This window comes from Aureimonas phyllosphaerae, from assembly GCF_900113065.1.
GTDB lineage: Bacteria > Pseudomonadota > Alphaproteobacteria > Rhizobiales > Rhizobiaceae > Aureimonas > Aureimonas phyllosphaerae.
This window is the reverse complement of the sequence record NZ_FOOA01000003.1, coordinates 166683-279722: the sequence shown is the minus strand read 5'-3', so window position 1 is coordinate 279722 and position 113040 is coordinate 166683. Positions and strand designations below refer to the sequence as shown.

The 113040-nt window shown below is 68.2% G+C and carries 105 protein-coding genes, 3 tRNA genes and 2 riboswitches (2 of these 110 running past the window's edge); of the genes, 62 read left to right on the top strand and 46 right to left on the bottom strand.

Annotated elements, in window-relative coordinates:
* The 5 genes from BM175_RS06470 to BM175_RS06450 form a co-directional block, all read left to right on the top strand.
* A protein-coding gene (locus tag BM175_RS06470; RefSeq protein WP_090960891.1) for an NAD(P)H-dependent oxidoreductase crosses the window boundary here: on the top strand, positions 1 to 410 show its final stretch. The gene continues 910 nt to the left of window position 1, outside the view; the window shows 410 of its 1320 coding nt (coding positions 911-1320); its start codon lies beyond the left edge, outside the window; it ends in the stop codon at positions 408 to 410.
* 30 nt (positions 411 to 440) lie between these two features.
* The gene (locus BM175_RS06465; protein WP_090961288.1) at positions 441 to 1484 is read left to right on the top strand and encodes a thiamine pyrophosphate-dependent dehydrogenase E1 component subunit alpha; all 1044 of its coding nucleotides are present in this window, start codon (positions 441 to 443) and stop codon (positions 1482 to 1484) included.
* Positions 1485 to 1520: 36 nt separating this feature from the next.
* Positions 1521 to 2534, top strand: coding sequence for an alpha-ketoacid dehydrogenase subunit beta (locus tag BM175_RS06460; RefSeq protein ID WP_090960888.1), 1014 nt, complete (start codon positions 1521 to 1523; stop codon positions 2532 to 2534).
* 4 nt (positions 2535 to 2538) lie between these two features.
* Complete coding sequence (locus tag BM175_RS06455; RefSeq protein ID WP_090960885.1) at positions 2539 to 3960, top strand: acetoin dehydrogenase dihydrolipoyllysine-residue acetyltransferase subunit; 1422 nt, start codon at positions 2539 to 2541, stop codon at positions 3958 to 3960.
* Positions 3961 to 4087: 127 nt separating this feature from the next.
* Positions 4088 to 4747: an HAD family hydrolase gene (locus BM175_RS06450; protein ID WP_090960882.1), complete on the top strand. Its 660-nt coding sequence runs from the start codon at positions 4088 to 4090 to the stop codon at positions 4745 to 4747.
* A 122-nt stretch (positions 4748 to 4869) separates the two neighbouring features.
* On the opposite strand, the gene BM175_RS06445 is transcribed toward BM175_RS06450, so the two are convergent.
* The 7 genes from BM175_RS06445 to BM175_RS06415 form a co-directional block, all read right to left on the bottom strand.
* Complete coding sequence (locus BM175_RS06445; RefSeq protein ID WP_139224574.1) at positions 4870 to 5319, bottom strand: hypothetical protein; 450 nt, start codon at positions 5317 to 5319, stop codon at positions 4870 to 4872.
* A gap of 29 nt (positions 5320 to 5348) precedes the next feature.
* Positions 5349 to 7286 (bottom strand): phosphoenolpyruvate--protein phosphotransferase, encoded by a 1938-nt coding sequence (gene ptsP, locus BM175_RS06440; RefSeq protein ID WP_210284017.1) that lies wholly within the window; start codon positions 7284 to 7286, stop codon positions 5349 to 5351.
* Positions 7287 to 7318: 32 nt separating this feature from the next.
* Positions 7319 to 7699, bottom strand: a complete 381-nt coding sequence (locus BM175_RS06435; protein ID WP_090960876.1) for a PTS glucitol/sorbitol transporter subunit IIA — start codon at positions 7697 to 7699, stop codon at positions 7319 to 7321.
* Between the two features lie 80 nt (positions 7700 to 7779).
* Positions 7780 to 8823: a PTS glucitol/sorbitol transporter subunit IIB gene (gene srlE / locus BM175_RS06430; RefSeq protein ID WP_090960874.1), complete on the bottom strand. Its 1044-nt coding sequence runs from the start codon at positions 8821 to 8823 to the stop codon at positions 7780 to 7782.
* Positions 8824 to 8845: 22 nt separating this feature from the next.
* Positions 8846 to 9697, bottom strand: coding sequence for a PTS glucitol/sorbitol transporter subunit IIC (gene srlA / locus BM175_RS06425; RefSeq protein WP_210185769.1), 852 nt, complete (start codon positions 9695 to 9697; stop codon positions 8846 to 8848).
* A 77-nt stretch (positions 9698 to 9774) separates the two neighbouring features.
* Positions 9775 to 10206: a transcriptional regulator GutM gene (locus BM175_RS06420; RefSeq protein ID WP_090960871.1), complete on the bottom strand. Its 432-nt coding sequence runs from the start codon at positions 10204 to 10206 to the stop codon at positions 9775 to 9777.
* Between the two features lie 97 nt (positions 10207 to 10303).
* Complete coding sequence (locus tag BM175_RS06415; RefSeq protein ID WP_244545898.1) at positions 10304 to 11290, bottom strand: sugar-binding transcriptional regulator; 987 nt, start codon at positions 11288 to 11290, stop codon at positions 10304 to 10306.
* 115 nt (positions 11291 to 11405) lie between these two features.
* On the opposite strand from BM175_RS06415, the gene BM175_RS06410 reads away from it, so the two are divergent.
* Complete coding sequence (locus tag BM175_RS06410; RefSeq protein WP_090960866.1) at positions 11406 to 12110, top strand: hypothetical protein; 705 nt, start codon at positions 11406 to 11408, stop codon at positions 12108 to 12110.
* A 28-nt stretch (positions 12111 to 12138) separates the two neighbouring features.
* Entirely contained in the window at positions 12139 to 12801 is a 663-nt protein-coding gene (locus BM175_RS06405; RefSeq protein WP_090960863.1) for a hypothetical protein, read from the top strand.
* A 5-nt stretch (positions 12802 to 12806) separates the two neighbouring features.
* Here the strand turns inward: BM175_RS06405 and BM175_RS06400 are convergent, their stop codons facing one another.
* Positions 12807 to 13493, bottom strand: coding sequence for a GntR family transcriptional regulator (locus BM175_RS06400; protein ID WP_090961280.1), 687 nt, complete (start codon positions 13491 to 13493; stop codon positions 12807 to 12809).
* 205 nt (positions 13494 to 13698) lie between these two features.
* Between BM175_RS06400 and BM175_RS06395 the strand changes: the two genes are divergently transcribed.
* The 6 genes from BM175_RS06395 (at position 13699) to BM175_RS06370 (ending at position 20653) form a co-directional block, all read left to right on the top strand.
* On the top strand, positions 13699 to 14736 hold the full coding sequence (locus BM175_RS06395) for a 4-hydroxythreonine-4-phosphate dehydrogenase PdxA (RefSeq protein WP_090960860.1): 1038 nt from the start codon (positions 13699 to 13701) through the stop codon (positions 14734 to 14736).
* Positions 14737 to 14844: 108 nt separating this feature from the next.
* Positions 14845 to 15741 (top strand): sugar phosphate isomerase/epimerase family protein, encoded by an 897-nt coding sequence (locus BM175_RS06390; RefSeq protein WP_244545916.1) that lies wholly within the window; start codon positions 14845 to 14847, stop codon positions 15739 to 15741.
* Entirely contained in the window at positions 15738 to 17450 is a 1713-nt protein-coding gene (locus tag BM175_RS06385; RefSeq protein WP_090960855.1) for a dihydroxyacetone kinase family protein, read from the top strand. Before BM175_RS06390 ends, BM175_RS06385 begins: the two co-directional genes overlap by 4 nt.
* Positions 17451 to 17528: 78 nt before the next feature.
* Positions 17529 to 18515: a Bug family tripartite tricarboxylate transporter substrate binding protein gene (locus BM175_RS06380; protein WP_090960852.1), complete on the top strand. Its 987-nt coding sequence runs from the start codon at positions 17529 to 17531 to the stop codon at positions 18513 to 18515.
* A 77-nt stretch (positions 18516 to 18592) separates the two neighbouring features.
* Positions 18593 to 19138 carry a tripartite tricarboxylate transporter TctB family protein gene (locus BM175_RS06375; protein ID WP_090960850.1) on the top strand — a complete coding sequence of 182 codons (546 nt, stop codon included), beginning with the start codon at positions 18593 to 18595 and terminating at the stop codon, positions 19136 to 19138.
* 12 nt (positions 19139 to 19150) lie between these two features.
* Positions 19151 to 20653: a tripartite tricarboxylate transporter permease gene (locus BM175_RS06370; protein WP_090960847.1), complete on the top strand. Its 1503-nt coding sequence runs from the start codon at positions 19151 to 19153 to the stop codon at positions 20651 to 20653.
* Between the two features lie 58 nt (positions 20654 to 20711).
* On the opposite strand, the gene BM175_RS06365 is transcribed toward BM175_RS06370, so the two are convergent.
* The 4 genes from BM175_RS06365 to BM175_RS06350 are packed head-to-tail and all read right to left on the bottom strand — an operon-like array spanning position 20712 to position 26071.
* A complete protein-coding gene (locus tag BM175_RS06365; protein WP_090960844.1) occupies positions 20712 to 22334 on the bottom strand; it encodes an ABC transporter ATP-binding protein in 1623 nt (540 codons plus the stop codon).
* Position 22335: 1 nt separating this feature from the next.
* Positions 22336 to 23502 carry an ABC transporter permease subunit gene (locus tag BM175_RS06360; protein ID WP_090960842.1) on the bottom strand — a complete coding sequence of 389 codons (1167 nt, stop codon included), beginning with the start codon at positions 23500 to 23502 and terminating at the stop codon, positions 22336 to 22338.
* On the bottom strand, positions 23495 to 24418 hold the full coding sequence (oppB, locus tag BM175_RS06355) for an oligopeptide ABC transporter permease OppB (protein WP_090960839.1): 924 nt from the start codon (positions 24416 to 24418) through the stop codon (positions 23495 to 23497). The genes BM175_RS06360 and oppB overlap by 8 nt, the downstream gene beginning before the upstream one ends.
* Positions 24419 to 24475: 57 nt before the next feature.
* Positions 24476 to 26071: a peptide ABC transporter substrate-binding protein gene (locus BM175_RS06350; RefSeq protein WP_090960837.1), complete on the bottom strand. Its 1596-nt coding sequence runs from the start codon at positions 26069 to 26071 to the stop codon at positions 24476 to 24478.
* A 415-nt stretch (positions 26072 to 26486) separates the two neighbouring features.
* Between BM175_RS06350 and BM175_RS06345 the strand changes: the two genes are divergently transcribed.
* Positions 26487 to 27455 (top strand): lysylphosphatidylglycerol synthase transmembrane domain-containing protein, encoded by a 969-nt coding sequence (locus tag BM175_RS06345; RefSeq protein WP_244545897.1) that lies wholly within the window; start codon positions 26487 to 26489, stop codon positions 27453 to 27455.
* 12 nt (positions 27456 to 27467) lie between these two features.
* On the opposite strand, the gene BM175_RS06340 is transcribed toward BM175_RS06345, so the two are convergent.
* Genes BM175_RS06340 through BM175_RS06325 form a run of 4 tightly spaced genes read right to left on the bottom strand, consistent with a single transcriptional unit; the run spans position 27468 to position 30765 of the window.
* Positions 27468 to 28250, bottom strand: a complete 783-nt coding sequence (locus tag BM175_RS06340; protein ID WP_090960831.1) for a class I SAM-dependent methyltransferase — start codon at positions 28248 to 28250, stop codon at positions 27468 to 27470.
* The gene (locus tag BM175_RS06335; protein WP_244545896.1) at positions 28247 to 29305 is read right to left on the bottom strand and encodes a glycosyltransferase family 4 protein; all 1059 of its coding nucleotides are present in this window, start codon (positions 29303 to 29305) and stop codon (positions 28247 to 28249) included. Before BM175_RS06335 ends, BM175_RS06340 begins: the two co-directional genes overlap by 4 nt.
* Positions 29302 to 29700 carry a 6-pyruvoyl trahydropterin synthase family protein gene (locus BM175_RS06330; RefSeq protein WP_090960829.1) on the bottom strand — a complete coding sequence of 133 codons (399 nt, stop codon included), beginning with the start codon at positions 29698 to 29700 and terminating at the stop codon, positions 29302 to 29304. The genes BM175_RS06335 and BM175_RS06330 overlap by 4 nt, the downstream gene beginning before the upstream one ends.
* 45 nt (positions 29701 to 29745) lie before the next feature.
* Positions 29746 to 30765, bottom strand: coding sequence for a zinc-dependent alcohol dehydrogenase (locus BM175_RS06325; protein ID WP_090960826.1), 1020 nt, complete (start codon positions 30763 to 30765; stop codon positions 29746 to 29748).
* A 176-nt stretch (positions 30766 to 30941) separates the two neighbouring features.
* Here BM175_RS06325 and ribA point away from each other — a divergent pair, with 176 nt between their 5' ends.
* The 8 genes from ribA to BM175_RS06285 all read left to right on the top strand — a co-directional run bounded on the left by ribA (position 30942) and on the right by BM175_RS06285 (position 38982).
* Positions 30942 to 32063: a GTP cyclohydrolase II RibA gene (ribA, locus tag BM175_RS06320; protein WP_090960823.1), complete on the top strand. Its 1122-nt coding sequence runs from the start codon at positions 30942 to 30944 to the stop codon at positions 32061 to 32063.
* A gap of 5 nt (positions 32064 to 32068) precedes the next feature.
* The gene (locus tag BM175_RS06315) at positions 32069 to 32854 is read left to right on the top strand and encodes a CDP-alcohol phosphatidyltransferase family protein (protein ID WP_090960821.1); all 786 of its coding nucleotides are present in this window, start codon (positions 32069 to 32071) and stop codon (positions 32852 to 32854) included.
* Positions 32851 to 33627 carry an FkbM family methyltransferase gene (locus BM175_RS06310; RefSeq protein WP_090960818.1) on the top strand — a complete coding sequence of 259 codons (777 nt, stop codon included), beginning with the start codon at positions 32851 to 32853 and terminating at the stop codon, positions 33625 to 33627. Before BM175_RS06315 ends, BM175_RS06310 begins: the two co-directional genes overlap by 4 nt.
* Before the next feature lie 62 nt (positions 33628 to 33689).
* Positions 33690 to 35264 (top strand): sulfatase-like hydrolase/transferase, encoded by a 1575-nt coding sequence (locus BM175_RS06305; RefSeq protein WP_090960815.1) that lies wholly within the window; start codon positions 33690 to 33692, stop codon positions 35262 to 35264.
* Positions 35261 to 36019: a RibD family protein gene (locus BM175_RS06300; protein WP_090960813.1), complete on the top strand. Its 759-nt coding sequence runs from the start codon at positions 35261 to 35263 to the stop codon at positions 36017 to 36019. The genes BM175_RS06305 and BM175_RS06300 overlap by 4 nt, the downstream gene beginning before the upstream one ends.
* A gap of 94 nt (positions 36020 to 36113) precedes the next feature.
* The gene (locus tag BM175_RS06295) at positions 36114 to 36686 is read left to right on the top strand and encodes a TadE/TadG family type IV pilus assembly protein (protein WP_090960811.1); all 573 of its coding nucleotides are present in this window, start codon (positions 36114 to 36116) and stop codon (positions 36684 to 36686) included.
* 8 nt (positions 36687 to 36694) lie between these two features.
* Positions 36695 to 37234 carry a TadE/TadG family type IV pilus assembly protein gene (locus tag BM175_RS06290; protein WP_090960808.1) on the top strand — a complete coding sequence of 180 codons (540 nt, stop codon included), beginning with the start codon at positions 36695 to 36697 and terminating at the stop codon, positions 37232 to 37234.
* Positions 37235 to 37272: 38 nt separating this feature from the next.
* Entirely contained in the window at positions 37273 to 38982 is a 1710-nt protein-coding gene (locus BM175_RS06285; RefSeq protein ID WP_175526776.1) for a pilus assembly protein TadG-related protein, read from the top strand.
* 6 nt (positions 38983 to 38988) lie between these two features.
* On the opposite strand, the gene BM175_RS06280 is transcribed toward BM175_RS06285, so the two are convergent.
* Positions 38989 to 39061 (bottom strand) — tRNA-Ile (locus BM175_RS06280).
* Positions 39062 to 39202: 141 nt separating this feature from the next.
* On the opposite strand from BM175_RS06280, the gene ade reads away from it, so the two are divergent.
* On the top strand, positions 39203 to 40909 hold the full coding sequence (gene ade, locus BM175_RS06275) for an adenine deaminase (RefSeq protein ID WP_090960803.1): 1707 nt from the start codon (positions 39203 to 39205) through the stop codon (positions 40907 to 40909).
* A gap of 16 nt (positions 40910 to 40925) precedes the next feature.
* Here ade and lhpI read toward each other — a convergent pair whose 3' ends face one another.
* Positions 40926 to 42617 (bottom strand): cis-3-hydroxy-L-proline dehydratase, encoded by a 1692-nt coding sequence (gene lhpI, locus BM175_RS06270; RefSeq protein WP_090960801.1) that lies wholly within the window; start codon positions 42615 to 42617, stop codon positions 40926 to 40928.
* A gap of 256 nt (positions 42618 to 42873) precedes the next feature.
* Positions 42874 to 42950 (bottom strand) — tRNA-Pro (locus BM175_RS06265).
* Between the two features lie 140 nt (positions 42951 to 43090).
* Here BM175_RS06265 and BM175_RS06260 point away from each other — a divergent pair.
* From BM175_RS06260 to BM175_RS06240, 5 genes are all read left to right on the top strand, one after another.
* A tRNA-Gln gene (locus BM175_RS06260) sits at positions 43091 to 43165 on the top strand.
* 248 nt (positions 43166 to 43413) lie between these two features.
* On the top strand, positions 43414 to 44409 hold the full coding sequence (gene iolG / locus BM175_RS06255) for an inositol 2-dehydrogenase (RefSeq protein ID WP_090960798.1): 996 nt from the start codon (positions 43414 to 43416) through the stop codon (positions 44407 to 44409).
* Positions 44410 to 44588: 179 nt separating this feature from the next.
* Entirely contained in the window at positions 44589 to 46157 is a 1569-nt protein-coding gene (locus BM175_RS06250) for a Re/Si-specific NAD(P)(+) transhydrogenase subunit alpha (RefSeq protein ID WP_090960795.1), read from the top strand.
* Between the two features lie 13 nt (positions 46158 to 46170).
* Complete coding sequence (locus BM175_RS06245; RefSeq protein WP_090960793.1) at positions 46171 to 47607, top strand: NAD(P)(+) transhydrogenase (Re/Si-specific) subunit beta; 1437 nt, start codon at positions 46171 to 46173, stop codon at positions 47605 to 47607.
* A 193-nt stretch (positions 47608 to 47800) separates the two neighbouring features.
* Complete coding sequence (locus BM175_RS06240) at positions 47801 to 49930, top strand: putative bifunctional diguanylate cyclase/phosphodiesterase (protein WP_090960791.1); 2130 nt, start codon at positions 47801 to 47803, stop codon at positions 49928 to 49930.
* Here BM175_RS06240 and BM175_RS06235 read toward each other — a convergent pair.
* Positions 49927 to 51315: an aminotransferase-like domain-containing protein gene (locus BM175_RS06235; protein WP_244545894.1), complete on the bottom strand. Its 1389-nt coding sequence runs from the start codon at positions 51313 to 51315 to the stop codon at positions 49927 to 49929. The genes BM175_RS06240 and BM175_RS06235 overlap by 4 nt on opposite strands.
* Positions 51316 to 51449: 134 nt before the next feature.
* Between BM175_RS06235 and BM175_RS06230 the strand changes: the two genes are divergently transcribed.
* Positions 51450 to 52307 carry a DMT family transporter gene (locus BM175_RS06230; RefSeq protein ID WP_090960789.1) on the top strand — a complete coding sequence of 286 codons (858 nt, stop codon included), beginning with the start codon at positions 51450 to 51452 and terminating at the stop codon, positions 52305 to 52307.
* 9 nt (positions 52308 to 52316) lie between these two features.
* On the opposite strand, the gene BM175_RS06225 is transcribed toward BM175_RS06230, so the two are convergent.
* Positions 52317 to 52604, bottom strand: coding sequence for a hypothetical protein (locus tag BM175_RS06225; protein ID WP_090960787.1), 288 nt, complete (start codon positions 52602 to 52604; stop codon positions 52317 to 52319).
* Between the two features lie 47 nt (positions 52605 to 52651).
* Positions 52652 to 52756: riboswitch (SAM-I-IV-variant riboswitch) on the bottom strand.
* Positions 52757 to 52985: 229 nt separating this feature from the next.
* Between BM175_RS06225 and BM175_RS06220 the strand changes: the two genes are divergently transcribed.
* Positions 52986 to 53390 carry a diacylglycerol kinase gene (locus BM175_RS06220; protein WP_090960784.1) on the top strand — a complete coding sequence of 135 codons (405 nt, stop codon included), beginning with the start codon at positions 52986 to 52988 and terminating at the stop codon, positions 53388 to 53390.
* Here the strand turns inward: BM175_RS06220 and BM175_RS06215 are convergent.
* Positions 53365 to 53550: a DUF2256 domain-containing protein gene (locus tag BM175_RS06215; protein ID WP_090960781.1), complete on the bottom strand. Its 186-nt coding sequence runs from the start codon at positions 53548 to 53550 to the stop codon at positions 53365 to 53367. The two genes, BM175_RS06220 and BM175_RS06215, sit on opposite strands and share 26 nt — an antisense overlap.
* 94 nt (positions 53551 to 53644) lie before the next feature.
* On the opposite strand from BM175_RS06215, the gene BM175_RS06210 reads away from it, so the two are divergent.
* Positions 53645 to 54337: an SDR family oxidoreductase gene (locus tag BM175_RS06210; RefSeq protein WP_090960778.1), complete on the top strand. Its 693-nt coding sequence runs from the start codon at positions 53645 to 53647 to the stop codon at positions 54335 to 54337.
* Positions 54338 to 54341: 4 nt separating this feature from the next.
* On the opposite strand, the gene BM175_RS06205 is transcribed toward BM175_RS06210, so the two are convergent.
* From BM175_RS06205 to BM175_RS06175, 7 genes are all read right to left on the bottom strand, one after another.
* Positions 54342 to 55724 (bottom strand): deoxyribodipyrimidine photo-lyase, encoded by a 1383-nt coding sequence (locus BM175_RS06205; protein WP_090960775.1) that lies wholly within the window; start codon positions 55722 to 55724, stop codon positions 54342 to 54344.
* Between the two features lie 30 nt (positions 55725 to 55754).
* The gene (locus BM175_RS06200; RefSeq protein WP_090960772.1) at positions 55755 to 56492 is read right to left on the bottom strand and encodes an ABC transporter permease; all 738 of its coding nucleotides are present in this window, start codon (positions 56490 to 56492) and stop codon (positions 55755 to 55757) included.
* Positions 56489 to 57427 (bottom strand): ABC transporter ATP-binding protein, encoded by a 939-nt coding sequence (locus BM175_RS06195; protein WP_090960770.1) that lies wholly within the window; start codon positions 57425 to 57427, stop codon positions 56489 to 56491. The genes BM175_RS06200 and BM175_RS06195 overlap by 4 nt, the downstream gene beginning before the upstream one ends.
* Complete coding sequence (locus tag BM175_RS06190) at positions 57424 to 58626, bottom strand: ABC transporter permease (protein WP_090961272.1); 1203 nt, start codon at positions 58624 to 58626, stop codon at positions 57424 to 57426. The genes BM175_RS06195 and BM175_RS06190 overlap by 4 nt, the downstream gene beginning before the upstream one ends.
* Before the next feature lie 220 nt (positions 58627 to 58846).
* Entirely contained in the window at positions 58847 to 59404 is a 558-nt protein-coding gene (locus BM175_RS06185) for a DUF4166 domain-containing protein (protein ID WP_090960767.1), read from the bottom strand.
* Positions 59401 to 59826, bottom strand: a complete 426-nt coding sequence (locus BM175_RS06180) for a thiol-disulfide oxidoreductase DCC family protein (protein WP_090960765.1) — start codon at positions 59824 to 59826, stop codon at positions 59401 to 59403. The genes BM175_RS06185 and BM175_RS06180 overlap by 4 nt, the downstream gene beginning before the upstream one ends.
* Positions 59827 to 59927: 101 nt before the next feature.
* Positions 59928 to 62084: a TonB-dependent siderophore receptor gene (locus BM175_RS06175; protein WP_090960763.1), complete on the bottom strand. Its 2157-nt coding sequence runs from the start codon at positions 62082 to 62084 to the stop codon at positions 59928 to 59930.
* Between the two features lie 184 nt (positions 62085 to 62268).
* Between BM175_RS06175 and BM175_RS06170 the strand changes: the two genes are divergently transcribed.
* The 11 genes from BM175_RS06170 (at position 62269) to BM175_RS06120 (ending at position 76965) form a co-directional block, all read left to right on the top strand.
* Positions 62269 to 63192, top strand: a complete 924-nt coding sequence (locus BM175_RS06170) for a class I SAM-dependent methyltransferase (protein ID WP_244545893.1) — start codon at positions 62269 to 62271, stop codon at positions 63190 to 63192.
* Positions 63189 to 63926, top strand: coding sequence for a pseudouridine synthase (locus BM175_RS06165; protein WP_090960757.1), 738 nt, complete (start codon positions 63189 to 63191; stop codon positions 63924 to 63926). Before BM175_RS06170 ends, BM175_RS06165 begins: the two co-directional genes overlap by 4 nt.
* 113 nt (positions 63927 to 64039) lie before the next feature.
* Positions 64040 to 65179 carry an efflux RND transporter periplasmic adaptor subunit gene (locus BM175_RS06160; RefSeq protein WP_090960754.1) on the top strand — a complete coding sequence of 380 codons (1140 nt, stop codon included), beginning with the start codon at positions 64040 to 64042 and terminating at the stop codon, positions 65177 to 65179.
* A complete protein-coding gene (locus BM175_RS06155) occupies positions 65176 to 68331 on the top strand; it encodes an efflux RND transporter permease subunit (RefSeq protein WP_090960751.1) in 3156 nt (1051 codons plus the stop codon). Before BM175_RS06160 ends, BM175_RS06155 begins: the two co-directional genes overlap by 4 nt.
* A 143-nt stretch (positions 68332 to 68474) precedes the next feature.
* Positions 68475 to 69416 carry a choline ABC transporter substrate-binding protein gene (gene choX / locus BM175_RS06150; RefSeq protein WP_090960749.1) on the top strand — a complete coding sequence of 314 codons (942 nt, stop codon included), beginning with the start codon at positions 68475 to 68477 and terminating at the stop codon, positions 69414 to 69416.
* A gap of 78 nt (positions 69417 to 69494) precedes the next feature.
* On the top strand, positions 69495 to 71015 hold the full coding sequence (betC, locus tag BM175_RS06145; RefSeq protein WP_090961269.1) for a choline-sulfatase: 1521 nt from the start codon (positions 69495 to 69497) through the stop codon (positions 71013 to 71015).
* Positions 71016 to 71174: 159 nt separating this feature from the next.
* On the top strand, positions 71175 to 72473 hold the full coding sequence (ugpB, locus tag BM175_RS06140) for a sn-glycerol-3-phosphate ABC transporter substrate-binding protein UgpB (RefSeq protein ID WP_090960747.1): 1299 nt from the start codon (positions 71175 to 71177) through the stop codon (positions 72471 to 72473).
* A gap of 82 nt (positions 72474 to 72555) precedes the next feature.
* Complete coding sequence (gene ugpA / locus BM175_RS06135) at positions 72556 to 73440, top strand: sn-glycerol-3-phosphate ABC transporter permease UgpA (RefSeq protein WP_090960744.1); 885 nt, start codon at positions 72556 to 72558, stop codon at positions 73438 to 73440.
* Between the two features lie 4 nt (positions 73441 to 73444).
* Entirely contained in the window at positions 73445 to 74293 is an 849-nt protein-coding gene (gene ugpE / locus BM175_RS06130; RefSeq protein ID WP_090960742.1) for a sn-glycerol-3-phosphate ABC transporter permease UgpE, read from the top strand.
* On the top strand, positions 74293 to 75351 hold the full coding sequence (locus tag BM175_RS06125; protein WP_090960739.1) for a sn-glycerol-3-phosphate import ATP-binding protein UgpC: 1059 nt from the start codon (positions 74293 to 74295) through the stop codon (positions 75349 to 75351). The genes ugpE and BM175_RS06125 overlap by 1 nt, the downstream gene beginning before the upstream one ends.
* A 67-nt stretch (positions 75352 to 75418) precedes the next feature.
* Positions 75419 to 75508: riboswitch (glycine riboswitch) on the top strand.
* Positions 75509 to 75651: 143 nt separating this feature from the next.
* A complete protein-coding gene (locus BM175_RS06120) occupies positions 75652 to 76965 on the top strand; it encodes a D-amino acid dehydrogenase (RefSeq protein WP_090960736.1) in 1314 nt (437 codons plus the stop codon).
* Between the two features lie 61 nt (positions 76966 to 77026).
* On the opposite strand, the gene BM175_RS06115 is transcribed toward BM175_RS06120, so the two are convergent.
* A complete protein-coding gene (locus tag BM175_RS06115) occupies positions 77027 to 77722 on the bottom strand; it encodes an NlpC/P60 family protein (protein ID WP_090960734.1) in 696 nt (231 codons plus the stop codon).
* Between the two features lie 179 nt (positions 77723 to 77901).
* Here BM175_RS06115 and otsB point away from each other — a divergent pair, with 179 nt between their 5' ends.
* The 5 genes from otsB (at position 77902) to BM175_RS06090 (ending at position 82465) form a co-directional block, all read left to right on the top strand.
* The gene (gene otsB / locus BM175_RS06110) at positions 77902 to 78660 is read left to right on the top strand and encodes a trehalose-phosphatase (RefSeq protein ID WP_210284016.1); all 759 of its coding nucleotides are present in this window, start codon (positions 77902 to 77904) and stop codon (positions 78658 to 78660) included.
* Between the two features lie 2 nt (positions 78661 to 78662).
* Positions 78663 to 80114: an alpha,alpha-trehalose-phosphate synthase (UDP-forming) gene (locus BM175_RS06105; RefSeq protein ID WP_090960731.1), complete on the top strand. Its 1452-nt coding sequence runs from the start codon at positions 78663 to 78665 to the stop codon at positions 80112 to 80114.
* 89 nt (positions 80115 to 80203) lie between these two features.
* Positions 80204 to 80845, top strand: coding sequence for a 2-dehydro-3-deoxy-phosphogluconate aldolase (locus BM175_RS06100; RefSeq protein WP_090960728.1), 642 nt, complete (start codon positions 80204 to 80206; stop codon positions 80843 to 80845).
* Positions 80846 to 80933: 88 nt separating this feature from the next.
* Positions 80934 to 81797: an alpha/beta hydrolase gene (locus BM175_RS06095; RefSeq protein ID WP_244545892.1), complete on the top strand. Its 864-nt coding sequence runs from the start codon at positions 80934 to 80936 to the stop codon at positions 81795 to 81797.
* Positions 81794 to 82465, top strand: a complete 672-nt coding sequence (locus BM175_RS06090) for a GNAT family N-acetyltransferase (RefSeq protein WP_090960720.1) — start codon at positions 81794 to 81796, stop codon at positions 82463 to 82465. Before BM175_RS06095 ends, BM175_RS06090 begins: the two co-directional genes overlap by 4 nt.
* A gap of 13 nt (positions 82466 to 82478) precedes the next feature.
* On the opposite strand, the gene BM175_RS06085 is transcribed toward BM175_RS06090, so the two are convergent.
* The 5 genes from BM175_RS06085 to BM175_RS06065 form a co-directional block, all read right to left on the bottom strand.
* Entirely contained in the window at positions 82479 to 82919 is a 441-nt protein-coding gene (locus BM175_RS06085; protein ID WP_090960718.1) for a hypothetical protein, read from the bottom strand.
* A gap of 159 nt (positions 82920 to 83078) precedes the next feature.
* Positions 83079 to 84164 (bottom strand): autotransporter outer membrane beta-barrel domain-containing protein, encoded by a 1086-nt coding sequence (locus tag BM175_RS06080; RefSeq protein ID WP_090960715.1) that lies wholly within the window; start codon positions 84162 to 84164, stop codon positions 83079 to 83081.
* A 96-nt stretch (positions 84165 to 84260) separates the two neighbouring features.
* Positions 84261 to 85247, bottom strand: coding sequence for a 2-hydroxyacid dehydrogenase (locus tag BM175_RS06075; protein WP_090960713.1), 987 nt, complete (start codon positions 85245 to 85247; stop codon positions 84261 to 84263).
* Positions 85248 to 85264: 17 nt separating this feature from the next.
* Positions 85265 to 86299, bottom strand: a complete 1035-nt coding sequence (locus tag BM175_RS06070; protein ID WP_090960710.1) for a LacI family DNA-binding transcriptional regulator — start codon at positions 86297 to 86299, stop codon at positions 85265 to 85267.
* 80 nt (positions 86300 to 86379) lie between these two features.
* Positions 86380 to 86856 carry a MarR family winged helix-turn-helix transcriptional regulator gene (locus BM175_RS06065; protein ID WP_090960707.1) on the bottom strand — a complete coding sequence of 159 codons (477 nt, stop codon included), beginning with the start codon at positions 86854 to 86856 and terminating at the stop codon, positions 86380 to 86382.
* Between the two features lie 120 nt (positions 86857 to 86976).
* On the opposite strand from BM175_RS06065, the gene BM175_RS06060 reads away from it, so the two are divergent.
* Genes BM175_RS06060 through BM175_RS06050 form a run of 3 tightly spaced genes read left to right on the top strand, consistent with a single transcriptional unit; the run spans position 86977 to position 89977 of the window.
* On the top strand, positions 86977 to 87789 hold the full coding sequence (locus BM175_RS06060; RefSeq protein WP_175526775.1) for a creatininase family protein: 813 nt from the start codon (positions 86977 to 86979) through the stop codon (positions 87787 to 87789).
* Positions 87790 to 87830: 41 nt separating this feature from the next.
* Positions 87831 to 89000: a CobW family GTP-binding protein gene (locus BM175_RS06055; protein WP_090960704.1), complete on the top strand. Its 1170-nt coding sequence runs from the start codon at positions 87831 to 87833 to the stop codon at positions 88998 to 89000.
* Positions 89000 to 89977: a WD40 repeat domain-containing protein gene (locus BM175_RS06050; RefSeq protein ID WP_090960701.1), complete on the top strand. Its 978-nt coding sequence runs from the start codon at positions 89000 to 89002 to the stop codon at positions 89975 to 89977. Before BM175_RS06055 ends, BM175_RS06050 begins: the two co-directional genes overlap by 1 nt.
* Before the next feature lie 6 nt (positions 89978 to 89983).
* On the opposite strand, the gene BM175_RS06045 is transcribed toward BM175_RS06050, so the two are convergent.
* The 3 genes from BM175_RS06045 to odc2 all read right to left on the bottom strand — a co-directional run bounded on the left by BM175_RS06045 (position 89984) and on the right by odc2 (position 94375).
* Complete coding sequence (locus BM175_RS06045; protein WP_090960698.1) at positions 89984 to 92380, bottom strand: PAS domain-containing sensor histidine kinase; 2397 nt, start codon at positions 92378 to 92380, stop codon at positions 89984 to 89986.
* Between the two features lie 155 nt (positions 92381 to 92535).
* Positions 92536 to 93117 carry a GNAT family N-acetyltransferase gene (locus BM175_RS06040; RefSeq protein WP_090960695.1) on the bottom strand — a complete coding sequence of 194 codons (582 nt, stop codon included), beginning with the start codon at positions 93115 to 93117 and terminating at the stop codon, positions 92536 to 92538.
* A gap of 124 nt (positions 93118 to 93241) precedes the next feature.
* Positions 93242 to 94375, bottom strand: coding sequence for an ornithine/lysine decarboxylase (odc2, locus tag BM175_RS06035; RefSeq protein WP_061931979.1), 1134 nt, complete (start codon positions 94373 to 94375; stop codon positions 93242 to 93244).
* 527 nt (positions 94376 to 94902) lie between these two features.
* On the opposite strand from odc2, the gene BM175_RS06030 reads away from it, so the two are divergent.
* The 4 genes from BM175_RS06030 (at position 94903) to BM175_RS06015 (ending at position 98176) form a co-directional block, all read left to right on the top strand.
* Positions 94903 to 95826, top strand: a complete 924-nt coding sequence (locus BM175_RS06030; RefSeq protein ID WP_175526774.1) for a LysR family transcriptional regulator — start codon at positions 94903 to 94905, stop codon at positions 95824 to 95826.
* Positions 95827 to 95867: 41 nt separating this feature from the next.
* Positions 95868 to 96374, top strand: a complete 507-nt coding sequence (locus BM175_RS06025; RefSeq protein ID WP_090960692.1) for a L,D-transpeptidase — start codon at positions 95868 to 95870, stop codon at positions 96372 to 96374.
* A 75-nt stretch (positions 96375 to 96449) separates the two neighbouring features.
* Positions 96450 to 97118: a DUF1007 family protein gene (locus BM175_RS06020; RefSeq protein ID WP_090960689.1), complete on the top strand. Its 669-nt coding sequence runs from the start codon at positions 96450 to 96452 to the stop codon at positions 97116 to 97118.
* Positions 97103 to 98176 carry a nickel/cobalt transporter gene (locus BM175_RS06015; protein WP_090960687.1) on the top strand — a complete coding sequence of 358 codons (1074 nt, stop codon included), beginning with the start codon at positions 97103 to 97105 and terminating at the stop codon, positions 98174 to 98176. The genes BM175_RS06020 and BM175_RS06015 overlap by 16 nt, the downstream gene beginning before the upstream one ends.
* Here the strand turns inward: BM175_RS06015 and BM175_RS06010 are convergent.
* Positions 98173 to 98928, bottom strand: a complete 756-nt coding sequence (locus tag BM175_RS06010; protein ID WP_090960685.1) for a gamma-glutamyl-gamma-aminobutyrate hydrolase family protein — start codon at positions 98926 to 98928, stop codon at positions 98173 to 98175. The genes BM175_RS06015 and BM175_RS06010 overlap by 4 nt on opposite strands.
* A 181-nt stretch (positions 98929 to 99109) precedes the next feature.
* On the opposite strand from BM175_RS06010, the gene BM175_RS06005 reads away from it, so the two are divergent.
* The 4 genes from BM175_RS06005 (at position 99110) to BM175_RS05990 (ending at position 101564) form a co-directional block, all read left to right on the top strand.
* The gene (locus tag BM175_RS06005) at positions 99110 to 99826 is read left to right on the top strand and encodes a chromosome partitioning protein ParA (protein ID WP_139224571.1); all 717 of its coding nucleotides are present in this window, start codon (positions 99110 to 99112) and stop codon (positions 99824 to 99826) included.
* Between the two features lie 104 nt (positions 99827 to 99930).
* Positions 99931 to 100470: a regulatory protein RecX gene (locus tag BM175_RS06000; RefSeq protein WP_090960682.1), complete on the top strand. Its 540-nt coding sequence runs from the start codon at positions 99931 to 99933 to the stop codon at positions 100468 to 100470.
* Between the two features lie 120 nt (positions 100471 to 100590).
* Complete coding sequence (locus BM175_RS05995) at positions 100591 to 101154, top strand: type 1 glutamine amidotransferase domain-containing protein (RefSeq protein ID WP_090960679.1); 564 nt, start codon at positions 100591 to 100593, stop codon at positions 101152 to 101154.
* A 140-nt stretch (positions 101155 to 101294) separates the two neighbouring features.
* Positions 101295 to 101564, top strand: a complete 270-nt coding sequence (locus BM175_RS05990) for an aa3-type cytochrome c oxidase subunit IV (RefSeq protein WP_090960676.1) — start codon at positions 101295 to 101297, stop codon at positions 101562 to 101564.
* Between the two features lie 64 nt (positions 101565 to 101628).
* Here the strand turns inward: BM175_RS05990 and BM175_RS05985 are convergent, their stop codons facing one another.
* From BM175_RS05985 to BM175_RS05975, 3 genes are all read right to left on the bottom strand, one after another.
* Positions 101629 to 102129, bottom strand: a complete 501-nt coding sequence (locus tag BM175_RS05985) for a DUF992 domain-containing protein (RefSeq protein ID WP_090960673.1) — start codon at positions 102127 to 102129, stop codon at positions 101629 to 101631.
* Between the two features lie 109 nt (positions 102130 to 102238).
* Entirely contained in the window at positions 102239 to 103087 is an 849-nt protein-coding gene (locus BM175_RS05980) for a tetratricopeptide repeat protein (RefSeq protein WP_244545891.1), read from the bottom strand.
* 168 nt (positions 103088 to 103255) lie between these two features.
* Positions 103256 to 105187: an FUSC family protein gene (locus BM175_RS05975; protein ID WP_090960668.1), complete on the bottom strand. Its 1932-nt coding sequence runs from the start codon at positions 105185 to 105187 to the stop codon at positions 103256 to 103258.
* Positions 105188 to 105389: 202 nt separating this feature from the next.
* Between BM175_RS05975 and BM175_RS05970 the strand changes: the two genes are divergently transcribed.
* The 3 genes from BM175_RS05970 to BM175_RS05960 all read left to right on the top strand — a co-directional run bounded on the left by BM175_RS05970 (position 105390) and on the right by BM175_RS05960 (position 108889).
* Positions 105390 to 106298, top strand: coding sequence for a hypothetical protein (locus BM175_RS05970; protein WP_090960665.1), 909 nt, complete (start codon positions 105390 to 105392; stop codon positions 106296 to 106298).
* 286 nt (positions 106299 to 106584) lie between these two features.
* Positions 106585 to 107496 (top strand): class I fructose-bisphosphate aldolase, encoded by a 912-nt coding sequence (locus BM175_RS05965; RefSeq protein ID WP_090960663.1) that lies wholly within the window; start codon positions 106585 to 106587, stop codon positions 107494 to 107496.
* A gap of 610 nt (positions 107497 to 108106) precedes the next feature.
* Positions 108107 to 108889, top strand: coding sequence for an outer membrane protein (locus BM175_RS05960; protein WP_090960661.1), 783 nt, complete (start codon positions 108107 to 108109; stop codon positions 108887 to 108889).
* 232 nt (positions 108890 to 109121) lie between these two features.
* Here BM175_RS05960 and BM175_RS05955 read toward each other — a convergent pair whose 3' ends face one another.
* The gene (locus tag BM175_RS05955; protein ID WP_090960658.1) at positions 109122 to 110078 is read right to left on the bottom strand and encodes a carbohydrate kinase family protein; all 957 of its coding nucleotides are present in this window, start codon (positions 110076 to 110078) and stop codon (positions 109122 to 109124) included.
* An 89-nt stretch (positions 110079 to 110167) separates the two neighbouring features.
* Entirely contained in the window at positions 110168 to 110911 is a 744-nt protein-coding gene (locus BM175_RS05950; protein WP_090960655.1) for a DUF3750 domain-containing protein, read from the bottom strand.
* An 80-nt stretch (positions 110912 to 110991) separates the two neighbouring features.
* Here BM175_RS05950 and BM175_RS05945 point away from each other — a divergent pair, with 80 nt between their 5' ends.
* Entirely contained in the window at positions 110992 to 111996 is a 1005-nt protein-coding gene (locus tag BM175_RS05945; RefSeq protein WP_090960652.1) for an asparaginase, read from the top strand.
* Here the strand turns inward: BM175_RS05945 and BM175_RS05940 are convergent.
* Together BM175_RS05940 and BM175_RS05935 are read right to left on the bottom strand one after the other, a co-directional pair.
* A complete protein-coding gene (locus BM175_RS05940; protein ID WP_090960650.1) occupies positions 111993 to 112766 on the bottom strand; it encodes an NYN domain-containing protein in 774 nt (257 codons plus the stop codon). The two genes, BM175_RS05945 and BM175_RS05940, sit on opposite strands and share 4 nt — an antisense overlap.
* Before the next feature lie 15 nt (positions 112767 to 112781).
* Positions 112782 to 113040: the final stretch of a magnesium transporter CorA family protein gene (locus BM175_RS05935; protein WP_090960648.1), read on the bottom strand. Its footprint extends 800 nt past the window's final position; the window shows 259 of its 1059 coding nt (coding positions 801-1059); its start codon lies off the right edge, out of view; the stop codon is at positions 112782 to 112784.

Here is a 113040-nt window from a genome sequence, read left to right as displayed (position 1 = left end):
AGATGGGCCCCGGCCCGAACTACACGATCTTCCGCCCCTATCACCTGACCTCGCTCGAAGTGCCGCTGTCGGCCGTGCGTGCGGTGGTGAAGGGCGCGCCGGACCTCATCCCGGCCGACCGTCCGGTCGCCGAGTGCGTGACGCTCGCCAAGCGCGATCTGAACCCCGGCGATACGCTCGGCAAGATCGGCGAGTACGACTACCGCGGCTTCGCCATGACCTGGGAAGGCGCGCGCAACGAGGGCGCCCTGCCGCTGGGCCTTGCCGAGCGGGCTCGCGTCATCAAGCCGATCAGGGCCGGCGAGAAGCTGACCTATGCCAACTGCGAGCCGGACGACAGCCTGGTGATCACCCAGATCCGCCGTCGTCTCGACCAGGCCGACGGGCGCTTCGCCACCGCGGCCGAGTAACCGGATCAGGAGAGACAGGCCATGTCCGCCATGCCCGAGGTTTCCGAGGTCGCCGACGCGGCGGCTCCGTCGCAGGGCCCGCGCGAGGGGGACAACCGTCCCTTCGCGTTCCGCCACTTCGAGCCGGCGGTCCTCCGGGACGCGCTGCGCCAGATGCATCTCATCCGCCGCTTCGAGGAAGGGGCGGAGGAGAGCTACATGCGCGGCCTGATCCACGGGACGATGCACCTGTCGATCGGTCAGGAGGCCTCGGCGGTCGGCATCTGTCTCCCGCTGACCGACACCGACCAGATCACCTCCACCCATCGCGGCCACGGCCACTGCATCGCCAAGGGCGCGGAAGTCGGCCGGATGTTCGCCGAGTTCTTCGGCAAGGAGACGGGCTACTGCCGTGGCCGCGGCGGCTCGATGCACATCGCCGATGTGACCAAGGGCAATCTCGGGGCCAACGGCATCGTCGGCGGCGGCCTGCCGATCGCGGTCGGCGCGGCGCTCTCCATGAAGATGCAGAAGCGGCCCGACGTCGTCGTCTCGTTCTTCGGCGACGGCGCCAACAACGAGGGCGCCTTCCACGAGGCACTGAACATGGCCTCGATCTGGAAGCTGCCGGTCGTGTTCGTGTGCGAGAACAACAAGTACGGCATGTCGGTCTCGACCGAACGCTCGACGGCGGTGAGGAACATCGCCGAGCGTGCGGTGGCCTATTCGATGCCGGGCGTGACGGTGGACGGCAACTCGCTGTCCGACGTCGCGGAGGCTTCCGTCGCCGCGATCGAGCGGGCGCGCCGGGGCGAGGGGCCGACCCTCATCGAGTGCAAGACCTACCGCCATCGCGGCCATTCCAAGAGCGACCGCAACCGCTACCGCACCAAGGAGGAGATCGACGACTGGATCTCCAAGGACCCGATCGGCCGCTTCGAGGCCGAGCTGATCCAGTACGGCATCGTCTCGGAAAGCGACGTGGAAGAGATCCGCGCCGGCGTCGAGCGCGAGATCGCCGAGGGCATCGAGTTCGCCAAGAACTCACCGTCGCCCGACCCGTCCGACGCGACGCGTTTCGTCTACACGGCTTGAACGGCTGAAGCAGCCGACCTCCCGAGGATTGTTCCGATGAGCGAACTTGCGAACGCGGCTGGCGGCCGCGAGCTTTCCTATGCCCAGGCGATCCAGGAAGCGATCGCCATCGCCATGGAGGAGGACCCCCGCGTCTTCATCATGGGCGAGGACATCGGCGTCTACGGCGGCGCCTTCCAGGTGACCGGCGACCTCGTCCACCGCTTCGGCGCCGACCGGGTCATCGACACCCCGATCGCCGAGCTCGGCGGCGCGGGCGTGGCGGTGGGCGCGGCGCTCACCGGCATGAAGCCGATCTATGAGTTCCAGTTCTCGGACTTCGCGACGCTTGCGATGGAGCAGATCGTCAACCAGGCGGCCAAGCTCCGCTTCATGCTCGGCGGCAACGTCTCGGTGCCGCTGGTCATGCGCTTTCCCGCGGGCTCCGGCACGGGCGCTGCGGCCCAGCACTCCCAGAGCCTCGAGGCTTGGCTCGGCCACGTGCCCGGCCTGAAGGTTCTGCAGCCCTCGACCCCGCACGACGCCAAAGGCATGCTGCTGGCCGCGATCGACGATCCCGATCCGGTGATGATCTTCGAGCACAAGATCCTCTACAAGTCGAAGGGCATCGTGCCGGAAGGCCGCTACACCGTGCCGATCGGCAAGGCGGCCGTGGTGCGCGAGGGCCGCGATCTCACGATCGTCGCCTCAGCCATCATGGTCCACAAGGCGCTGTCGGCGGCCGAGGAACTCGCCAACGACGGCATCGATGTCGAGGTCGTCGACCTTCGCACCGTGCGCCCGATGGATCGCGAGACCATCATGAAGAGCGTCATGAAGACCGGGCGCCTCGTCTGCGTCTACGAGGGCGTCAAGACGCTCGGCGTCGGCGCCGAGATCGCCGCGATGATCGCCGAGAGCGATGCGTTCGACTATCTCGATGCGCCGATCGTGCGCCTCGGCGGCGCGGAGTCGCCGATCCCCTACAATCCCGAGCTGGAAAAGGCGGTCGTGCCGCAGGTTCCCGACATCGTCTCGGCCGTGCGCGCACTCCACAAGAGGGAGCGTTGAGGCCATGCCGACCGAAGTGATCCTGCCCAAGGTCGACATGGACATGGCGACCGGCCAGATCTCGCGCTGGTTCTACAAGGAAGGCGACGCGATCAAGAAGGGCGAGCCGCTCTTCGAGATCGAGACCGACAAGGCGGCCATGGAAGTGGACGCGCCGGCGAGCGGGACGCTGCGAAACGTGACCGGCGCGGAAGGCGTCGACATCGCGGTCGGCGCGCCCGTCGCCTGGATCTACGCTGAGGGCGAGGCCTATGACGCCGCCGCGGCCGGCGGCTCGGTCGAGACGAAGGTCGAGCCCGATCCCGACGTCGAAACCGATTCCAAGCCCGCACCGGCCGAGGCGGTCCCCGCGGTCGCGCAGGCTGCACGGCCCGAGGACGCGAAACAGGGGGCCGAGGGCGAGCGCCGCGGCGTGCGTGCGACGCCGCTTGCCCGCCGGATCGCGCGCGAACGCGGGATCGATCTCGCCTCCGTGACCGGCAGCGGACCGCTCGGTCGCATCGGGCGCGACGACGTGGAAGCGGCGGCTGCCGCCAGGTCCGAGGTCAAGGCGCCGCAGCCTGCGGTCGCCGCGTCGAAGCCCGACAGCGTCGGAACGGCACAGCCGGCATTTTCCTGCACCCCGAAGACAGCCCCTGCCGCACGGGCCCCGGCGCCGGCCAACGATACGGCGACCCCGCTCGCCGTCACGCGTCTGCGCGAGGGTGAGGGCGTTCCCATCGTCCTCATCCACGGGTTCGGATCGGAGACGGCAAGCTGGCGTCCGCTGCTTGGCGAGATGACCGGGGGCAACCCCGTGCTCGGCATCGACCTGCCCGGTCACGGCGCGTCGCTCGACCAGGAGGCGGACGGGTTCGACGGACTGGTGTCGGGCGTCGAGGAGACGCTGATCGCGCTCGGGGTGACGGGCTGCCATCTCGTCGGCCATTCGCTCGGCGGCGCCGTGGCCACTTCGGTTGCCAGCGGCACGGCGACCGACGTGCGCTCGCTGATGCTCCTGTCGCCGGCCGGCTTCGGGCCCGACATCGACACCGGCTTCACCGAAGGCTTCGCCCGCGCGACCGCCGAGGCGCCGGTGCGCACCTGGCTGCGCCATCTCGTCGCCGACGCGGGCGCCATCTCCGACGGCTTCGTGCGGGCGACCGCGCGCGGACGGGCGGATGGCCGGCAGGCGGACGCGCAGACCCGGCTCGGCACGCACCTCTTCTCGAACGGCGCGCAGCACGTTTCGGTGCGCGACCTCCTTCCGCATCTCGCCATGCCGGTGAAGATCGTCGCCGGCACCGAGGACCGCGTGGTCCCGGTGCGCCATTTCGCCGGGTTGCCGGGGCGGATCGCCTTGCATGTTTTCCCGAGGACGGGACATATGCCGCAGATCGAGCAGAAGGGCGACGTTGCCCGCCTGCTTCACGAGCTGACACGCTAGTCCGTCGTCCGGCCGGCTTTCAATCGCCGCGCCGAGCCACAGGCGCGAAGGTGTCGCAAGGCCGCTCCGGTCCGCCGGGGCGGCCTTGCGCGTCCCGCGTTCGGGCGGCGACAAGGGGAGACCATCCATGGCCGAGTTCGACGGCATCATCTTCGACTGCGACGGCGTGCTGGTCGACAGCGAGGTCCTCGCCCGCCGCGCGATGCAGTCGGTCTATCGGCAGGCCGGCATCGAGGTCACGGCCGACATGGTCAATGCCGTGGTCGGGATGAAGATGGCCGACATCCTGAAGGGCATCGAGGAGAAGACCGGCCGCGCCCTGGATCAGGAATACCATCCGCGCTTCTGGACCGAGACCAAGGCGCTCTTCACGCAGGAACTCAGCCCGACGCCCGGCATCGTCGAATTCCTCGAGCGCTCGGACCTGCCGCGCTGCGTCGCCTCCTCCTCCGACCACGAGCGCATCCGCCACAGCTTGAAGGTCACCGGCCTCGATCGGTTCTTCTCGCCCGACGCGATCTTCTCCTCGCACGACGTGAAGCGCGGCAAGCCCGAGCCCGACCTCGTGCTTCACGCGGCAAGCCGCATGGGCTTCGACCCCGCCCGCTCGCTGGTGATCGAGGATTCGCGCTTCGGCATCATGGGCGCCAAGGCCGCCGGCATGGTCGCCTACGGCTTCCTCGGCGGCGCGCATCTCCTCGCCAACACCGGCGAGAGCCTGCGCGATGCCGGCGCCGACTTCGTCGCCCGCACTTATGACGAGATCGCAGCGGAGATGGCGCGCTGAAGGCTCGTCGGCGGTCTCACGACCTTCTAATCAGTCCGACGTTGCGGCCAACCATTCCTCGATCGCAGGCCGTCACAATGTCTTGGTGACGCGATTTCCCGGAAAGGGACGCGGGCCCCTCCTCAATCCTGCTGACATGGTCCTATTCTCTTGTCGCCGTAGCCGGTGACATAAGCTTCCGGATCAACCACAAACTCGATCCCATCGCCGTGAAACCCATCGCCCGCGAGGCCTCCCCGTTGCAACGTTGTGACCGCGTCGCGATCCGGGAAGTGTATTACGGCCTGCCTTCCGTTTTTCGAGAAGCTGATCGAAAGGGTGGGGTACCGCAACTCCCGTTCCAAATAGCAGTTGAACGTCTGCTTGCCGGTCAAACCGAAGGCGGGTTTATCACTGAACCAACCCGCCTGGATCAGGACGATGGCGGTACCTGCAAGCGCAATTCCGATGACGGCCAGAATGCCGATAACGACCTGTCGTAGGACGTGCGCCAATTTCTGGATCCCTCGAAGCCAATCAGACCGTTCTGATTGACCGACGTCTAAATCGAAGGCGCACAGATAGGTAGTCACTCCAGCCAGCCTAGGACCTCATTCGGCGATCAGATCTCCGTCACGCACTTCTTGGCGCGGGGGATGGAAGCGGCGCTCATGGAGAGCTCGGTCACGCCGTTCTGGACGAAGAAGGGGATGAGGTCGGGGCGGGCGGCGGCTTCGCCACAGACGCCGATCCAGATGCCGGCGTCGCGCGCGGCCCGTGCGGCCATGCCGATCGCGGCCAGCACCGCCGGGTGCTCGGTGCGGTTGAGCTTGGCGACGCGCGGGTTCAGCCGGTCTGCGGCCATCACGTATTGCGTGAGATCGTTGGTGCCGACGGAGAAGAAGTCGACCTCGGCCGCGATCTCGGCGGCGACGAAGACGGCGGCCGGCGTCTCGATCATGACGCCGAGCTCGAACGCGCCATGGGCGTGGCCGGCCGCATCGAGCTCGGCGCGGCATTCGTCGAGAAGGGCGCGCACGGCACGCACCTCGCCGACGTCGGCGATCATCGGGAGCAGGATCTTGACGTTGCCGACGACGCTTGCGCGCAGGAGCGCGCGCAGCTGCGGCTTGAAGACGTCCGGCCGCTCCAAGCACATGCGCACGCCGCGCCAACCCAGGAACGGATTGTCCTCGTGCTCGAAATCGATGCCGGCCACCGGCTTGTCGCCGCCGATGTCGAGCGTGCGGATCACGACCGGGTGGGGCGCGAAGGCTTGCGCGAGCGTCGTGTAGGTTTCGGCCTGCTCGTCCTCGTCCGGCAGCGTGCGCCGCTCCATGAACAGGAATTCGGTGCGGAAGAGCCCGACGCCCATCGCCCCGGCTTGTCTCGCCGCCTCGATCTCGGCGAGCGAGCCGAGATTGGCGGCGATCTCGATGCGCCGCCCGTCGCGGGTCTGCGGCTCCACCGTGCGGTAGGCGTCGAGCGCGGAGCGTTCTGCGGCCTCGCGCGCGATGGCGCCGGTGAAGCGGGCGGCCGTCTCGGCGTCGGGGTCGATCGCGACCTCGCCGCTCGATCCGTCGAGGGCGACCGTCCGAGCGGATTTCAGTCGTGCCTCGTCCGCGGGAAAGCCGAGGACCGCCGGGATGCCGTGGGCGCGTGCCATGATGGCGACATGGCTCGTCGCCGCGCCCTTGCGGCAGACGATGCCGCCGATGTCGGCGAGCGTCGCCTTGGCGAGATCGAGCGCCGCGATCTCGTCGGCGACGATCACCGCGCCTTTCGGCAGGTCCGCCAGCGTCATGTCGCGGCGACCGAGAAGCGAGAGGATGATCGCGCGCGTCACCGAGCGGATGTCCTCGGCACGGGCGCGCAGGTACGGATCGGTCAGCGCCTCGAAGCTCGCCGCGATCGAGCGCCCGGCCTCCTCGACGGCGCTCGGCGCATCCCGTCCCGCGCCGATCGCGCGGGTGACGGCGGCGATGAAATCGGAGTCCTCGGCGACTTCGACCAGCGCGTCGATGATCGCCGCGTCGTCCCGGCGCAGGCTCGGACGCGCACGCGCCTCCCGGAAGGAGGCGACGGTGGCGGCAAGGGCGGTGCGGTAGCGCTCGTGTTCGGGCCCGATCTCCTCCGGCGCGAGGGTGCGCGGCTGAATATCGAGGCTTCCGGGAAAGAAGGCGAAGGCCGGGCCGATCGCGGTGCCCTCGCTGGCCGGCACGCCACGGTCCGTGCGGGCGACGGATGGAGCGGGCGTCGGCGCGGCGGCGGGTTTGGGCGCCGCGGTCAGGTCGACGTCGCCGGCGTCGGGCGTCTGCAGGAAGGTCGCAAGGGCCGCAACGGCATCGGCCGCGTCCTCGCCATCGGCCCTCAAGGTCGCCTCGTCGTTCTCCTTCACGCCGAGCAGCATCAGCTTCACGGCGCTCTTGGTGCTGGCGCCCCGGCCGTTGCAGCGGATCTCGACGTCGCAGGCGAAGCTCTTGGCGAGCTTCACGAACTGCGTGGCCGGGCGTGCATGGAGACCGTCGTGGACGCGCACGACGACGGAGCGCTCGATCATGGCTCGAAATCCGATGGTGAGGGCAGGGAGGCTCAGTCGCCGATGATGATCTCGGCGCCGGGCTGGAGGGCGGCCGCAAGCTCGCCGCCATCGACCGCGGTCGCCGTCAGTTCGCCCGGACGCTCGGGCGCGGCGAGCCCGTTGAAGTTGATGACGACGTGGCCGATGTCGCGCACCTTGGCCCACGCGAGATCGCCGATGCCGGTCAGACGGGCTTCGACCGCACCGACGCGGATGGGAACACCGGCGACCGGTGCCTCAGCGGTCGGCTCGCCCACCACCGAATGGAGGACAGAGACCTCGGCCAGCTCCGGCGGAGCGCCGTCGGCGAAGAGGATGAGGACGCCGCCTTCCAGAAGATCGGGGACGTCCGGGCCGACGGCGGTGACGCGGGTGCGCAGGAACTGGGTCATGAAGGCTCCTCGGGCGGGCGAGGCCCGCAGTCAGGGAAAGGGCGGGGCGAGCAGAGGTGCATCCGCCCCGCCTTGTCGTGTCAGAGCAGGAAGCTCGCGCCCCAGGCGATCAGGACGGCGATCGGCCCGGTGATCTGGCGGCTGATGAGCACCGCCGGCACGCCGATCTCGATCGTCTTCGGCTTGGCTTCGCCGAGCGCAAGGCCGACCGGCACGAAGTCGCAGCCGACCTGCGCGTTGTAGGCGAACAGCGCCGGCAGGGCCATCGCCGGGGCGATGGTGCCATTGGCGATCTGCGGACCGATGATGGCGACGCCGATCACCTGCGCGATGACCGCGCCGGGGCCGAGGATCGGCGACAGGAACGGTAGGGCGCAGATCGCCGACAGGACCACGAGCCCGAGGATGTTGTTGGCGAGCGGCCCGAGCGGCGCGGCAAGAAGGTCGCCGATGCCGGTGTAGAGGATGATGCCGATCAGCATGGTCACGAAGGCCATGAACGGCAGGACGTTGCGCACTACCATGTCGATCGTGCGCCGGCCGGCATTGAAGAAGATGCCGACCGCGCGGCCCATGACGCGGCCGACGCTCGTGATCGCGCCGATGAGGCCGCCCTGGTTGGAAGCCGGCATCGCGCCGCCGAGCGCGGCGGTCGCCTCGGCGGGCGAGGAGAACGAACGCGGCGCGGCCGTCGGCTGGCCCATCGCGGCGGGCGAGGCGGCCTGTTGTCCCGCCGTTGCAGCGGTGCCGTCGGCGGGCGCCATGTCGTCCGGCGTCACGCCGGAGACGTAGATGTCCTCGGTGATGAACTGGGCGAGCGGACCGGACTGGCCGACCGGCATGATGTTGATCGTCGGGATGCGCTTACGGGCGTAGACGCCGCAGCGGGCCGTGCCGCCGCAGTCGATCACGACGGCCGCCATCTCCGACTCCAGCGGCGGATTGCGGAACCCGTCGACGACGGTGGCGCCCGTCAGTTCGGCGAGGCGCTGGGCGACGGGCGGGATGCCGCCGCCGGTCACCGCCACGATCTTATCGCGCTCAGGCGTCGGCTGGATCACCAGCGGGCCGCCCCAGCCGCCCTTGCCCTGGGATACGCGAATGGCCTTGAAGGTCTTGGTCATGGGTTCGATCCTCCCCGGGGCCTTAGAGCGTCACGCCTTCGCGCGCGGCGAGGAAGCGCGTGACGCGCTCGGTGACGATGCCGCGCAGGAGGATCGCCACCACGCCGACGATGAAGTAGTAGATCGCAAGATTGATGTGGTAGCCGGCCGGGATGACGCCGCGGTTCTCGAGCTCCAGGAGCGCGACGAGCACGCCGCCCCAGACGAAGTATTCGCCGGCATTGGCATGCGGGAAGAGCCCGAGGATCGGGTGGCAGAACGAGACGGCCGAATCGTAGAAGGCCGGCTTGTGCTTCTCTTCGAGGAAGGTGCCGAACGTGTAGGCCATCGGGTTGGTCAGGAAGAACATCGAGAGGACCGGCAGCACGGTGTAGCGGGTCAGCGCGATGCGGCCGGCCTTCTGGGCGAGGCCATGGACGCGCTCCTCGCCGATCATGCCGGTGAGCGCGTAGAAGGCCGTCATCAGCACGACCAGCGTCGGGATGATGCCGGTGACGAAGCCAAGGAAGACCTCGCCGCCCTTCTGGAAGACGCCGATGAAGTGGCGGCCGATCGTGGCGAGCCAGCCGAGCTGCTCTTCCTGGTTGCCGGTGGCCGACAGCTGCTGCACACGCCGGGCGTATTCGTCGGCCGAGATCGCGCCGCCGCCGGACGCCGGGGCGGTCGCCGCCGCCGTGCCCGCCGCGCCGGGATCGGTCGCCTGGGCGAGGAGGGTCGCGCCGTGATGCGCAGCGTCGGCCGCGGTCGCGCCGTGATGCGCCGCCGCATCGGTCAGCGCCGCCGCGAGCGCCGGATCGGCAAGAGCTTGAGCATGGACGGCGCCGTGGGCGGCGAGATCCGCTGCCCCCTGCGCCAGGATCATCATCGTCAGCATGAGCGGCCCTCCCAGCCGTGCCCCGTGTCGGGGCGTTGCGACGTTCGTGTCTGGTATCTTGGTCCCGTCGGCCGGGATCAGGCCGGCAGCGGCTCGCCGTGCCGCGCCTCCGGTGACGGGTTCTGGCGCGCGCGGGTCTGGTCGATCTGGTCGAGCGCGCTGAGGATCGCGGCGGCGAGCGGCTCGCGGCGGCGCGTCCCGGCCTCGGCCCGGACGTCCGTCATCGGCCGGCCTTCGAGGTCGGAGAGGCGCCGGGCCTTGGCGAAGACCGTGCGGCCCTCGAGGCTCGTCGCGCGGCACACGCGGCCCTCGGGCGAGACGGTGATCATGGCGATGGCCGCGCCGCGCAGCGCGCCGCCGCCCTTGCCGACCCCCATCCACCCGTCATCCGACGAGCCGCTGAGGTCGCGGAACGCGTCGCGATAGCGCCGCACCTGGATCATGGTTCCCACGCATTGAAGCGCCCAAGCCAGCGCCAGGAGCGCCAGCGCGATCTGCCAACCCGTCATGCCCTTCGCCTCCCGGAAAGCGTCCGTCCCCGCTTCCTTTCGGCCAAGTGAACATTTGACTTGCGTTGTGTCAACATGTTCGTTGAAAGGGCTCGGGTCAGTCGAGAAGCCGCTGGGCCGTGGTCTCGTCGGTGACCAGCACCGTCGGCTTCAGAAAGGCGAGGGCGGCCTTGAGGACCGCAATCTTCTCGGGGCCGCCCGATGCGAGGATCCGCTCGGGCGCCCTGCGAATCGCCGCCATGTCGGCGGAGACGATGCGCTCGTTGATGGCATGATCCACCAAGTTTCCGTCGCGGTCCAGGAAATGAAACAGGAGATCGCCCACCGCGCCGGCCTTTTCCAGCGAGCGCCGCTCGGCCTCGGCGATGTAGCCGGTGCGGTAGGTCGTGGCGTTCTTCTCGATGCCGCCGACGCTGAGGACCACGAGGTCGAGCTTCTCCGCCATCTCGAGCGTCGAGCCGAGGCCGCAGCGCTCGACGAGGGCCGTCTTCGTCTCCGGGCTGTCGACGATCGCCGGGGCGCTGAGGAGGAAGGCGTCGCCGTTGAAGATCTGCGCGAAGCGCCAGACGAACTCGGCCGGGTTGAAGCGGTGCGCCTGGTTGATGCCGCCGAGCAGCGAGACGACGCGCATTTCCTCCAGCGCGTGCGGCTCGATGAAGGGCAGCGATTCGAGGAGCGTGCGACCCCACCCGAGGCCGACCGTCATGCCGCTGGCGACCGCACCGGAGAGAACGCCGCCGATCGCCGCGCTGATGGCGCTGGACGGGTCCTCGCCCTTGCCGGGCGCCGGCGCGACGACCGCGCTGCGCAGGCCGTAGCGACGCTCGAGTGCCCGCTCGGCCTCGGTCAGCTCGGCCAGCGCGCCGGACACCGAGATGCGCACCTCGCCGCGTGCGCGCGCTTCGGCCAGGAGGCGCACCACGCTGACGCGGCCGATGTCGAGAGCCGCGGCGATGTCGCTCTGCGTCATCTCCTCGACGTAGTACATCCAGGCCGCGCGCACGCGCATGCGGTCGGCGCGGGTGTCGGTGGCGGGCGCTTCCGCGCCGTTGCGCGAGCGGCCCTTCAAGAATGCCCCCGGCACGACGCATCGCATAGAGGCCGTCGCGCGTTGGAGGTGAGGGGCTGCGCGCTGTCAGGAAAACGTCTCATGCTTCCGCCGTTCGTATGGTATTCGTCGCACCAGTTCGGAGAGCTTCATGTTGCCCCATCCCCATAATCTGACGCTGCCACTCAAGGAAGGCATCCGGGACCTGCGGACATCGATTCGCCAGGAAGCGGCGGCGGGCACGATCTCGGCCCGGCTGATCGGTACGCCGGAGCCGGCCCGGCGTCTCGCCCGGATGGCGGACGGGGTGCTGTCGCGCGCCGAGAAGGTGGCCGAGCGCGTGATCCCGCGCGGCGGCGCCGACGTGTCGCGCACGCTGGACCGCATGGCGACCTCGCTGATGGGCGCGGGCGCGCCGGTCGAAAGCGCCGATCTCTACGCGCTGTGCCGCGAGGTCCTGTCGCTCGGCGGCCCGCGCGACGCCGTGGTCTCGGAATTGCGGCTGGCGATGGCGTCCGAGGATCTCGGCCGCCGGGTCCGCGACGAGGATACGGTGACGGCAGCGGCCCGTGCGGCGGGGCGCCTCGCCGCGGTCGGCGCGGCGCGGCCCTGCCTCACCAGCGCGCTGGGCCCCGTCGACCCCGAGGACAGCGCGGCGGTGAACGATCACATGGCGCTGGCGGTCTGGCTCGGCGTTCTCGTGCGACGCGACAGCGGGGCGTCCGGCGAACTGGCGCTCGTCGGCGCGCAGCGCGCCGTCGAGGCCGAGGGACCGCGGTGGCGCACGCTGATGCGCGACGAGCGTTTCACCGATCTCGGCGCTGCCTGGCGCTCGACCATCCCCTACCTTCCCTGAACCATCGCTAAGCGAGGCGCCGCGTCCCGTGAACGACCCCGTCCTGACGCTCAGTCTCGAAGCCGCCGACGCCGGCGGTCGCCAGTCGCTCCGCCGGTCGATCCGTCGCCTCGGCGACTTTTCGCGCACGGTCGACATCGCGCTCGGGCAGTTCAACGTCCGCTATGGCGTCCACATGACGCTGACGCAGCGCAGCCTGACGCGCGCCTTCCTGGAATGGATGCGCCAGTTCGATGCGCAGCGCTCGCTCGCCGATCGCGACCGGCGCGACTTCAGCCATTTCGCCGCTGGCATGCTGCTGTCGAGCCTGATCCGCAACCGGCCGGTGACGGGCGGCGCGGCGCGGCCGAAGGGCGGCGACCTCGCCCGTCCCGAGGAGGCGCTCGTCGCCTTCTGGCCGGAGGGCGTCTTCTATTTCGAGTTCTGCATCACGGTGCTGGACAAGGTGCTCGCCGAGCAGGACCTCGAGGGGATCCACCTGTCGTCGCAGGCGCTGGAACTGCGGTCCTGGGCGTCGTTCCGCGAAAACGTCGCAAGCGATCCGGACCTTGCGATCCCCTTCCTCGACCTCTTTCTCGGCGGCGATCCGAACTGGGATTTTCCGAAGGCGGCGCGCTTCCGCTCGGCCCTCAAGGGGCGGATGCTGGATTGGGACAAGCGCCTGACGGCGCCTGCAGCAGCAGACGCCTAGAGCCGTCAGATCATGTCCGCCACGCGGTCCCAGGCACGGGACAGGTGGCGGGTGAGGATCTCGGACAAGGCGGGGCCATCGCGCTTTTCGAGCGCGGCGATCATCTCCTCGTGTTCGGCGACGGCCGCCGCCCATTTGTCCGCGCCCTCGTGGGCGATGAAGCGGACGCGCTTCAGGCGCATCTGCAGGCCGGCATGGACGTGCATCAGCGCGGCGTTGCCCGACAGCTCGACGATGCGGGTGTGAATCTCCTGGTTGAGCTTGTAATAGGCGAGGCGGTCGCGTGCCTTGTAGCGATCGATCATCGCGTCGTGCGCCCGTCGAACGGCGGCGATCCCCGCATCGCTGCCGGCCTCGCACGCGAGCCGGCCCGCGAGATGCTCGAGCTCGCGCAGGACGATCAACATATCGTGGACGTCCTTGCGGCCGAAGCGTCGCACCACGGCGCCCCGGCTCGGCACGAGCTCCACGAGACCTTCGCTCGCCAGATACTTGATCGCCTCGCGCAACGGCGTACGGGAGACGCCGAGCTGTTCGCCGAGCTGCCCCTCGTGCAGCCGTGAGCCGGGCTCCAGCGCGCCTTCGATGATCATGTCGCGCAGCCGCCCGACGATCGTGTCGTGCAGCGAGGTCCGCGAGATGCGCCCAAGATCCGTCCCGACGGCTCCGTCGATCGGACGAGACGCAGACATCGTATCGCTCATCGATCCCTCCCTATCGAACCCGACGCTCGGCATCCGAAGCGTCGTGGCTCCCGCGCGGATTGGCTCCACACACCACAACATCACCAAACCGTCAAACGCGAATGCTGTATGCAGAATACAAAATGAAAAAGGCTTGATGCGTGCATGCGAATAGGATAGCGCTATGGGCAAGCTTCATTCGGGAGGACTGGGAATGGCTTTCGCGACCAACGCAGCGGATCGTCCGATCGTGGCACTTGCCATGGGCGACCCCGCCGGCATCAGCCCGGAACTGGCCGCCATGCTGCTGGCCGACCCGGAGACCAACGAGCGCGCCAGCGTCGTGGTGTTCGGTGACCGCCGCATTCTCGATCGCGGTGCCCGCGAGGCCGGCGTGACGCTCGACCTCGGCGAGGCCAGCGATGTCGATCACATCGGCGACGGCTCCCGCCCGGTGATGATCGACCTCAAGAACCTGGCCGTCGAGGACGTGCGCCGCGGCGAGGCGACGCTCGAGGGCGGCACCTTCGCCACCACCAATTTCCGCCGCGCTCTCGAGATGGCCCATGCCGGCCGGGCGGACGCCGTGATCTTCACGCCGTTCAACAAGCAGGCGATGCGCCACGCCTATCCCGGCTACGACGACGAGATCCGCTTCGTGGTCGACGTCACCGGCTTTGCCGGCAAGGTGCGTGAGTTCAACGTTCTGGAGAAGGTCTGGAACGCGCGCGTCACCTCGCACATCCCTCTGAAGGAGGTCTCGGACCACTTGTCGGTCGAGGCGATCCTCGCCGAGGTGAAGCTCACCCACGATTGCCTGAAGCAGTCGGGCATCGAGCGTCCGCGCATCGCGATCAACGGTCTGAACCCGCATGCAGGCGACGGCGGCGCCTTCGGCATGGAGGAGATCGAGATCATCGAGCCCGCCGTGCGGGCCGCCAAGGAGGCGGGCTACGAGGTGGACGGGCCGTTCCCGGCCGACACGGTGTTCCTGCGCGCCTTCAAGGACGGCTGGCACGCGGTGCTGACCATGTACCACGACCAGGGCCAGATCGCGATGAAGCTGATCGGCTTCGACAAGGGCGTGACCATGATGGGCGGCCTGCCGTTCCCGCTCTGCACGCCCGCCCACGGCACGGCCTACGACATCGCCGGCCAGGGCAAGGCGGATCTCGGCGCGACGCGCGAGGCTTTCCGCCTTGCCGTGCGCATGGCCAACCAGCGCCGCGCGCTGGCCGCCGCGGCCGAGTGAGCGCCGACGGCCGAGCCTTGAAGCGTCCGCATGCGTGAGGGAGGTGTGCGCGTGTCTGAAGGAGCCGGGCGAAAGCTCGACCGAACTAACTGGCCGATCGCGGCCGCAATGATCCAGTATCCGGGCGTCTTGCCGGACGGCCGGACGACGCAGGACCAGTCCGCCGAGGAATGGTCCGCGACGCTCGCCGACGTCGCCGACGCCGGCTTCACCGAGCTCGACCCGACCGACGGCTGGCTGCGCATCGCCGACCTCGAGCCCTCGCGGCTGGGTGAATTCATGGGCGTCGTCGCCTCGCACAGGCTGACGATCCCGGCGATCTCCACCGCGCGAAAGAACCTTATCGACCCGTCGCTCGGCGAGGCGCATCTGGCCTATGGCCACCGCGTTCTCGACACGGCCGCGACGATCGGCGCCGGCGCCGTGTCCTTCGGCTTCTTCGGCCCGCTCACCGACGCGCAGAGACAGGCGCTCTGGTTCTGGACGGTGGAGGGCGAGCGCAACCCGACCGATGCCGGCACCTGGTCGCTCGCCGTCGAGCGGCTGCGCGATCTCGGACGCCATGCCGCCGACCTCGGCCTCGAGATCTCGCTGGAGATGTACGAGGACACGCTGATCGGCACGGCCGACGGCGCGGTGCGCTTCGTCACCGACGTCGACCTGCCCAACGTGAAGATCAATGCCGACATCGGCAACCTGATCCGCCTCCATCGTCCGGTCGAGCACTGGCAGGTAATGATGGAGAAGATCGCCCCCTTCGCCGGCTTCTGGCACGTCAAGAACTACACGCGCATCGAGGACGAGACGACCGGGGCCATCATGACCGCGCCGGCGCCCCTCGAGTTCGGCACGATCAACTACCGGACCGCCATTCGCATGGCGCTCGCCCACGGCTTCCGCTCGCCGTTCCTGGTCGAGCACTACGGCGGCGACGGCCTGTCGGTCAGCGCCACCAATCGCGATTATCTTCGCCGCATCCTTCCGCGTCCGGAGACCACGGCATGACCCTCATTTACGACGAGCCCGAACGTTTCGCCCAAAGCGCCCTCGAAGGCTTCTGCGACATCAACGCCCATCTCGTGCACCCCGTGCGCGGCGGCGCCGTGCGGGCGACGCAGACGCCCGAGGGCAAGGTCGCGCTGGTGATCGGCGGCGGCTCCGGCCACTACCCGGCCTTCGGCGGCTATGTCGGCATCGGCCTCGCCGACGCGACGGTGGCCGGCGACGTCTTCGCCTCGCCGTCGACGGAATCGGTCGCGCGCATCTGCCGGCAGGCCCATCGCGGCGGCGGAATCGTGCTTGGCTTCGGCAACTATGCCGGCGACGTCCTGAACTTCGGCGCGGCGGCGACGCGGCTGCGCGGGGAGGGGATCGACGTGCGCGTTCTCGCCGTCACCGACGACGTGGCGAGCGCGCCGAAGGAGACGCCCGAGCTTCGCCGCGGCGTGGCCGGCGACGTGCCGGTGTTCAAGATCGCGGGCGCGGCGGCCGAAGCCGGCATGACCCTCGACGAGGTCGAGCGTCTGGCAAGGCTGGCAAACGCGCGTACCCAGTCGTTCGGAATCGCCTTTTCCGGCTGCACCCTGCCGGGCGCCGACGCGCCGCTCTTCACGGTCGAGAAGGGTTCGGTCGCGGTCGGCCTCGGTATCCATGGCGAGCCGGGGATCCGCGACGAGACGTCGATGTCGGCGAAGGCCTTGGCCGACCTTTTGGTCGATCCGCTCTTGGCCGAGCGTCCCGCCGGTGCGAACGGGCGCGTCGCCGTGCTCCTCAACGGGCTCGGCGCCACGAAGTACGAAGAACTGTTCGTCCTCTGGACCCATGTTGCCCGCCGCCTGCGCGACGCAGGGCTGACATTGGTCCAGCCCGAGGTCGGCGAGTTCGTCACCAGCCTCGACATGGCCGGCTGCTCGCTCACGATCACCTGGCTCGACGTGGAACTGGAGCCGCTCTGGCTGGCGCCCGCCCACGGTGCCGCCTTCCGGCGCGGCAATGTCGAGCCGCGCGCAGCCGCGCCGAAGCCCGTCGAAGCTGATGCCGACACCTTGTCCTTCGCAGCGGCGTCGGACGCCTCGCGCCGGGATGCGGCCAAGGCCTGCGCTATCGTCGAGCGGCTTGCCGCCGTGCTGGCTGAGGCCGAGGACGAACTCGGCCGCATCGATGCGGTGGCCGGCGACGGCGACCACGGGCAGGGGATGCGGCGCGGCTCGACCGCGGCTGCCGAGGGCGCGCGCAAGGCGTTGGCCGCAGGTGCGGGAGCGGGCTCGCTCCTCGCCCATGCCGGCGATCGCTGGGCGGACACCGCTGGCGGCACCTCCGGTGCGATCTGGGGACTTCTCCTGCGCGGCTTCGGCACGGCGCTCGGCGACGACGCTCCCGTAAATGCCGCCGCTGCGGCTCGCGCCGCGACGGCCGGCCGGGACGCCGTCACCACGCTCGGGCGCGCCCGGGTCGGCGACAAGACGCTGGTCGATGCGCTGGTCCCCTTCGTCGAGACGCTCGACGCCGAGGTGAAGCGCGGGGCGCGCCTGCGCGAAGCTTGGAGCCGGGCCGCCGAAGCCGCGACGCGCGCCGCCGACGAGACCGCCCAGCTGACGCCCCGGCTCGGCCGCGCGCGCCCGCTCGCCGCCAAGAGCATCGGGCACCCCGATGCCGGCGCTGTCTCGCTGGCGCTCTGTGCCCGCACGGTCGGCGAGGCCCTCAACGCCGGCTAGCCGGCTTTCCAATCCCTGGCCGGACGACCGGCCGGGTGCTCTTCTTTCTTCAACGATCCGTCTGGGAGGCATGATCCAATGAAGCTCTTCGCAACCACCGCCCTCGTGACCCTTGCTCTCGCCGCACCTGCCATGGCGCAGTGGGCTCCGACCAAGCCGGTCGAGTTCATCGCGGCCGGCGGCGCCGGCGGTGGCACTGACCAGTTCGCCCGCCAGATCCAGGCGGCGATCGCCAAGGAGAACCTGGCGCCGACCAATGTCGTCGTCTCCAACAAGGGCGGCGGTTCGGGCGCCGAGGCGTTCATCTACGGCGCGGGCGCGGGCGGCGACGACCACAAGCTGATCCTCGGCACGTCCAACGAGTGGCAGCTGCCGCTCGTCACGCGCCTCGGCTACAAGTCGGAGGACCTGACCCCGGTCGCGACGCTCGCCGTCGACGAGTTCGTCGTCTGGGCCCAGGCGAACAGCCCCTACAACACGATCACCGACCTCGTGGAAGCCGGCAAGGCGAACCCCGGCAAGGTCCGCTTCGGCGGCTCGCAGTCCAAGGACGTCGACCAGACGCTGGTTCGTCGCATCGAGGCCGCGACGGGCGCGAAGTTCCTCTACATCCCGTTCAAGTCGGGCTCGGAGGCCGCCGTGCAGCTCGCCGGCAACCACATCGACGCCAACACCAACAACCCGGCCGAGAACGTCGGTCAGTGGCGTGCGGGGCAGGCGAAACCCCTCTGCGTGATGTCGAACGAGCGGATGGCCGACACGACCAAGGTCACCGAGACCATGTCGTGGAACGACATCCCGACCTGCCGCGAGCAGGGCCTCGCACTCGACGCCTACCAGATGCCGCGCACCGTGTTCGCCCCGGCTGACGTGCCGGCCGAGGCCGTCGCCTGGTACACCGATCTCCTGAAGAAGGTGTCCGCGACGCCGGAGTTTCAGGCCTACCTGAAGAACACCTCGCAGACGGCCCGTTTCATGACCGGCGACGAGTTCAAGTCCTACATCGCCGCCGACGTCGAGCGCTCGCGCAAGCAGTTCGAAGCGGACGGCTGGCTCGTCAACTAAGCCGACCGCCGGCAGTACGGGCGGCCGGCCGACGGCCGCCCGAAGCCAGCCCGTCACGCAAAAGGGGAGGACGCGCGATGGTGACCCGCCGTCACATCGAAGTCGCGACCGGCCTTTCGGCAACCCTCCTGGGTGTCGTCACGGCCTATGGCAGCCTGGAGAACGGCACCGGCTGGACGGATTTCGGTCCGTCCGCCGGCTATTTTCCGTTCCGCATCGGCATCATCCTGACGGTGCTCGGCCTCGTGATCGCCGTCAAATACGGCCTCACCGGGCGTCGTCGCGCGCCCGCCAACCTCGAGGCGCAGGCCGCCGGCGGCGCCGTCGCGCTGCACGAGCCGACCGGTCTCGACGAGCGCTTTCTGGAGGATGGGGCGCTCGGGCGCATCGCTTCGGTCTTCGTGCCGACGGCGATCTCCGCCGCGCTCATCCCGTGGCTCGGCGTCTATCTGTCCGGCGCGCTCTTCCTCGTCTTCTCGATGATGACGCTCGGCAAGGTCGGCGTCGTGAAGGCGACGGTGATCTCGGTCGCGACCATGGCCGTCTTCTTCGTCACCTTCGAGTTCTGGTTCCAGGTGCCGCTCGCCAAGGGCGTCGTCATGCCGCTGCTCGGCATCTATTGAGGAGATCGATCCATGGCTGACATCGCCAATCTCCTGCACGGCTTCTCCGTCGCCTTCTCGTTCTACCATGTCGCGCTCATCGTCATGGGCGTGCTCCTCGGCATTCTGGTCGGGGTCCTTCCGGGCCTCGGCGCGCCCAACGGCGTGACGCTGCTCCTGCCGCTGACCTTCACGATGGAGCCGGTCTCGGCGATCATCCTCCTGTCCTCGATGTACTGGGGCGCGCTGTTCGGCGGATCGACGACCTCGATCCTCTTCAACATCCCCGGCGAGCCGTCATCGGTGGCGACCACCTTCGACGGCTATCCGATGGCCAAGCAGGGCCGGGCGACCGAAGCGCTATCGACCGCCTTCTTCTCGGCCGGCATCGGCGCGCTGACCGGCGTCATCGTCATCACGCTTCTGGCGAGCTGGATCGCCGAGTTCGCGCTGCGCTTCTCGAGCCCCGAGTTCTTCGCGATCTACCTTCTCGCCTTCTGCTCCTTCATCGGCCTCGGCGGCGGCGATCCGATCAAGGCGGCCGTCTCGCTGCTGGCAGGTCTCGCGTTTGCGACCGTCGGCATGGACACGGTGTCGGGCGAGCTTCGCCTCACCTTCGGCTGGCCGGATCTCCTGCGCGGCATCTCCTTCCTCGTCGCCGTCATCGGCCTCTTCGGCATCGGCGAGCTTCTGCTCACGGTGCAGGAGGAGCTGAAGTTCAAGGGCGTGTCCTCGAAGATCGAGGTGCGCGAGATCTTCCGGGCGCTCGCCCGCCTGCCGCACTACTGGGTGACCTTCCTGCGCTCGGCCGCCGTCGGCGTCTGGATGGGCATCACGCCGGGCGGGCCGACGGCCGCGTCCTTCATGAGCTACGGCCTCGGCCGCCGCTTCGGCAAGTATGGGCGGAACTTCGGCAAGGGCGAGCCGGAAGGCGTCATCGCGCCGGAGGTCGCAGACCACTCGGCCGGAACCTCGGCGCTCCTGCCGATGCTGGCGCTCGGCGTGCCGGGCTCGGCGACGGCCGCCGTCATGATGGGTGGCCTGATGATCTGGGGCCTCCAGCCCGGCCCGCTTCTTTTCGTGGAACAGCCGGACTTCGTCTGGGGCCTCATCGCGTCGATGTACCTGTCCAACATCATCGCTGTGGTGCTGGTGCTCGCCACCGTGCCGCTCTTCGCCTCGATCCTGCGCATTCCCTTCGGCATCATCGGCCCGATCATCATCGTGGTCTGCCTGATCGGCGCCTACACGGTGGCGAACGCCGAGTTCGACGTGATGATGGCGGTGGCCTTCGGCATCGTCGGCTATGTCTTCAAGCGGCTGGACTACCCGATCGCGCCGCTGGTGCTCGCCATGGTGCTCGGCGACAAGGCCGAGGACGCGTTCCGCCAATCGATGCTCTATTCCGGCGGATCGCTCTCGATCTTCTGGTCGAACGGGCTGGTCGGCACGCTGATGGCGCTGGCGCTCCTGCTTCTTGCCTGGCCGCTGATCTCCAAGGCAATCCAGATGGTGCGGCCGGCGCGCACCGCCTGACTGATCGAAGACGTGGGACAAAAGAAAAGGGGCGCCGATGCGGCGCCCCTTTGTCGGTTCAGGCGGCCAGTTCGCGCGGCCGCTTTGCGTCGAAGGCGGCGGCGATCAGCGTGCGCGTGTACTCCTCGCGCGGGGCGGAGAAGATGTCCTCCGTCGCGCCTTCCTCGACCAGCCTGCCGTCCTTCATGACGAGGATGTGGTCCGAGATCGCCCGGATCACTGCGAGATCGTGGCTGATGAAGACGTAGGACAGGCCGTGCTCTCGCTGGAGCTTGCGCAGGAGCTCGACGATCTGCACTTGCACCGAGCGGTCGAGCGCCGAGGTCGGCTCGTCCAGCACCACGACCTTGGGCTTTAGGATCATGGCGCGCGCGATGGCGATGCGCTGCCGCTGGCCGCCCGAGAACTCGTGCGGGTAGCGGTTGCGCGCCTCGGGCGGCAGGCCGACCTCCTCCAGCGCCGCGGCCGCACGGCGCGAGCGATCCGCCGCCGACAGCGACGGCTCGTGGACGAGCAGGCCCTCGGTGACGATCTCCCCGACCGTGAGGCGTGGGCTGAGCGAGCCGAACGGGTCCTGGAACATCAGCTGAAGCTCGCGCCGCAGCGGGCGCATGCGCCGCCGGTCGAAGGCGGTGATGTCCTGGCCCTCGAAGCGGTATCGCCCGTCGCTCGGCAGGAGGCGCAGGATGGCGCGCCCGAGCGTCGACTTGCCCGACCCCGATTCGCCGACGACGCCGATCGTCTGGCCGCTCTTCAGGGCCAGCGAGACGTGGTCGACGGCGCGGAACGTGTCAGGCCCCTTCGAGAACAGGCTTTTCGATCCCCGCAGGTCGTAGTCGACGACGACGTCCTGCGCCGACAGGACGAGCGGCGTGCCCTCCGGGACCGGCGGCTTGCCGCCCTGCGGTTCGGCCGCGAGCAGCATCTTGGTGTAGTCGTGGCGTGGCGACCGGAAGATCGCTTCCGTCGGCCCTTCCTCGACCACGTCGCCGCGGCGCATGACGACGACCCGCCCCGCGAAATGCCGGACGACGCCGAGATCGTGGGTGATGAGGAGGATCGCCATGCCGAGGCGCTTCTGGAGATCGGCGAGAAGCTTCAGGATCTGCGCCTGCACCGTCACGTCGAGTGCCGTCGTCGGCTCGTCGGCGATGAGGAGTTCCGGATCGTTGGCGAGCGCCATGGCGATCATCACGCGCTGGCGCTGGCCGCCGGAGAGTTCGTGCGGAAAGCTGTCGATCCGCCGCTCGGGCTCGGGGATGCCGACGAGGCCAAGGAGTTCGAGCACCCGCGCCCGCACGGCCGAGCCGCGCTTGCCCGAATGGTGACGGATCACCTCGCCGATCTGCCGTCCGACGGGATAGAGCGGGTCGAGCGAGGTCATCGGCTCTTGGAAGATCATCGAGATCTTGGCACCGCGATAGCGGTTGAGCTGGCGGGCGGGGAGCCCGAGGATTTCCTCGCCGCGATAGCGCGCCGAGCCCGACGCTCGGCCGTTGGCGGCCAGAAGCCCCATCACTGCCATCATGGTCTGGCTCTTGCCGGACCCGGACTCCCCGACGACTGCCAGCGTTTCGCCGGGCGCGACCTCGAAGGATACGCCCTTCACGGCATCGAGTTGGCCGTCCTCGGTGTCGAAGGCGACGCGAAGATCGCGGATGGAAAGCACCGTCTCGACCATGTCAGCGGTCCCTTGGATCGAAGGCGTCGCGCAATCCGTCGCCGATGAAGTTGAGCGCGAAGAGCGTCACGCAGAAGAGCACCGCCGGAAAGAGCAGGAGCCAGGGGGCCGCCTGGATCGTCTGCGCCCCGTCAGAGATCAGCGCGCCCCAGCTCGTCAGCGGCGCCTGCACGCCGAGGCCGAGGAAGCTCAGGAAGCTTTCCAGAAGGATCACCTTCGGCACGACGATGGTGACGAAGACCACGACCGGGCCGATCGTGTTGGGCACGATGTGGCGCCGGACGATCTGCCGGTCGGTGAGGCCCATGGCCTCCGCCGCCGCGACGAACTCGCGCCGCTTGATCGTGAGCGTCTGGCCGCGGACGATGCGCGCCATGTCAAGCCATTCCACGAGGCCGATCGCCACGAAGATCAGGACGAAGGACCGCCCGAAGAAGGCGACCAGCATGATGACCATGAAGACGAAGGGCAGCGAGTAGAGGATCTCGACGAGGCGCATCATCAGGTTGTCGACGCGCCCGCCGACATAGCCGGAGATGGCACCGTAGGTGACGCCGATCACGAGAGAGACGAGGCTGGCGAGAACGCCGATCACGAGCGAGATCTGCCCGCCGACCATGGTGCGGACCATGAGGTCGCGCCCGTTGCCGTCGGTTCCGAACGGGAAATAGGTCTGCCCGACGGTGCCCGCGACGACGAGTTCGCGCCCGTCCTCGCGCGTCTCGGCGACGGACGCGCCGGTGCCGAGTTCGCCCGCCCGGTCGAAGTAGCGCAGGACGCGCGGATCGATCGGCTCGTCGGAGCGGATGGTGGCGAGGTAGCGGCCATCCTCGACGTCGAAGGCGGCGAGCGTGACGCGCGCCCGCTCGGCCACCCTTTCGACCGCACCCTTCAGGTTCTCCTCGCGCGGCCAGGCTTCCAGCGATGGCGGCACCGAGACGTAGGACTGGAACACCTGATCGTAGCGATGGTCGGTGAACTGCGGCCCGAGGAACGAGAACAGCGCGACGAGGATCAGGATAACGAAGCCGGCCATGGCGGCACGGTTCCGGCGAAGGCGCAGGAGCGCCAGCTGGAACAGCGAGCGGCCGCGGACGTCCTGCGGTGCAACGGGCAGGTCGCCGGGCAGCGGGCCCGGATCGGGCGTGGTGGATGCGAGGTCAGTCATGGCGGATCCTCGGGTCGAGGAAGGCGTAGAGAAGGTCGACCAAAAGGTTGAAGGCGATGATGAAGACCGAGATCAGCACCACCGTGCCCATCACCAGCGTGTAGTCGCGGTTGAGCGCCCCTTCCACGAAGTAGCGGCCGACGCCGGGGATCGTGAACAGCGTCTCCACCACGGTTGATCCGGTGAGGAGCGCGGCGCAGCAGGGTGCGAGGTAGGTGACGGCCGGCAGCATCGCGCCGCGCATCGCGTGGGTGACGACCACCGAGCGCCAGGGCAGGCCATAGGCTTTCGCCGTTCGCACGTGGTCGGTGCGCATCGCCTCGATCATCGAGCCGCGCGTCAGGCGGGCGAAGACGGCGAGCTGCGGCAGGCCGAGGGCGATGACCGGCAGGACGAGATTGCGCAGCGAGCCGTCGCCCCAGCCGCCGGCCGGGACGAGCGAGAGAGTGATGGCGAAGATCAGCGTGAGCACGGGGCCGATCACGAAGTTCGGGACCGTGATGCCGACGGTGGCGATGCCCATCACGAGATAGTCGACCCAGCCGTTCTGGCGCAGCGCCGCCACGACGCCGGCGATCGTGCCGCCGATCACCGCGAAGGCGAGCGCCCAGAGGCCGAGCGTCACGGAATAGGGCAGGGCCTGGAGAATCAGCTCGGAGACGGAATAGTCCCGGTAGATGAAGCTCGGACCGAAGTCCCCATGCACGACGTTGGAGAGATAGGTCGCGTACTGCACGACCAGGGGCTGGTCGAGCTGGTAGGTGGCCATCAGGTTGGCCATGGTCGCGGGCGGGAGCGGGCGTTCGAGATTGAACGGCCCGCCGGGCGCCGCCCGCATCAGAAAGAAGGAAATAGTGACGACGATGAACAGCGTCGGCACCGCGCTGAGAAGGCGGCCGAAGACGAAACGGATCATGGATGAAACTCTCGGGAAGGGTTGGGCGGCGCCGAAGCGCCGCCCGCCGGCCGCCGGTTAGCGGTTGACCGAGAGGTACTTCGACAGGTGCTCGTCGGCGGCGTTGTCGCCCCAGCCGGAGACCTTGTTCGACACGAGCCAGAGCGAGGCCGAGTTGAGGAGCGGGACGATCGGCTGTTCCTTGAGGATCAGCGTCTCGGCCTGATGCAGGATCTCGGCGCGCTTGGCCGGGTCCTGCTCCTCGTAGGAGGCGGCCATCAGCCGGTCGTATTTCGGGTTCGACCACTTGGAATAGTTGAAGGTCTTGTTGCCGGTCGTCGTCAGCGCCAGGAAGTTCTCGGCGTCGGCATAGTCGGCGACCCAGCCCGCGCGTGCCACATTGAAGGTGCCGCCTTCCTGCAGGTAGGCGTAGTGCGAGGCGACGTCGGAGTTCTGCAGCGTGACGTTGGCGCCGAACTGCGTGCGCCACATGTCGGCGATCGCGGTGGCCACCCGCTCGTGGTTGGTGTTCGTGTTGTAGCGGATCGAGATGTTGAGCGGCTTGCCGCCCTCGCCGTAGCCGGCGTCCTTAAGAAGGCGCAGCGCCTCGTCCTCGCGATCGAGCTGGTCCATCGAGGCATATGTCGGCTCGCTCGGCTTCTCGTAGCCGACGATGCCCGGCGGCACGAAGGAGAGGGACGGCAGGCGAGCGCCCTGGAAGATTTCCTTCGACAGGAAGTCGCGGTCGATCGCCATCGACAGCGCGTTGCGCACGTTCACGTCGTCAAAGGGCGCGGTACGCGTGTCGAAGGCGTAGTATTCGGTCGAGAGCTTGGGCGTCACGCGGACTTGGTCGCCGAACTCCTTCTTCAGGAAGTCGAGCTGGTCGGCGGCGAAGTCGAACGTCATGTCGATCTCGCCGGCCTGGAAGCGGCGCTGCGCGGCGGCCGCGTCGTCGATCGGATAGAAGATCACCTCGTTCAGCTTCACGTTCGCCGCGTCCCAGTATTCCGGGTTCTTGGTGACGGTGATGTGGTCGTTGGTGACCTGCTCGGTCAGCTTGAAGGCGCCGTTCGAGACCATCACGCCGGGCCGCACGAAATTGTCGCCCTGCGCCTGGACGGTCGCGGGGTGGACGGGCAGGCCGGTCTGGTGCGCCAGAAGCTCGATGAAGAACGGCGTCGGCCGCTCCAGGGTGATCTCGAGCGTCTTGTCGTCGACGGCGCGCACGCCGATCTGGTCGAGCGGCACCTCGCCCTTGTTCGCCTTCTCGGCGTTCTTGATCGGGTAGAGGATGTTGGCGTACGGCGCGGCGGTCTTCGGGTCCTGGATGCGGCGCATCGAGAAGACGAAGTCCTCGGCCTTCACCGGATCGCCGTTCGACCACTTCGCCGCGTCGCGGATCTTGAACGTGTAGACGGTGCCGTCGTCCGACACCTGCCAGCTTTCGGCCGCGCCCGGCACGATCTTGCCGTTCGGGTCGTAGATCGTCAGGCCCTCGTAGAGATCCTTCAGCACGAAGGCCTCGATGTTCACCGAGGTGCGCGCCTGGTCCAGCGTCTGCGGCTCACCCGCGTTGCCCCGATGCAGGGTCTGGGCGAAGGCCGGACCTGCCAGAAGGGTCGAGGTGAAGAGGGCGGCGCCGATGAGCGCGTGGATCGGACGAAGGGTCATCAGGTGACGTCTCCATGTCGGTTGGTCGCCGGGAGTCCACCTTGTTGCGGACTCGACCGGTCGAACGGAAGGCACGGTTGAAGCATGGCGCGGGAACGATAAGCAAGCCGGACGGTATAGGCGAATGCCGCGACCAAGCGTCGTCGCTCATCTCGGCTGGGCCAGACATCGAAGCCGCCGCATGCCGGTTCGACTTCGCCTCGACTGGTCATCGGGCGGCGATACTTTCGCACGTGGCTCGGATAGACATCGATCCTCGGTACGCTGACTGTTTTGCAGGCACGGCCATCTCGGATCTTTGATGGCATCGATGTTCCCCCTGCGGCCCTGTCCGTGGCGGGACCGGGCCGCTACATGCCGTTTGCAATCCCCATGCCTCCGATCCGAGCCGGCGGTGGGCCTGCCCGGAGACAACGTGCCGAGACTTCCTTCCCTGTCCGCGATGCCCGGCTGGTGCCGCATCGTCCTGCCGCTTCTCGCCGGAGCCGCGATCCTGGCGCTCGTCGCAGCGATGCTCGACCGCGGACAGGTGATCGCCCGGCTGCGTCAGGCCGATCCCGTCTTCGTGGCGCTCGCGATCCTTTCGGTGCAACCGCAGATCGTCCTGTCCGCGCTGCGCTGGCGCTTCGTGTCGAAGCGGCTCGGCGAGCCGCTCGCGGCGGGACGGGCGATCGGCGAATATTATCTCGCGACGCTCCTCAACCAGGTTCTGCCGGGCGGCGTCGCCGGCGACGCGGTGCGGGTCGTCCGCGCGGCACGGGAGGGACGGGACGATCGCTGGACCGGACGGGCCGGACAGGCTGTCGTGCTGGATCGCCTTTCGGGACAACTCGTCCTCTTCGCCACGGCGGGCATCGGTCTTCTCGCCGCGCCCTTCGTGTTCGGCGTCGCCCCGCCGGGGGGGCGGGGGCTGCTCGTTTTCCTCGGGGCTGTCGCGGGGATCGTCGGGATCGGCTGGCTGCTTGCGCGCGCGCTCGGCGAGCGGGCTGCGCGGTTCCGTGCTGGTTTCGGACCGGTGCTCGCCGAGGTCTTCGTCCGGCGCGGTGCCTTCATGGTGCAGGCGGCCCTGTCGGTGGCCGTCGTCCTGGCCTATTTCGCGACCTTCGCCTTGGCGGCGATGGCCGTCGGCGCGCCGCTCGGCCTCGCCGGGACGCTGCTTCTCGTGCCGCTGGTGCTGCTGTCGATGCTGCTGCCCGTCTCGGTCGGCGGGTGGGGACTGCGCGAGGCCGCCGCCGCCGCGATCCTGCCGGTGGCGGGGATCACGGCAGACGGCGCCTTCGCCGCGAGCGTCGTCTACGGCATCGCCTCGCTGATTGGGGCACTGCCGGGGGTGCTGGTGCTCGCGCGCCATGCCGCGGACGGCCGCAGGCGCGCCGCGGCCTGACCCGATCCTTGTTCAGCCTCTCGGCAGGGCGAGAACATCCCAGTGTCCGACATGGCAGGCGGCCGGATGGTCGATCCGGTCCCGTTGCCAGACCTCGATCGCCGCCCCGTCGACGCGTCCCGTCTCGCGGACCGCGGCAACGAACCCGTCCCGCAGGGCCGTTTCCAGCGCCCGCTGATCGGGACCAAGCCGCCATGGGCTCGGCGCAACGCGGACTTCGTATCCCCGGCGCTCAAAGGCGTGACGCAGCGCATCGGCGGCCTCCGGCCCGAGCGCCCGCCCGAGACCCTTGTCCGTGGTCTGATGCGCGTTGAAGGCCGCGAGCATTTCGCGGTCGCCGTCATGAGACGGCTCCCAACGCGTCGCGCCATCGTAATTCAAGGCCGCGTAGAGGCCGATGCGGCGCTCCGAGAGGAGATCGGCGATGCGCTCCACCAGCGCTTCGGAAGCGAGGTCGAAGAGGGCCGAGGCCGTCACGAGGCGAGCGTCCGCCAGCACGACCGGGTCGAGACGGGCGAGATCCGCCTCCATCCGCTCGACATGCGGGAAGCCGTCGAGACGCGAGACGGCAGCTTCGAGAAGGCGCGGATCGTGATCGACGAGGCGCCAGCGGACACGGTCGTCCGATCCGAACGCCCGGAGCGTCGAGCCGGTCCCCGAGCCGAGATCGACGGCGAGCGGCGAGGGGCCGCCGGCTTGGAGGAACTCGCGTGCCGCCGTCAGCAGCGCGGCATCTCGTGCGGCGTGGTCGGCAGGTTCGCGGAGATCCAGCCAGGTCGTGTCGAAACCGCTCATCGCACAGCCTCCAGAGCATCGGACAGGATCCGGGCGGATGCGCCCCAGGTCGGCAGGCGGGCGGCGGCTTCGAGGGCCCCGTCCGCCATGCGCTGTCGCAGGGCGGCGTCGCGGATCAAGGCTTCCAGCGCTCGCGTGAACGCCTGCGCGTCCCCCGGCTCGACCAGCATCCCCGCCGAGGATGGGACGACTTCGGAGACCGCACCGCCATCGCAGCCGACGATGGGCAGCCCGTGCGCCATGGCTTCGGCGAACGCCATGCCGTAGCCCTCGAAGCGCGAAGGCAGGGCGAAGATGTCGGCGGTCCGGTACTCGGCAGCGACGTCCCTGACCGCGCCGACCACAGCGATCCGCCGCTCGAGACCCGCGTCCGCGATGCGCACTTTGAGCGCGCGCGCGGTCGGCGGATCGGCGGTCTCGCTTCCGACGATCCGGCAGCGCCAGGGACGTTCGACGAGGCCCGTCAACGCATCGACAAGAAGGGCGTGGTCCTTTCGCGGGATCAGCGAGCCGACGGAGAGGATGGTCGGCATTCGCGACGACGGCCGTTCCAGAGGCGCGGCCGGACGCTCGGTGCCGGGCGGAGCGACCGCAATGCGCGAGCCGACGCCGAAGCCGATCGACAGGAGGCGCGCCGTGGTCGAACTGGTCGCGACGACGGCACGCGCGCGAGCCAGAGCTTCGCGCTCGCTGGCGCGCAGCGCGTCTGCGACCGGCGCGGCGAGCCCGTCCTCCAGCGCGAGCGGATGATGGACGAGAGCCACGATCCGCAGGCGGGTGCCCTCGCTCCTCGCGACATCGGGCAGGGCGCCGAAGGCCAGACCGTCGACCAGCACCAGCGCGCCGTCCGGCAGCGCACGGAAGGCCGCCGCCGTGGCCGCGAGGTCGGCGCGCCCCGGAAGCGGGAAGCCGGCCGGTAGCGCCAGGACATCGACCTGCCAGCCCAACCCGCCGAGTTCGGCGATCATTCGCCGGTCGTAACTATAGCCACCGCTCGGTGCGTCGAGGTCGCCGGGAATCGCGAAGACGAGATGGCGAGCCGGGCTTGCGCTCAAAGCTCGCCCTCGTACCAGGCGCGCGCGACATGGCTCTCGTGCAGCGTCACGCGGATGCGCTCGATGCGACCGTTGCCCGGCCCGAACGCGCCCTCACGGATCTTCGCGGCGAGGGCGTCGAAGACGTGGCGCGACAACACCTCCGTGGTCGTGACGCGTCCCCGGAAGATCTCGAGCTCGTCGAGATTCTGATAGTTCAGGGGCGCGAGTACCTCCTTCAGGAGGCCGATCGCCAGACCCATGTCGACACCGAGGCCGTCCGCGTCGACCTCGCGCGTGAAGAAGGCGGCATCCACCTCGAAGGTCGCACCGTGCATGCCCTGCGCCGGGCCGAAGACGGGGCGGGGCAGGCTGTGGGCGATCATGATGTGGTCACGGACTTCGACGGCGTACATCGGCGAACCTTTGAACAGGGAAAACGGGATCGGAGGGAAAGTGCCTCAGGGCGCGTAGCGAATGCGATGGCAGAGCGTATCGGGATCGGAAAGGATGGTTCCGTAGTCCCGGTCGAGGCGCTCGAAGGCGCTCTCGCCGGAGAACATGCGGTCGAGAAGCGGATCGGCGAGGAGGCGCAGCGCCATGTCGAGCCGCCGGGCCGTGGTCCAGCGGGCCTGTCGGTTCGCCGGAATCCGCCCGACCTGCGACGAGACAAGACGTAGCCGCCGCGAATGGAAGGCGCCGCCGAGCGGGACTGCGACGTCCTGTCGCCCGAACCAGCTCGCCTCGACGACCCGCGCTTCGAGGCCGGCGCAGTCCAGCGCCCGCGCGAGGCCCTCCGGCCGGCCGGAGGCGTGGATCACGACGTCCTGGTCTCCGGGAAGGGCGTCCGGGGCGACGAGATCGCAGCCCCATCCGGCGAGCACGTCTCGGCGCGCGGGGTTCGGGTCGGCCAACGTCACGTCAGCTCCGGGGATGCGCGCACAGAGGTAGGCGACGAGGCAGCCGATCAGTCCGGCCCCAACGACCGCAACCCGGTCGCCGGGCGCGATCGCCGCGTCCCAGACGATATTGAGCGCGGTTTCCATGAAGGGCGCGAGCACCGCCCGGGCTGGCGGTACGCCCTTCGGAACCGGCCGGAACGCCATCATCGGAGCGGCGAACCGGTCCTGATGAGGATGGAGGCAGAAGACCGTCTGCCCGACCGGAGCGTCGCGCCCGCCCTCCACGAGGCCGATGACGCTGTAGCCATACTTTACCGGGAACGGGAACGCGCCCTCCTGGAGCGGCGCGCGCATTCGCTCGTGTTCCTCCTTCGGAACCCGTCCCTCGAAGACCAGTCGCTCGGTGCCTCGGCTGATCGCGCCGAAGAGGCTGCGAACGCGCCACTCGTCTGCGCTAGGAGCCGGGGCGACGCTTCGACGCAGCGCAGCCTTGCCGGGTTCCTCGATCCAGAGTGCGAGCGAAACGTCGGCGGCGCGAACGTCCGCTGGGTCAATGGTTTGCCGGGCAACGATGATCATGTCTTCGCTTGGGAACCAGTCGCCGGGGTTACCCTCCGAGCGGAACTCATCACGTGGTTGTTCGCGACCTAATCTGGATAAAAACAGCGCGTCGTCTAGCTGTCACATACGAGCGAGCCGGTACGAAGACGCCGCGCGATCGCCCGTATCGCATGGGTTTCGAGGAGTAGCAGGCGATGAGCGAGGGCAGTTCCGACATCCTCTTCCGGGATGACACCTTCTCAGAGTTCGCCAAGGTGAACACGGAACGTGCGGTTTCCGAACTGCGCTATGGCCGGCCGGTTCTCCTTCATTCAAGTGGGGCGGACCACGCTGTGCTGGCGCTCGATGCGGCCGCGCCCGGCGACATTGAACGCTTCTTTGGCGATACGCCGGACGACGTCGGTCTCTTTCTCAGCGCGCACCGGGCCCGCGCCCTCGGGATCTCCACCATCGGGCCCGTCTGCCTGAAGACCGGCACGGCGTCGCTCGATGATCTCTCGCGGATCGCCTTCGCTGCCGATCTGCGCTTCGCCGACGAATGGCGACCGGCATCCGAACTCACCTGCCTTAACGATCTTGCCCGGCTCGCGCTTCTCCTGCCGGCCTTCCTCGTTCGCCCGGTTCGCACCGACGACCGGATCGGCGGGCGCTTCCTGTCGGTCGACGAAGCCGAGGTTCGGGCGGCGCTGGTCGAGGAGACACACTTCACCGAGATCGTGCGCACGGCGGTTCCGCTGCGCGACATCTCGGATTGCCGGTTCATCGTCTTCCGCGGCGGCCTCGCGCAGCGCGACCAGCTGGCCATCATGGTGGGCGAGCCGGACAGGTCGAAACCGGTTCCCGTGCGCATCCACTCCTCCTGCATTACGGGCGACCTCTTCGGCTCGCTGAAGTGCGACTGCGGCGACCAGCTCCGTAACGGTCTGCAGCTGATCGCGCAGCGTGGTGGCGGCGTGCTGCTCTATCTCGACCAGGAGGGTCGGGGTACCGGCCTCGCCGCGAAGATGCGTGCCTACGGGCTGCAACACGAAGGCTACGACACGATCGATTCGGATGCGCAGATCGGCTTCGAGCCGGACGGTCGGCGCTACGGCGCGGCGGTCGCCATGCTCCGCTCGCTCGGCATCGGATCGGTCGAGTTGATGACGAACAACCCGACCAAGATCGCGGCGCTCCAGTCGGCCGGTATCGAGGTGCAGGCGCGCACCGCCGTGCTCGGCACCGTGACCGCCGAGAACCAGGGCTACCTCGTCACCAAGGCGCGGCGCGCCGGCCATCTCCTCGACTGGCCGGCGATCGCGGCAAAGCTCGGCTGAAGCGCATGCGCTTCGACCCGATCCCACTTCCGGCACGGGCCGGAGCGCGTATCCCTCAGACGGTGGCGGCGCATGCGCCGAGCCTGCCCGGCGCCTGCACGACGCTCGCCGGGACGGCCCTGCTCCTGACCGTGGCCGCCAGCCTTCTCGTGTCGCACGGAGGGCTCGGATGGCATGTGCTGCCGCTCTCGCTTGTCCTGTTCCTGCCGACGGCCGCCTTCGTGGTGTGGCGCCTCGACGATCACCCGCACGAGCGCTTCGGCCCGGCCAACATCATCACCACGGCCCGTGGCGGCATGGCGGCGGTGATCGGTGCCTGCGCGTGGGAGTACGGGCGGATCGCGGCGACGGACAGCGCGCTGCAATGGCTGCTGGTCGCCTCGGCGCTCTTCGCGCTGGCGCTCGACGGGGTCGATGGCTTTCTCGCGCGCCGCTCGGGCCTCGCGTCCCGTTTCGGCGAGCGCTTCGACATGGAAGTCGACGCCTTCCTGATCCTGATCCTCTGCGTTCTGGCGCTCATCTGCGGCAAGGCCGGCGTCCATGTCCTTGCGATCGGGCTCATGCGCTACGCCTTCCTCGCCTGGGCGGCGATCGACGCGCGCCTGACCCGGCCGCTCGCACCCTCGATGCGCCGCAAGACGGTTTGCGTGCTGCAGATCGCCCTCCTTTGCGTCGCCCTCCTGCCGCCTGTGTCGTCTCCGTGGTCGGACGGGCTTGTGCTTCTCGCGCTCGGCCTTCTCACGTGGTCCTTCGCCGTCGATATCCGCTCGCTTCTGAGACGCCCGGCATGACTAGCCTTCTGGAACGCGTCGGCGTCGATGCCGCGACGCTCGGGCTGTGGCGCTCGATCGTCGTCTACAACGGCCAGCCCTGGCGCCGCCGCGGGCTCGACCGGTTCCTGGCCGCCCTGATCGGTCCCGGAGATCTCGCCTTCGACATCGGCGCTCATGTCGGCAGCCGCAGCCGCGCGCTGGCACGCATCGGAGCGCGGGTCGTCGCCTTCGAGCCGCAGCCGCTTTTTGCGGACTATCTCGCCCGCCGTCTCGACCCCTCGCGGATCCGCCTTGATCGACGCGCGGTCGGTCGCGAACCCGGCGAGGCGACCCTTGCGATCTCCGCCCGCCATCCGACGGTTTCGACCTTGTCGAACGACTGGCGAAACCGGGTGGCGGCGGACGAGGGCTTCCGGCGTGTCGAATGGGACGCTCGCGTATCGGTCGAGGTCACGACGCTCGATGCCCTGATCGAAGAGTATGGCGAACCGGCCTTCTGCAAGATCGATGTGGAGGGGCATGAAGGCGAGGTGCTGGCCGGGCTGTCGCGCCCGCTTCGCTGCGTCGCCTTCGAATACACGCCCGCAACGCTCGATCTTGCGGGCGAGTGCCTCGATCGACTGGCCTCCTTGGGCCCTTACGAGTTCAACTTCGTGATCGGCGAGGAGGCGGCGTTCCGGATTCCGTCCTTCTTGCCGCTTGAAGCGTTCCGGGAGCGGCTGGCGGAAGAGGCGGATCGCAATCGACGCTCCGGCGATGTCTACGCCCGCCTCGTGGAGCGTCCGGCTTGAGCCACGACGTCGGCGGGAAAGGCGAGGGTGCTTTACCGGCAGCCCGAGGCTGGCGGCCCTGGTTGCGCGTCGGTCTCGGTCTTGCGCTGCTTCTCGCAGCCCTTGCGCTTCCGCTGCGGCCCGGACCATTGGCCGACCTTCGGTTTCCGGTGGAATGGTTCTGGGCGGTCGCCCTGCTCGCGCTGGCGCGCGGCCGCGCATTTGGGCTTCTCGCCGCAGTCGTTCTGGCGCTTGCGGCGGCGGGGACCGTTCTCAAACTCGCCGACTGGGGAACGCTGGCAGCGTTCTCGCGTCCGTTCGATCCGATGGTCGACCGGTCGATCCTCGTCGCCGGCTGGCATCTCCTATCGGGGACGGTCGGCAACGCGGCAGCGCTCGGCGCGCTCGGCACGGCCTTCGTCCTGTTCTTCTGCTTCGTTGGGCTTCTCGCCTACGGCCTTTCGGGGATGCGGCGCCTGCCCGCGCGCGCGAGACGGAGCCTCGGCGCCGGTGCCCTTGGCGGTGCGGTTCTCGCAACGGCGGTCCTGGCGTTAATGCGGCCCGGCATGCTGCCGGTTTCCGCCGAATTTTCCGCCTATGCCGGCGGAAAGCTGGCGGCTGCCCGCCAATCCTGGGAGGCCCAGGCAGCCTTCGCGCGCGAGGTCGCCGTCGATCCGCTGCGGGACCGCCCGCCGGAAGGGCTCCTTGCGGCGCTCGAGGGGCATGACGTCGTTCTTGTTTTCGTCGAGTCCTACGGCCGCAGCGCGCTGGAGAACCCGTTGTTCGCGCCGCGCACGCTGGCAAGGCTTGAGGTGGTCCAGAACGAGCTCACGGCTGCCGGAGTCGGCGCCCGCAGCGGCTGGCTGCGTTCGCCGATCGCGGGCGGGCAGAGCTGGCTTGCGCACGGCACGATGCTTTCGGGTCTGCTGATCGACAACCAGACCCGCTACGAAAGTCTCCTGCGCAGCGACCATCGGAGCCTGAACGCTCTCTTTCGCGGCGCCGGCTGGCGCACGGTTGCGGTGATGCCGGCAATCATCATGCCTTGGCCGGAGGCGGGCTGGTTCGGCTACGACGAGGTTCTGGCGGCCAAGGATCTCGACTATCGTGGCTTGGCCTTCAACTGGGTCACCATGCCCGACCAGTTCACCCTCCTGCGGATCGGACAGATTCTCCAAAGCACGTCCCAACCGGTGATGGTGCAGACGGCGCTGATCTCGAGCCATGCGCCGTGGACACCCATCCCGCACATGATTCCGTGGGAGGATGTCGGCGACGGCCAGGTCTTCGATGCGCAGGCCCGCAGCGGTGTGGCGCCCGAAGTCCTCTGGCGCGATCCGGAGCGGGTGCGCGAGAACTACGGCCTGTCGATCGACTACGCGATGGAGGCGGTCGGCTCCTTCGTGCAGAGATTTGCAAGGGAGTCCGTAATCGTCGTGGTCGGCGACCATCAGCCCGCCGAACTCGTCACCGGTCCCGACGCTTCGCGCGACGTGCCGCTCCATGTCCTGTCGTCCGACCCGCAGATCCTCGCCCGCCTCGACGACTGGGGACTGACGCCCGGCATGGTCCCGTCGTCCGATGCGCCGAGCCTTCCGATGCAGGCGTTCCGAGAGCGGTTCGTTCGCTCCATGAGTGGCGGAGGGCATGGGACATGATCGTCGCGCGTCTCTCGGACGAGGCTTGGGCGGCGCTTCTGGCACTGCGCTCGGGCGAAGCGACGGCCTTCGATCCCGGCGACGATCCGGCGTGGGCGATCTACGAGCCGCTTGCGCGCCGGCGTGGCGGACGTTTCGTCCTGGCGCAGGTCGGGCAGAGCCTGGACGGACGGGTCGCGACGGTGGACGGCGATGCCGCCCCCATCTCGGGCCCGGACGGCTTCGTCCATCTCCACCGCCTGCGCGCGCTGGCGGATGCCGTGGTGGTCGGCGCCGGCTGCGTCGTGGCGGACGATCCGCGCCTGACGGTGCGGGAGGTGAAGGGACCATCGCCGGTGCGGGTCGTGATCGATCCGAACGGGCGTGTGCCTTTGGACGCGCGCTGCCTGTCGGAGGCGGGACGCACGATTCTGGTGCGGGCCGAAGGCTCCATGGCGCCGACCGCTGTCGAGACGATCCATCTGCCGCCCGCTGGCGACGGACGCCTGTGTGCGATCGCGCTTCTCGCGGCCTTGAGTGAGCGCGGTCTGCATCATGTCCTCGTGGAAGGCGGTGCCGCCACCATCCGGAACTTCCTGGAAGCCGAGGTCGTGGATCGGCTTCACATCTGCGTGGCGCCGCTCATCATCGGTTCGGGAGCCCCAGGCCTGTCGCTCGCACCGATCTCGCGGCTGACCGAGGCCCTGCGCCCGAAGACCCGCACGGTCGCCCTTGGCAGCGACGTGCTCTTCGACTGCGCGTTCGAGCGAAGATGACGCGTCCCGAGCGGCCGGAACATTCGCCGACACAGCGATTCTGACCTGAAGGTTTAAGCGCCCGTTAGAACCTGTTGGCCCAAGACTCGTCCGCATGATCGGGCGGATGAACACATCTTCAGAACGCACTCGCGGCGTGTTCGGCCGGTTTCGCCGCGACCCGGGCGGAGCCGCGGCCGTCGAGTTCGCGCTGATCGCGCTCCCGTTCTTCTTCCTTCTCATGGCGATGATCGAAACCGCGCTGGCGACAACGGCCGGCGTGATGCTGAACAATGCGGTGGGCTCGGCAGCCCGCCAGGTGTTCATCGGCGCCGTTCAGAAGTCCGACATGGACGCGGCCGGCTTCCGGACGATGATCTGCGACGACATCAGCATGTTGATGTCCTGCGAACGACTGTCCCTGGATATGCGGACCTACCCGGCCGGCACGCCCATCCCGAATTCGGTTGGCCTCAAGGACGGCTCCGTCGACGACGCGAGGTTCTGCTTCGATCCCGGCCGTCAGGACACGATCACCGTGATCCGCGCCTATTACGAGTGGCCCTGGGCGACATCGATGCTTAACCAGATGGAAGAGGACACGAACGGGAACCTGATCCTCGGAGCGATGGCGGCGTTCATGAACGAGCCGTTCGGCGGGGTCGCCTCGTCCAAGACCACCTGCTGAGGCCGGCGATGATAGGTCGCTCTCGCCTCACGCGCCTGCTCCACGACCGATCCGCGACCGCGGCGGTCGAGTTCGCCATCATCCTGCCGGTGATGTTGATCCTCTACCTCGGCACCTTCGAGGCCTCGCATGCGATCACGACCAAGCGGAAGGTCGAGAGCGCCGCCGAGGCGGTCGCGGGCATCGTGGCCCGCTCGCCCGAAATGGATCTGACGCGCCTGCGCAACGTGCTGCTGGTCTCCGACGCCATCGCCGACGGCGTTTCCGGCGCTGAGCCGAAGATCACGATCACGACGGTCAGGACGGATGCGAACGGCAAGGCGACGGTCGATTGGCAGCGCATCGGCACGGTCGCAGGGGCAGCAAAGGGCACGCCCTACACACTCTCCGGCGAACTGGCCGGGCTCGCCGACGCCTACTTCGTCGTCGCGCGCGTCGAATACAGCTACGCGCCGAACTTCGATGTGGGCGGCTTGTTCGGCACGCTCGAATTTGATCGCAGCTTCACCTTCCGGCCGAGAAAAGGTTCGGAGATCCCTTGGAAATGACCGCTCCACCGCCCCGCTCCGCGAACCGAGGACATGCCGTGAGCATCATCCGCTCCTTCCGACGCGCCACATCGGGCAATGTCGCGATGATCTTCGCGTTGACACTGCCGGTGATCGTGGTGGTCACGGGCATGGCCGTGGATACGTCGCAGGTTGAGGAGGCGAAATGGAGCCTTCAGAGTTCTGCGGACGCAGCCGCGCTCGGCGCCGCCAAGCAGTTCGGCAAGACCCAAAACCCGGTCGAACTGGAAAAATGGGCCAAATCGATCTTCTTCGCCAATGAAGGCCGCGACGACACGGATACACGCTTCACCTACGAGGGCGTGACGCGCGTGGCCGGCAACAACGTCCTGCGCGTCACGGCGACCCGTGACGTTCCGACCTATTTCGGTTCGGCCGTGAAAGCGGTCACGGGAGGCAAGGTCGATCTGGAGACTTGGCATCTGTCGGTCGCCAGCGAGGTCATCGTCGCCAACCGGACGGTCGAACTGGCGCTGGTGCTCGACAATTCCGGATCAATGCAGAGCCCGCCCGTCGGCGGCACGACGCCCAAGATCACCACCCTCCGCGATGCGTCCGAGAAGCTCGTCAAGCAGATGCTCGCGGCCTATCCGCAGGCGAACTCGACCGATCCCGTGCGCATTTCCGTCGTGCCGTTCGCAGCCTCTGTGAACGTCGGGGCCAAGACTCCTGCACCCGGTTGGATTGACACCCTAGGTCTTAGTATCTCCAACAAGGACGATTTCGATTTCGGTGGTGTTATCACATCGAAATATCTTCTCTTCGAGAAGCTCGCACTTCGCAAAGCAGCCTGGAAATGGGGAGGTTGCGTCCAGTCTCGCCCTCTTGGCTATGCCGTAACCGATGACGAGCCATCGGTCTCGAAGCCCGATACGCTTTTCGTTCCGTTCTTGTCGCCCTCGGAATACAACTGGAGCGACTGGCAACTGGAAAGCGTCAGGAACGACTACATCTCCATCACCGGGTCATACACAAATGAGATCGCGGCGCTCAAAGCACAGCGCGAACCGTCACGGTATCTTCTTCAGCCCCTGACCAATAAAGATAAGAAGGGGCCAAACAACGGCTGCACGACGGCTGCGATCACGCCGCTGACGGCAACGCAAACGACCGCACTCAACGCAGTGAAAGGGATGATTGCCGAAGGCGGCACGAACATTGGCGAGGGACTGGCATGGGGCTGGCGCACCCTGACCAGCGGTCAGCCCTTCCCTGAGGGCCGCGCTCGCAACACGAAGGAAAACCTGAAGGTCATCGTTCTGATGACCGACGGTGAGAATACGTACAACGCTGCCTATACGTCCGGCGCACAGATCGAGCTCACGAACGCCAACAAGTCCCAGTTCGGAACGTTCGGCTTCGGCCAGTATCTCGGCACCGACGGCAAGATCCACGCAGGCCGCATGTTCGATGCGACCAAGACGACGACCTCCAAGGCCAACATCACCAGCATCACCGCGGCGATGAACGAAACGATGAGCATCACCTGCGAGAACATCAAGAAGGACGGCAAGAACGACGAAGGCGGCGACGGGATCGTCATCTTCTCGATCGCCTTCGACCTGAAGGACGGCAGCCCGATCAAGGATCGCCTGCGCAACTGCGCGTCGAACGGCATCGATGGAAAGGGCAGCAAGCTCTACTACGACGCGAAGAACTCGAACGACCTGCTTCTGGCCTTCTCGGCCATCACGGACGAGATCTCCGCACTGCGCATCTCGCGCTGAGACGGGTGGGCCCGGCAGGACTCGAACCTGCAACCAAGCGGTTATGAGCCGCCGGCTCTAACCATTGAGCTACAGGCCCGACCCGGAGCCGAAGGCCTATCGCAAAGGCGTTGGCTTCTCAAGTCGGCCACGGGCGCCACCGCAAGGGATTTCGCCGGCCGCCCCGGATCGCTAGAGGTTGTGTCCAGCCGGAATGTCCGGCCTCGGACGAGGAAGACCCATGGCATCCGATCTGTCGCACCGCATTCTTGCCGGCCAGAGCCTGCGGCCCGCCGATCTCGTGATCCGCAACGCGCGCCTCCTCGACCTCGTGACCGGCTCGATCGACGATACCGACATTGCGATCGTCGGCGAGCGTATCGTCGGAACCCACGGCCGCTTCGACGGCGAGCGGGTCGTCGACGCCGCGGGACGTTTCGTGGTGCCGGGCTTCATCGACACACATCTGCACATCGAGTCCTCGCTCGTCACGCCGCTCGAATTCGACCGCTTCGTGCTGCCGCGCGGCGTGACCACGGTGTTCTGCGATCCGCACGAGATCGCCAACGTCCTCGGGGCGGAGGGGATCGCCTACTTCGTCGCCTGCGCCGAAGCGAGCGTCATGGACATCCGCATCAACCTCTCGTCCTGCGTGCCTGCGACCTCCTTCGAGACCGCGGCGGCCCGGCTCGAGATCGACGACCTCCTGCCGTTCCTCGACCATCCGAAGGTCCACGGCCTTGCCGAGATGATGAACTACCCGGGCGTCCTGTCGCTCGACCCCGGCATTCTCGCCAAGCTCGAAGCCTTTCAGGACCGCCATGTCGACGGCCATGCGCCGCTCCTGCGCGGCTCTGCGCTGACCGGCTATCTTGCGGCCGGCATCCGCACCGACCACGAGGCGACCGGCGCCGACGAGGCGATGGAGAAGCTGCGCAAGGGCATGGCGATCCTGATCCGCGAGGGGTCGGCCTCGAAGGACCTCGAAGCGCTGGCCGAGATCCTGACCGCAGACACGTCGGCTTTCGTGGCGCTCTGCACCGACGATCGCAGCCCGCTCGACATCGCGGAAGAGGGCCACCTCGACGCGATGATCCGGCGGCTGATCGGGCGCGGATGCCCGGTGCACCACGTCTACCGCGCCGCTTCGCTCTCGGCTGCCCGCATCTTCGGTCTTCGCGATCGCGGCATGGTCGCGCCGGGCTGGCGGGCCGACCTCGTCCTGCTCGACGACCTGGAGGCCTGCCGCGTTTCCGACGTCGTCGCGGGCGGGCGCCTGGTCGAGCGGGCGCTGTTCGACGCGCGGCCCGCAGTCGCCCCCGTCGGCCTCGCTTCGATGAAGGCGGAACCCGTGACGCCGGAGCATTTCCGCCAGCCTGCGGTCGGTCCGACGTGCGACGCGGCGGTCATCGGCGTGAAGGCGGGTCTCCTTCTGACCGCAAGGCTCGGCGCGACGCTTGCCGTCGTCGAGGGCGAGGCGCAGCCGGACCTGGGCCAGGATGTCCTCAAGCTCGCGGTGGTCGAGCGCCACGGCCGCAACGGCAATGTCGGCCTCGGCTTCGTCAACGGCTTCGGTCTCCAGCGCGGCGCGATCGCCTCCTCGGTCGCGCACGACAGCCACAACATAACCGTAGTCGGCACCAACGCGCAGGACATGGCTGCGGCCGTCAATGGCGTGATCGCACGCGGCGGTGGTTTCGCCGTGGCCGACGAGGGCCACGTCGTCGCGGCGCTGGCGCTGCCGATGGCAGGACTGATGAGCGTCGAGCCGGTCGACACTGTGATCCACGATTTGGAGGCGCTGGTGGCGGCGGCGAGAGGGCTCGGGTGTTCGCTGCTCGAACCCTTCTTGCAGCTCGCGTTTCTGGCCCTCCCGGTGATCCCGCACCTGAAGCTGACCGATCGGGGGCTCTTCGACGTCGACCGCTTCGCCTTCGTGGAGGGTTGAGCGGTCCGGTCTCGCGTCAGACGAGCCAGTCGGGGAGGCGAGGGGGCGCGAAGCCGGTCGCAAGAGCGTCCGCGCAGTCTGCGAGCGTGCCGAGCCGTACCGCACACCCGGAGAGGCCGGGACCGTAATGGGCGTACTTGCCGGACGTGGTGAGGACGGTCCGCGCTTGTCGCGGGAACACGGGGCGCGAGATCGAGCACCAGCAAAGGTCGGGGATCATCTCGATGCCGCTGGCGGACAGGCGGGACCGCGTCCCGTCCGCCTTGGCTGCGGCGAGCACCTGCCGCCCGGCCGTGATCATTCCCCGGACCCGGGGATCGCGCGCTCGTCCGGCCAGCGCGTCGGCGAGCATCTGACATTCGTTCAGGGAAGCATGCGGACTGCCGATCGCCACGAGGTCGATCTCCGCCGCCCCCTCGTTCAAACGGCGCCATGCGGCGGCGAGGTCGGCGCGAGAGATGGTGGCGAGGTCGGCGCCCGGCATCGCGCAGCCCTCGGCCTCCGGCGTGACGCCCTCGACATGCAGCATCGGGGCGGCCGAGGTGGTGCCGAAGGCGGCGCAGAGGGCCTTGAGGTCGTCGTGGCGGGGCGCGAGATCGGCGAGACCGCGCAGGAGCGGCACTCGCTCGGGCGCCAGACGGCCGGCGAGATAGCCAAGGAGCGGCCAAGCCTCGGACCCGATGCGTTCCGGCAGATCGACGTCGACGACGAGGGCCGCGCGGCGCCCCGCGTCGAGATAGGGGCCGGCCAACGGGGCGCGGCCCGTCAGAGCGATGCACAGGTCGAGAAAGTCCGGATGCTTGGCGGTCCGCGCGCCCAGCACGCTGTTGGCGAAGATCACGGCGTTCGATTCCGACCAGCCGATGATATCGCCGCAGCCGGGCGCATCGTCGAGAAGATAGGGCGCGCAGGTGAAGGTGGGCCGGCAGCCCATGCCGACATAGGCATCGGCCAGGCGGGCGGCCGGCTCGCCGAAGACGGGGGCCACGCTCTGCTTCCGCCAATTTTCGGCGTCGACCGAGATGGCGTTCATCGTGGTCGGCACGCGAACCCGTGCGCCTTTCGCCGCCATCGCCTCGGCGAAGACGAGATTGGCTGGCCCGGCATAGATGCAGCCGTCGATGTGGGCGCAAGTGACATCGACGAGACGCTCGGCGCCCTGCTGGCGTGCCATCGCCACGAGGATGCGCATCGCCTGCGCGGTGGCCTCGCCCTCGGCACCGTCCAGCATTGCGCGGTCGGCAGGGCCGAGTTCGAACGCCGTGACGGGAAGGCGGGCGATGGGAAGGAAACACGCGCCGGCCCGGATCGCATCGCGATCGATCGTGGCAAAGGTCTCGCGTGCGAGCGCCGCATGGGCATCCGGCGACAGTCTGAGGACCGGCAGCGCGTGCCCGAACATTTCCCCGGCGACGAGGGCGCCCAGTGTCGCGACGTCCTCCGCCTCCGCGAACACCAGCGCCGCGGGCGCCCGCCCGGCAAGCGTCAGCTCCAGCACCACGCCCGATCCCGAGCACGACCCCCGGCTGGTCGGCATCAGCACCACGGCGCCTGCGAGATTCGCGCCGCACTGCGGATGATGCGCGTCGATGATGCGACCCGTGGCGGGATCGACGCCGCCCCAGAAGCTGAGCCCCTCCGACAGCGCGACCACGGGTCCGCGCGCCGGTCCGTCGACGATCGAAAGAGCCGAGTGCATTGGCGTCATGAGTGAGCCGTGGGCGGTATTGAAAGGGCCTTCGATGCGGGAGGAAGAATGTCGGGAGCGGAGGGCAGCATCATGGTCCCGCTTCGCGACGCTCGCAAGGCGATCGGATTGTATCCGATTCCGCCGCGCGGCGGGCTGTCAGGATGCCAGCGAACACGCAAAGGGCATGCGAGGCGGCGCAAACGAATATCGTTGTGACGAGGCGGGAGGGTCTTCGAATGGCTGGTCGGGAAAGCCGAAGACGCTCACGGTTGGCTGGTCGGAGTGGCAGGATTTGAACCTGCGACCCCCTCGTCCCGAACGAGGTGCGCTACCAGACTGCGCTACACTCCGTGGCCGAGCGGGTCTATAGCGGGACGCGCGGCGCTGCGCAACAGGATTCGCGACGCTTTTCCCACCTCGCTCGAATGGCGCCGGCTTCCTTGCACGCATCGCCCCGAGCGATTATAGAAGCGCTCGCCGACGGCCGGTTTTGGGGCGTAGCCAAGCGGTAAGGCAGCGGTTTTTGGTACCGCCATCCCCTGGTTCGAATCCAGGCGCCCCAGCCAACGATCGATGTCTGATAACATCAGCGTGCTCCCACCGGTCTTGCCTTGCCGATCGCGTTGCGGACCGTTCGGCCGCCGAAGCGGTCGAGGCCTGCGGCCGCGCTCCGTCCTCGTGTCGCCTTCGTTGCGGGACGCGGTCGCAGGCCATTGCGCGCCCAACGGCTCGACACTAGACCGTTTGCCGGGCACGCCGGGAGGCGTGTGGGTGGAAACGTGCCGACGCGTCGGCCAGTCGAGAGAATCACATCATGCGTGTTGCCTTGCTCGGTGCCGGTCGCATCGCGGAAGTCCATGCCCGTGGCATCAAGGGAGCGGGCGCGGAGCTTGCCGGCGTCTACGATCTGCGCCGCGAGTCGGCCGAGGTCGTTGCCGGGCGCTTCGGCGGGCGCGTCTACGGCGACGTCGCGGAGGCGCTGGCCGATCCGAGCGTCGAGGCCGTGGCGATCGCCACGCCGACCGACACCCATGTGGATTATCTCGTCCAGGCCGTTGCGGCCGGCAAGGAGGTGTTCTGCGAAAAGCCGATCGACCTGTCGGTCGCTCGTGCGCTGGAGTGCCTCGACAAGATCGGGCCGGCCGCGGATCGCGTCCAGATCGGCTTCAACCGCCGCTTCGACAAGACCTTCGCCCGGCTTCGCGAGCGCCTCGCCGAGGGCGCGATCGGCAAGATCGAGAACCTCACCATCATCAGCCGCGATCCGGCGCCGGCCCCGATCGGCTATCTCGCCAGCTCGGGCGGCATCCTGAAGGACATGGCGATCCACGACTTCGACATGGCGCGCTTCATTCTGGGCGAGGAGCCGGTCGAGGTGTTCGCGACGGGCTCGGTGCTGGTCGACCCGGCGATCGGCGAGGTGGGCGACCACGACAGCGTCAGCGTCGTCATGCGCACCGCGTCCGGCGTCCAGTGCCAGATCCTCAACTCGCGCCGCTGCGCCTACGGCTACGACCAGCGGATCGAGGCCTTCGGCGAGAAGGGCTCGCTGCGCGCCGAGAACCCCTTGAGGGACGAGCTTCGCGTCAATCTCGCCGACACAACCGACGCGCGCTCGGAGCTCTCGACCTTCTTCCTCGACCGCTACGCCGACGCCTACGCGGCGCAGTGGAACAGCTTCTTCGCCAACCTGAAGGCGGGCAAGCCGCCGGCCGTCACCTTCCGCGACGGCCTGCGCGCGCTGGAACTGGCCGAGGCCGGCAACCGCTCGATCGCCGAGCGGCGGGTCATCGAGCTCTCGGCTCGCTGAGGTCGGTACCCGCCTGCTGCGGGCGGCACTGGCATGGCCTTTCCCGTCGGGTGTCGAGCCACCCGGCGGGTTTTCTTGCAGCGCAAGACGATCGCGCGGCTGATGCAATTCAGCCGCAGCGAATCACTGGTGGACTGTTGCAGGACGGGCAATAGTCCGGCCGACAGGGGAGGAACGGAATGAAGTTCGGAGTTCCGAAGGAGCGCTTTGCCGGCGAGCGGCGCGTCGCGCTGACGCCGGAAAGCGTCGGTCGGTTGCAGAAGCTCGGCTACGAATGCCTGGTAGAAACCGGCGCCGGCGATGCGGCGCGGTTCTCGGACGAGGCCTATGCGGCAGCCGGCGCGCGGGTCGTGCACGACGCTGCGTCGCTCTGGGCCGAGGCCGACATCGTCGCCAAGGTCCGCCCGCCGGAGGACGCCGAGGTCGAGCTCGTCCGCTCCGGACAGATCCTGATCTCGTTCCTCTACCCCGCGCAGAACGCGGCGCTTCTGGAAGCGCTGCGCGCCAAGGGCGCGACGGTGCTCGCGATGGACATGGTGCCGCGCATCAGCCGCGCGCAGAAGATGGACGCCCTGTCCTCCATGGCCAACATCGCGGGCTACCGCGCGGTGATCGAGGCGGGCAACCAGTTCGGCCGCTTCTTCACCGGCCAGATCACGGCGGCCGGCAAGGTCCCGCCCGCCAAGGTGCTGGTGCTGGGCGCCGGCGTCGCGGGTCTTGCCGCGATCGGCACGGCGCAGTCGCTGGGCGCGCAGGTGCGGGCCTTCGACGTGCGCCCCGAGGTCGCCGAGCAGATCCAGTCGATGGGCGCCGAGTTCCTGTTCCTCGACTTCGCCGGCGCGGCGGATGGTGCGGCGACGGGCGGCTATGCGGCCCCATCGTCTCCTGAGTTCCGCGCCAAGCAGCTCGAGCTTTTCCGGGCCCAAGCGCCCGAAGTCGACATCGTCATCACCACGGCGCTGATTCCCGGCCGCGATGCGCCCAAGCTCTGGCTGGAAGACATGGTCGCCCTGATGAAGCCCGGCTCGGTCGTGGTGGATCTGGCTGCCGAGCGTGGCGGCAACTGCGACCTCACCGTGCCGGATGAGGTGGTCGAGACGCCGAACGGCGTGCGCATCGTCGGGTACACCGACTATCCCAGCCGCATGGCGACCCAGGCCTCGACGCTGTTTGCCACCAACATCCGCCACATGATGGACGACCTGACGCCGAAGAAGGACGGCGTGCCGGTGGTCGACATGGAGGACGACGTCATCCGCGGCGCGACCGTGACGCACGAGGGTGCGATCACCTATCCGCCGCCGCCGCCCAAGATTGCGGCGATCGCCAAGCAGGCCCCCAAGAAGGTGGTCGAGGAAACGGCGGCAGAGAAGGCGGCGCGCGAGGCGCTCACCGCCCGGAAGTCCGGCCAGCGCCAGGTCATGCTGCTCGCCGGTGGCGCGATCCTCCTGATGCTGATCGGGCTGACGGCGCCGCCGAGCTTCCTCCAGCATTTCGTGGTCTTCGCGCTGTCCTGCTTCGTCGGCTACCACGTCATCTGGAACGTCTCGCATTCGCTGCATACGCCCCTGATGGCCGTCACCAACGCCGTGTCGTCGATCATCATCCTCGGCGCGCTGCTGCAGGTCGGCACGTCGGGCTGGTTCGTCTCGTTCCTTGCCGGGCTCGCTATCCTGATGGCGTCGGTCAACATCTTCGGCGGGTTCATGGTGACGCGCCGGATGCTCAAGATGTTCCAGAAGAGCTGAGGAGGTCGAAACCATGAGCCCAGGTCTCGTCGGCGCGTCCTATATCGTCGCCTCCATCCTCTTCATCCTCTCGCTCGGCGGCCTGTCGAACCAGGAAAGCGCCAAGCGCGCCGTCTGGTACGGCATCGTCGGCATGGCGCTGGCCGTCTTCGCCACCATCACCGGGCCGGCGGTCGGCGCGCTCTGGCTAGTCGTGCCGCTGATCGTCGTCGGCGGCCTTGTCGGCGGCTGGCTCGCCGGCCGCGTGCAGATGACGCAGATGCCCGAACTCGTCGCGGCGCTGCACTCCTTCGTCGGCCTTGCCGCCGTGTTCATCGGCTTCAACGCCGATCTCGAGGCCGCGCACGTCGCCCATGCGATCGCCACCGGAACGGACCACCTCCTGACGGGCTTTGCCGCGACGCTCGCCACCAAGACGCCGGTCGAACTCGCGATCATGCGGGTCGAGGTCTTCCTCGGCGTCTTCATCGGCGCCGTCACCTTCACCGGCTCGGTGGTCGCCTACGGCAAGCTGTCGGGCCGCCTCGACTCCAAGGCTCTCGTCCTGCCGAACCGCCACGCGATCAATCTCGCCGGCGTCGCCGTCGCCCTCATTCTCGGCATCGTCTACTTCAACGGCGCCGGCATCTGGACGCTGATCCTCGTCGCGATCCTCGCGGGCGCGCTCGGCTGGCATCTCATCATGGCGATCGGCGGCGCGGACATGCCCGTCGTCGTCTCGATGCTGAACTCGTATTCGGGCTGGGCGGCAGCCGCGATCGGTTTCACGCTTGGCAACGATCTCCTGATCGTCACCGGCGCGCTGGTGGGCTCGTCCGGCGCGATCCTGTCCTATATCATGTGCCGCGCGATGAACCGGAACTTCGTCTCCGTCATCCTCGGCGGCTGGGGCGGCACGAGCGGTCCGGCGCAGGAGATCACCGGCGAACAGGTCGCGATCGACACGGACGGCGTCGCGCAGGCGCTGGACGAAGCGGACACGGTCGTCATCGTGCCGGGCTACGGCCTCGCCGTCGCGCAGGCGCAAGGGTCGATTTCGGAACTCACGCGCCGTCTGCGCGCCAAGGGCAAGACGGTGCGCTTCGCGATCCACCCGGTCGCCGGCCGCCTGCCGGGCCACATGAACGTGCTCCTCGCCGAGGCCAAGGTTCCCTACGACATCGTCCTCGAAATGGACGAGATCAACGAGGACTTCCCCTCGACGGATGTCGCGATCGTCATCGGCGCCAACGACATCGTCAATCCGGCGGCGGAGGAAGATCCGAACTCGCCGATCGCCGGCATGCCGGTGATCGAGGTCTGGAAGGCGCGGCGCGTCATCGTGTCGAAGCGCGGGCAGGGCACCGGATATTCCGGCATCGAGAACCCGCTCTTCTACAAGGAGAACACCCGCATGTTCTACGGCGACGCCAAGAAGTCGCTCGACGAACTGCTCAAGCAGATCGGCTGATCGCCTGCGGGCGACAGCTGTGCGAAAATACGAAGGGGCGGGCGCCGGATGGGCCTGCCCCTGTCGTTTCCGGCATCGGCTTGGCGCCTCTGCACCGCGTGGAAGATAACCTCCGGTTTCGACCTTTCGATTCCTTTTTACCTTTCACGGCTAACGTGACCGTCGATCTGTGCCACGCACCGCACGGGAAACGATGGAACACCAGACCGACACGTCACGAGCCTTGGCTGGCCGCATCGCGACCTTCAACCGAAGCCAGCTCTTGCAATGCGCGGATTTCGCCAGGACGGTGCTCTGCGCCTCCCTTGTCGAGATCTGCGTGCTGGACGGCGAGCAACTGAAGCGCGTCCATCGTTCGGGCACCTCCGACCTCTCCGGGTGTGCCCTGCGAGTGATGCCACGCGAGCTCAAGGACACCCAGGACCTCCTGTTTCGCGACGTCCAGGCTTCGAGGGGGAGGGGCCGGTTCCGGCAGTGCGTCGTGCACGCGCCGGTCCGTCTCTCCGACAACACACTGGCAGGCTGTCTGTCCGTCGTACTTTCGCTGGGGGTCGAAGAGTTCGGTGCGGTCGAGACGCGCGTGATGCGCGAACTCGCGAGCTTCCTCGGGCGGCAGTTCGACTGGGCGCGTCGCACGGTGGAGGTCGACCGTCCATCGGTCTTCGAGGGTATCGCCACCACATCGCCCGACGGCATCGTCGCCGCGGACGCCAGCAACAGGATCGTGGCCTGGAATGCGGGCGCCGAGCAGCTTTTCGGCTTCACCGCCGAGGAGGCGATCGGCCAGCCCCTCGATATCATCGTCCCCATGGGCAACCGCGCTGCGCACCGGGCAGGCGTCGAGCGTGTGGCCGGTAACGGGCCGACGAGCCTTATCGGACGCTCGGTCACGCTTCATGGCCTGCACAAGAACGGCACGCACATTCCCATCGAACTTTCCCTGTCGCAGTGGATGGAGGGCGGTGAGCGCCGGTTCGGTGCGATCATCCGCGACGACAGCGAACGGCAGCGCCTTGCCGAGAGCCTGCGCGGCGCGACGATGCTCGATCATCTGACGGGTCTGGCGAACCGGTCGAGTCTCGACCGGCGTCTGGCCGCCCTTGTCGAGGCAGGACGCAAGATCACGCTTCTCCTCGTTGATCTCGACGGGTTCAAGGAGGTGAACGACACGCTCGGGCACCTTGCCGGGGACCAGGTCCTTGCCGAGGTCGCGGCCCGCCTGCGATCCGAGGCGCGGAACGGGCAGTTCGTCGCGCGGATGGGCGGCGACGAGTTCGTCGTGCTGATCGAAGATGACGCGAATCCGCTGGAGGGCGCCTGGCTCGGTGAAACGCTGATCGACGTGATCGAGCAGGCGATCACCATCGAGGACGCGATGGTGAGCATCAGCGCGAGCATCGGCGTCGCCTGTTCCGGTCACGACGATACGCCTGACAGCCTGCTCGGCGACGCCGACCTTGCGCTCTACAAGGCCAAGAGGAGCGGGCGAGGGCGGACGGAGCTTTTTACGCCCGACCTGCGGCTGAAGATCGTCGAGAAGGGTCTGGCGAGGACCGAACTCGCCGCCGCCTGGGCCGACAACCAGTTCGAGCTCTACTACCAACCGCAAGTCTCACTACGGGACAGCCGTCTTTGCGGCGCCGAAGCCCTCCTGCGATGGATCCATCCCCGGCGTGGCGTGCTGGCGCCCGGCGCGTTCCTTCCGATGATCGAGGCGGATGCGCTCGCCATTTCCGTCGGCGGCTGGATCGTCGACGAAGCGTGCCGGCAGGCCGCCGCATGGCGAGCCGGGCCGTTCCCCGGCTTCCGCATCGCGGTCAACCTCTTCGCATTGCAGTTCAAGTCCGGTGATATCGTCGGCGAGGTGACCCGTGCCCTGGAGCGTCACGACCTGCCGCCGGAGGCGCTGGAACTCGAGATCACCGAGAACACGATCCTCAAATCCGACGAGCGCATCCTGAAGCAGCTCAATCGCCTGCGCGATCTCGGCGTCGGGCTCGCCTTCGACGATTTCGGCACCGGCTTCGCCTCGCTCTCCATGCTGCGGGATTATCCGGTGACGAAGATCAAGATCGACCGCGCCTTCGTCAGCGGTGCCGACGTCTGCGAGCGCGACCGCGCCATCACGCAGGCGCTGGTTTCGATGGCGCACGGGCTGGGGATCGAGGTCATTGCCGAAGGTATCGAGACGGTCGATCAGCATGCGCTGATGCTGGGACAGGGCTGCGACATGGGGCAGGGCTATCTCTACAGCCGCCCGGTCAACGCCCGGACCTTCCTCGCGCTCAGTCAGACGGACGCAAGGCTTCGCTCGGCCGGTTAACGCTCGCCTCCATGCGCCAACCCGCTCTCAACGGTCTCCCACACGCGCGGGTCGGACATCTGCGCCACGTTGAAGCGCATCATCGATCCTGCCCTGCCTGAAGGGCTAAACACGTCGCCAGGCGCCAGCACCACCCCGCGCCCGGCCGCAAACCGGGCGAGGTCGGCCGCGCTTCCGCCCTCCGGCAACTCGCACCAGAGGCTGAAGCCGCCGCGCGGAACCGTCCACAGGCGCAAGCCGATCGTCGCGAGACGCCGGGCGACTTCCCCGCGCGCCCGGCCGAGCCGTCGGCGCACGCCCTCCATGTGCCGGCGATAGCCGCCATCGGCGAGCGCGTCGTGGACGACGCCGGCCGAGACGGGACTTGCCGCCCCGAACTGCGTCGCGATCTGGAGGTCGGTGAGGGCTTCGATCCAGTCCAGCCGCGCCGCGATGTATCCGCAGCGAACCGATGCGGACAGGGTCTTAGAGAACGACCCGATGCGAAGGACGCGCTCCAAGCCGTCGAGATCGGCAAGGCGCGGTGTCGGCTCCGGCTCGAAGTCGGCCAGGATTTCGTCCTCGACGATGGCGATGTCGTAGGCGGCTGCCGCGGCCAGCACGCGATGGGCCACCGCAGGCGACAGGCTGGCGCCGGTCGGGTTGTGGATCGCCGAGTTGGTCACGTAAAGGCGCGGCCGGTGACGTTCCGCGAGTTCTGCGAACGAGGCTGGGTCCGGGCCTATGGGTGTCATCGGCACTCCGACGACCGTGACGCGGTGGGCGGACAGGAGCGCGCGGAAGTTGAAGTAGCAGGGATCGTCCACCAGCACGGTGTCGCCGGTCCGCAGAAGGAGACGGCAGATCAGATCAAGCGCCTGTGTGCCAGAACCTGTCAGCAGCACCGCATCAGGCCCGACGTCGAGGCCTTCCGCCGCGAACTGCCGGGCGAGCAACTGGCGAAGCGGTGCATGGCCTCGTGCGGAACCGTAGTCCGTCAGGACCGCGTCCCCGGCGCGCGCGGCTCGTCGCAGGGCCCGGCGCAGCGCCTCGGTCGGCATCCAGTCGGCCGGCAGCCAGCCGCATCCGGGCTTTGCTGCATCCGGTTCGGCGTCGAGCGACTGGCGCGAGACCCAGAACGGATCGATGGCTCGCTCCGCATCGCCGCGGGTGGTCGTGAGAGGTCGCGGCGCGGGGCTGCGTGCGACGAACATGCCGGAGCCCAGCCGCGCCCGCACCATGCCTTCCGCCGCCAAGCGCTCGTAAGCCTCCACGACGGTGGACGGCGAAACCGAGAGGCTGGTGGCGAGCGCGCGAATGGACGGCAACCGGTCGCCCGCGGCAAGCCCGCGAGCGGCGATGCGATCGCGCACCGCATCCATCACCTCGTCCGTGCGTCGACCCATCGCCGCCCTCCTGACACCAACCGTACTGTTCCGATAAACCATACGGTTCGAAGAAATTGTATGCCTTCTGTATCTCCTCCAGCGAAGCGGCGACGGGTTACGCCAAAGGCCTGAATAGTCGGTGGGGCGTTGCGATGAGATCGGTGGCGGGCTGGGGAAGCGGACTTCTCGGAGTGGTCATCTTCAGTGGTTCACTTCCGGCGACGCGTCTCGCGGTCACGAATCTACCGCCCTTGTTCCTGACATCGGCGCGGGCCTCGATCGCGGCCGTTCTGGCCGCCGGTCTCCTCGGTCTGCTTCGCCAGCGGCCGCCGGAACGCCGTGATCTGCCGAGTCTCGGGATCGTCGCCCTCGGCGTCGTCGTCGGCTTCCCGCTACTCACCGCGCTCGCCCTGCAGACGGTGACCGCATCCCATTCGGTCGTGTTCATCGGCCTTCTGCCGATGGCGACCGCCCTGTTCGGCGTCCTGCGGGCGGGCGAGCGGCCACGGCCGGCCTTCTGGCTCTTCTCCAGCCTCGGTGCCCTCCTTGTGTCGGGCTTCGCGGTTGCCCAGGGCGGGCGCGGCTCCTGGCAGGGCGACGGCTTCATGGTGGCTGCCATCGCCGTGTGCGGCCTCGGCTATGCCGAGGGCGCGCGACTGTCGCGCCGGATCGGCGGCTGGCAGGTGATCTCCTGGGCGCTGGTCCTGTCGCTGCCGGTGATGCTCGGGCTGCTCGCCTGGACCACGCCTGCCAGCTTCTCCACGGTCGGGGCGCCGGCCTGGGCCGGCCTTGCCTATGTCTCGGTGTTCTCGATGCTGATCGGCTTCGTGTTCTGGTACCGGGGACTGGCAAGGGGCGGCATCGCGGGCGTCGGCCAATTGCAGCTTCTCCAGCCGTTCTTCGGCCTTTCGCTGGCCGCGCTCGTGCTGGGCGAGCCGGTGCCGGCATCGATGGTCGCCGTCACGCTCGGCGTCGTCGCCTGCGTCGCCGGGGCGCGGCGCTTTGCCTGAACCGGGCGGTCAGGCCGCGAACCGCACGCGCTCTTCGACGCGATCGATCGCGAAGGTTTCGAGAGCCCAGTCGATCCCTTCGTTCCGCCGGTCGCCGTTGAGCGCACGCTCGAGGAACACAGTGCGGCGGTCGCGCGGATCGAGACGATAGATGCCCGTCCAGTCATCGTGGAATACCATCCAGATTTCGCCCGGCCGCTTGGCATGGCCGGTGCCGGGATGCCGCGACAGGCCGAGGAAACGGCTTTCGCGGCCAGCGTCGGCGAGAGGGTGGGATGCGGTCGTCGCGTCGGGCAAACTCGTGTCTCCGCCAGTCGTCGCGGGACCGATATGCAAGATATGGCGAGGCTCCGTTTGGTTGCCGGTGCGGCCACATCCTCCTTGCGGAGCGCCACCTTGCCCGGACGGCAGGTTGGCGTTGGACATCGGTCCAACTCTTGATGCTGGCGCAGGCCTAGCAGATCGGAGCGAAGGCTTCAACTCGGCAGGGGGAGGGAGGCTGTCATCCATGCAGCCCGAACACGACGAGTTGTGCGGCAAGGGGCGATGCATCGACTAGAGATGGGAATGCGAAACGGGTCGAAGGTCGGTCGAAAGCCATTCTCTCGCCATTCGCCTGCCGTAGCGCGGCTTGTGCGTCGCGCGAGTTGCCGACTCAACCCCTCGAGCGCTTGGCCCATGTCCGATCCCGAAACGTCCGCCGGCCTCCCGCCCCCCAAGTTGAAGGGCATCGAGCACATTCTGGCGGCGGCCGGCTATTCGATCAACGGCGGGCGGCGGCTCCTGCGCGAGCCGGCCTTCCGGCACGAGATCCTGTTCGGATTGGTGCTCGTCGTGCTTCTGGCGCTCCATGGCGCCTCCACGGCCGCCTTTCTCATCCAGCTCGTTCTTCTGGCGATCCTCGGCGCAATCGAGGCCGTCAACACGGCGATCGAACTCATCGTCGATCGCGTGTCGCCGGAATTCTCGGCGTTTGCCAAGCACGCCAAGGATCTCGGCTCGTTTGCGGTCTTCTGCCTGCTCGTCGCCAACGCGGCCTTCTGCGCGGCGGTGCTCCTCAAGGATTCGACGTCGTTTCTCTGAGGTCGCCGGCGCGGCGGCGCTTCGCCTCGGCGCGGCAGCGGTCGGAGCAGTAGAGCACCTCGTCCCAGGTCTTCGCCCAAGCCTTGCGCCAGACCATAGGGCGACCGCAGTTGAGGCAGGTCTTCTGCGGCAGGTCGGCCTTGCGGCGCATCTTGGCCATGGGTGTCCTCGCGCGGTCTGGTCGCAGGAACCGAACCAAGCGGCGCGTGGTTCCAGCGCCATCCATCGGCATGTGACGGAGGAGGAGGATCAGGATGCTGCCATCGCTGCAGACGGGCTATCGGGCCTTGGTGTTCGGCGCGACAGGGGGCATCGGCAGCGCAGTTCTGCAAGCCCTGCAGGCAGACGAGCGCTGCGGTGAGGCCGTCGGCCTGTCGCGGCGCGACGGCTTCGACCTCGAGGACGAGACCTCGATCGCAGCGGCGGCCGAGCGTCTCGGCAGCGGCGAATTCGATCTCCTGTTCGACGCGACCGGCGGCCTTCAACTCGACGGCTACGGGCCGGAAAAGGCCCTGCGCGCCATCGAGCCGGCCGGCATGGCGCGCCAGTTCGCCGTCAACGCGATCGGCCCGGCGCTGATCCTGAAGCATTTCGTTTCGCGCCTGCCGCGCGGCCGCCGCTCGCTCTTCGGCACCTTGAGCGCGCGCGTCGGATCGATCGGCGACAACCACCTCGGCGGCTGGATCTCCTATCGCGCGGCCAAGGCGGCGCTGAACCAGATCGTGCGCACGGCGGCAATCGAGGTGGCGCGCCAGCGCCCCGAGGCAGTGCTGGCGGCGCTTCATCCCGGCACCGTTGCCACGCGCCTGTCGGAACCCTTCGCGGCCCATCATGACCGCCTCAGCCCCGACGATTCCGCCGCCGCGCTCCTCTCCGCGCTCGACGCCCTGCCGGCCGAGCGCAGCGGGTGCTTCGTCGCCTATGACGGAAAGCCCATCGAGTGGTGAGGCGTCAGCGGTCGGCTTCGGCCTTCGCCAGCTTGTCGACCGTCTCGACATAGGCGTCGGCATCGAACTTCTTCAGTGTCGCCGGTCCGAGATAGCGGATGCTGCCGAACACCGGCCGCTTGCCCCACGGCCGGTCGTGCAGGCCGAAAAGCCAGGCGACGTTGGTGAAGGAGTTGGCGTCGCGCCCATCGAGGAAGTAGCGGTTGTTGAGCCGCAGCGTCGTGCGGAAGGCGTCCTCCGGCGAAGCCGACCATTCCAGGATCTTCTTGCCCCAGTACATGCGCAGCTGGTTGTGCATGTAGCCGGTCTCGCGCATCTCGCGCATCGAGGCGTTCCAGTAGGGATCGTGCGTCTCGCCGGCGGCGAGCTCCTTCTCGGAATAGATGTGCTCGCGCTTGTCCTTGGCGTGCTCGCCTAGCGTCTTGCGGCACCAGTCCGGCAGGCAGGCGTAGTCGTCGTACTTTTCCTCGTAGAAGACGTGGTTCACCGCCAGCTCGCGCCGCACGATGAGCTCCTCGAGGTAGGACGCCTTGTCCTCGTCGCCGCCTGTCTTGGCCTCGCGGACGGCCAGCGCGATCTCCAGCGGCCCAATCTGTCCAAAATGAAGGTAGGGGCTCATGTGCGAGGCGGCGGCCGCTTCCGGCCGGTTGCGATCGGTGCCGTAGGTCGCGAAGGACTTTCCAAGGAACGCCTTGAGGCGCTTGCGCGCCTCGCCCTGGCCACCGCGGAAACGCGTGACCGCGCCGATCTTGTGGTCGAGCTTCATCGAGGCGACGAGCTTGGCAGGGTCCGAGAGGTCGAGCTTCGACTTCGGAACGTCGGCGGCCTGCTTGTGCTTCACCCGCCGCTCAGACAGGGGCTGTAGGAACTCGTCCCAGAGCTTGTGGATCTTCGGACGCAGCGTGCGCGCGGCGTATTCGTGCTTGGGCGAGGCGGTCTCGACAGGGACCACCGTCTCGGTCTCGATCTGGTGCAGCGGGCAGTCGATGGCTTTCGCAAGCTTGCGCCGCCACTCCTTCTCGATCCGGAGATAGCCGCGGTCACACACGGTGAGCGCGGCCTTCTTCGACAGCCGGAGGGCGATCTCGTCGGGGTCGCCGAGCGCGCCGTGGAAGGTCACATGCCGCTTGGCGAGATCGGCCTCCACCTCGGCCAGTCCCTCGACCATGAAGTGGTAGTGCCGCGCGTTGCCGTCGGGAAAGGCGTCTGTCATCCCGAAGACGCAGACCAGCGGCAGATCGAGCTCGTTGGCCCGGTCGATCGCATACTCCAGCGCATGGTTGCCGTGCGCGCGCTTGGCCGCCTGCATCCAGTAGAGGACATAGGCGCCGTCCTCGCGCGGCTCGCCCTCTTTCAGCATGCGGATGCGTTGCGGCTGGATGGTCATGCCACGGGTCCTCGATACGGGGAAAAGGGGTCAGCCGCGACGCGGCAGAGCGAGACGGCGTTCCAAAAGGGAGAGGGCGTCGAAGACGAGCACGGCGAGGAGCCCGACGATCACGGCGCCCTGCACCACGAAAGCGGTGTTGCCGGACAGGAGCCCTGCGATGATGACCTCGCCGAGCGTCGGCGCGCCCACGGTCGAGCCGATCGTCGCCGTGCCGAGGCCGACGACGACGGAGAGGCGGAGCCCGGAGACGATGAGCGGCAGCGCCAGCGGCAGCTCGACCCGCCAGAGCCGCTGCCACGGCGTCAGCCCGACACCGCGTGCGGCCTCCATCACCGGGGGGCCCGCCGCGTTGAGGCCGGCCACCGCGTTCTCGAAGATCGGCAGGAGCCCGTAGAGGAAGAGCGCGAAGAGCGTCGGCGCGAGACCGAAGCCGACAGCCGGCACGGCGAGCGCGAGAACGGCGACCGGCGGGAAGGTCTGGCCGACATTGACGATGCTGCGCGACAGGGGGAGGAAGTCGGCGCCGAAGCGCCGCGTCACCAGGATCGCGAGCCCGGTCGCCACCACGAAGGCGGCAAGGATCGACGCCAGAACGAGTTCGAGATGGCTGACAGTGAGCGCCAGAAGGCTGGTCTGCGTGTAGATCGCCGGGGCGCCGTTCGTCACCAACGGCTGCAGCAGCGGCGCGAAGGCTTGCGGCGTCAGCACGACCGCCGCCAGGAGGGCCAGCGCCAGCGTGCGTGCGATGGGAGCGGCGAGGCTCACGCCGGGCGCGCCGCGCTCTGAATCAGCGCATCGCGGCGGATGATGCCGGCCGGAATGCCCCGTTCGTCGAGCACCGGAGCCGACTCACGGCCCGACCAGAGGAGTTCGGCCAAGGCATCGCGCCGGTTGAGTCCGCGGGCAAGCGGCGCGCCGAACGCCTCGCCGGGTTCCAGAAGCCCGTCGATGTCCTCCACCGCGAGGAGTCGCAGCGCCCGGTCGCCGCTGCCGACCATCTCCTCGACGAAGCCGTCGGCGGGACGCGCGAGGATTTCGGAAGGCGTCGCGCACTGGACGACGCGCCCGGCGCGCATGACGGCGATGCGATGCCCGAGGCGGATCGCCTCTTCCATGTCGTGGGTGACGAGCACGATCGTCGTCGCGGTCGCCTTCTGCAGCGCCTCGAGGTCGCTCTGGGCCTTGGCGCGGATGATCGGGTCGAGCGCGCCGAACGGTTCGTCCATCAGGAGGATGTTGGGCCGGGCGGCGAGCGCGCGGGCGACACCGACGCGCTGCTGCTGGCCGCCCGACAGTTCCTGCGGCAGGCGGTCGGCGAAGTCGCGCGCGGGCATCTGGAAGAGTTCGAGAAGCTCCTCCACCCGCGCCCCGATCTCACGCTCGCTCCAGCCGAGAAGGCGCGGCACGGTCGCGATGTTCTGCGCCACCGTGCGGTGCGGGAAGAGGCCGTGGTTCTGGATGACGTAGCCGATACGGCGGCGAAGCAGCGGACCGGGCACCGAGCGAATGTCGGTGCCGTCGATGCAGATCTCGCCCGATGTCGGCTCGATCATCCGATTGATCATGCGCATCAGGGTCGTCTTGCCCGAGCCGCTGGTCCCGACGATCGCCATCACCGTGCGCGGCTCGATCGTCAGCGAGACGTCGTCCACCACGGGGCCGGCGTCGTAGCGCTTGGTGACGCGGCGGATCTCGATCATGGCGCGGTCCCCTTGGGCGAAATGGAGGCGAAGTCGATGGCCGCATCGAGCACCGTGGCCGAGGCGAAGGCGAGGGCGACGGTCGGGAGCGCGCCGAGGAGCACGAGGTCTGTCGCGTTCTGACCGAGGCCCTGGAAGACGAAGACGCCGAACCCGCCGCCGCCGATCAGCGCGGCGACGGTCGCGAGCCCGATGTTCTGGACGAGAACGATGCGGATACCGGCGAGAATGACGGGAAGGGCGAGCGGCAGTTCGACGCCGAGGAGGCGCTGGCGCCGTGTCATGCCGAGGCCCGTCGCAGCGTCGCGCGCGGCATCGGGCACCGCGGCAAGGCCGGCCAGCGTGTTGGCGACCACGGGCAGCAGCGAATAGAAGACGAGCGCGACCAGCGCCGGCGCGGCGCCGATGCCGCGAATGCCGAGCGCCGAGGCGCCCGGCACATGCAGCGCCACCCAGCCGAGAGGCACGATCAGAAGTCCGAAGAGCGCGATCGAGGGCACGGTCTGGACGACGTTGAGGACGGCGAGCGCCGGCGCGCGTAGCGCCTCCATGCGCCAGGCCAGCACCGCAAAGGGAACGCCGAGCGCGACCGAGACGGCCATGGAGCCGAACGCCAGTGCGAGGTGCCGGGCGCCCTCCGACCAGAAGGTGCCAGCGCGCACGGCGTATTCGCGCATCACCGACAGGCCGTCGAAATGGCCGGTGGCCAGGAGGGCACCGATGACGAAGAGGATGGCGGCCAGAAGTACCAGCCGCAGCACGGGTCCCGGCCGCAGCCGCGTCAGCGCGTCGGTGAAGAGAAGCGCGAAGGCGCAAAGCGCCGTCCAGAAACCCGATGCCGGCGACACGCGCGCATAGGGATTTTCGGGTGCGGCGAGGACGCCGGGCGCGATGCCGATCGCAAGAAGCAGGGTCACGAGGCCCGCGAGCGCGACGCCGACACGCAGCGTCGGCCCGAGGCGAACGGCGCCGAGCGCGGCGAGGGCGACGAGGATCGCAAGGAGAACGGCGCCGGTGCCGGATGGCAGCGACGCCGTGAAGCTGTTCGCGACGCCCGGTACGATCCGGTTGGCCTTCGCGGTCGCAAAGGGCAGGAAGGCCAGGGCGCCGAACAGGAGAAGCGCGGAGGGGAGGCCAATCTTATCGAGCCGCAATGCCGTCTTCCGACTTTGCACCATGTCGGTATCCGAACGCAGCATCGGCTCGTTCGCCTCCGCCGGCGGTGTCGGAAGGAGAAGGGCGGACATGGCTTCTGTCTCCGGTGCTCGTCGCGGGATCGGCGCCTCGCGGGCAGGCCATGGTCTGCGTGCGGGTCGCCCCGCGTCACCCAGAGATTATGGGGCAGGCAAACGATTCGTCAGGGGTGCACACCCTCCCGCGACCGCATGGCACGCCCATCGGGCGCGCGTTCGCGCGAAACTAGTCGGGAGCCGGAGCCTCGTTCAGGTGCCCGCGATAGGCGACGACGAGGCCGATCACCGGCGCCCGGATCGTGACGTCGAAGCAGAAGCTGCCGCCGCCCTGCGTTTCGAACGCCTCACCGAACGTTGGCAGCCATCGCGGCATGAGCAACCCAAGGCACCAGGCGCGGCGCTGGACGAGTTCGAGGCGGCCGGCGTCGAGGACGAGCGCTGTGGCGACGCAGACCGGTCCGAACCGTTCGAAGAGGAGCGGCTCGCCGCGGTCGACCTCGGCCCACTGCGTGGACCGGAGGACGTGCCCGCCGAAGTCACGGATCCAGATCTCGCCCGCCCCATGAGGCTCGACCGTCACGGTGACGGGCACCGCCTCGCCGGGTAGGGGAAAACGGAGGATCGCGGCGGCCATACGAGCGAGAATGCCGCCGCCTCGGCGGATCGAGGCGGTGCCGACCCAGCGATGCGGACCCCGGCCGGAATGGAACGCGCGCACGGGATCCGGCAGGTCTGCGAACGCTGCGCCCATCACGACCTGATAGGCCGACGGGTCTGCGTTCAAAGGATGCGGCCGCGATACTCGGGGGCGGGCACCCAGCACGTCTCGCGCTTTCCGAACAGCCGGTAGCGGTTCCGGGCGACCAACCGGTAGACCGCGTCGCGGATCGGGCGGGGCACGAGCCGGAACACCCCCATCAGCTTCCACGGGAAGCCGATCCGCTCGTAGATGCTGAGGACCGCATCGCTGTCGCGGCGCAGCCGATCGCCCTCGACGACGATCATGGTGGAGGGATCGTTCGGATCCATCCCATGCCTTCTGTAGAGCGCCTGCCCGACATCGCCCTGCATCGAGGCCAGACGGAACCGCCCCGCCTTGTCGTGGTCGAGCACGAACTGGGCGTTGGCCGAACACAAGACGCATTCCGCGTCGAACAGGATGATCGGGCCGTCCGTCTCGGGTCTCAACTGGGCGGCCTCTCGCATCCGATCGTCCTCTGCGGCGCAGGCCGCGCTTCGACGAGGCCGCCGCGGGAGAGGTAGACCGCGCGGCGGCGCCGGGAAAGCCCGTGCGACGTCGTGGAGCACTAGAACCGGAAGCGCAGCGATCCGATCACGTCGCGACCCTGCTCGCGGTAGCAGTAGGCGTTGTTGCAGAGGGCCGCCCGGTTGTCGAAGAGGTTGTTGGCGTTGATCTGGGCACGCACGCCTTCGAGCTTCGGGTTCGCCGCGCCGAAGTCGTAGCTGATCGCCGCATCGATCAGGATGCGGGAGTCGTTCTCGCGCGTATTCGTGTCGTTGGCCGCGTTGGCGCCGAGGAACCGGCTGCCCACCCCGAAGCCCAGACCTTCGGCGACGCCGGAACTGACCTCGTAATTGCCCCAGAGCGAGAACTGGTGCTCGGGAATGCCGGCGACCTGGTTGCCGACGTTCTCGCCTTCGGTGAACGCGATGTCGGTGTAGGAGTAGGCCGCAACGAGGCTGAGACCGTCGGTGAGGGCGGCGTTCGCCTGCAGTTCGAAGCCCTGCGAGCGCACCGCCCCCGTCTGAACCTGGAAGAAGCTCGACGTGTTGACCGGGTCGGTGACGAGGAGGTTGTTCTGCTCGATGCGGAACAGGGCGGCGTCCACCGTCAGGGCGATCCACTCTGGCGCGTATTTCACGCCCACCTCGACCTGCTCGCCCTCCGTCGGATCGAACGCACTGCCGTCGAAGGCGGTGCCGACCGTCGGGGCGAAGGAGGTCGAGTAGTTGGCGTAAGGGGTGATCCCGTTGTTGAAGAGGTAGGAGAGACCGACCCGGCCGGAGAAGTTCCGATCCTCGGCCCGAACCGTCGCATCGGGGTCGTTGTTGTTGAACGTATCCGTGTCGAGCCAGTCGTAGCGACCGCCGACCGTCAGGACGAGGCGCTCGTACTCGGCCTGATCCTGCAGGTAGAGACCGATCTGGCTCTGGTGCGTCGTCGTATTGACGAGGTTGTGCGAGGTGGGCGCGAAGATCGGCTGCTGCCCGTAGTTTCGGGTGACGAGGTCGAGATCCGGCGCGGACGAGCCGCCGTAGCGGTATTGTCCGTCGAAATAGGTGTAGTCGAGCCCGCCGAGCAGCGTGTGGCCGACGGCGCCGGTCTCGAACTTGCCTTCGATCTGGTTGTCGACCGCGAATCCCTTGGCGTCGTCCAGGATTTCGCCCGCGCTGCGGCTCGCCGACAGCCCGTCCGGGTTGATGCCGAGTACCGAGACGAAGCGCATGTCGGTTGCGATCGTCTGGTAGCGCAGGTTCTGGCGAACGGTCAGCGTATCGTTGAAGCGGTGCTCGAACTCGTAGCCGACGCGCCCTTGGGTCTGATCGAGGTCGCGGAAGGCCGGGTCGCCCTGCTCGATGCCGGTGATGCGGGCGTCGGGTGTCGTGAAGAACCCGCGCCCGCCGCCTGACTTGGTGTCGGTGTACTCGCCAAGGAACGTGAACTGCGTGTTCCGATCGTCCGAGCGCAGCGTAAAGGCCGGGGCGATATAGGTGCGGTCGTCGCGGGCGGCGACGAACTCGGTGTCGGCGGAACGCTCGATCCCGGTGATCCGGTAGAGCACGTTGTCGTTGCCGCCGAGCGGGCCGGAGGCGTCGAAGTTCGCCTGATAGTGGCTGTCCGTGCCGATCTGGCCGACGACTTCGCGGAACGGCGCGTCGGTCGGGCGCTTGGTCACGAGGTTGACGATGCCGCCGGGCGCGGAGGCGCCGTACAGGACCGAGCTCGGTCCCTTCAGGATCGACACACCTTCAAGGCCATAGGGCTCGTTGCGGAAGTAGGCGAAGGAGCCGCCGAGCGAGCGCAACCCGTCGCGATAATAGCCCGTGTTGGCGACGTTGAAGCCGCGGATGAAGAGCGTGTCGAACGCCGGGTCGAAGCCGAACGTGCCCGCTCGCACGCCCGCCGTGTAGCGTGCTGCCTCGACCAGCGTCTGCACGTTGCGGTCGTCGAGCTCTTCGCGCGAAATGACGGAGACGGCCTGCGGCACCTTGCGCAGGTCGGTATCGGTTTTGGTGCCGACGCGCGCCTCGCGCCCGACATAGCCCTCGGTCGAGATCCCCCCGCCGACGCCGACGCCCCCCGACGCCGCGCCGCTCCCCGCGCCATCCACCACGACGGTGTCGAGCACCACGTCCTGCGCGAGTGCCGGACCGGCCATCACTGCGCCGGCCAGAAGGGCGACGCGTCGTGCGGAACGGATGGAAGGACGGGTGAGGGGCATGGGTCGGCTTTCACTTCATGGCGATTTCGTGGCATGCCCTCTCAAACATGACTGAAATAGTCAAGTATGTTGCCCCCAAAAACGTCAGTCCAACTGACGAGGTGCAGCAAGCCTGTGGAAGAGCGTCTCCACACGATGCCGGCGCCTCCTTCGACAGGGCGCGCAAATGCGCTATGGGACGGGGGTGAGCGACATTCCTTCCGTTTCCGTTCGGTGCGCCGTCTACGGCGCGCCGCCATCCGACCTTCTCGACGTGCCGGACGACGCCGTTCAGGTGTCGCCGCTACGGCCGGGCTCGGTCGCGCTCGACAGCCTTCCCGATGCGACGTTGGAGGAAGCCGTCGTCGCCGCGCCGCCCGGCTCGATCGAGCGCCGCCACGTGCTGGCGCAGGCCCTTCGGGCGCTGCGACCGGGCGGAACGCTGGACGTGCTGGCACCCAAGGACAAGGGCGGACAGCGCCTGCGCGGGGAGCTCGAAGCCTTCGGCTGCGCGGTGGCCGAGCGGTCCAAGGCGCGCCAGCGCATCTGCCGGGTGGAACGGCCGGACGCTCCGATCGGTCTGGACGCCGCGATCGCGGAAGGGGCGCCGACGGTGGTGGAGGAGACCGGCCTCCACTCGCAGCCCGGCGTCTTCTCCTGGAACCGCACCGATCCGGGCAGCGCCCTCCTCACGCGCCATCTCCCGGCCTTCTCGGGGCGCGGCGCCGATCTCGGCGCCGGGCTCGGCGTGCTGGCGCGCGCGGTTCTGTCGGCGCCCGCCGTCGAGGAGCTGACGCTCGTCGAGCTCGACCGGCGGGCGGTCGAGGCGTCGAGGAAGAACGTCTCAGATGCGCGCGCCCGGTTCCTCTGGGCGGACGTGCGCTCGGTGCCGCTGTCCGATCTCGATTTCGTCGTGTCCAATCCGCCGTTCCATGCCGAAGGCATCGAAGACCGTGCGCTGGGCCAGGCCTTTGTCGCTGCTGCCGCGCGCATGCTGCGGCGCTCGGGAACCTTCGTCCTCGTCGCCAACCGGCACATGCCCTACGAGGACGGACTTCGCGCGGCCTTCCGCAGCATGACCGTGCTCGCCGACGAGGCGGGCTACAAGATCATCGAAGCGCGCAAATGACCAAGGCTCCGACCGCCCGGCTCGACAAGCTTTTGGCCAATCTCGGCTACGCCTCGCGCCGCGAGATCCAGCTCCTGGCGAAGAACGGCCGCATCCGGCTGGACGGCGCGCCGCTCACGCGGGCCGACGAGCGCATCGCGGTGACGCCCGATCTCGAAGCGCGGCTCGTGGTCGACGGCGAGCCGCTCGACCCGCTGCCGGGCTTCGCGCTCATGGTGCACAAGCCGCTCGGCGTCACCTGCTCGCATAAAGAGGCGGGGCCGCTCGTCTACGACCTCCTTCCCGCGCGCTGGCGCCGCCGCGATCCGGCGATCTCGACGGTCGGCCGCCTCGACAAGGAGACGTCCGGCCTCCTCCTGATGACGGACGACGGCGCGCTCCTTCATCGCATCATCTCCCCGAACCGGCATGTGCCCAAGGTCTATCGCGCCCATCTCGCGCGGCCATTGACGGGCGACGAGGCGGCGCTGTTTTCGTCCGGCACGCTGATGCTTGAGGGCGAGGACAAGCCCCTGAAGCCGGCCGAACTCGCGGTCGTGGGAGAGCGGGAAGCGCTCCTGACCGTGCACGAGGGCCGCTACCATCAGGTGCGCCGCATGTTCGCGGCGACCGGCAACCACGTGGAGGCCCTGCACCGCGAGGCGATCGGCGGCCTTGCGCTCCCGTCCGATCTCGCGCCCGGCGCGATCCGGCGCCTGTCGGCCGACGATCTCGCCGCGATCTTCGCCGCTTGAGCGGCGGGGCGTCGCGCCGCGGTTGACGCGGATGGTCGGCGACACGATGTCACGCTGAGGCCAAGCTTTCGCGCTTCTCTCGGCCCCTGTTCGAACGGATACCGGATCAAGACATGGCCGCAAGGCTTCGCAGGCTTCTGACGGGCCTCCTCATCGTCGGGCTCGGCGCCGGCGCCTATGTCGCGCTGGACCGCGGCACCGAGCGCTCGGATGCGGCCGTGCTGGCGCCTGCCGCGCGCGCGACGGGACCGGTCGAGCTTGCCGCCTTCGAGGTCGAGACGGTGGCGGCGCGGGACTATGCCCGCACCGTCGCGGTCTCGGGTCCCGCCCGGCCGATCCGCCGCGCCGTGGTGACGGCCGAGGTCTCGGGTCGCCTATCCGAGGTGACGGTCGAGGTGGGGCAGGCCGTTAAGGCCGGCGAGGTGCTGGCGCGGTTCGACGAGACACTCCTGCGCTCGGCCCTGTCGGCGCGCGAAGCGACGCTGGAGGCGCGGCGATCGGAGATCAAGCTGGCGGAATGGACGCTGGAGCGGCGCCAGCAGCTCGGCACGCGCGGCATCACGTCGGACGCCGATCTTCTCAGCGCGCAGTCTCAGCTTCTCAACCTTCAGGCGCAGGCCCGCGCTCTGGAGGCCGAGGTCGCCGACGCGCGAAAGGCGCTGGACGATGCGGTCGTGACCGCTCCGTTCGACGGCGTCGTCGCCGCGCGGCCGGTCGAGCCCGGCCAGACGGTCGCCGTGAACACCGAACTGCTCCAGCTGGTCGACCTCTCCACGATCAAGGTCGCGGCCAGCGTGCCGACGAGCCGGATCGGCGAGATCGCGGTCGGCCAGACGGCGCGTCTGCGCTTCGAGGGCGCGGGCGACCGCCTGTTCGATGGGCGCGTGTCGCGCATCGCGCCGGAAGCGGAGGCCAACTCTCGCGCGATCACCGTCTTCGTGACGATCCCCAACACGGACGACGCCATCCGCGGCGGCATGTTCGCGGTCGGCGAGATCGCGGTCGAGGCGATGGACAAGGTCGTCGCCGTGCCGCCCGCCGCCATCCGGCAGGACGAAGCGGGCGCCTTCGTGCTGGCGGCCGCCGGCGGAAAGCTGGAGCGGCGTCCCGTGGAGGCCGGAGCCACGCTGCCGCGCGAGGGGCTCGTGGTCGTCATGTCAGGCGTTTCGCCCGGCGACACCGTGGTCGTCGCGCCGCTGCCCGATCTGAAGGCGGATACGGCCGTGACGATCGAGGGCCCCGGCCCCGCATGATCCTCACCCGCATCAGCGTCGCGCACCCGGTCTTCGCCACGATGATGATGGCGGCGATCGTGGTGATCGGCCTGTTTTCCTACGGCCGGCTCGGCCTCGACCAGTTTCCGGACGTCGATCTTCCGGTCGTCGTGGTGGCCACGACCTATTCCGGCGCCTCGCCCGAGACGGTCGAGTCCGAGATCACAAGGCCCGTCGAGCAGGCGGTGAACACGATCGGCGGCGTCGATCGCGTGACCTCGCAGAGCTTCGAGGGGCGCTCGCTCGTCATCGTCGAGTTCACGCTCGACACCGACTCGCGCACGGCCGCGCAGGAGGTGCGCGACCGGGTCTCGCGGTTGGAGGCGGGCTTTGCCGACGGCATCGACACGCCGCAGGTGACGCGCTTCAACCCGGACGACCAGCCGATCCTGTCGCTGGCCGTCTCGTCGGCGACGAAGACGCTGCCGGAACTGACGACACTGGCCGATCAGGTCATCACCCGCCGCCTCAACACCGTGCCGGGCGTCGGCCAGACGGCGATCGTCGGCGGCGCCGAGCGGCAGATCCAGGTTCTGCTCAACCCCGAGCGCATGGAGGCCTTCGGCGTCGCGCCCGCCACCGTGATGGACGCGATCCGTCGCGAGAACCAGGACATCGCGGCCGGTACGCTGACGGCCGGCATCACCGGCCGCAACGTCACCGTGGAGGGACGCATCACGGATGCCGCCGGTTTCGAGCGGATCATCGTGAAGTCCGACGAGGGAGCGCCGATCCGGCTCGCCGACGTCGCGACGGTGCGCGAGGCGGGCGCGGAACTCACCAGCCGCGCGGCCTTTTGCGGCGTGCCGGCGCTCGGCGTCGACGTCGTGAAGGTGCAGGACACCAACACGGTGGCGGTCGCCCGCGCTCTGCGGGCCGAGATCGAGAAGCTGAAGGTTGAGCTGGCGGGGCAGGGCGTCGAGCTCGCCGTCTCGCGCGACAACTCGCGCTCGATCGCCGCGCAGGTCGCCGACGTGCAGCGCACGCTGATCGAGGGCGCGCTGCTCACCGTCGCGATCGTCTTCCTGTTCCTGAATTCCTGGCGGTCGACCGTCATCACCGGCCTGACGCTGCCGATCTCGGTGATCGGCACGTTCGCCGTGATCCACCTCCTCGGCTTCACGCTCAACACGATGACGCTGCTGGCGCTCTCGCTCGCCATCGGCATCCTGATCGACGATGCCATCGTCGTGCGCGAGAACATCACGCGGCATCTCCACATGGGCAAGTCGCACCGGCAGGCGGCGATCGACGGCACCGAGGAGATCGGTCTCGCGGTGCTCGCCACAACCCTCTCCATCGTCGCCGTGTTCCTGCCTGTCGCTTTCATGGGCGGCATCATCGGCCGCTTCTTCCTCGAGTTCGGTGTCACCGTCGCGGTGGCGGTCCTGATCTCGCTCTTCGTCTCCTTCACGCTGGACCCCATGCTCTCCAGCGTCTGGTACGATCCCGCCTCGCAGCCCGATGCCAGGCGCGGGCCGCTCGGCCGGCTGGTCGCCCGGTTCGATCGCGGGTTCGAGCGGACAGCCGCGCGATATGCATCCGTGATCCGCTGGACGTTCCGCCACCGCATCCTGACGCTCGGTGCGATCCTTCTCACCTTCGGCATCAGCCTCGCGCTCGTGCCGCGCATCGGCGCGGAATTCGTGCCCGCCGGCGATCGCGGCGAGTTCACCGTGTCGATCGAGACGCCGGAAGGCTCATCGCTCGACTACACCGCGCGCAAGGTTTCGCAGGTCGAGCGCATCCTGGCCGGCGTGCCGGAGATCGCGACCTACTATTCCACGGTGAACGCCGCCGCCTCGCGCGGCTTCAACTCCGCGACGGTCGCCGTCACGCTGAAGCCGATCACCGAGCGCACGCGCGCCACGATGGATCTCGCGGAGCCTCTGCGCGAGCGCGTGTCGCGCATTGCGGGCCTGACGGTCTCGGTCAACCAGCCTTCGCTGGGCGGCGGGGGCGGCGGCGGTGCGAGCGCCAAGCCGCTGCAGGTCTCGGTACTCGGCGAGGGCGAGGCGGAACTGACGCGCCTGTCGGACGAGATCATGGCGCGGCTGCGGGCCATCCCCGGCGCCGTCGAGGTCGAGTCCTCGCTGGACGACCAGCAGCCGACGCTCGCCGTGCGGGTGCGCCAGGAGGCGGCAAGCGATCTCGGCGTGTCGCTGCAGGCGATCGGCGACACGCTGCGCCCGCTCGTGGCGGGCGACGCGATCTCGGTCTGGAACGCGCCGGATGGCGAAACCTACGACGTCCTCGTACGCCTGCCGGAGGCGGGGCGCGAGCGCGCGGCGCAGCTCGGCGAGTTGCGCGTCGCGTCCAGCCGGCAGGACGCGAGCGGTCGGCCGATCCTCGTCTCGCTCGATCAGGTGGCCGACGTCGTCGACAGCGTTGCGCCGTCGTCGATCAACCGGCGCGACCTGTCCCGCGAGGTGCGCATCTCCGCCAATGTCGAGGGACGCGCGCTCGGCGAGGTGGTGGCCGACCTCCAGCGCGAGATCGCCGGGCTGACGCTGGCGCCGGGATACCGCGTCTCGTTCGGCGGCGAGGCGGAGGACATGGCCGAGAGCTTCGGCTATGCGATCCAGGCGCTCGGTCTCGCGGTGATCTTCATCTACCTGATCCTCGCCTCGCAGTTCGGCTCCTTCCTCCAGCCGCTCGCGATCATGACCTCGCTGCCCCTGTCGCTGATCGGCGTCCTACTCGGTCTGCTCGCGACCGGATCGACCCTCAACATGTTCTCGATCATCGGCTTCATCATGCTGATGGGGCTCGTGACCAAGAACGCGATTCTCTTGGTCGACTATTCCAATCAGGCGCGCGCCCGCGGCCTGTCGCTGCGCGACAGCCTTGCCGAGGCGGGGCAGGTGCGCCTGCGCCCGATCGTGATGACGACGCTCGCGATGATCTTCGGCATGCTGCCGCTGGCGCTCGGTCTCGGCGAGGGGGGCGAGCAGCGCGCGCCGATGGCCCATGCGGTGATCGGCGGCCTCCTGTCGTCCACCGTCCTGACGCTGATCTTCGTGCCGGTGGCGCTGACCTATCTCGATGGGCTGGCGCGTCGCCTTCGACCCTTCCTGCCGCGCTCGGCCGACGAAGCCCATTCCGGGGAGGCCGCCCATCCTGCCGAATAGGCGAGGAGAGGCCGGACGTTCCGTGCAAAGGCTCGGAGGCGCAACGGAATGGCCTTGTGCTTTTCGGTCTCTGCCGTTGAGATGGCGGGACCGGGAGCGGCGCTCCCATCGCGGTCCGCCGGGGCGGACGACAGGAGACGCGCATGATCCGCAACGCATCGATCGCCATCGCCGCCCTCTCGCTGGGCCTTGGCGCCGTCGGGGTGGCAGAGGCCGCCGATCCCGCCTCCTGCAAGACCGTACGCATGTCCGATCCCGGCTGGAGCGACATCACCTCGACCAACGCTCTGGTGGGCGTCGTCCTGAAGGGCCTCGGCTACGATCAGAAGGTCGAGACGCTCGGCGTTCCGGTCGGCTACCAGGCGCTCGCCAACAAGCAGACCGACGTCTTCCTCGGCAACTGGATGCCCGCGCAGGCGAAGTTTCGCCAGCAGCTCGAGGTGGACGGCACCGCCGAGGAACTAACGCGCAACCTGACCGGCGCCAAGTTTACGCTAGCCGTGCCCAACTACGTCGCCGAGGCGGGCGTCAAGGACGTGAAGGATCTTGCGACCAATGCCGACAAGTTCGGCAAGGAGATCTACGGCATCGAGTCGGGCGCGCCTGCCAACATCAACATCCAGTCGATGATCGATGCCCCGAACTACGGGCTCGCCGGCTGGAAGCTCGTGGACTCCAGCGAGCAGGGGATGCTGTCGCAGGTGCAGCGCGCCGAACGGTCCAAGAACTGGGTCGTCTTCCTCGGCTGGGCGCCGCACCCGATGAACAACATGGGCATCACCTACCTGTCGGGCGCCGACGAGTTCTTCGGCCCGAACTTCGGCGGCGCCGAGGTCTTCACGCTGGCCCGCGCCGGCTACAAGACCGAATGCCCGAACGCGGCCAAGCTTTTCAGCCAGATGGTCTTCACGGTCGAGCAGGAGAACCAGATCATGGCGGCGCTCGCCGACGGCACCGATCCGGCAAAGGCCGCCAAGGACTGGCTGAAGGCGAACCCCGGCGTTCTCGACGGATGGCTCGCGGGCGTCGAGACGCTCGACGGCCAGCCGGGCCTTGCCGCCGTGAAGGCGAGCGTCGAGGGCTGACGCCGCATCCGGCTTGACGGAACGGGGCTGTCGCGGTCAATGCCGCGGCAGCCCCTGCATCCTTCTGGCGAGCGCGACATGCTTCAGAGCCGGCCCAACTTCCTCATCGTCATGGTGGACCAGCTCAACGGCACGCTGTTTCCCGATGGGCCGGCGCGTTTCCTCCACGCGCCCAACCTCAAGGCGCTGGCAGCCCGTTCCGCGCGCTTCGTCAACACCTACACCGCAAGCCCGCTCTGCGCGCCGGCGCGCGCCTCGTTCATGAGCGGGCAGCTGCCTTCGAAGACGCGCGTCTACGACAACGCCGCCGAGTTCGCCTCCGACATTCCGACCTTCGCGCATTACCTGCGGCGCGCCGGCTACCGCACCACGCTGTCGGGCAAGATGCACTTCGTGGGGCCGGACCAGCTCCACGGCTTCGAGGAGCGGCTGACGACCGACGTCTATCCCGCCGACTTCGGCTGGACGCCCGACTACCGCAAACCCGGCGAGCGCATCGACTGGTGGTATCACAACCTCGGCTCCGTCACGCACGCGGGCGTCGCCGAGATCACCAACCAGCTGGAATACGACGACGAGGTCGCCCACCACGCGGCCGCCCGGCTCTACGACCTGTCGCGACGCAACGACGACCGGCCCTTCTGCCTCACGGTCTCCTTCACCCATCCGCACGACCCCTACGTCGCGCGTCGCCGTTTCTTCGATCTCTACCGCAACTCGCCGGCGCTCCTGCCCGCGGTCGAGCGGATCGAGTTCGCCGACCAGGACCCGCATTCGCAGCGCCTGATGATGGCCTGCAACGACCACGAATACCGCATCACGGACGAGATGATCGCCCGTTCGCGGCAGGCCTATTTCGCCAATATCAGCTACATCGACGAGAAGGTCGGCGAGCTCGTCGACATCCTCGAGCGCACGCGCATGCTGGAGGACACGATCATCCTCTTCGTGTCCGACCACGGCGACATGCTCGGCGAGCGCGGCCTCTGGTTCAAGATGAACTTCTTCGAGGGCTCGGCCCGCGTGCCGCTGATGGTCTCGGCGCCCGGCCTGCCGCCCGGCCCCTACATGCAGCCGGTCTCGACCCTCGACGTGCTGCCGACCTTGGCGGAGCTCGCCGGGATCGACCTGTCGGACGGCGCCGAATGGCTCGACGGCATCTCGCTGATGGACACGGCGCGGCGGGGGGAGCGGGCTCGATCGGTGCCGATGGAGTACGCCGCCGAGGGCTCGATCGCGCCGATGGTCGCGGTCCGGCGCGGGCGGTGGAAGTTCACGCGTTGCCTTGCCGATCCCGACCAGCTCTTCGATCTGGCGGACGATCCGTCCGAACTGCGCGACCTCGCCGCAGACCCGGACCATGCCGAACTGCTCGCCGCCTTCGACGCCGAGGCGACGCGTCTGTGGAACCTGCGCGCCTTCGACCGCGACGTGCGCCAGAGCCAGGCGCGCCGCCTCGTCACCTACGAGGCGCTGCGCAACGGTGCCTACTATCCATGGGACTTCCAGCCGCTTCAGAAGGCGTCGGAACGCTACATGCGCAACCACATGGACCTCAACGTGCTGGAGGACTCCCAGCGCTTTCCGCGGGGCGAGTGAGCGCACGAGGTGCGTGTGGAAGGCTGAAAACGAAGGCGTGATAAGGCTTTGCGCTGTCATGGAACCATCGTAGGTTTGACACGCGACTGTTGGTTCGCGCCGCTAGGAGGGCGGTGACGGACCGTGGCCATCAAGGCCCGGCGCTGGGAGCCTATTGCGATGACCAAGACGACCGCCGCCGCTGCGACCCTCGTGGCCGCCCTTTTCGCCTCGACCGCCGCCGTGGCGCAGACCGAGATCCAGTGGTGGCATGCCATGACCGGCGCCAACAACGAGGTCGTGGACACGCTCGCCAAGGAGTTCAACGAGAAGCAGTCCGACTACAAGATCACGCCGGTCTTCAAGGGCACGTACCCCGAGACGCTGAACGCCGGCATCGCCGCCTTCCGCGCCAAGCAGCCTCCCGCGATCATCCAGATCTTCGACGCCGGCACCGGCGTCATGATGGGCGCCGAGGGCGCGATCAAGCCGGTGGCCGAGGTGCTCGGCCAGAGCTTCGACAAGTCGAAGTACCTGCCGGGCATCGTATCCTACTATTCCAAGCCCGACGGGACGATGCTAAGCTTCCCGTACAACTCGTCCTCGCCGATCATGTACTACAACAAGGACGCCTTCCAGAAGGCGGGCCTCGACGTCGACAACCCGCCCAAGACCTGGCCGGAGGTGTTCGACGCCGCGAAGAAGATCAAGGCGTCGGGCGCCGCCCCATGCGGCTTCACCTCGACTTGGCTGACCTGGATCCAGACCGAGAACTTCGCCGCCTGGAACAACGTGCCCTACGGCACCAACGAGAACGGTCTCGCCGCCCTCGACGTGAAGCTCGAGCTCGATGCCCCGATCTTCGTCGAGCATTTCCAGGCGATCGCTGACCTCGCCAAGGACGGCACGTTCCGCTACGGCGGCCGCACGTCGGAGGCCAAGCAGCTGTTCCTGTCGGGCGAGTGCGCGATGCTGACCGAATCGTCGGGCGGCCTCGGCGACGTCGTGAAGTCCGGCATGAACTACGGCACCGGACAGCTGCCCTACGACCCGAAGGGGAACAACGCGCCGCAGAACACCATTCCGGGCGGCGCCAGCCTCTGGGTCTTCGGCGGCAAGTCGGACGAAGAATACAAGGGCGTCGCCGCCTTCTTCGAGTTCCTGTCGCAGACCGACATCCAGTCGCGCTTGCACCAGGTCTCCGGCTACCTGCCGGTGACGCTCGCCGCCTACGAGGCGACCAAGGCCAGCGGCTTCTACGAGAAGAACCCGGCCCGCGAGATTCCGATCCAGCAGATGATGGGCAAGACGCCGACCGAGAACTCCAAGGGTGTGCGCCTGCCGAACCTGCCGCAGGTCCGCGACATCATGAACGAGGAGTTCGAGGCCATGCTCAACGGCAGCCAGGACGCCAAGATGGCGCTCGGCAAGATCGTCGAGCGCGGCAACGCGGCGATCGCGCAGGCCGCCGGCCAGTAAGCGGCCGCACAGGCGATCCTCACCCTCAAGGCGCCCCGCCGTTCGCGGCGGGGCGCGCCCATGTCATGCTCGGGGCGGCCGTTTGAACACCCGCGTCACCTTTCCCAACAAGCTTCTGCCGTACTTGCTGCTCGCGCCGCAGGTGCTGGTGACGCTCGTCTTCTTCTACTGGCCAGGGGCGCAGGCGCTCTACCAGTCCGTCCTGCGCGAGGACGCGTTCGGTCTGAAGACCGAGTTCGTTGGCCTCGCCAACTTCCGGCAGGTGCTAAGCGATCCCGGCTATCTCCACGCCCTAAAGACCACCATCGTCTTCAGCCTGTCGACGGCCATGCTCGCGATGGGCCTCGCGCTGCTGCTCGCGACATCGGCAGAAAAGGTGCTGCGCGGCAAGGCGTTCTACCGCACACTCCTGATTTGGCCCTACGCGGTTGCACCCGCCATCGCAGGCATGCTCTGGCTCTTCATGTTCAATCCGACGATGGGCACGTTCGCCTACATGCTGCGCGCGGCCGGCTATGGCTGGGATCCGCTGCTGAAGGGCGATCAGGCGATGGGGCTCGTCATCGTCGCGGCAGCCTGGAAGCAGATTTCCTACAACTTCCTGTTCTTCGTCGCCGCCCTCCAGTCCATCCCGCGCTCCCTGATCGAGGCGGCGGCGATCGACGGGGCGCGAGGACCGAAGCGCTTCTGGACCATCGTCTTCCCGCTGATCGCGCCGACGACCTTCTTCCTCCTCGTCGTCAATACCGTCTACGCCTTCTTCGACACGTTCGGCATCATCGACTCGGTGACGGGAGGCGGCCCCGCCAAGGCGACGGAAACGCTGGTCTATAAGGTCTACACGGACGGCTTTGTGAACCTGAACCTTGGTGGCTCGGCCGCCCAGTCGGTGATCCTGATGGCGATCGTCGTGGCGCTGACGGCCTTCCAGTTCCGCTTCGTCGAGCGGCGCGTGCATTACGGGTGAGGCGATGATCGAGAACCGACCCTTCGCCACCGCGCTCGCGCACTGCGTCCTGATCCTTGGCGTCCTGATCGTCGCCTTCCCGATCTACTACACGTTCGTCGCCTCGACCCTCTCGACGCCGGAAATCCTGCGGCCGCCGCTGCCGCTCGTGCCCGGCGACCAGTTTGCCGGAAACTACGGGCAGGCGCTCTTCGGCGGCGTCGGCCGGATCGGCGGTGTCGGCGTGTGGACGCTCCTCTTCAACACGTTCGTGATGGCGATGGGCATCGCGCTCGGCAAGATCGTCATCTCGCTCCTGTCTGCCTTCGCGATCGTGTTCTTCCGCTTTCCCTTCCGCATAGCGTTCTTCTGGCTGATCTTCATGACGCTGATGCTGCCCGTCGAGGTGCGCATCCTGCCGACCTACAAGGTGATGGTCGATCTCGGCCTGATCGACACCTATGCCGGCCTGATCCTGCCGCTGGTCGCCTCCGCAACGGCGACGCTTCTCTTCCGCCAGTTCTTCCTGACCATCCCTGGCGAGCTGGTGGAGGCCGCGCGGGTCGACGCGGCGGGACCGATGCGCTTCTTCCGGGACATCCTCCTGCCCCTGTCGAAGACCAACATCGCGGCGCTCTTCGTCATCCTCTTCATCTACGGCTGGACCCAGTATCTCTGGCCGCTCCTTGTCACCAACGACAACTCCATGAACACGATCGTCATCGGCCTGAGGAAGATGATCTCCTTCGCCGACGCCGACACGCCCTGGAACCTCGTCATGGTGACAGCGATCCTCGCCATCGTGCCGCCCGTCCTCGTGGTGGTGCTGATGCAGCGCTGGTTCGTCAAAGGTCTCGTGGAATCGGAAAAGTAATGGCCTCGATCACGCTCCAAGACGTCCGCAAGACCTATCCGAACGGACAGGAGGCGGTGAAGGGCATATCGCTCGATATCGCCGACGGCGAGTTCGTGGTGCTGGTCGGTCCGTCCGGCTGCGGCAAGTCCACGCTCCTGCGCATGGTGGCGGGGCTCGAGACGATCACGGGCGGCGAGGTCCGGATCGGCGACCGGTGGGTCAATGACCTCGAACCCGCCGACCGCGACATCGCCATGGTCTTCCAGAACTACGCGCTCTACCCGCACATGAGCGTGCGCCAGAACCTCGCCTACGGGCTGAAGAACCGAAAGATGCCGGCCTCCGAGATCGAGCGGCGCATCAGCGAGGCGGCGCGCGCGCTGGAGATCGAGACCTATCTCGACCGCAAGCCGGGCCAGCTGTCGGGCGGCCAGCGCCAGCGCGTCGCCATGGGGCGCGCGATCGTGCGCGAGCCGGCCGCCTTCCTCTTCGACGAGCCGCTGTCGAACCTCGACGCCAAGCTGCGCGTCTCCATGCGCGCCGAGATCCGCCGCCTGCAGAAGCGGCTGAAGACCACGAGCCTCTACGTCACCCACGACCAGCTAGAGGCGATGACGCTGGCGGATCGGCTGGTGGTGCTGAACGGCGGACAGGTCGAGCAGGTCGGCACGCCGATCGAGGTCTACGAACGGCCAGCCTCCCTGTTCGTCGCAAGCTTCATCGGCTCGCCGGCCATGAACCTCGTGCCGCTCGCCGAGGCGCTGAAGATCGAGGGCATGGATCGGGCGCTCGGGCTTACACCGGGCCGCGCCGACGTGCTCGGCATCCGGCCGGAGCATGTCGCGATCGTCGAGGGTCCGGGCGACGGTCGCCCGTACGCGGACGTGACGCTCAGCGCGATCGAGCGGGTGGGGGCGGAGACCTATCTCTACGGCGCCCTGCCGTCCGGCGGTCCCGACATCGCGCTACGCACCGCCGGGCACGTGCGCAAGGATCTCGGCGAAACCGTGCGGATCGGCTTCGATCCGGCGGCTCTCCACCGCTTCTCGGCCGATACGGGACGACGGGTTGCCTAGAAGCTGGGCAGAGGCTGCGGATTCTTTGATCTTGCCGCATTCGTCCTATTCCCATATGTAACAGCTATCGCCGCTTGCGGGAGAGACCAGCCGAAAGGCTGGCGCCGAAGGAGCAACCGCCCCGGAAACTCTCAGGCAAAAGGACCGCGCGGCGCAAACCATATCCGGAGAGTGACGACCCGTCGGGTCGTCCGCCGAAGGAGAAAGCGGACGAGGGAATGCTTCCCCGCCGTGAAACTCTCAGGCCAGTGACGGAGGGGCACGAAGGCAACCCGCGATAGTGCGGGGAAAGGACCTGTCGTGACCTCAGTGGCCGTTATCGGCGCCGGCATCACCGGCATCACCACCGCATACAAGCTTCTCTCGCAGGGCCTCGACGTCACGGTCTTCGACCGGAACGCCTATTCGGCCATGGAGACCTCGTTCGCCAACGGCGGCCAGCTGTCGGCCTCCAACGCCGAGGTCTGGAACTCGCCGTCGACCTTCATCAAGGGCATCAAGTGGATGCTCAAGAAGGACGCGCCGCTTCTCGTCCACCCCGCGCCGACCTGGCACAAGCTGTCCTGGATGGCCGAGTTCGTGCTGGCCGCGCGCTCCTACGAGGAGAACACCGTCGCGACCGTGAAGCTCGCGATCGCGGCTCGCCGGCATCTCATCGAGATGGCCGAGCGCGAAGGGTTCGAGTTCGACCTCGTGAAGCGCGGCATCCTGCATGTCTACGAGTCGAAATCCGAGTTCGAGCATGCCTCGCGCGTCAGCCAGCTCTACGCCAAGGGCGGGCTCGAGCGCCGCAGCCTGACCGATGCCGAGATCCACGCGATCGAGCCGGCGCTCGCCGGCACGTTCCATGGCGGCTTCTTCACCGAATCCGATTTCACCGGCGACATCCACAAGTACACGCGGGGCCTTGCCGACGCCGTGGTGCGCCGCGGCGGCAAGATCCGCTACGAGGCCGATGTGACGCAGCTTTCGATGCGCACCGAGGGCGGCGCCGCCGTCTTCTCGCGCACCGTCGGCAGCGAAGGCGAGCCGGTCCGCGAGGACTTCGATGCCGTGGTGGTGTGCGCCGGTGTCGCCAGCCGCCGCTTCGCGAGCCAGCTGGGCGACCGCGTGAACGTCTACCCGGTGAAGGGCTACTCGATCACGGTGAACCTGACGGACGAGGCGAGCCGCGAGGGTGCCCCTTACGTGTCGCTGCTGGACGACAAGGCGAAGATCGTGACGAGCCGGCTCGGCGCGGACCGGCTGCGCATCGCGGGCACGGCGGAGTTCGCGGGCGAGAACCGCGACATCCGCATGGACCGCATCAAGCCGCTCGTCGACTGGTGCCGCCACCGCTTCCCCGGCGTCTCGACCGCCTCGGTCGCGCCTTGGGCGGGCCTGCGTCCGATGATGCCGGACATGATGCCCCGCGTCGGCCGCGGCAAGGCGAAGGGGGTCTACTACAACACCGGCCACGGCCATCTCGGCTGGACGCTGTCGGCGATCACCGCCGACACGATCGCGGCCGAGGTGGCGGGCGACTACGCGGCGCCCGGTGTCTTCGTGCGGCCGGAGCTGAAGCCGGTGCCCGAGGTGCGCGCCGAAGCCGAGCGCCTGACCGAAGCGGCCTGAAAACCGTAGAGAACGTCATGAAAGCCGGTCCCTCCGCTCGAGGGGCCGGCTTTCCCATATCCTACGCGAGAGCCGTCTCGAAGCCGCCGCCGGGCAGCGTCATCCGGACGATCCGTGGTTTGCTGCCGGGAGCGCTGGCGGGCCAGCGTGCGCCGAGACATTGCGAGCGGGGCAGGCGCTTGATGTTCACCGCATCGCTCTGGTTGCCGCCGAGCACGTAAAGGCCAGCGGCGTCCTCGCCTGCGTAGAAGCCGACATGGCCCTTGCCGCTCGCCCGGCTTTCCCGCCAGAAGACGAGGATGCTTCCGAGCCCCGGCTCGCAGGCCGTGCCGAACCGCGACCAGTTGCGCGCGCCCAAGGGGTGGGCCGGGAGCACCTCGTCCGGCAGGGTGGCCCCGACGCAGTGGGCCACGAAAAGTCCGCACCACGGCACGTCGTCGCCGCGATAAGGAATGCCGAGTCCCTTTGCCCAGTCCTCGATCATGGGGTTGCTGCCGGGCCCAGGCACTTCGCGCGTGCCCATCAAGCGGCGGGCTTCCGCCATCCAGGGAAGATGATCGGGGGAGGGCAGGGAAGCCGAGCCGAACAAGCGGGCACGGGTCTGCGGCCCGACGACGCCGTCCGCTGCGAGCAGCTGGTCGCGCTGGAAGCCTCGTACGGCCGCAATGGTGCGCCGTCCCCAGATCCCGTCCGCGGGACCAGGATCGTAGCCGCGCTCGATCAGTCGTGCCTGGATGCGCTTCGTCAGGTCGTCCATTCCATTCGCCCCATTTTTGTGGCGCAAGCGGACCGTAGCCGGCTCCGCGCTTGCATCCGGCATCTTCGCCGCAACCCTAGCGCGTGGGATGAGGTCGGGGAGAATGATGGGCGGCTAAGCGTGGCGCGCGAGTGAGAACACGGGTAGGCAGGCCTCTCGTTTCCCCTATCTTGGGGCCCATGAATCTGCCGCCTCCGCTCGATCCCGTTCGTCACGCCTTGTTCCTCGATTTCGATGGGACGCTTGTCGAACTCGTCGACAGGCCGGAGGACGTGCAGATCGCACCCCATGCGGTGGCGCGGCTCGCTGCGATCCAGACCGCCTGCGACGGCGCCTTTGCCGTCATCAGCGGCCGCCGCATCGCCGACCTCGCCCACCTCCTCGCACCGCTCCGCTTTGCGGCAGCGGGCGTACATGGTCTCGAGCGCCGCGAGGTGCCGGACGGCGAGGTGATGCCGCTGGCCGGACCGGCGGCCCTGGATGCGATCCGCCTCGTGCTTTCGATCGGCGTCACAGAGGAGCCCCGGCTTCGGCTGGAGGACAAGGGCACCGGCCTCGTGATCCACTATCGCGGCTATCCCGAACTTGAGCCAGTGGCGCGCGAACTCGTCACCCGCGCCGTTCAGGACGAGCCGGGATTCTCGGTGATGCGGGGCGACAACATCGTCGAGGTCCATCTCGCCGGGATGGACAAGGGCAAGGCGATCGCTGCGTTCATGACGCGCGAGCCGTTCGTCGGGCGCGTTCCGATCTACATCGGCGACGATACGACGGACGAGTTCGGCTTTGCAGCCGTGAAGGCGCTGAACGGCGTTTCGATCAAGGTGGGTGATGGCCTGAGCGAGGCGGATTTCCGGCTCGCCTGCGTCGATTCCGTCCATCGCTGGCTCGGGGTGGAGCCGGTGACGGGCGAGGACAGCATGAAAGAGGCATCGTAGGCATGGCAGGGGACAATCATCGCCTGGTCGTCGTATCGAACCGGGTCGGCCCTCTCAGCGACGAGGGCAAGGCGGGCGGGCTGGCGGTGGGGCTGGCCGATGCGCTGCGGCGCCGCGGCGGCCTCTGGTTCGGCTGGAGCGGCGAGATCACGGAAGCGGGCTCGCACAGCGAGCTTCGCGTCGAGGAGCACGGCCACACGGCGCTGAAGACGATCGACCTGTCGGAGGAGGAGATCGAGGGCTTCTACTTCGGCTATGCCAACCGCTCGCTCTGGCCGCTGCTGCACTACCGGCTCGACATCGCCGCCTTCGAACGGGAATCCGAGCGAGTCTATCGCGCGGTCAATCAGCGCTTCGCCGAGCGGCTGAAGCCTCTCCTCCAGACCGACGACCTCGTCTGGGTTCACGACTATCACTTCTTCTTCCTCGGCCAGGACCTGCGCAAGGCGGGCTACGACGGCCGCCTCGGCTTCTTCCTCCACATCCCCTTCTGTCCGCCGGACATGATGACGGCGCTTCCCGCCAGCCAGGACCTCGTGCGCGCCATGCTCGCCTACGACGTCATCGGCTTCCAGACCGACAACGACCGGCGCAACTTCGTGGACTTCTGCGTGCAGGAGTTCGGGGCCGAGGACCTCGACGGCGACCGCGTGCGCACCCCCGACGGACGCATCGTTCGCGCATCCGCCTTTCCGATCGGCATCGACGCCGAAGGCTTCGCCGAGTTCGCGGTTTCCGACGAGGCGCGCGAGCATCAGACGATGGTCGAGAACATCTCACACGGCCGCCACCAGATCGTGGGCGTCGACCGGATGGACTATTCCAAGGGCATCGTGGAACGCTTTCGCGGCTTCGAATTGCTTCTTGAGGACAACCCCGACCTTCGCGGCCAGACCCAGTTCCTGCAGGTCGCGCCGGTCTCGCGCGGCGAGGTCGAAGCCTACGCCGACCTGCGCGTCGAGCTGGAGGGGCTCGCCGGCAACATCAACGGCCGCTTCGCGACGCTCGACTGGAACCCGATCCAGATTCTGGTCAACGGCTTCACGCGCCGGGCTCTCGCGGGCATCTATCGCGCCGCGCAGATCTGCATGGTGACGCCGTTGCGCGACGGCATGAACCTCGTCGCCAAGGAGTTCGTGGCGGCGCAGGACCGCGCCAATCCCGGCGTCCTGATCCTGTCGCGCTTTGCCGGAGCCCGTGCCGAACTGCCCGAGGCGCTGATCGTCAATCCCTATTCGCCCGACGATCTCGTGCGCGCGCTGAAGCAGGCGCTCACGATGCCGCTTGAGGAGCGTCAGCGCCGGCACGAGGCGATGCGGGCGCGGGTCTTCTCCAACACCGCCCACAACTGGTGCGAGACGTTTCTGGCGGTTCTCGACGCTCCGGCGGAGCGCGATCTCCAGCCGCCGTCCTGGTGGGAGCGCTTTCGCTCCGGCATGGGCGTCGGCCGCTAGCAAATCGATTGAATGCCGGGTTTCGGGCGGCGGGCGCATCGGCTAAACCACCGTCAGCTCCACCCGTCGACGCAAGGACCGGACCGCTCATGACCCAGAAGACCCATGCCCTGATGGACATTCTGACGCGCCAGCCAGTGATGCCGGTGGTTGCGGTCGACAGCGCCGCCGACGGCATGAAGCTCGCTCGCGCCCTGGCCGCGGGCGGCCTGCCCGGCATCGAGGTGACCTTGCGCACCCCGGCGGCGCTCGACGCGATCAAGGCGATCTCGGCCGAAGTCCCTGAGGCGCTCTGCGGCGCCGGCACGATCCTGACCCCGCGCCAGTTCGATCAGGCGGTGGAGGCGGGCGCCCGCTTCATCGTTTCTCCGGGCACGACGCACGAGGTGCTGGATGCCGCCAAGACGTCCGACGTGCCGCTCCTTCCCGGCGCCGCGACGCCGAGCGAACTGATGGCGATGATCGAGGAAGGCTACGAGATCCTGAAATTCTTCCCGGCCGAACAGCTCGGCGGCATCCCCTATCTCAAGGCGCTGGCGCCAGTGTTCCAGGGCATCCGATTCTGCCCGACGGGCGGCGTCAGCCCGAAGAACGTCGGCGAGTATCTGGCGCTGCCGAACGTCGTCTGCGTCGGCGGTTCGTGGGTGGCGCCGAAGGACTTCGTGTCGGCTGGTCGCTTCGACGAGATCACCGCGCTCGCGCGAGAGGCAGCGGGTCTCGCCCGGCTCTGAGGCGATCGGCGCGGAGCCGGCGTCTGGCCGCCGCGTCCGCCTGTTCCATCTTCTGCAGGACCTTCGACCCCTGGTCCTGCGATTGCCCTTGCGCTCCCTTCCCAGACTGCTTCTCCTCCTGTCGCTGGCCGGCTTCCTGTCGGCCTGCTCAGGCGCCGCGCTTCTCAACTCCGTCACCAGCCGCGCCGGCTATGAGACGGTTCGCAACCTTCGCTATATGCCGGGCGATCGCGGAACGCTCGACCTCTACGTTCCGAACGGGGCGGGGCCGGCGACGCCCATCGTCGTGTTCATCTACGGTGGGAGCTGGGACTCCGGCTCGAAGTCGATCTACCCATTCGTCGGCCAGTCGCTGGCATCCGCCGGCTATATCGTCGCGATCCCCGACTATCGCGTCTATCCGGATGTCCTCTTCCCCGGCTTCGTAGAGGACGGCGCGCGCGCCGTGGCCGCGGTCCGCAAGCTCGGTGAGACCGGCGGCGCGGGCTTGGCGGCCGGGTCGCACCCACTATTCCTGATGGGGCACTCCGCCGGCGCGCAGATCGCGGCGCTCCTCGCCTACGACAAGCGCTATCTCTCGCGCGCCGGAGGCGGACCGGTCGCGGGCTTCATCGGGCTCTCCGGCCCCTACGATTTCCTGCCGCTGAAGGAGGAGCGCTACAAGCGCATCTTCCCGCTGGCACTGCGGGAGGCGAGCCAGCCGGTGAACTTCGTCGGACGAGGCGATCCGCCGACCTTCCTCGCCCACGGCGGCAAGGACACGACGGTCGATCCCGAGAACATGCGCTCCCTTGCGCGCAGGCTGCGGGCGGCCGGTGTGCCGGTGTCGGAAAACCTTTACCCCGGCCTCGACCACATCGGCACCGTCAGTTCGTTCGCCACGGCGCTGCCGCTCGGCAACCGGCAATTGCGGGCCGATGTCCTCGACTTCCTGAAGGACCATTCCCGATGAGCACGCACGACCTGTCGCACTGGGAGCCGCGCGAATTGCCCGGTCAGGGCGTGGTGACCGGCGAGCATGTCCGCGTCGAGCCGATGCACGACGCGCGCCGCTTCGCGGAGCTCTGCCAAGCGTTCGAGGGGCACGACCGGCTGTGGGACTACCTCGCCTACGGACCGTTCGAGACGGCCGAGGACTTCGGGCGCTTTGCCAACGCCAACTATCTCGGCACCGACCCGATGTTCCACGCGATCGTGCCGACGTCGTCCAACCGGGCGGAGGGGGTCGCCGCGCTCATGCGCATCGACCCCGCCAATGGGGTGATCGAGATCGGCCACATCTGCCTGTCGCCCCGACTGCAGCAGACGCGCGCGGCGACGGAGGCCTTCGCTCTTCTTTTCTCGCGTGTCTTCGACAAGCTTGGCTATCGCCGGCTGGAATGGAAGTGCAACGACCAGAACATGCCGTCGAAGCGCGCGGCGGCTCGGCTTGGCTTCACCTTCGAGGGCGTCTTCCGGCAGCACATGGTCGTCAAAGGCCGCAACCGGGATACGGCATGGTTCTCCATCGTCGATGCCGAGTGGCCGAAGGTGAAGGCCGGCTTTGAGGCTTGGCTTCAGCCGGAGAACTTCGACGCGAAGGGCCGGCAGCGCCGGTCCCTATCGCAGCTTCGCCCATGAGGTGCGGCGTGCGTCAGCTCCGCGCCGGGACGATCGTGATCAGCGCGTTGGACGGATAGATCGACTCGTAGAGCACGCCGTCGCCCGGAATGAATTCGAGCACGGTCTCGCCGCCACCGTCGGCCATGATCAGCGAGCCGTCGCCGGTCGTCTTCCAGTAGGCGACGCGCGCGAGTTCCGGCGAGGCGGCGCAGTCCGGGCCGATCGGCGCGCGGCGGAAACCGGCGGCGGCGTCGGCGGGCCCCGCGATCTTGCAGGTTGCACCATTGCGCAGGTCGATGAGACGCACGGCCGCCGCAGGCTGCGGGCCGGCCGGTGCGATCGAGCCGGTGATCTCGGCGGAAGGTCGCATCAGCGACACCAGGCTCTCGGCGTTCGCATCCGAGCGAGCGGGAAGGTTGGCGAGGATCGTACCGACGAAGCCGACGCCAAGCGCCACGGCTGCAAATCTCATGACCAATCTCCGAATGCGCCGCGTTGCCGAGCGGCACCGAACCCTTGAACGGCCTGCGGCTCCCGGAAAACGAAGGCTTCCGAATGGGCAGAGGGGCAGGCTGACAGAGGCCGAGTATCGCATCGTTAGCCTTACCTGAAGGTTAACGATCGTTTGTGATCAGAACGTCGTCTCCAGCCGGATCTGCAGCGAGCGCGTGTCGCCATCGCCCCCGAAGCGGGAGCGATGTTCGAGGCGTGCGGTCCAGTGGGGCGCGAGTTCCGCCTCGATCTCGGGCGCGATCGTCAACTCCTGGCTGACGCGGCGACCGAGCGGACGCGCGCGGGCGATGTCCTGGCGCATCTCCAGCCGCAGGGCCGGTGCGATCGTCGCGCCCTGGCGGCGGATGACACGGCTGGTCTTGACCCCCGTGACGGCCGAGGTGCGGCTTGCCAGAAGCGCGCCCGACCAGGCGCCGTCCCTCGGCAGGGCTCGCACGACCGCGCTTTCCAAGCGGGCATAGGGTGACAGGGTGAGCGGACCCACGGCGAAGCGCGAGCCGTAGGTCGCGGTTGCGAACCCCGCCTCGCCCGATGCGATCGGAAGGCCGGCGCCCGCCGGCGCGGATCGAAGCGGTCCGGCGCCCGCCGTCACGTCGAGATAGCTGTCCGGCGTCGGCGCGAAGGTGCCGTAGGTCGAAAGCGTCGGCAGGTCGAGACTGCCGGCGCCGTCGATGGTGGCACGGTTGAGGCCGAGCGCCGCGCCGGCGGTCGCGCGAACGGAGAGCGACACGTCGAGGCCCGTCGCGATGTCGGCCCTCGAGTGGCGCGCCGCGATCATGCCGTCCGCTTCGCGACCGAACTCGACGATGCCGCTGCCCCAGACGTCGCCGCTCCCGTCGCTTGTCAGCCGACGGCTGACCTCGAGTTCGCTGGAGGGGGCGGGACGGCCTTCGAAGTCGTTGTCCCAGAACAGCGTCGGCAGGTCCGGCTGCGGAGCGTCGAGAAACGGATCGAGCGTGCGGTCGACCTGAGTCCGGTCGATCCGAAGGTCGAGATCGAGGCCCGACATCGCCGTGATGCCGGGATCGCGCACGGCTTCGACCCGCGCGTTGAGGCGGGCAGCGGCGGCAAGGGCCAGGTCGCTGGCGCTGCGTAGGCTGTCTTCGAGGGTCGCGGCCCGAGCCTCGGGTACGGCGACAGATAAAAGGGCGGCGAGCGCTGCGAGCGTGAGCTTGCGACGCTTTCGTGGCCGGAGAACGGGCATGAACCGTATCCCCCAGAATGATGCTGATGCGAATGATCGCAGCGCAGCATAGTCCGGGGCTGGATCATGCGAAAGGGAGATAAGTCTCCCTTGCGATCACGATACCTTGGCGCGCGTCAGCCCGGCCTTGACGCTTTCGGGGACCGGTGTCGGCAGCGGCTCGCCTGCGAACCAGGCCGACAGGTTGTCGGCCACGAGATCGCCCATGGCGCGGCGGGTATCGCGCGAGGCGGAAGCGACGTGCGGAAGGACGACGGCGTTGGGCAGGGCGAGAAGCTCGGCCGGGATGCGCGGCTCGTCCGCGAAGACGTCGAGCCCGGCACGCGCGATCGTGCCGTCCTTCAGCGCGGCGATGAGCGCCGGCTCGTCGACCGTCGAACCGCGTCCGATGTTGATGAAGATGCCGTCGGACCCGAGCGCCTTCAGCACGTCGGCGTTGACGGCCTTGTCGGTCGAGGCGCCGCCGGGCGCCGCGACGATCAGGATGTCGACCGCCTTCGCCAGACCCGCGAGCGTGTCATGGTAGGTGTAGGAGACGTCGCTCCGCCGGGAGCGGTTGTGATAGGCGATCGTGAGGCCGAAGGCTTCGAGGCGGCGCGCAATGGCGAGGCCGATGCGACCGAGGCCCATGATGCCGACCGTCTTGCCGCGAAGACTGAAGCGCGTCAGCGGGTAGGGGCCCTTGGCCTCCCAGTGCCCGGCCCGCGCATGGGCTTCGGCCTGTCCGAGCTCGCGCACCGTCATCAGGAGGAGACCGAGCGTCGTGTCGGCGACTTCCTCGGTAAGAACGTCGGGCGTGTTGGTGACGGCGATGCCCTTGGACGCCGCGTAGGCCGCATCGACGCCGTCGTAACCGACGCCGAAATGCGCGATGATCTCGAGACGGGGAAGGGCGTCGATTGCATCGTTCGGGATGTGCCCGGCGACCGCCACTGCCCGGATCGCGCCGCGCTCGGCCTCGGGCAACTCGGCAAGGTCGCGCTTCTGCAGCTTGCGAGCCGTGAAACGGCGCTCCAGTTCGGCGATCCCGTCGGCATTGAAGGGGCCGAACACGAGGACGGTGGCGTCGTTGGGCTGGGGCACGCGGGCGCTCGCTTCTTTCAGATGGTGGGGAGTGTTGAGTCGGAGCGCACGAGGCTGGATCGGCGCACGCGTAATATGGGACGGATGAGTTCGAGGCGCTCCTCGGCCGGCGCGCCGTTGAGGCGGGCGAGCAGCGCGCCCGCCGCCCGGTGTCCGACCTCGGCCTGACCGTTGGCGACCGTGGTCAGCGGCGGCATGGCGATCGCCGCCTCGTCGATATCGTCGTAGCCGCAGACGGCGATGTCGATGCCCGGCCGCACCCCGGCGCGCGACAGGCCGTACATCAGGCCGAGCGCCACGAGGTCGGAAAAGCAGACCACGGCGCGGGGCGAGCCCGGCAGGGCCAGAAATTCCGCGGCGGCATCGAAGCCCTGGTGCCGGGAACGGGGACCCTTGATCCACCAGTCCGGCCTGTATGCGATGCCGGCCTCTTCCAGGGCGTCGCGATAGCCCTGCGCGCGGTCGCGGCCGGTCGAGGTCTGGTCGGTGCCGCCGACGAGCGCGATGCTGCGATGGCCTTCCTCGATCAGGTGGCGCACGACGAGCGACATGCCGTAGGCGTCGTCGCCGCGGAAGGAGGCGACGCCCGACCCCTCGACGGTTCGCGCGATGAGCGCGACCGGCAGGTCGTTGTCCTCGGCGAGACGGATGTCGGAGGCGGGTGTGCCGATCGCCGGTGACATGATCAGACCGTCGGCGCCGAGCTGCAGCATCGTGTCGAGGAACGAGCGCTGCTTCGACAGGTCGTCGTAATGGTTGCACAGCACGAAGGTTTGGCGCTGGCGGTCGAGTTCGTCCTCGACCGCTTTCAGGATCTCGCCGTAGAACGGGTTCATGATGTCGTGGACGCAGACGCCGACGATCCCGGATTTCGACGTGCGCAGGCTCGCGGCGCGGCGGTTGTAGATGTAGCCCGAGGTCCGCGCCTCTTCCTTGATGCGCTCGCGCGTGACCTCGGCGACGAGTGGACTGTCGCGCAGCGCTAGCGAGACGGTCGCCGTCGACAGGCCGAGCCGCTCCGCGATCGTCGACAGTTTGACCTTCTGCGCCACCTAGTCTCGTTCCATGTCCGTGCGAGAACAGCAATCGTTCGGGTGTAAGGACTGGCCTTCGCCGACGCAACCGGAGGCGATCAATCCTCGGCCTCTTCAAGAGGATTGGCAGCCCCGTCCGCCGTGAAATTGCGCTCGATCCGCTTCAGCATCTTGCGCAGGCGCCGTGCGTCCTTCGCCTTCACCCCCTTCAGCGCGCGCTTCTCGACCGCGGCGCGGGCCGCCTTCACCTCGGCGACCAGCCCCAGCCCCTTCTCGGTGAGGTGGACGAAGCTCTGCCGCGCATCGAGCCGCGAGGGGCGGCGCTCGACGATCCCCTGCGCCGACAGGCGCGTCATCGTCTTGGTCACGGTCGGCGGGCGGACCTGAAGCCGGTCGGCGAGATCGCGCAAGGAGATGCCGTCCTTCTCCTCGGCGATCGCGATCAGCACCGCGTCTTGGCCGGGATAAAGCCCGCGCTCGCTTAACGAGTGGGACAGGGCGTTGCGCACGGCGCGCGCCGTCAGCGTCAGCTGGACGCTCACCACCGCCGGCCTGTTCTTCTTGCTCTCGCCCATGCCCCACCGTCGAGAATCCCGGTGCGAGGATGACCGGGTGATCCCGACTTGTCCACGCCGCTCCCTTTCACCATTCCCCTTCGGACTTTAAAAGCCTCTCACCCACCGAGAGAGGCCGCAATGACCCTGCTGGCGCACCGATTCGAAGAGCTGACGAGCGCCGAGCTTCGCGCGGCGAGGGATCGGCTCGACCGGGCCGTCGCCGTCCTGCCGGTGGCCGCCGTCGAGCAGCATGGGGCGCACCTGCCGCTCGGCACCGATGCGATCATCGCCGACGCGATGGTCGCGCAAGCCATCGCCACGCTGCCGGACGGTCTCGAAGCCGTGTTTCTGCCGGTGCTGCGGATCGGCGCCTCGGACGAGCACCTTGCCTTTCCCGGCACCCTGTCACTCGGATGGCGCGTGGCGACCGAGACCATCGTCCGCCTCGGCGAGGGCGTGGCGAGCGCGGGCTTCCGACGCCTTGCCATCGTTTCCTCCCACGGCGGCAACACGCAGGCTGTGGAGGCCGCCGCGCTCGACCTCCGGCAGCGGCATGGGCTCCTCGTCGCCAGCGCGTCGTGGAACCGCTTCGGCTTGCCGACGGGGCTTCTCCCCGATGGAGAGATCGCGATCGGCATTCATGGCGGGGCGGTCGAGACCGCCCTGATGCTGGCGATTCGCCCCGATCTCGTTCGCACCGCCGAGATCGCCGACCAGCCTTCGCTGCAAAGCCGTCTTCTCGCGGAACGCCGGCACCTTCGCGCCCACGGGCGCCTCGGCTTCGCCTGGGCAGCCGAAGACCTCAACCCTGTCGGCACCGTCGGGAACGCCACGCTCGGCACGGCCGCGATGGGCCGGGCGATCCTCGACCACCAGTCCGCGCGCTTCGTCGAGTTCCTGGCCGATGTCGCCGCCGTGGATTGGCCAATGGCCCCCGTGCAAAACGGATAGGACGGGCCTATATCGGGCGCTCCAGACAAGGAGGCATCCCGATGTCCGACACGTCCCGCCCGAGCGAGGGCCAGATTCCCGTCACCGTGCTCACCGGCTATCTCGGCTCCGGCAAGACGACGCTCTTGAACCGCATCCTCACCGAGGACCACGGCAAGCGCTACGCCGTGATCGTCAACGAGTTCGGCGAGATCGGCATCGATAACGACCTCATCGTCGAGACCGACGAAGAGATCTACGAAATGAACAACGGCTGCATCTGCTGCACCGTACGTGGCGATCTCGTGCGCGTGGTCGAGAACCTGACGAAGCGTACCGGCCGCTTCGACGCGATCATCGTCGAGACGACGGGCCTTGCCGATCCCGTCCCGGTCGCGCAGACCTTCTTCATGGACGACGACGTGCGCTCGAAGACGCGCCTCGACGCCGTGGTGGCGCTGGTGGACGCCAAGCACATCGGCCTTCGGCTGAAGGATTCGCGCGAGGCGGAGGACCAGATCGCGTTTGCCGACGTCGTTCTCCTCAACAAGACCGACCTCGTGTCGGCCGAGGAACTCGCCCGCGTCGAGGCGACGGTGCGCGCGATCAACCCGTCGGCCGTGATCCATCGGACCGAGCGCTCCGCGATCCGGCTCGACCGGGTGCTCGGGCAGGGCGCCTTCGACCTCAGCCGCGTTCTCGACCAGGACCCGCACTTCCTGGAGAAAGCCGCGCACACTCACGACGACCACGTCTGCGGCCCGGACTGCGACCATGACCACCATGGCCACGACCATCACGCCCATGACCATGGCCACGACCACCATGGACATGACCATCACGGTCATGATCACCACGACCACGACCACGACCACGGGCATCACCACCACGGCGAGGTCGCGCCGATCCACGACGTGACGGTGACGTCGGTCTCGCTGCGCGGCGGCGAGCTCGATCAAAACCGCTTCTTCCCCTGGATCCAGAACCTGACGCAGACCGAGGGGCCGAACATCCTTCGCCTCAAGGGCATCATCGCCTTCAAGGGCGACCCGGACCGCTACGTCATTCAGGGCGTTCACATGATCATCGAGGGCGACCACCAGCGGCCGTGGCGCGAGGGCGAGGCGCGCGAGAGCCGGCTCGTCTTCATCGGACGCGAGCTCGACGCCAAGCGGCTGGAGGAGGAGTTCCGCTCCTGCACGGCCAAGACCCGCGAGGCCACGCCCGCCTGATGCCGCAGATTGCCCCTTACGCGTTCGACGGCCACGTCGAGGCGGCCGCCTTCCTGAAGGACGAGCCCGTCTTCGCCCTGTCGGACGGCACGATCCGCTTCCCCGCCGGCGGCGAGACCGCGATCGAGGCGCACGAGGGCGGGCTCCTCGCCGCCCGCCTCGACTCGTTCGCGCCGCGGCTCCTGTCGGGCGGCGAGGATGGGCGCGTCGTCCAGACGACGCCCGACCGCCAGTCCGCCGAGATCGCTTCGGCCGGACGGAAGTGGATCTCGTCTGTGGCCGGTGGCCCAGGCGGCGTGGTGGGCTATGCGGTCGGGCGAACGGCCTATGTGAAGGGCGCCAAGGGGGATGTGCGCGAGTTCGCGCACGCACGCACGGTCGAGGACGTCGCCTTCGCGCCCAAGGGCCTGCGCCTTGCGACGGCGCGCTACGACGGCGCGTCGCTGTTCTTCGCGGGCACCGACGCCAAGGCGCAGGAACTCGACTGGAAGGGCGCCCATACCGGCGTCACCTTCTCGCCCGACGGGCGCTTCCTCGTCACCATCATGCAGGAAAACGCCCTGCACGGCTGGCGCCTCGACGACGGCAAGCACATGCGCATGACCGGTTATCCCGGCAAGGTGAAGAGCCTGTCCTGGTCGGCCAAGGGCAAGTTCCTCGCGACCTCCGGCGCGCCGGCCGCGATTCTCTGGCCGTTCACCGGCAAGGACGGGCCGATGGGCAAGGCGCCGCTCGAACTCGGTACGCGGGGCGACACCACGGTGGTTGCGGTCGCCTGCCACCCGTCCGACGACGTCGTCGCGATCGGCTACGCCGACGGCATGATTCTCGCGGTGCGCTTTTCCGACGCCAAGGAGGCGCTCTTGCGCCGGGGCGGCTCGGGTGCGGCGCGCACGCTCGCCTGGGACGCCAAGGGTCGCTTCCTCGCCTTCGGGACCGAGAACGGCGAGGCTGGCGTGATCGACATCGCCGGCTGAGGCCGATCAGACGTCGCTGAGCGTCGAGGGAAGCACGCTGTCGTCGAGGTCGTTCTGGAGATCGGCCTCGATCAGGCAGACGAGGCCAGCCGGGTGATAGGTCATCGTGACCTCGCCGGCGAACTCCGTCGCGAGCGACTGCTCGATGAGCCGCGAGCCGAACCCCTTGCGCTCGGGCGCCACGACCGGCGGCCCGTCGACCTCCCGCCATTCGAGCCACAGGCTCCGGCAGCCCTCGCCCGGACCGACGCGCCAGGCGATGCGCACTCGTCCCGCGTCGTCGGAAAGCGCGCCGTATTTGGCGGCATTGGTCGCGAGCTCGTGGAGCGCGAGCGCGAGGGCGAGGCTCTGGCGAGCGGTCAGCCGGATGTCCGGTCCGTCCCACGTGATCCGTTCGTCCTCGCCGCCATGCGTCGCCAGCGCCTGCGAGACGATCGCCTCGATCGGCGCACTGGTCCAGCTCGTCTGGGTCAGGATGTCGTGCGCGTGGCTGAGCGCGAGGAGGCGGGCGGAGAAGGCCGTCAGCCCTTCCTGCGCGCTGGACGCGCGCCGCAGCGTCTGGTTGGCGAGCGCGTTAACCATGGCGAGCGTGTTCTTCACGCGGTGCTGAAGCTCTCGCGTCAGGAGTGTCTGCCGCTCCTCGGCCTCCTTGGCTTCGGTGACGTCGCGCACCGCGCAGACGATGCGCACGGCCTTGCCGTCCTCACGAACGCATCGGCCGCTCGCATGGACGATCCGCGTTGCTCCGTGTTCGTGACCGATCGTGCGCAGAAGAAGATCGAAGTTCGGATCGCCGTCCGAGGCCATGGTCCGACGGACGGTGGCCTCCACCCGATCCCGGTCCTCCGGATGGATGCGCGGGCGGAAGGTGGCGGGATAGCCCACCGGCTCGTCCGGGCCGATCCCGAACACGACGCGGCACCGCGCGTCGCAGACCATCGTTCCGGTCTCGAGATCGTAGTCGAAGGTGCCCATCTCGGCCGCTTCGTGCGCCAGCCGGAGCCGCGCCTCGGTCTCGATCAGCGAGCACTCGGCCTGCCGGCGGCGCGTATAGGTCCAGGCCCGGTTCAGCACCTCGCGGATGAAGCCGATCTCGTCGGCCGTCCAGCGACGCGGTGCGGAATGGTGGAGATACAGGATGACCTGCAGCCGGTCGTTCTCGCGCACCGTCAGATTGATCATCGACAGCGAGCCGATCGCCTCCCAGGCCGCGGCGCCATCGGCGGTGATCGGGTCGAGGCGCACGTCCTCGACCACTGTCATGCCCTGCCGCAGAGCGTCGGCGAGCCGGGTGCCGAAGTCGGCGATCCGCTTGCGGCCGGCCAGCGGGACAAGACCCGGCATCGTCCACTCGCCGATGACGGTCGCGAAAGTTTCGGTCGGATCGACCGTGGCGTAGCCGACGCGCGTGATCTCCAGCGTCTCGCCGAGGAGATGGAGCGCCTTCAGCGTGTAGTCGATCGCCTCGCCGAAGCCGCCCTCGTCGCCGAGCCGCAGCAGCGCATCCTGGCGGCGCTCGCGCATCTTGTCGTGGGTGATGTCCACGACCGCACCGGGAAAGCGCACCGGTCGGCCGGCGTCGCTCAGGAAACAGCGGCCGCGCGCGTAGACCCAGCGCACCGCGCCATCGCGCCGGACCGTGCGGTATTCGGATTCGAACACGCCGCCCGCGGCGACGGTATCGCGGATCAGCTCTCCGACACGAGCGCGGTCGTCGGCGTGAATGCCGTGGAGATAGGCCGAGAGGGGAAGGCCCGATGCCGCCTCCGCCTCGTCGACCCCGTATAGCGCGGCGAAGCGGGCATCGGCGTAGATGATGTCTTCGGGGATCACCCAGTCCCAGGTGCCGATCAGGGCGGAGGCGTCAAGCGCGAACTGCAGACGCTCGCGGCTCGCGGCCAGCTCGAGGCGCGAGCGCTCCTCCTCGGTCCGGTCCCGCAGGATTTTGAGGAAACCGGTCGTCGCGCCGTCGCGGCCGCGCATCGGCACGAGTTCGCCGCGAGCGAAGAAGCGCGACCCGTCGGAGCGCTGCAGCCATCGGTCGTCCCGGGCGCGACCGTCCCGGATGGCCGTCGCCATCTCCCGCGCGAGCGGGTCGGCCGCACGGTCCTCAGGCAGGAAGATGCGGTTGGCGGACTGGCCGACGACCTCCTCGGCCGCCCAGCCGAAGATCGTGGTCGCGGCCGCGTTCCAGGCGACGATCCGCCCGGCGGGGTCGGTTACGATGAGAGCGGAGTCGGATACGCCGCCGAGCAGCGTTTCATAGACGGCTATGGATAGGGGCGTGTGACCATCCACGCCGCCGTCGAGCGCCCCGCAGGACCGGAGCCGTTCGTTCTCGCGCGTCAGGTCCGCGATCCTGTTTTCGGCAGCGGCCAGTCGGCTCGCGGCGTCCCCCGTCATTACCAGTTCCAAGCCATGCCATCGTAGAAGGCCGCCGGGCACATCGGCTCGGCGGCGGTATCGTCCCCCGCATCACGTGAAGCATGTTCGCGCGCCGGGATCAAAGGCAAAGGTCGGTCAGGGGATATTAAACGGGAACCTTACGATCTCCGCTGTCAGGCGGCCGCCAGCGTCTCGACGAGGCGTCCCGTGGGCACGATCGCGCCGCGCGCGCCGGACAGGGCGCCGTCGCGCAGTTCCAGCCCGAGCAGGCGGTGGCGTTCGAAGGGGCCCGGCATGGCGAGGTCGGCCGCCCGGTCCGCCGCAAAGCCGAACCGCTCGTAGAACGGCGCATCGCCTACGAGCACGATCGCCCCGTGGCCGCGCCAGCGGCTTTCCGCGATCGCCCGACGCATCAGCGCGGAGCCGATGCCGAGGCCCTCGCAGCGCGTGGAGACCGCCAGCGGCCCGAGAAGCAGCGCCGGCACCTCCGCACCCTCGCGCGAACCCGCCGAGACGTTCCACAGACGCACGGTGCCGAGCAGTTCGCCCTCGTCCGACTCGGCGACGAGCGAAAGGCCCTCGGCGGGCAGGCGGTCGCGACGGATCGCCTCCGACGACTTGCGGCGGCGGTTCGGGCCCATAGCGGCATCGAGCAGCGACTCGCGCGCGGATTCGTCCGCGGCGGTTTCCGCGCGCAGCGAGAAGGCAGGCGGCAGGAAGGGCAGGTCGGCGAAAAGTTCAGAGCGCGCGAACATCGGCGTTCATCCTCCGGGGCAGGGGACGAGCGAAAGCGCGACGCCTTTTTGGGCGTCGGCGATGAAGCCTCCCGGCGCTCGTGCGCCGGCAGGGATGTTCAGGGGAAGGCGGGCGGGCGGCCCGTCAGATGACGTAGGAGCGGAGCGGCTCGAACCCGTTGAACGCAACGGCCGAGTAGGTCGTCGTGTAGGCGCCGGTGCCCTCGATCAGGACCTCGTCACCCACCGTCAGCGAGATCGGCAGCGGGTAAGGGGTCTTCTCGTAGAGCACGTCGGCCGAGTCGCAGGTCGGGCCGGCGATGACGCAGGGCTCCATGCGGTCGTCGTCGCGAGCGGTCACGATCGGGTAGCGGATCGCCTCGTCCATCGTCTCGGCGAGGCCGCCGAACTTGCCGATGTCGAGATAGACCCAGCGGTTCTTGTCCTCGGCCGACTTCTTCGAGACCAGCACGACCTCGGCCTTGATCACGCCCGCGTCGCCGACCATGCCGCGGCCCGGCTCGATGATCGTCTCCGGAATCTGGTTGCCGAAGTGACGTCGGAGCGCGGCGAAGATCGAGCGGCCGTAGGCCTGCGCCGACGGCACGTCCTTCAGGTAGCGCGTCGGGAAACCGCCGCCCATGTTGACGAGCGTCAGCACGATGCCGCGCTCGGCCAGCTGGCCGAACACCATCGCCGCATCGGCCAGCGCCTTGTCCCAGGCTTCGGTGTCGCACTGCTGCGAGCCGACATGGAACGAGACGCCGGTCGCGACGAGGCCGAGGTCGCGGGCATGGGTCAGGACGTCGATTGCCATCGCCGGGACGCAGCCGAACTTGCGGGACAGCGGCCACTCGGCGCCCTCGCCGTCGGTCAGGACACGGCAGAAGACGCGCGCGCCGGGTGCCGCGCGGGCGACCTTCTCGACCTCTTCGACGCAATCGACGGCGAACAGCGAGACCCCGAGCGCATGGGCGGCCGCGACGTCGCGCTCCTTCTTGATGGTGTTGCCGAAGGAGATGCGGTTCGGCGTGGCACCGGCGTCGAGCGCCATCTCGATCTCGGCGACCGAGGCGCAGTCGAAGGACGAGCCCAGCGAGGCCAGGAGACGCAGGATCTCCGGCGCGGGATTGGCCTTCACGGCATAGAAGATGGAGCTGTCCGGCAGCGCCTTGCGGAAGGCGCGGAAGTTGTCCTCGACGATGTCGAGATCGACCACGAGACAGGGACCGGCAGGGCGGCGGGTGGCGATGAAGTCGAGGATGCGCTGCGTAGCCATCGGAAGCTCCGGTTAACCAACAGGTTGACGAGGAGCGCACGCATTCGTTCCCGCGAGCAGCCGGTGGAGACCCCGCTCGAAGTGCGAACGCGAAACGCGACATGTACGGACCCGACGACGGGGTGAGCCGCCGAAGGATCCGGTAAAGTCTGCCGTGGATTGGAGAGCTACGCTCGCCGCACTTCGGGCAAGGAAGGTGTGCCTCTGCAGTATTCCTGGCTATGGAGACCAGGAGAGACCAGAAAGGCCCTCACCGTCGTTGCTTCAAGGCGTCCACGATTTCGCCAGCAGCGAAACCGACCTGGAGACGAACTCCAGTGACCGACCCGGTGATCTTCGCATTCGAAGATCCGGGGGACGCCCACAGGCACGTGCGACATTGGGCAAGGCGGGATATAGAAACGGTCGCTGTCATACGCAACAGAAAAAACGACCCCCGAATCGTCTTTTTGAAAAGGCGCTGGACTTACCGCCATCATGTCGTCAGACGGCAACACCGGTCAGCTTCGCACACGAGAGATATGCCGATGGACACCCTGACCCGCATGCGCGCCTTTCTTGCGGTGGTGGAGAACGAAGGCTTCTCGGCGGCCGCGCGCAAGACCGGTCGCTCCAAGGCGCTCCTGTCGAAATACGTGCGCGAGCTGGAGGACGAGCTCGGCGTCCTTCTCATCAACCGCACGACGCGGCAGGTGGCACTGACGGCAGCCGGCGAGGTCTATGTCTCGCGCGCCTCGGCGATCCTCGCCGACCTCGAGACGCTGAACGACGAGGCTCGGGAGGCGACAGGCGAGGCCAAGGGCACCCTGCGCGTCACCGCCGCGCGCACCTTCGGCGACGCCGAGCTCGGCCTCAGCCTCGTCGAGTTCTCGGCCGCTCATCCCGACATCTCGCTCGACCTTCACCTCAACGACAGCTTCGTCAATCTGCTGGAGGAGAACTTCGACGTCGCGATCCGCATGACGCGGCTGACCGATTCGGCGATGATCGCGCGCCGGCTCGGCTCGCTCGACTTCACCATCTGCGCGACGCCGGACTTCCTCGCCGAGCACGGCACGCCGACGCATCCGAGCCAGATCTCGCGCATGCCGGCCGTGATCGATTCCAACGCCAAGGTCCTCTACAACTGGACCTTCCGCGATCCCGCGACGGGCGATCCGATCCCGATCAGCGTCTCGGGGCGCTTCTCGGCCAATTCTCCCTATACGGTGCGCGCGGCGACCCTCGCCGGGCTCGGCATCGCGATGTTGCCGGAGTTCGTCGCGCGGCCCGAGATCGCGGCCGGGCGGCTTGTCAGCGTGCTCGACGACTACGTGCCGAAGGACGCCGGCATCTATGCGGTGTTCCCGCATCGTCGCCACCTTCCGGCGAGAACGCGCGTCTTCGTTGACTTCTTGGCAACCTGGTTCCGCAAGAATAATCCCGGCCGGGACATGAGCGCCGCCGCCTGAGGCGCGAGGGCTCGGCGCCAGCTGAAATGCCGAGGTCCCGCATGCGCCTGTTCACCAAGCTCCTCGCCGCCGTCCTGATCCTCGGCGCCAGCTCGGCCGCCCATGCCGGCGTGAAGGCGCGCGAGACGGTGTTCGTCGGCGACTACGAGCCCGGCACGATCGTGGTGATGACGGGCGCGCGCCAACTCTTCCTGGTGACCGGCGAGGATACGGCGCTGCAATACGACATCGCCGTCGGCAAGCCGAGCGAGCAGTGGTTCGGCACCAGCTGGGTCTCGAAGAAGCGCGTCGATCCGACCTGGGTGCCCACCCCCTCGATGCGCGAGAAGAAGCCGACCCTCCCGGCCTCGATGGGGCCGGGGCCGAGCAATCCGCTCGGCAAGCGGGCGATGAACCTTGGATGGGGCACCTATCGCATCCACGGCACCAACTCGCCGAACTCGATCGGATCGGCGGCCTCGGCCGGCTGCTTCCGCATGCGCAACGACGACGTGATGGATCTCTTCGAGCGGGTGCATGTCGGGGCGCAGGTCGTCGTCCTGCGCTGAAGGCGCAAAGACCGTTTCCCCACTTTCGCCTTGAATTCATCGTCCCTCCGCCAGGGCATCGAAGCGGGGACGAACATGCGTCGACCAATCATCCTGGCCGGGACGGGCGTCGCCCTCCTGGTCGCGACCTGCGGCGCGGCCTCGGCCCATCCGCACGTCTTTGCCGACTCGCGCATGGAGATCGTCGGAACGAGCGACGGCTTGCTCTCCTCGGTGCGCAACATCTGGCGCTTCGACGAGCTGTTCTCCTCCAGTGTCGTCGTCGACTTCGACAAGAACGGCAACGGAACGCTGGACGACGACGAGGTGCAGGCCGTCGCGGAAACGGTGCGCCAGTCGATCGCCGAATGGGACTTTTACACCTTCGTCAGCATCGGCAATCGCGACCTCAAGCTGAAACCACCGGAAAGCATCCGCGGCCTGTTCGAGAAGGGTCAGCTGCTTCTATTCTTCGAGATGAAGCTAGAGGAGGCCGTCGACCTGAAGGCGCAGCCGGTCACCTTCTCGGTCTACGACGAATCCTATTTCGTCGCCTTCGACTTCGCCAACGAGACCGCCTTCCAGCTTCTCGACCTGCCCAAGACCTGCACCAAGAGCTACACGCGCCCCGATCCCGACGAGGACGCGAGCGACTGGATGAACTCCGTCTCGATGCTGAAACCCGGCCAGTCGATCCCGGAGGACGGCGTCAACTTCTCCCAGCTTCTCGCGACCCGCGTGGACGTCTCGTGCAAGGCCGGCTGACGCGTACGTCCCTAGCACTGGCCGTGCTGCTGGCCGCCGCCGCGACCGCCCACGCCCAGTCCTCGCTTGGCATCGGCAACGCCGAGGTCACGGCCGCACCGAGCGGCCCCTTCGCCGGCGTCTTCATGGAGATCCTAGCAGTCCAGCGGCAGTTCTTCGTCGATCTTCGGCAGGCGCTGGTGGCGCTGCGCGACGGGCACGGGGGCTTCCTCTGGCTCGCAGGGCTGTCCTTCGCCTACGGCGTCTTCCATGCGGCAGGGCCGGGGCACGGCAAGGCGGTGCTGTCGTCCTACATGCTGGCCAACGAAGTAGCGCTGCGGCGTGGCATCGTCCTGTCCTTCGCAGCCGCCCTGGTGCAGGCGCTGTCGGCCTGCATCGTCGTCGCGCTCGGCTGGTTCGCTCTGCGCGGCAGCGGCCTGTCGATGACCGACCTCGCCTTCGGGCTGGAGCTCGGCTCCTATGCGATGATCGCGCTCGTCGGCGCCTGGCTGTTCGTGCGCAAGGGCTGGCCGCTTCTGCGGCGCGCGGCGGGCGCGGTACGGGTCTTCAACCCGCAGCCGTCCGGCGAACTCGCCTTCGCGGGACGCGGCACCTTCACCGGAACGGATCGCGCCGCTCCCGTCCTCGCGCTCCGCGCATCCGGCGGCTACGGCGCCGACATCTGCGACGACCCGGCCGGCGACGCCTGCGACTGCGGTCGACCACACATTCTCGACCCGAAACTTCTCGACGGTCCGACCTTCTCCTGGCGCACCGCGCTCGCGACCGTCGTCGCGATCGGCCTGCGCCCGTGCTCGGGCGCGATCGTCGTCTTGACCTTCGCCCTGATGAACGGGCTGTACGGCGCGGGCGGGCTTTCGGTCCTCGCGATGGCCCTCGGCACGGCGATCACCGTGTCACTGATCGCCGCGCTCGCTGTCTCGGGCAAAGGGCTGGCGCTTCTCGCCGGCCGCGCGGGCGGCTGGGGGCGAGGGTTGCGAACGGCGCTGGAGCTCGGCGGCGCCGGCCTCCTTGTCGCCGTCGGCCTCGGGCTTCTCCTCGCTTCGCTGCCCGGCTAACGCGCCCTGCGATACTGGCGGGCCGCCTCGCCGAACGCCTGGAAGATCGCGCGCGAGGCGGGATCGCTCGCGGCCCAGTATTCCGGGTGCCACTGCAGCCCGAGGGCGAACCCGCCCGCATTCGTCACCGACACGGCCTCGACCGTGCCGTCCGGCGCACGCGCCTCGACCGTCAGGCCGTCGGCCAACCGGTCGATCGCCTGACGGTGGAGCGAGTTGACCTCGACCGTGGCGGTGCCGACGATCGCGGCGAGACGGCCGCCGGGCTCCACCGCAACCGGATGGCGGAGTGCAAAACGCCCGTCCTGTTCGGGATGAGACGGCGCACGGTGGTCCATCCGCCCTTCGAATTCCTGGATCTCCGTCGCGAGCGACCCGCCCAGCGCGACGTTGAGTTCCTGATGGCCACGGCAGATCGCCAAGAGCGGGATCTCGCGTGCGATCGCGCGGCGGATCATCGTCTCGGTCAGGCGATCGCGGGCCGGATCGAAGGGCTCGTGCGCGGGCGTTGGCTCGACGCCGTAACGGCTCGGATGGACGTTCGACGCCGACCCCGTGACGAGGACGCCGTCGACACGGTCGAGCACCACATCCACCGCCGCCTCGTCGGCGAGCGCCGGCACGATCACGGGAACGCCACAGGCCGTCGCCATGATCGCGGTCAGATATGTCGAGGGCGCGGCGTGCCACTCGTAGTTCTCGAAGCGCCTCGTATCGGCGGGCACGGCGATCAGGGTGGCGCTGTCTGGCACGGCGAAAGGTCCCTTGCGACGCGCGGAGGTTCGAATCGCGCCTCCATCCGATCGCGCGACCGCAAGGCCCGGTCAAGCACGGAGGCGTTTAACAATGGTTATCGCCTAACGCCCGCCAGTCCGGGTGCGTGGGTCGGGCTTCTTTCCGGGGCCGGGCCCGTTGCTTCCAGAAGGAATTCCCATGACGCCCGTCCTGTCGATCGGCTCGCTCAAGACCTCCGGTTCCACCACCCTTGCCCTGACGCTTGCGGGCGTCGCCGTTGCCGCCGACATTCCGGTCGTGTTGGTGGATGCGGGCCGCGACAAGGACCTCGTGGACTGGGCCGCCAAGTCCGGCCGCCCGTCGCTCTGCACCGTCGAGGTGGCCGACGACGAGATCACGCTGGAGCGCATCGTGCGCGCCGCCCGCCGTCGCGGCGACCTCGCCCTCATCGACGCTGGCGACAACGCCGAGATGATCCGCGCCGGTGCCCGCCTGTCGGATCGTGCGTTGATCCCGGTCCGCTTCTCGCCGCTCTCGGCCTATGCGGCGCTCGCCACCGACCGCCTGCTCGCGACCGAGGCCGACAAGGGTCGGCGCGGGCGCGACTGGGCTTTCGTCGCCAGCGCGGTCACCACCATTCCGAGCCGCGTGGCGCGCACCATCGAGGGCATGATCGAGCGCTCGCCGACGGCCCGCCTCGAGGTCGGCCTCGTCCAGCGGGCGGCCTACGAAGCGCCGTTCCTGCACGGCGGCACGCTCTTCACGCTCGGCGAGGACGTCGCGCCGGGCATCGAGCGCGCCCGCGCGGAGGCGGCGACCATCGCCTACGAGATCGGCATTCTCGGCCACGACGTCGATGCGACGACCGTCATCCGCGAGCGCGGCTCCTTCGAGGCCGCCGCCGCAGCGGCTTGATCCGGCCAGCCATTCTCTTCGAAACGGCCTCGGCGATCGTCGTCCGGGGCCGTTTTGCGTTGGAGCCGGTGACGGCGCGGGTGCCGGGAGCTACATCCCTCCCCATGAGCGATTCAGCGCCCAAAGCCGCCAAGCCACCCCGCCCGGTCACGCCGGAATGGTTGTTTCGCGCGGCCGGCCACTACCTGGAGCGCTACGCCTCGACGGAAGCCAACCTTCGGCGCGTCCTGCAGCGCAAGGTGATGCGTCGCGCCCAGGCGCGCGGCGAAGAGCCGTCGGTTTTCGAGCCTATGGTCGACGAAACCGTGGCGCGCTTCGTGGAACTGAAGCTTTTGGACGACCGCAGCTATGCCGAGGCGAAGCTCGCCTCGCTGCGTCGGCGCGGAACGTCGCTCCGCCAGAGTGCCGCCAAGCTCGCGATCAAGGGCGTCGACCGCGAGACGGTCGCCAGCGTCATGGCGGGAGACGAGACCGACGACGCGGACGCGGCCCGGAGGCTCGCCCAGCGTCGCCGCCTAGGCCCCCATCGGCTGCGCGAGCGCGCCGAGCGGCGCGACCGGGACGTCGCCGCACTGATGCGTGCCGGTTTCTCCTATTCCCATGCCGCGGCGGCCATCGACGGCGAAGCCGATAATCACGACTGAACCAGGAACCCCGACCTCCGTCGCCCGTTGGTGAACCGAACACTAACACGGCGGACAGCACTCTCGGAGCTTCGACGCTCCGACGAAGGTCTGTCCGCATTCGGAAGAGGCCATTCCTTCATGCCCAGCATCCGCGACGCCAAGATCGCCATTCTCGCCACCGATGGTTTCGAGCAGTCGGAACTCATGCAGCCGCTGGAGAAGCTCCGCGCGGCCGGCGCCACCGTCCATGTCGTTTCGCTGAAGGAAGGCGAGATCAAGGGATGGGACGAGACCGACTGGGGCCAGAGCGTGCCGGTCGACAAGGTTCTCGATCAGGTCTCGGTCAACGACTATGATGCGCTCGTTCTGCCGGGCGGCCAGATCAACCCGGACAAGCTGCGCACCGAGGAGAGCGTCGTTTCGTTCGTGCGCGACTTCTACAACACGAAGAAGACGCTCGCCGCGATCTGCCACGCGCCGTGGCTGCTGGTCGAGGCGGGCATCGTCAAGGGCCGCGACGTCACCTCGTTCAAGTCGATCAAGACCGACGTCGTGAATGCTGGCGGTCGCTGGCACGACGAGGAGGTCGTGACCGATCAGGCGCTCATCACCTCACGTAACCCGAACGATATTCCGGCTTTCATCGCCAAGATCATCGAGGAGGTCAAGGAAGGCCGTCACGAGAAGCGCCAGGCCGCCTGAACGGCCTATCGGCGGGAAAATTCGAGACGGGGCGCTAATGCGCCCCGTTTTCGTATCGAGCGTTGCGCGGCGGCGATTGTCAGCCCGCCGGCTTCCCGTATAACAGCCAGGAAAACGGCGTGGCGGAGAGGAAAGAGCGTATGGCCGAGGATCATGGCTACGAGTGGAAGGGCACCACGATGGACTACGCCGAGCACGATCGGACCTATATGGGGTTCCTCGGGCTGGTGAAATATGGCTCGATCGCGATCGTCGCGATCCTGCTCGCCATGCTGGTCGGCCTCATCATGAATGCCGGCATCATCATGAGCGTGCTCGCGGGCGGGGTGTTCTTCGTGCTCGCCAGCTTCCTCCTCGGTGGCTCGACCGAGGTCAAGCACGACCGGCCCGACCTGAAGACGCACCACTGACCAGCGCCCGACTGAAACGAAAAAGGCCCGCACATCGTGCGGGCCTTTTTCGTCAGGGAAACCGTCAGGGCTTGTAGATGACCGCGACCGGCTGCGCCTCGTCGAGCGTCAGCCGGGCGACGCCGACGGTCGCGTTGACGCCTTCCTGGATCTGCAGGCTGGTCGGCTGCAGCGTGAAGCCGCGGTCCGGTCCCCCGATCAGCGACTTCCCGCCGACGCCCACCGCAAACGAGGCGTCGATGCTGGTCCCGTAGTAGCGACCCGCCAGCGACTCCGGCTGACCGCGCTCGAAGCTTGCCGCCAGAACCGACCAGGTCATCAGGGTGCGCCCGGTGATGCCAAGGTCGACGCCGTAGGTGTCGAGCGTCCCGACATAGGTCTCGGTGGCGCGCGTGCGGCCGAAGGGGATGTAGTTGCACAGGACCGTCTCGCTGGACGACACGATCTGGTTCAGGGTGCCGTTGCTCTTGCAGACGAGCGTCCCGACTTTGACGCCCGCCTCCGCGGTGGAGGGGAGAGCGGCGGCGGACGCAAGGGCGAGGGCGGCGAGGATGGTCTTCTTCATGGCATGTCACTCGGCTCGAAACACTGTTCGCGCCGTTAACCTTTTGCCAAGCCGTTGGTTTCCCTCAGCCCGCGCCGAGCCGCTTCACGAAACGTGACGCGCTGAAACTTCAGGCGCCCGCCGAGCCGCGCGTGCGCGCCACGCCGTCCTTGGCCGGCTGGTAGTTCGGGTCGAGCGAGGCGGCATGGGCGAAGGAGCGGTAGGCCTTGGCCTTGTCGCCGCGTGCTTCGAGGACGAGGCCCTGTGTCGCCCAGAACTCGGCACGCTTGCCGTCGAGCTGGATCGCGCGGTTGATGTCGTCCGCGGCATCCTCGACATTGTTGAGGGCGAGATAGGACACGGCGCGGCCGGAATAGGGCTCCGGCGCATTGGCGTCCATCGAGATCGCCGTCGCGAAATCCTCGATCGCCTGCCGGTGCTGACCGTCGAGCTGATAGAGCAGGCCACGGTTGTGGTAGGCGCGCGGGTCCGTCGTGTTGAGGTCGATGGCGCGCTGGAAGTCGCCGAGCGCCTCGCGATTGCGGCCGGCCTGCCGGTAGATGTTGCCGCGGCCGATATAGGCGGAATCGTAGTTCGGGTTGATCTTGAGCGCTTGGTTGTAGTCGGCGACGGCTTCCGCGTTCTGGTTGGTCTGACGCAGGACCAGCGCCCGGTTGGCGTAGGCTTGGTAGAAATTCGGGTCGAGCTGGATCGCGGTTGTGAAGTCTTCGATCGCCCGCTTGTTGTCGCCAGAGCGCCCGTAGGCGATGCCGCGCACGTTGTAGGCTTCCGGGTTGCGCGGGTTGGCGTTTACGGCAGCCGTCAGCGACGACAGGTTCTCGGCCGACCCTTCCGCCTGGTCGAGGCTGATGGCCTGCAACGTCGGGCCGCTCTGGCAGCCGGCGAGCGCCAGCAGCACGGCTCCGCCGAGAAGCGGGAGGAGGCGGCTGCGACGCTGGTCGAGGAGGAGCGAGGTCACGCGGCGGGAGTCCTTCACAAATAACGGTTCGGCAGGGCGAATGCCCACGACGCAGCCGTCAAAAAGAGGGCAGAACGACGACGACGCCAGCCTAACAGGGCGGCGCGGCGGGATAAGTCTTCCGGTGATGCGGCAATGCCACGGCAAGGGGCGGTTTGTGAAGCGCTTTCAGGCGCTTCCCGTGCTTTCGGCCAGCTTGGCGCCAGCGTCGTCCCGCTCGCCCGGCAGAAGCTGCGCCAGCGTGTGGGCGATCGCACGCGCCGCGAGGATCGGATCGAGCTCGTCGCGCGCGACGGCCCCGTCGCCACGGTCGGGGACAGGACGCGGCAGCGACGTGCTCCGCTCGAAGAAGCCCGGCACCGAGACCCCGGCGACGGCGGACCGGCAGCGCTCGAGTTCGCGGCGAAGGCCCTCCGCATCCGCGACCGGCCCGATCGAGGCGGCGGCGAGGCGGTGGGCCCAATGGGCGATCACCGCAAAGCGCAGACGCCCTATGCGCACCGAACGCTGACGCGCCCCGGACGGCCAGGTCCGGCCGAGCGGCCGGCTGGCGACGAGGATCGCGGCGTGCCGGCGGTCGAGCGCGCGCGAGACGGCATAGATCCGCCATTCCGACCCATGGCCGTCGAGCCGTTCCTCGATCGCCTGCAGCAGTCGGTCCAGATCCGTCAGGAAGGCGGTGACGGCGCGCCCTGCCGTGTCGCTCGTGCGCTGTGGGAAGATAAGGAACGAGACGAGGATCCCCGACGCCGTACCGATCACGGTCTCCTCGAGCCGCAGGATCAGGAGTTCGGGGGAGAAGTTGCCGAGAAGGCCGTAGACCAGCGACAGCGTCACGGTCAGGAAGAAGGTCATCGTCCCGTAGGAGACCTGCAGGAAGAAGAACGCGAGGAAGGTGAAGAGGACGCAGAGCGCAAGGCTTGGGCCGAACTGCCCGTGCATCAGCGTCGCCAGCACCATGCCCGCGGCGATCCCGACCGCCGTGCCGCCCGCGCGGTTCAGCCCGCGCAGCGCCGTATCGCCCCGCGACTGGACGTTGGTGAAGACCAGAAACGCCGTCAGGACCGCCCAGAACCAGCGATCGACGGAGAGCCACATGCCGCCCGCCATGGCGAGAGCGCAGGCGAGCGTCACCTGGATCGCAAGACGCGTCGGTTCGTCCGTCCAGATCGATGCGGCCGTCGCGGGCGTCGACGCCGCGGGTGAAGCCGGAGCGGACGTGAAATCCGCTTCGGTGAGGGCGGCCGATGCCTTGCGGAGCCGGCGGCGAAGGCCGGCGAGGCGACGGAGACTGATGGAGAGATGCTGCCGGGCTTCGTCGCTGTCGCCGGCCGGTTCCAGCGCTTCCGCCAGCACGCTCTCCAGTGCAAGATTGAGGTCGAAGAGTTCGATCGCCAGCGGTGCGGCGCCAGGCGGGGCGGGGCCGCGCTGCGGCTCGTCCGGCAGGAGTGTCTCGACGACATCCAGGGCGTCGCGGACGCCCCGATGGGCGGCGCGCACCCGCCGCTCCCGCCGCGCCGTCCAGCCGACGCGGGCGGCTTCGCCGACGAGGGCTGCGACGCGGCCGACGCGATGGTCGGCCCCGGCCAAGGCCCGCCGGAGGTCGCCGAGCGGCCGGTCGGGCAGGAGGATCTCGCGCACGACATGCGCCGCCGCGCCGGTGACGAGGATCGCCAGAAGGATGCCCGGCAGGTCGGTCGGCGATGGGCGGAAGTAGGCGCCGCCGAAGCTCGCCATGAAGGCGAACATGCCGACCGCGGTCCACCGCTGGCCCCAGCGGCGGATGAAGACGGCCGTGAAGGCGGTGACGAGGAACAGGCCGTCGACGACGCGCGGGTGCGGCTGAAGATGCGCGCACAGCGCCAGCATGGCAAAGCCCGCGGCGCCCGCGAGGAGGCGCGTTTGCACGCGATCCGACGCCGACGTCTCGCGGATCGCGACAACGCCCTGGATGGCGAAAAGAAGGCCGGCGGAGAAGGCCGCGGGCGAGAGACCGACGCTAAAGACATGCAGAAGCATCAGGGCACCCAGAACCAGGAGCCCTGTCAGCGTCACGCGGGAGGCCAGACGGAGACGGACGAAACCGGGGTCGGACGCCATCAGTCGACCGGCGAGATCGCCGAGCGCAAGCCCTGCAACGCGGGGCGTTGAGGATAATCGATCGCGCAAGACGGGAATCACGCGATCCTCACTGGAAAACCAATCCGCCGCTCCATTTTAGGTTCTGACCACCGGTCTTGAGCCGGAAGGGACATCACACCGCCGCAATCGAAGCGGTCGAGTCATAGGTGGAGTAATCAACATGGTCGATGTCGTCGATCGCAGTACATATGCAGCGGCGCCCCTGAAGCGCATCTCGTGGGGCGCCATCGTCGCCGGTACGATCCTCGCGCTGGTGTTTCAGGTGATGCTGGCCCTTCTGGGGCTGGGGATCGGCCTGGCGACCATCGATCCGCAGAGCGGTGACACCCCGGCCCTCACCACCTTCGGCTCGGCCAGCGGCATCTGGGCCGTCCTGACCGTCCTCATCGCCACCTTCCTCGGCGCCTATGCTGCCGCCCGCTTCGCCGGCAGCGCCTCCAAGCGCGACGCGGCCCTGCACGGCGTCACGACGTGGGCGACCGCGACGCTCGTCGCCGTCTACCTCCTGACCAGCGGCGCGTCGGCGCTCGTGACCAGCGCCTTCGGTGCCCTCGGCTCGACGGTCTCCTCGCTTGGCTCGGCCGTCTCGTCGGTGATCCCGAACTCGATCGACTCGCTCCCGCCGGAGCTCCAGCAGCAGGCTCGCCAGCTTCTGCAGCGCGGTGAGAACCAGGCTCAGCAGGCTGCCGGCCAGGCGCAGGACCAGGCCCAGCAGGCCGCCGACCAGGCTCGCCAGGCGACCGGCCAGCAGGATCTGACGGCCGCTGCGGCGGAGATCTTCAAGGGTCTCGGCCAGGACGCGACGCCGCAGCAGCGCAGCGCGGCCGTGCAGGTCATCTCGCAGCAGGCCGGCATCAGCCAGACCGAGGCCGAGCAGCGCCTGAACCAGTTCCAGCAGCAGTACGATCAGGCCGTCGCCCAGGCTCGTCAGACCGCCGGCGAAGCTGCCAAGGCTGCTTCGGGCGCCGCGTTCGGTGCCTTCGTCGGCCTGCTTCTCGGCCTGATCGCCGGTGCGGTTGGCGGCATCGTGGGCCGCGCCAAGCGCACGGTCGGTTACTACCGCGACTGAACGCAGACGCCATGTCGTCGGAGGAAGGGAGGGGCATGCCCCTCCCTTTTTTCGTTGATCCGTCTATGAAGACTTAAATCGTTTCGTACCCGCAAAGAATGCTGGGTGATGAAAGATGCAGGCGTTAAGCAACTTCGGAACGTTCGTCGGCCTAGAACTCGTTTGAACCGATTTTAATATGCCGACGACTTGCCCGGCCACTTTACGTCGGCGTTCGCGATCCGCAGAAGAGCATCGACACCGGCATCGTCGGTGGTTCGCGATCCGATAGAGGGCAGGAAAGCCGATGCTGAGAACCGATACCGTCCGCAAGATCCTGTCGTGGTACGAAGGCGAGACGCCGGGTCTGAAGACCAACCTGTCGCGCCTCCTGATGCACGGTCGCCTCGCGGGCACCGGGCGGCTGGTGATCCTGCCGGTCGACCAGGGTTTCGAGCACGGTCCGGCACGCAGCTTCGCCCCCAACCCGATCGCCTACGATCCGCACTACCTCTACAATCTTGCAATCGAGTCAGGCGTCTCCGGCTACGCCGCGCCGCTCGGCCTTCTCGAGCAGGGCGCCGACACGTTCGCCGGCGAGGTGCCGCTCATCCTCAAGCTCAACAGCGGCAACTCCCTCGTCAACAAGCAGGACCAGGCGCTGACCGGGACAGTCGAGGACGCGCTGCGGCTCGGCTGCGTCGGCGTCGGCTTCACGATCTATCCGGGCGCCGACGACAGCTACGACATGATGGAGGAGCTGCGCGAGATCACGCTGCAGGCGAAGTCCCGCGGCCTGATGACGGTCGTCTGGTCCTATCCGCGCGGCGGCAAGGTGACCAAGGAGGGCGAGACCGGCCTCGACATCATCGCCTACGCCGCGCACATGGCGGCGCTGCTCGGCGCCACGATCATCAAGGTCAAGCTGCCGACGGATCATATCGATCTCGCCGACGCCAAGAGCACCTACGAGAAGAACGACATCGCGCGCTCGACGGGTGCGGACCGCGTGCGCCACATCATGCAGGCGTCCTTCGCCGGCAAGCGCATCGTGGTGTTCTCCGGCGGCGCGGCCAAGAACACGAGCGAACTTCTCGACGAGGTCCGGGCCATCCGCGAGGGCGGCGGCAACGGGTCGATCATCGGCCGCAACTCGTTCCAGCGCTCCAAGGAAGACGCGCTGAAGCTCCTCGGCGAGGTCATGGACCTCTACGCCTGATCGGCCTCTCCTGACGGTCCCGCCCGCCGGGGCACGTCCGGAAGGGGTGGCACGATGTCGTCAAAGATCGGCGCCTGCAAGTGGCATGGCGTCGATTCGACCGAAGGTTGAGTCGACGGCGGCGATTCGCGGCATCCGCGCGACTCGCGAGAAAACGCAAGGAGTCGTCAGGACTTGTGGCGGCTTTGCGGCTTCGGCAGGGCGGCGGCAAGGCGCGTTCGGATGCCCCGCCGAGCGTTTCGCATCACTGGCTTTTTCGCCCCGAATTTTTCAGCCGGATCACTTGTCGGTGCCGATTGAGACGTGTCGTGATGCAGTGCGGCAACAGAGTCGCAAGGTGTTGATTTCGCTGTTCTTTTCAAGGCCTGTCCAAGCGTGTCGATTAAGCTTGCCTTAACGTTGTCGACCTATTCCTTGCAGCGAACGTCATCGGCACCGGCCGGGCCCTGTTGCCTACCTGCCACATGACGGTCGGGAACGCCCCCGGTGCCATTGCCTCGGCAGGGGTACGGACCCTAAATCGGCTCAAGCCCGGGAAAAACCGGGTCCCGCCTTTCGGATCAAAAGTCCGTAGCAAGAAACGTCGCCACGGCGACACTGGAGTATCACCATGAAGCGTTTCGCCCTTCTCCTGGCCTCGACGGCCTTCGTCACCCCGGCCCTCGCTGCCGACGTCGTCTATGAGGAGCCCGCTGCTCCGGCCGTGGTCGAAGTGGCCCCGGCCTATTCCTGGACCGGCTTCTACGTCGGTGGCCAGGCTGGCGTGGCCTTCAACACCGATGCCGATGAGGTCCGCTACAACCCGAACACCGGCGTCGTCCAGACGACGGCCTTCTCGGGCGGTTCTTCGGACAGCGACGAGGCTGCGTTCATCGGCGGCGTGCACGTCGGCTACGACTACCAGATCAACAACTTCATCATCGGTGCGGTTGCTGACATCAACTACATCGACGCGACGGCTGACTCGACCTACACGCTCGGCACCGACGTGTTCGGCATCTCGTCGGACATCAACTTCGTCGGCACCGTCCGCGCCAAGGCCGGTATCGCGGCTGACCGCTTCGCTGTCTACGCCACGGGCGGTCTCGCCTACGCCGACACCGAGACGAAGTTCTTCGCTCCGGGTACGCTGACGGGCAACCTCGCCGGCTTCACGCCGACGGTCGACTCGAACTCGGACGACGTCGGCTACGCCGTCGGCGCCGGCGTCGACTACCTCGTCACGCCGAACCTCTCGCTCGGCCTCGAGTACCTCTATACCGACCTCGGCACGACCGACACGACGGTCACCTACGTCAACGCTGCTGGCGTCCAGGCTCCGTTCACGGCGACCTCGAACGACGACCTCGACTTCCACACCGTGTGGGCCAAGGCTTCGTTCCGCTTCAACTAAGAAGCGGACATCCGGGGAGCGGAAACGCTCCTCGGTGGGTCTGATCGGAAAACCCGTCGTCCTCGCGGACGGCGGGTTTTTCTTTGCCCGGCAGAGGCGGTGGGATCCCTGTCGAACGCTGCCGGGCACCATTCAGGCGAACCCCATCTGATGATTGAGACTCCCGGACGCGGACATGAAAAAGGCGACGGTCCGCGACCGCCGCCTCTGATATGCCCGGGAGGTACGGAAATCAGCCCAGGGGCGGCAGGCCGAGATCCGCGCGGCGCGGCAGGTCGGCGCCGCGCCGCGAGCAGGTGAGGGCGGCCGCCCGCACCGAGAAGGTGAGGAGTTCGGAAAGCTCGTCCTGGGAAAGGCCGGCGACGCCCTCGGCCGACAGCCGGTCGCTCTCGAAGAGCCGCGCCAGCAGCGTCGCCTGGAAGGTGTCGCCGGCGCCCACTGTATCGGCGACGGTGACGGACAGGCCGGGGGCTTTGCAGTGGACGCCGCCGCGCGTCATTGCCATCGCGCCTTTGTCGCCGAGCGTGACGATCGCGAGCGATGCGCCAGCTTCCAGCCAGCCGGTGAGGACGTCCTCCGGTTTGCGGCCTGGATAGACCTGCTCCAGATCCTCCTCGCTCGCCTTCACCATCGTGGCGAAGGGGATCGTCGCCCCGATGCGCGAGCGCCAGATATCGAGGTCGGGCACCACCGAAGCGCGGATGTTGGGATCGTAGGAGATGAAGCGGCGACCGTGCTCCTGCGCCGCGAGACGGGCGAGCGCGCTGGCCGTCGGCTCGGCGACGGTCGAATAGGATCCCGCAAGGTGGATCACCGCGAGATCATCCGGCAGCGAAGCGGGAATCTCCGTCGGATCGATCGAGCGGTCGGCTGTCCCCTCGATATAGAAATCGTAGCGCGGGGTGCCGCCGTGCGCGAGCGAGACCATCGCGAGGGTGGTGTTGCGGTCGGTCTCGATCAGGAGGCGTCGGTCGATGCCCTCACGGTCCATGAAGGCCTTGATCCGCTGACCGAAAAGATCGCTCGACACCTTCGAGAAGAAAGCGGAGCGGTGCCCGAGCCGAGCGAGGCCGAGCGCGACGTTCAGGGCGGAGCCGCCAATGCGCCCGTTCAGCGCGATCTGGGAGACGTCGGCCGTCTCGCTGTCGGCGAAGAGGTCGAAAAGATTGTCGCCGCAACTCAGGAACATGGTCGTCTCCCCAATCGGGGCGATCGCTTCGGCCCCCGACCATCGGCTATCAAAAAACGCGAGGGCGGGGAATGCGTGCGTGACGCTCCTCAGCCTGTGATCGACAAGCTGCCGAATCCCGGCACTTTGAGAAGGCCGCGCAACGGATCAATCCCGGCGACGAGGCCAAGAAACTGAAGCTCGAGACCGCTCCGCGCACCGATCGCAAAGCCGGCATAGCCGAAAAGGGAAGCGCGCAGCTCGCGCGCTTCGGCATCCAGCGACACGAGGCGGCCGTCGACCGGATAGTCGCGCCCGACAGCTGCGGGCGGCAGAACGGCTCCGAGTTCGGGCACCGAGCGCAGGACGTGAGCGACGAAGCTGTTGGAGTTCGGCCCCGGAAAGATCCGATAGCCGCCGTTCGCCGCGAACGGATAGGCGTCGATGGCGGCTCGAATTCGCGGAATCGCCCGCTCCGCCGCTTCGCCCGTCAGTCGCGCCACCACCCGCGGCACGTTCGAGTACCAGCGCCCGTCCGCCGGATAGCCGTTGCGCCGGATCGGCGATCCCCATCCGACCTTGTCGAACCGCTCGTAGCGCGCGGCGCCCTGCGGCTTCACAACGATCCAGGAATGCTCGGAAAGGGCACCCTTCAAGCCGCCCGTCCGCGCGGCCATGATGTAGACGGCCGCTTCGTCGTCGTCTGCAGCCGCGGGCAGGACTGCCGCCGAACTCCAGTTCGCCTCGCGCCAGGAAGCCGGGTGCTCCCCGAGCTTCCAGACCAGGAGGGACAGCGCCGCCGGGAGGAGGAAGACGATGACGAAGCCGATGAGAGCGAAGCGCAGCAAGGCCATACAGGTTCCTGTGACGGCGACGGGAGCGGCATGATAGGTCTCCGCTCCATTCGACGGGACGATGCGGAGAGGCTCAAGCCATGACGACGGATATCGTGATCGAAACGACCCGCGGCAATGCCGTGGAGAGCCGGCACAGGGTGCGCGGGCTCGTGTGCGACGCCTCGGGCACGGCCGTCCTCGCCTTCGGCGACATCGACCGGCCGGTGTTCCCGCGATCGGCGATCAAGGTCTTTCAGGCGATACCCTTGATCGAGACGGGCGCGGCCGATGCGCTTGGGCTCGACGCGGGCGACCTGTCTCTCGCCTGCGCCTCGCATTCCGGCGAACCGGGCCATGTGGCGCGTGCCGCCTCGCTTCTCGCCAAGGTGGGCCTCGGCGAGGCGCACCTCGAATGCGGCTGCCACTGGCCGTTCGACCAGCCGGTCGCGCTGGCGCTCGCACGCGCCGGCGAAGAGCCCGGCCAGCTGCACAACAACTGCTCGGGCAAGCATGCCGGCTTCCTTTGCACCGCGGTCCACGAGCGCGAGGACCCCGCGGGCTATGTGGGCGCCGACCATGCCGTCCAACGCCGGGTGCGAGACGTCCTGGCCGATCTCACCGAGACGCGCCCCGGCAAAGACCAGCCGGCCGGCATCGACGGCTGCTCGATCCCGACCTATGCCGCGCCGCTGCGCGGGTTCGCTAAAGGTTTCGCGCGGCTCGCCGCCGGGCAAGGTGTCGACGGCGCCCGCGCGGCGGCGGGTCGGCGGCTGATGGCCGCCTGCATGGCGGAGCCCTGGTACATGGCCGGCACCCGGCGCGCCTGCGTGTCGCTGATGGAAGCCGCGCCTGGCCGCGTGTTCGCCAAGACCGGCGCCGAGGGCGTCTTCTGCGGGGCGGTGCCGGAGCTTGGTCTCGGCTTCGCGCTGAAGGTCGACGACGGGGCGACGCGCGCGTCGGAGGCCGCTGTCGCGGCGGTCCTGGCGCGCCTGTTTCGCACCGGCGATGCGGCCCTTGCGGACCGCTACGACGCCATGTCGCACACCACCTTGCGCAACTGGCAGGGCACGAAAGTCGGGGAGGTCAGGGCGGTCGACGCCTAGGCCGGCGTCGCAGGCTTGCGTCGCGAACGGCGCTTTGGGGCGGCCGGCGCGCCGGGGTTCGGCGCCGAGGACGTGGCGCGCAGGCGCAGGCGAAGCATCCCGCCCGGCGTCTTCTCGAGATCGAAGAGGCCAGAGTCGCGCACGAGGTCGCTCAGCTTCTTGTGCCCGTAGGTGCGCGGGTCGAAGTCGGAGAAGCGGTTGAGGAGCCGCTGACCGAACTGGCCGAGCGCCACCCAGCCGTCGTCGGTCTCGATCTGATCCATCACCTGCCGCAGCATCGGCTCGACGCTGGCGGCCTGCTCGATGGCTGGCGTTGCGGCAGCCGCGTCGGCGCGCAGGTTCTCGGTGTAGACGAAGCGCCGGCAGGCTTGGCGGAAGCTCTCCGGCGTCTTCTGCTCGCCGAAGCCATAGACGTCGATGCCGTGCTCGCGGATGCGGGCGGCGAGGCGCGTGAAGTCGCTGTCGGACGAGACGAGGCAGAACCCGTCGAAGCGCCCGGAATGCAAGAGGTCCATCGCGTCGATGACGAGCGCGATGTCGGATGCGTTCTTACCTGTCACATAGGCGAACTGTTGGTGTGGAATGATCGCATGCTTCGACAGGACTTCGGTCCAGCCGCGCGAGCGCGAGGAGGAGAAGTCGCCGTAGATGCGGCGCACGCTCGCCTCGCCGATGGTCGCGATCTCCTGGAACAGGCCGTCGGCGATCTGCGCAGAGGCGTTGTCGGCGTCAATCAGGACGGCGAGCCGGGCCGGTCGGTCCTCACGCATCGGATAGAAACTCCCTTAGAGCCACTTCTTGTAGCGGAAGAACAGGAGCGGGAAGACGGCCGTCAGCACCATCAGGACGATGGCGAGCGGATAGCCGAAGGTCCAGTTGAGCTCCGGCATGTGGACGAAGTTCATGCCGTAGATCGAGGCGACCAGCGTCGGCGGCATGAAGCCGACGGCCGCGACCGAGAAAATCTTGATGATGGCGTTCTGCTCGATCGAGATCATGCCGACGGTGGTGTCGAGCAGGAACGTCGTCTTGTTCGAGAGGAAG

Coding starts and splice junctions, on each gene's coding strand:
- BM175_RS06465 (WP_090961288.1), top strand. CDS start 441: ATGCCCGAGGTTTCCGAGGTCGCCGACGCGGCGGCTCCGTCGCAGGGC.
- BM175_RS06460 (WP_090960888.1), top strand. CDS start 1,521: ATGAGCGAACTTGCGAACGCGGCTGGCGGCCGCGAGCTTTCCTATGCC.
- BM175_RS06455 (WP_090960885.1), top strand. CDS start 2,539: ATGCCGACCGAAGTGATCCTGCCCAAGGTCGACATGGACATGGCGACC.
- BM175_RS06450 (WP_090960882.1), top strand. CDS start 4,088: ATGGCCGAGTTCGACGGCATCATCTTCGACTGCGACGGCGTGCTGGTC.
- ptsP (WP_210284017.1), bottom strand. CDS start 7,286: ATGATCGAGCGCTCCGTCGTCGTGCGCGTCCACGACGGTCTCCATGCA.
- BM175_RS06435 (WP_090960876.1), bottom strand. CDS start 7,699: ATGACCCAGTTCCTGCGCACCCGCGTCACCGCCGTCGGCCCGGACGTC.
- srlE (WP_090960874.1), bottom strand. CDS start 8,823: ATGACCAAGACCTTCAAGGCCATTCGCGTATCCCAGGGCAAGGGCGGC.
- srlA (WP_210185769.1), bottom strand. CDS start 9,697: ATGCTGACGATGATGATCCTGGCGCAGGGGGCAGCGGATCTCGCCGCC.
- BM175_RS06420 (WP_090960871.1), bottom strand. CDS start 10,206: ATGACGGGTTGGCAGATCGCGCTGGCGCTCCTGGCGCTGGCTTGGGCG.
- BM175_RS06410 (WP_090960866.1), top strand. CDS start 11,406: ATGTTGCCCCATCCCCATAATCTGACGCTGCCACTCAAGGAAGGCATC.
- BM175_RS06400 (WP_090961280.1), bottom strand. CDS start 13,493: ATGTCTGCGTCTCGTCCGATCGACGGAGCCGTCGGGACGGATCTTGGG.
- BM175_RS06395 (WP_090960860.1), top strand. CDS start 13,699: ATGGCTTTCGCGACCAACGCAGCGGATCGTCCGATCGTGGCACTTGCC.
- BM175_RS06390 (WP_244545916.1), top strand. CDS start 14,845: ATGATCCAGTATCCGGGCGTCTTGCCGGACGGCCGGACGACGCAGGAC.
- BM175_RS06385 (WP_090960855.1), top strand. CDS start 15,738: ATGACCCTCATTTACGACGAGCCCGAACGTTTCGCCCAAAGCGCCCTC.
- BM175_RS06380 (WP_090960852.1), top strand. CDS start 17,529: ATGAAGCTCTTCGCAACCACCGCCCTCGTGACCCTTGCTCTCGCCGCA.
- BM175_RS06375 (WP_090960850.1), top strand. CDS start 18,593: ATGGTGACCCGCCGTCACATCGAAGTCGCGACCGGCCTTTCGGCAACC.
- BM175_RS06370 (WP_090960847.1), top strand. CDS start 19,151: ATGGCTGACATCGCCAATCTCCTGCACGGCTTCTCCGTCGCCTTCTCG.
- BM175_RS06365 (WP_090960844.1), bottom strand. CDS start 22,334: ATGGTCGAGACGGTGCTTTCCATCCGCGATCTTCGCGTCGCCTTCGAC.
- BM175_RS06360 (WP_090960842.1), bottom strand. CDS start 23,502: ATGACTGACCTCGCATCCACCACGCCCGATCCGGGCCCGCTGCCCGGC.
- oppB (WP_090960839.1), bottom strand. CDS start 24,418: ATGATCCGTTTCGTCTTCGGCCGCCTTCTCAGCGCGGTGCCGACGCTG.
- BM175_RS06350 (WP_090960837.1), bottom strand. CDS start 26,071: ATGACCCTTCGTCCGATCCACGCGCTCATCGGCGCCGCCCTCTTCACC.
- BM175_RS06340 (WP_090960831.1), bottom strand. CDS start 28,250: ATGAGCGGTTTCGACACGACCTGGCTGGATCTCCGCGAACCTGCCGAC.
- BM175_RS06330 (WP_090960829.1), bottom strand. CDS start 29,700: ATGTACGCCGTCGAAGTCCGTGACCACATCATGATCGCCCACAGCCTG.
- BM175_RS06325 (WP_090960826.1), bottom strand. CDS start 30,765: ATGATCATCGTTGCCCGGCAAACCATTGACCCAGCGGACGTTCGCGCC.
- ribA (WP_090960823.1), top strand. CDS start 30,942: ATGAGCGAGGGCAGTTCCGACATCCTCTTCCGGGATGACACCTTCTCA.
- BM175_RS06315 (WP_090960821.1), top strand. CDS start 32,069: ATGCGCTTCGACCCGATCCCACTTCCGGCACGGGCCGGAGCGCGTATC.
- BM175_RS06310 (WP_090960818.1), top strand. CDS start 32,851: ATGACTAGCCTTCTGGAACGCGTCGGCGTCGATGCCGCGACGCTCGGG.
- BM175_RS06300 (WP_090960813.1), top strand. CDS start 35,261: ATGATCGTCGCGCGTCTCTCGGACGAGGCTTGGGCGGCGCTTCTGGCA.
- BM175_RS06295 (WP_090960811.1), top strand. CDS start 36,114: ATGATCGGGCGGATGAACACATCTTCAGAACGCACTCGCGGCGTGTTC.
- BM175_RS06290 (WP_090960808.1), top strand. CDS start 36,695: ATGATAGGTCGCTCTCGCCTCACGCGCCTGCTCCACGACCGATCCGCG.
- ade (WP_090960803.1), top strand. CDS start 39,203: ATGGCATCCGATCTGTCGCACCGCATTCTTGCCGGCCAGAGCCTGCGG.
- lhpI (WP_090960801.1), bottom strand. CDS start 42,617: ATGACGCCAATGCACTCGGCTCTTTCGATCGTCGACGGACCGGCGCGC.
- iolG (WP_090960798.1), top strand. CDS start 43,414: ATGCGTGTTGCCTTGCTCGGTGCCGGTCGCATCGCGGAAGTCCATGCC.
- BM175_RS06250 (WP_090960795.1), top strand. CDS start 44,589: ATGAAGTTCGGAGTTCCGAAGGAGCGCTTTGCCGGCGAGCGGCGCGTC.
- BM175_RS06245 (WP_090960793.1), top strand. CDS start 46,171: ATGAGCCCAGGTCTCGTCGGCGCGTCCTATATCGTCGCCTCCATCCTC.
- BM175_RS06240 (WP_090960791.1), top strand. CDS start 47,801: ATGGAACACCAGACCGACACGTCACGAGCCTTGGCTGGCCGCATCGCG.
- BM175_RS06235 (WP_244545894.1), bottom strand. CDS start 51,315: ATGGGTCGACGCACGGACGAGGTGATGGATGCGGTGCGCGATCGCATC.
- BM175_RS06230 (WP_090960789.1), top strand. CDS start 51,450: ATGAGATCGGTGGCGGGCTGGGGAAGCGGACTTCTCGGAGTGGTCATC.
- BM175_RS06220 (WP_090960784.1), top strand. CDS start 52,986: ATGTCCGATCCCGAAACGTCCGCCGGCCTCCCGCCCCCCAAGTTGAAG.
- BM175_RS06215 (WP_090960781.1), bottom strand. CDS start 53,550: ATGGCCAAGATGCGCCGCAAGGCCGACCTGCCGCAGAAGACCTGCCTC.
- BM175_RS06210 (WP_090960778.1), top strand. CDS start 53,645: ATGCTGCCATCGCTGCAGACGGGCTATCGGGCCTTGGTGTTCGGCGCG.
- BM175_RS06205 (WP_090960775.1), bottom strand. CDS start 55,724: ATGACCATCCAGCCGCAACGCATCCGCATGCTGAAAGAGGGCGAGCCG.
- BM175_RS06195 (WP_090960770.1), bottom strand. CDS start 57,427: ATGATCGAGATCCGCCGCGTCACCAAGCGCTACGACGCCGGCCCCGTG.
- BM175_RS06190 (WP_090961272.1), bottom strand. CDS start 58,626: ATGCTGCGTTCGGATACCGACATGGTGCAAAGTCGGAAGACGGCATTG.
- BM175_RS06180 (WP_090960765.1), bottom strand. CDS start 59,826: ATGCGAGAGGCCGCCCAGTTGAGACCCGAGACGGACGGCCCGATCATC.
- BM175_RS06175 (WP_090960763.1), bottom strand. CDS start 62,084: ATGCCCCTCACCCGTCCTTCCATCCGTTCCGCACGACGCGTCGCCCTT.
- BM175_RS06165 (WP_090960757.1), top strand. CDS start 63,189: ATGACCAAGGCTCCGACCGCCCGGCTCGACAAGCTTTTGGCCAATCTC.
- BM175_RS06160 (WP_090960754.1), top strand. CDS start 64,040: ATGGCCGCAAGGCTTCGCAGGCTTCTGACGGGCCTCCTCATCGTCGGG.
- BM175_RS06155 (WP_090960751.1), top strand. CDS start 65,176: ATGATCCTCACCCGCATCAGCGTCGCGCACCCGGTCTTCGCCACGATG.
- choX (WP_090960749.1), top strand. CDS start 68,475: ATGATCCGCAACGCATCGATCGCCATCGCCGCCCTCTCGCTGGGCCTT.
- betC (WP_090961269.1), top strand. CDS start 69,495: ATGCTTCAGAGCCGGCCCAACTTCCTCATCGTCATGGTGGACCAGCTC.
- ugpB (WP_090960747.1), top strand. CDS start 71,175: ATGACCAAGACGACCGCCGCCGCTGCGACCCTCGTGGCCGCCCTTTTC.
- ugpE (WP_090960742.1), top strand. CDS start 73,445: ATGATCGAGAACCGACCCTTCGCCACCGCGCTCGCGCACTGCGTCCTG.
- BM175_RS06125 (WP_090960739.1), top strand. CDS start 74,293: ATGGCCTCGATCACGCTCCAAGACGTCCGCAAGACCTATCCGAACGGA.
- BM175_RS06115 (WP_090960734.1), bottom strand. CDS start 77,722: ATGGACGACCTGACGAAGCGCATCCAGGCACGACTGATCGAGCGCGGC.
- otsB (WP_210284016.1), top strand. CDS start 77,902: ATGAATCTGCCGCCTCCGCTCGATCCCGTTCGTCACGCCTTGTTCCTC.
- BM175_RS06105 (WP_090960731.1), top strand. CDS start 78,663: ATGGCAGGGGACAATCATCGCCTGGTCGTCGTATCGAACCGGGTCGGC.
- BM175_RS06100 (WP_090960728.1), top strand. CDS start 80,204: ATGACCCAGAAGACCCATGCCCTGATGGACATTCTGACGCGCCAGCCA.
- BM175_RS06090 (WP_090960720.1), top strand. CDS start 81,794: ATGAGCACGCACGACCTGTCGCACTGGGAGCCGCGCGAATTGCCCGGT.
- BM175_RS06085 (WP_090960718.1), bottom strand. CDS start 82,919: ATGAGATTTGCAGCCGTGGCGCTTGGCGTCGGCTTCGTCGGTACGATC.
- BM175_RS06080 (WP_090960715.1), bottom strand. CDS start 84,164: ATGCCCGTTCTCCGGCCACGAAAGCGTCGCAAGCTCACGCTCGCAGCG.
- BM175_RS06065 (WP_090960707.1), bottom strand. CDS start 86,856: ATGGGCGAGAGCAAGAAGAACAGGCCGGCGGTGGTGAGCGTCCAGCTG.
- BM175_RS06060 (WP_175526775.1), top strand. CDS start 86,977: ATGACCCTGCTGGCGCACCGATTCGAAGAGCTGACGAGCGCCGAGCTT.
- BM175_RS06055 (WP_090960704.1), top strand. CDS start 87,831: ATGTCCGACACGTCCCGCCCGAGCGAGGGCCAGATTCCCGTCACCGTG.
- BM175_RS06050 (WP_090960701.1), top strand. CDS start 89,000: ATGCCGCAGATTGCCCCTTACGCGTTCGACGGCCACGTCGAGGCGGCC.
- BM175_RS06045 (WP_090960698.1), bottom strand. CDS start 92,380: ATGACGGGGGACGCCGCGAGCCGACTGGCCGCTGCCGAAAACAGGATC.
- BM175_RS06040 (WP_090960695.1), bottom strand. CDS start 93,117: ATGTTCGCGCGCTCTGAACTTTTCGCCGACCTGCCCTTCCTGCCGCCT.
- odc2 (WP_061931979.1), bottom strand. CDS start 94,375: ATGGCTACGCAGCGCATCCTCGACTTCATCGCCACCCGCCGCCCTGCC.
- BM175_RS06030 (WP_175526774.1), top strand. CDS start 94,903: ATGGACACCCTGACCCGCATGCGCGCCTTTCTTGCGGTGGTGGAGAAC.
- BM175_RS06025 (WP_090960692.1), top strand. CDS start 95,868: ATGCGCCTGTTCACCAAGCTCCTCGCCGCCGTCCTGATCCTCGGCGCC.
- BM175_RS06020 (WP_090960689.1), top strand. CDS start 96,450: ATGCGTCGACCAATCATCCTGGCCGGGACGGGCGTCGCCCTCCTGGTC.
- BM175_RS06005 (WP_139224571.1), top strand. CDS start 99,110: ATGACGCCCGTCCTGTCGATCGGCTCGCTCAAGACCTCCGGTTCCACC.
- BM175_RS06000 (WP_090960682.1), top strand. CDS start 99,931: ATGAGCGATTCAGCGCCCAAAGCCGCCAAGCCACCCCGCCCGGTCACG.
- BM175_RS05995 (WP_090960679.1), top strand. CDS start 100,591: ATGCCCAGCATCCGCGACGCCAAGATCGCCATTCTCGCCACCGATGGT.
- BM175_RS05990 (WP_090960676.1), top strand. CDS start 101,295: ATGGCCGAGGATCATGGCTACGAGTGGAAGGGCACCACGATGGACTAC.
- BM175_RS05985 (WP_090960673.1), bottom strand. CDS start 102,129: ATGAAGAAGACCATCCTCGCCGCCCTCGCCCTTGCGTCCGCCGCCGCT.
- BM175_RS05975 (WP_090960668.1), bottom strand. CDS start 105,187: ATGGCGTCCGACCCCGGTTTCGTCCGTCTCCGTCTGGCCTCCCGCGTG.
- BM175_RS05970 (WP_090960665.1), top strand. CDS start 105,390: ATGGTCGATGTCGTCGATCGCAGTACATATGCAGCGGCGCCCCTGAAG.
- BM175_RS05965 (WP_090960663.1), top strand. CDS start 106,585: ATGCTGAGAACCGATACCGTCCGCAAGATCCTGTCGTGGTACGAAGGC.
- BM175_RS05960 (WP_090960661.1), top strand. CDS start 108,107: ATGAAGCGTTTCGCCCTTCTCCTGGCCTCGACGGCCTTCGTCACCCCG.
- BM175_RS05955 (WP_090960658.1), bottom strand. CDS start 110,078: ATGTTCCTGAGTTGCGGCGACAATCTTTTCGACCTCTTCGCCGACAGC.
- BM175_RS05950 (WP_090960655.1), bottom strand. CDS start 110,911: ATGGCCTTGCTGCGCTTCGCTCTCATCGGCTTCGTCATCGTCTTCCTC.
- BM175_RS05945 (WP_090960652.1), top strand. CDS start 110,992: ATGACGACGGATATCGTGATCGAAACGACCCGCGGCAATGCCGTGGAG.
- BM175_RS05940 (WP_090960650.1), bottom strand. CDS start 112,766: ATGCGTGAGGACCGACCGGCCCGGCTCGCCGTCCTGATTGACGCCGAC.